This is a genomic window from Rhizobium sp. BT-226 (assembly GCF_025847085.2).
In the GTDB taxonomy this organism is placed as follows: domain Bacteria; phylum Pseudomonadota; class Alphaproteobacteria; order Rhizobiales; family Rhizobiaceae; genus Rhizobium; species Rhizobium sophorae.
Genome location: NZ_JAOYTI010000002.1, coordinates 721900 through 833647, shown reverse-complemented (window position 1 = coordinate 833647; position 111748 = coordinate 721900). Strand labels below are relative to the sequence as shown.

Below are 111748 nucleotides of genomic sequence, written 5' to 3'. Positions count from 1 at the left end.
CAGAAGGCGGCCGCCCGGCCGATTGCGACATGCCTCAATCCATCACTTTCCGGAGTTGGAAGAAGAATCGCCGGGGGTCGTCGTGCACGCACATCATCCCGGCAATCCCGTCATCGTCAATCCTCCGGAAGTAGTCGACAATCGGCTGTTTGTCGTAAACCATCGCCGCCGTTTCGACGCCGTCGAGAGCCTGAAGCCGCAACGAAGCTGTCGTGCCTCTCGCGCGAAGCACCTTCTGCAGGTATGAGAACCAACTGCGGGCGACGAACGTCCGGCCAAAGGGCGCTATCTTGATCGCCAGCCCAATGGGTAAGAAACTTGGCTCGAGCGCCACGAGCCGACCCGGTCTCCAGTTGAAGAGCAGCGCGTCCGCCCGCATGTCGGAATGGAAGCGCTTGCCAAACCAGTTGAGATTCTCGAGCACGCCGTCCAGTGGATGACCCGACGGAATGCCGACGCCGCTCCAAAGGCCGACCATGTCATTCGGCTGGACGGGCTCCAGCGACCGGAACCAGGCGGCCATCTCCTCCTGCTGGTCGCCTCGCATGGTTTCTCCTTCACGGATGTTCGTTGCGACAAATGAAAAGAAGCTTTGGAAGTTCCCGCATTCATGTCGACCGGAAGCGACGCCTGGTGAAGGGCTCTATGTCTTTAAGCCCAACGGCCCTCGACGGGGCCGTTGGGGTATTCGCCGGACAAGATCGACCTCTGCGTCAGGCGCGCGCCGGCAGCAGGGGATAGCCGACCATGACGGCGCGGCCGAGCAGGGCTGCGACGAAAGCCTTGATCACATCGCCGGGAATGAAGGCCATAGAGCCGACAAAGGCTTTTGTGAAGCCGAGGCCGGCGACGGTGGCGAGATAGGCGATGCCGAAGGCGTAGAGCACGACGATGCCGCCGGCCATGGCGGCGAGGAAGAAGCTCACCGTCTGCACCAGCGCGGATTGCTGATGGTTGACCAGCCGTTCGCTGAGGTAGCCGGTGACGAAGGCGGCAAAGATCCAGCCGATCAGGAAGCCGGCCGTTGGCGACGCGAAGATCGCAAGCCCACCGCGGCCGCCGGAAAGCACCGGCAGGCCGATCGCCACCAGCACCAGCACGATCAGCACGGCAATCGCGCCGCGCCGGGCGCCGAGCACGACGCCGGCCATCATGACGCCGAGGGATTGGGCGGTGATCGGCACCGGGATGAAGCCGAGCGAGATCGGCGGCAGCAGGCCGAGCGCCACGATGATCGCGGCAAAGAGGGCGGTAAGAACGAGGTCGCGAGTGCTCATCATGAATTCCGTGTTTATAGAACGTTAACTCACATGCCGCCGAATGCCGCGCGCGTCAATCGCCGCGGCGATATTATCCGCATCCTTAAGGGTCAGGATGATCAGCGGCGCAAGCAGCGTTATCGGCCGGACCTTCAGCCCGCGCGCCCTGTGCGCCTCGCGAATCGCCTGATAACGGCCGACGATCTCAGGTACGAAACGCAGCACCAGCCCAAGCGCCAGGCCGATATCGTCGGCCTGCACCCAGCCTATGCGTTCGAGCGGGCGGGCAAGCGACGTTACCTCGTCGATGAACTCGGTGATCGAGGTCGTCGCCGTCACGGTGGCGGCGAGCAGCATCAGCGCCGTCAGCCGCAGCAGCGGTACCAGCGCCTCCTGCCAGGGATTGAAGATCAGGTTGAAGAGCGCGACGACCGCAATCGTCAGGAAGATCGGCCGCAACCGCCTGAGCGCATCGGCAAGCGGCAGGCCGACCAGGCGATAGAGAACCGCCGTCAGCAGCACGGCGCTCGAAAGCAGCACCAGGTTATCGCTGATGAACAGGAGGATGCCGAAGGCCGTCAGCGACAACAGTTTTAGCCGCGGCGAGAGCCGGTGCATCACGCTGTTGCCTTCGACATAGAGCGATTGCATCAGGCGGCGATCTCCTTGTAGCGGGCGATTGCTTCTGCAGCCGGCGCATCGGCGGCAAGCCGCCCTTCATGAAACAGCAGCACCCGCTCGAAATCGGCGATTAGCTCCAGATCATGCGTGATGATGATGGCGCTTTCCGGCAGCCCGGCGATAATCCCTTCGACCAGCGCCCGGTTCTTGAGGTCGAGCTGGTTGGTCGGCTCATCGAGGATCAGAATGCCAGGCCCCGTTGCCAGCACCGAGCAGAGGGCGGCCACCTGCAACTCGCCGCCGGAAAGCTCGTGCGCGCGCCGATCGGCCAGCGCCTCAGCCCCGAAGCGGGCCAGCACGCCCTCGACCTTCGCCTCGATCTCCGCCTTGCTGAAGCCGCGCCGCTTCAGCCCGAAGGCGATGTCGTCTTTGACGATCGGCAGGATGATCTGGTTCTGCGGCGACTGGAAGATGAAGCCGACATCGGCCACCGCAGTCTTCTCATCGCTCGTGTCGCGGCCGTTGACGGTGACGCGGCCGACCGACGGTTTGGTCAACCCGTTGATCAGCCGCGCAAAGGTCGTCTTGCCCGAGCCGTTCAGCCCGATGACGCCGATGCGCTTCCCACTGATGCCAAGCGTCAGCGGCTGCAGCGCCACCCGTGCCCCGAAACTGACCCCGGCATCTTCGAAACGAATATCCAAACCAATCCCTCGCATCCACGCGATCCCGCTTCTATACGGGGAATCCCCGGTGATGAAAGAGTAAATCTCGCTGTCGATTTTGGGTCGATATCGGGTGGCTAGGAAGATTTTCAGGATTATGATGTGGCCATGACGAATCTGCTTTCCAATTCCGACGCCCGCCGTGTCTTTCTTGCCAAGCAGGGCCTCAGCGCTCCGCCGAACCGCGCCTTGACCAAGGCCGGCCTGCTGCAGCTCATCCATGAACTGGGTTTCGTCCAGGTGGACAGTATCCAGACGGTGGAGCGGGCGCATCATCAGATCCTGTTTTCCCGCAATCAGACCTATAGGCGCGAACATCTGACGGCGCTGCTCGAAAAGGAACGCGCGTTGTTCGAGCACTGGACGCATGATGCCTCGATCTTGCCGAGCGCCTTCTTCGTCTATTGGAAGCACAAGTTCCGCCACCAGGAGAAGGTCTTGGTCGAGCGCTGGCGCAAGTGGCGTGGCGAAGGCTTCGAGGCGGCTTTCGAGGAGACCTATGAGCGTGTGCGTCGCGACGGCGCGATGCTGGCGCGCGACGTCAAGGCCGATGGCCACGTTTCCGGCGGCTGGTGGAACTGGCATCCGAACAAGACGGCGCTCGAATATTTCTGGCACACCGGCAAGCTCGCCATCGCCGGCCGCTCGAATTTCCAGAAGATCTATGATCTTACCGAGCGCGTCATCCCGGCCGAATTCAGCGAGCCGGAGGTGAGCCGCGAGGAATTCGTCGACTGGGCCTGCCGCAACGCGCTTGCCCGGCTCGGCTTTGCTACCCATGGCGAGATCGCAGCCTTCTGGAACCTCGTCTCGCCCGATGAGGCCAAGGCCTGGGTATCAGCCCATCGCGACGAACTGACCGAAGTGCTGATCGAACCGGCGCTCGGCGGCAAGGCGCGCCCATCCTGGGCTTTTGCCGATTTCCTCTCGACCCTCGACGATTACCCCGGCGCTCCGCCGCGCATCCGCGTGCTCAGCCCCTTCGACCCGATGATCCGCGACCGCAACCGCACCGAACGCCTGTTCGGCTTCTTCTACCGCATCGAAGTCTTCGTGCCCGAGCCGAAGCGCGAATACGGCTATTACGTCTTCCCGCTCCTCGAAGGCGACCGGCTGATCGGCCGCATCGACATGAAGGCGGATCGGAAGAAATCGACCCTGGACGTCAAGCGGCTCTGGCTGGAACCGGGCGTGAAACCTTCGGCCGGGCGATTGGAAAGGTTGGAAGCGGAGTTGGAGCGGGTTGCGCGGTTTGCGGGTGTGGAGAAGGTCGTGTTTTTGGACGGGTGGAGAGCATGATTTTACTCTATAGCGCACCACAGTTCAAATCCGAGTCATATCCTGCCGCTCGGTCTTTTCCGCGCTGAGAGATATCTTCATCTCACCAAGTGCCAAATACTCAGCAGTAGTTATCAATATCCCCCGCCCTAAGCCATGGCGGAGCTGGAGAACATTGACCAAGATCCTCGCCTAGTCAGGCTTCGACGTTCCCATGATTTTATGGACAACATGACTGCACTAGGCGACATAATTGCATGCTCTGGTTGCGGCGCTTGCGATCAATCTCGAACAATGTAAGATAATCAAATCCAAGGAGAAAAAATTGCAAAGCAGACGCTTTTCAAATGCGTGTATTATATTAGTGTATCCAATATTGTTTATTATATTTTTTGTGTATAACTATTTCGCTCAATATTATTTAGTATTAAATGGCGATTTTCTCGGCGACGGAGTTTGTTATAATGATACTAAGATGCACTTCATCAGGCATTTCACGACAATAGTATCGTTTTGTGTTGCCTACATATGTATTTTTCTTTTGGTGGGGAATCGGTTTTCCGTGAGCGTGGCTGTTTCAGCGTTGGTTGCTTTTGCATGCTCCATCGTTCTTTCTGGGCAGATTATAAGTAATTTTGTTTGCCCAGAATAATATCTCCGGGTCGTAAAAATTGCGTATGAATATCGCCTGGCGGCAGCCGCTAAGCTCCTTCAGCAAATTTCCGTCGTGCTGATCTTGATGCCGAAACCTTCCAGGCCGACATAGTGGCGCTCGCGGCTGGTGAGCAGCTTGATCGAGCTGACGCCGAGGTCTTTGAGGATTTGTGCGCCGAGGCCGATTTCCAGCCATTCGCTGTCGCGCGTCTGAGCTTCGGCATGGGCCTCGCGGCCCTGGTTGCGGGCCTTGCGGCCATTGTCGGTATGGCCAACGCCGACCGAGCCCTCGCGCAGATAGACAATGACGCCGCGGCCCTGCTCGGCAATCTTCTGCATGTAGAAATCGACCGGGCTGTTCTTGCCGAAGAGATCCTCGGCGACATTCTCCGGATGCAGGCGCACCGGGATGTCGACGCCGTCGCGGATGTCGCCGAAGACGACGGCGAGATGCTGCATCGGGTCCCAGGGCAGGGAATAGGTATGGGCCTTGGCCTTGCCGAACGGCGTCTCGATGTCGAAGCTGGTGCCGAGTTCGATCAGCGTCTCCTTGCGCTGGCGATAGGCGATGAGGTCGGCGACGGAGACAAGCTTCAGCCCGTGCTGTCCGGCAAAGTCGACCACCTGCGGCCCGCGCGTCACCGTGCCGTCGTCGTTGACGAGCTCGGAGATGACGCCGATCGGCGGCAGGCCGGCGAGCTTGCAGAGGTCGACGGCCGCTTCCGTATGGCCGGAGCGCATCAGCACCCCGCCTTCGCGGGATACCAGCGGGAAGATGTGGCCGGGACGGACGAAATCGGAAGCGCCGACATTCGGATTGGCGAGGTTGCGCACCGTCAGCGTCCGGTCGTCGGCCGAGATGCCGGTTGTCGTGCCGTGTTTGAAATCGACCGAGACGGTGAAGGCCGTCGTATGGGCCGAATCGTTTTCCGCCACCATGGCGTTGAGGTTGAGGCGCTTGGCCTCTTCCTTCGGCATCGGCGCGCAAACGATGCCGGAGGTGTGGCGCACGATGAAGGCCATCTTCTCCGGCGTGCAATGCACGGCGGCGACGATCAGGTCGCCTTCGTTCTCGCGGTCATTGTCGTCCATGACGACGACGATCTCGCCGGCCTCGAAGGCCCGGATGGCGTCGACGACGCGCTTCTGGTCATAAGACATGGGCGAGCGCTCCTATTTCAGACGGCCGGTCTGGCCGCGGTCGCGAAGATAATGGTCGGCGATGGCGCAGGCGACCATCGCCTCGCCGATCGGCACGGCGCGGATGCCGACGCAGGGGTCGTGCCGGCCCTTGGTGCGGATATCGACATTTTTGCCCTCCGCATCGATCGACTGGCGTTCGGTCAGGATCGACGAGGTCGGCTTGACGGCGAAACGCGCCACCACCGGCTGCCCGGTGGAGATGCCGCCGAGAATACCGCCGGCATTGTTGGAAAGGAAGATCGGCGTGCCGTCATTGCCCATGCGCATCTCGTCGGCATTGTCTTCGCCTGAGGTTTCGGCGGCGGCAAAACCATTGCCGATCTCGACGCCCTTGACCGCATTGATCGACATCAGCAGTGAGGCGATCTCCTGGTCGAGCTTGGCATAGATCGGCGCACCGAGGCCGGCCGGCACACCTTCGGCGATCACTTCGATGACCGCGCCGATCGAGGAGCCGTTCTTGCGGATGCCGTCGAGATATTCCTCCCAGACCGGGACGATCGCGGCATCGGGCGAGAAGAACGGGTTCTGTCCGACCTGGCCCCAGTCCCAATTGCGGCGGTCGATCTTGTGCTTGCCGATCTGCACCAGCGCGCCGCGGACGGTGACGCCTGGCACGACAAGGCGGGCGATGCCGCCGGCGGCAACGCGGGCGGCAGTCTCGCGCGCCGAAGAGCGGCCGCCGCCGCGATAGTCGCGAATGCCGTATTTGAGGTCATAGGTGTAATCGGCATGGCCGGGGCGGTATTGCTTGGCGATCTCGCCGTAATCCTTGGAGCGCTGGTCGGTGTTTTCGATCAGCATGGAGATCGGCGTGCCGGTGGTCGTCATCGTCTCGCCGTCGGCGTCGAGCATGACGCCGGACAGTACCTTCACCAGATCGTCCTCGCGCCGCTGCGTCACGAAGCGGGATTGCCCGGGTTTGCGCTTGTCGAGCCAGACCTGCAGGTCCTCGAGCTTGAAGCTGAGCCCCGGAGGGCAGCCGTCGACGACGCAGCCGAGCGCCGGCCCATGGCTTTCGCCCCAGGTGGTTACGCGGAAAAGGTGACCGAATGTATTGTGCGACATATGTTCCCACGGCGGCGCGCCAGGGCCGGTCGCCGCCGGCCGCGCCATTGCTTGAAAAGGCGCGACACTCATAGGCCAAAAAACCGCCGAGGCAAAAGCCTTTCTTTGCGTCAAACCGGCAGCGGCGGAAATGCTGTTTCTGTCTTTCCCGGAGGATGGACGGCGCATCTTGGCGCTATCCTCTCTGCACGGACAGGCCACAGCTCAGGGGAGGGCAATCGGCAGGCAGCGATCAGGACGCCAGCCGCCACCCCGTTCCGGTCGCTTCCGCGGTGAAATCGTCGAAGGAAAGCGGCCGCGAGAAGGCATAACCCTGCAGGATGTCGCAGCCGAGATCGCGCAGCAGTGCGGCATGCGCTGCCGTCTCCACCCCTTCGGCCACCGTCTCGACGCCGAGCGAGCGGGCGATCTCGATGATCGAGCTGACCAGCGCCCGCTCCTGCGAGGCGTTGACGATCGGCTGCACCAGCTGGCGATCGATCTTCAGCCGCTTCGGCTTCAGCTTCAACAGGCTGACGATGGAGGTATGGCCGGTGCCGAAATCGTCGATCTCGATATCGATGCCGAGCGCCTTGATGCGCTCGAGATTCTGCGAGACGACGTCCTCGCTCTCGTCGAGGAAGATCGACTCCACCAGTTCGAAGGAGATCTCGCCGGGACGGATATGCAGGTCGGCGAGCGATTCCAGCAGGCTGCCGTCATGCAGCCGCCGCGCCGAAACATTGACCGAGACCTTGGGCACGGCAATGCCGCGCGCCGTCCAGCGCATCTTGTCATGCAGCGCCGTTTCCAGGACGATCCGGTCGAGCATCTGCACGACATTGATCTCGTCGGCGATGCGCAGGAACTTGTCGGGGGTGAGCAATCCCTTGGACGGATGTTTCCAGCGCACCAGCGCCTCGACACCGGTCAGCTCCATCGTCCGGGCGCAGAATTGCGGCTGATACCAGGCGGTGAATTCGCCATTGTCGATGCCGGCGAGGATCTCGTCGGCGGTGCGCTTGGTGTTGATGATATCGGCCTGGAGATTGTGATTGAAGAATTCGAAGCGATTGCGGCCCATGCTTTTGGCGCGATAGAGCGCGATATCGGCATTGATCAGCACCTTGCGCGCATCGACATGGATGCCGTTGGCGAGCGCGATACCGATCGATACGCCGCAGCGGCAGGAGAAGCCCTGGAAATCGATCGGCTGGCGCATCTCCTCGATGATCCGCGTCGAAAGCTGCGCCATCTCCTTGTCGCCGACGTCGAGAGCGAGGATGACGAATTCGTCGCCGCCAATGCGCGCGACGATATCGCTGCCGCGGACATTCTTGGCCAGCACCTTCGAGGCATGCACCAGCATCGCATCGCCAGCGGCATGGCCGAGCGTGTCGTTGATGTCCTTGAAGCGGTCGAGATCGATGTGCAGGATCGAGAATTTCTGCCGTTGCTGACGGCCGTCATGGGTCAGGCTTTCCAGTGCGATATCGAGCTTGCGGCGGTTGGCGAGTGCGGTCAGCGGGTCATGCAGCGAATTGTGCTCGATCCTGTTCTTGGCGAGCTCGAGCTCGATATTCTTGGCGACCGCCTCGTCCTTGGCCGCCTTCAGCCGGATCGTCATCAGCACGTCTTCGGTGGCATCGAACGCGATGCCCATGATCTTCATCTCGCCGGTCCCCGTCTGGTGGACCTTTCCGACCGAGCGTACATAACGTACCGAGCCGTCGTCGACGATCACCCGGCAGACGAGGGTGTGCGTATCGCCGTTCCGCCTGAAGTAGCGGGCGCTTTCGAGTGCCAGGGCCCGATCCTCGGGGTGGATGCAGCCAAGCCAGATCTCCTCGGTCATGAAGCCGTTGCGCGGCGCAAGGCCATAGAGTTCGTGCATCCGCTCGTTCCAGATCGAGCCGCCTCGGCCGGGCCGCGCTTCCCATATCCCGCACTGATAGGAATCGAGCGCCAGGTCGAGCCGGCTGGAAAGCTCGGCGAGCTGCCCCTCGCGGCTCGACAGCTCTTCAAGCGCCAGCTCCAGCTCGGCATTCTTGACCTCGCTCATATCCTTGGCCTTGCGCAGCGTGTCGGTGGTCACCGCATCGGCGGTCACGTCCCAGACGATGCCGATGGTCTTACCGACGCCGCCGGCATCCGTATAGAAGGCGCCGACCGAGCGCAGGTGCCGGATGCCGCCGTCGCCAAGCAGGATGCGGTACTGCGCCGTGCAGGCGGCGCCGGCGATGCTGCAGCTGAAGAAATGCACTTCGGCGGTTTCACGATCCTCGGGCAGGACCGCTGCCAGCCATTCGTCGAGCGCCCGGCTTCCTTCCTGCGCCGGCTTGCCGTGCAGGGCCGCGGCGCGTGCGTCCCAGAGCAGGCTGCTCGAATCATCCTGCAGCTCCCAGATGCCGATATTCGAGGATTCCAGCGCCAGGTTGAGCCGCTGCGACAATTCCAGCAATTTTGCCTCGCGCGTCTCCAGCGCGGTGATGTTGCGATTGCGCTCGCCGAGCAGCAGGGTCGCGAAGAAGATCGGCACGATGATGATGAAGCCGGCGGCAACGATGATCAGGCGCAGTTCGGTGCGGTTTTCGGGTATCGCGTCCCAGCCGCTGTTCGGGACAGCGGCAAGCTCCCACTTGCCGCCGGCAAAACCGATCTTCTGGCGCATCGGATCCTTGCCGTCGATATCGGAAGACCCGAAGAACGGCGCCGGGGGAGAAGCTTTGGCGGCGGCCGGCGAGCCGATATCGCGGATGGCGATCGAAAGATGGCCGAGATGCGGATAGCGCCCCTGGTTTTCGCGGTCGCGTGCCGGCATCAGCCCGGTCGCCTGGTAGAACATCGTCTGGTCGATGGCGACTTCGACCGCCCCCCAGTTCCGCCGTTGGCCATTCTCCTTGACGTAAACCGGGAAGAAGATGGCAAAGGCATCCCGGCCGTCGATGCTGATCGGGCCGTAGAAGCGCGCCGGCTGAACGCCGGCCGCGCCGTTTATCGCCTGGCGAAAGAAGAGAGCCTCGCGCACGTCGCGGCCGATCCGCTCATTGCCGGATTGCGGTGGGTGGATGTCGCGGATGATGAAATCAGGCGCGACGGCGATATGAATGAAAGACGGGTTCTGGATCAGCAGCCAGTTGATCTGGCGCTCCATCTCCTCTCCATTTGCCGCGCTGACGGAGATCAGGTTCGTGAGGTCGCGCACGACGCTGAGGTCCATATTGATCTCGGCCATGACGCGGGCGCGGATCAGGTTCGTCTCGTTTTCGGTGCGGATATGAAGTTCGCGCACATAAGACGCAGTATTGGCCTGGTCGAGCCCGAAGCCGACCATGATGACGACGAGGGCGACAAGCGACGAAACCAGAAACGAGACGCGGCTATTCTTCAACACGCGCCGCAACTGCTTGCTGTCGCTGAGCCTGGATAACAAAATGAACCCCCATGTTGACGAGCAACTGTAGGGCGCGCGGGTTAATTTACGATTGCCCGCCGGCGATGCCGAAAGATTGTGGGACGGGAAAAACCGCGGGCTAACGCACCATCTTGATTATATTTAAAATCCTATTCATCAATTGGGCGGGAAAAGCCATTCTTACGGGCAATTTTCGCCATATTCAGGAGCTTATCTGTGGCCAGTCATGTTCTCGTGCAGCGTCTTAGAAGGATTGTCGCCATGCGTTTCGTCGTCGCCACGCTTTTGGCAACAGCCAGCTTCCTGTCCCCGATGAGCGGTTTTGCCGAGAGTGCCGATGTCGAGGCGACGATCAAGAAGGTCGACACGGCCAATCTCGTGCTGACGCTCGATGACGGCAAAACCTATCAGGCGCCCGAGGAATTCAATTTCGACGGCCTCGAAGCCGGCGTGAAGGTGATCGTCTTCTATACCGAGGTCGACGGCAAACGCGTCATCAACGATCTCGATATCGTTAAATAGGCGGCGTAACGCCTAGATCGGCGTATAAAATTCACTGCCATTCCACTACATATGTACACTATGTCACGTCGGCGTAGTGCCAACAGTGGTGCGCAACCTCGTAGGACAATCGTGTCCGCTATGGAGACTGATCGTATGAAGCACGCCTCGATCAGAGTGCGCGCGGATTGGGATGAAGAGGCTGGTGTTTGGGTTGCCAGTAGCAACGATATCGAAGGGCTGGCCGTCGAGGCCGACACCCTCGAAGCCCTCGAGCCTAAAGTTGTGGCAGCTATAACCGACCTTTTCGAGCTTAACGGCTTCACCTCGAGTCTGCCGGAAATCCCCGTCCATATCATGGCCGAACAGCTCGTTCGCATCCCCAATCCGACCTACTGAGCCCATGGCCGGCTATCTCCGCGAACTCAAAGAGTTATTGCTGAAAGCCGGCTGCGAATACGTGCGACCGGGAAAGGGTGATCATGAAATCTGGTACAGCCCGATTTCTAACCGCCACTTCACGGACCAAGGTGTAAAATCCCGCCATACGGCCAATGAAACGCTGAAACAGGCCGGACTTCCGAAGGCTTTCTGATCGAGGCGCAATGGCAATACCTATAGCCAGGCGATCGTCCGCTCAGTGGTTTCGATCCGGATGATCCGGTCCTGTGGGATCGCACCTTCAGCAGCAGTGCTTTTCGGCAGGTCGGCGATCGTCTGGAAAAGCGTGCGGATGACGCCGCCATGGGTCACGCAGACCGTCGGACGATCGACAGAGTTCAGCCATGAGCCGGTGCGCCAGGAGAGGATTTCGTAGCTTTCCGCGTCATCGCCGGGCGGGATGAAATCCCATTTCGAGGCGTTGCGTTCCGCCACCCGCTCGCGCTGCGTCGCCTTCAGCTCCTTGATCGTCGAGCCTTCCCAGTCGCCGAAGGAAATCTCGACCAGCCGCGGATCGGTGCGATAGGCAAGCGGCGGCAGGCCCATGGCAGCGCGCATGATTTCCATCGTCGCGCGTGTGCGCCCGAGCGGGCTTGCGACGAAATCGAATTCATCAGCCTTGTCGCCGAGAATCTCCGCCAGCGCGATGCCGTTCTGCCGGGCCTGTTCCAGGCCCGTGGCATTCATCGGAATATCCTTCTGACCCTGCAGACGGCGCTCCGCATTCCAGTCGGTCTGGCCGTGTCTGATCACGTAGATAAGCACGGTCTCGCATCCCTATGGAGAAATCAGTCCTTGACGACGGAAATGTCGGGCGCGTCGACCGCCTTCATGCCGATGACATGATAGCCGCTGTCGGCATGGTGCACTTCGCCGGTGACGGAGCGCGACAGGTCCGACAGGAGATAGAGGCCGACATCGCCGACTTCCTCGATGGTGACGGTGCGGCGCAGCGGCGCGTTATATTCGTTCCACTTCAGAATATAGCGGAAATCGCCGATACCGGAGGCGGCAAGCGTCTTGATCGGCCCGGCCGAAATGGCATTGACACGAATGTTCTGCGGTCCGAGGTCAACGGCGAGATACTTGACGCTCGCTTCGAGCGCGGCCTTGGCGACACCCATGACGTTATAGTTCGGCATCACCTTTTCGGCGCCGTAATAGGTCAGCGTCAGCATGGCGCCGCCATCCGTCATCAGCTTCTCGGCGCGGCGTGCGACCGAGGTGAAGGAATAGACGGAGATCTGCATCGTCTTGGTGAAATTGTCGGCCGAGGTATCGACGTAGCGGCCGGTCAGCTCGTCCTTGTCGGAAAAGCCGATCGCATGCACGAGGAAATCGATCTTGCCCCACAGCTTTTCGACGTTCCCGAAAACCTCGTCGATGGTGGCTTCGTCGGCGACGTCACAGTGGCCGACGAGCGTCGCGCCGATTTCGGCGGCGAGCGGCTCGACGCGCTTCTTCAGCGCATCGCCCTGATAGGTGAACGCGACTTCTCCACCCTGCGCATGAATGGCCTTGGCAATACCCCACGCAATCGAACGATTGTTGGCGACACCCATGATGACGCCGCGTTTGCCTGCCATGAGGCCGGATGCTTGAGCCATATTTCGCTCCCTAGGATTCTGATCGATCCTGCCTATGGCATAGGCCGTTAATCGGTTCAAGCTTGGCCGGGATCATCAACTGTTAGGCATCGTAATAAAGGGTGCGAATGTCATAAAAATTTCATAGGAACAGGCCTTCGCGCATGCTCCGCATGAGATCGGTGATTTTATCGTCGGGTTTTTCCCACAGGATAATGCGCAATTCGACGACCAGATCGCCTCTGCCGCCCTCTTCGCGGGGCAATCCCTGGCCGGGAATTCTAATCGTCTTGTCCGAGCCGGACCATGCGGGGATCGTCACGTTCAGCGGCCCGCTCGGTCCCTCGATACGCGCCTCGGTGCCGAGCACGGCATTTTCGATGCTGAGCGGCAGCACCGCGTGCAGATCGAAGCCGTCGACCGTAAAGCGCGGATCGGGTGCGATGCGAATATTGATGACGGCGTCGCCGCGCTGCATGCCAGGCAGCTTGAAGCCCTGTCCCTTGAGCCTGATCTCGTGACCATCGGTCGTGCCTGCCGGCAAGGCGAAGCCGATTTCGCGGCCCTCCGGCAGCGACGCGGTGATCCAGCCGCTCTTCAACACGTCGTCGATCGTGACCGTCGCCGTCGTCACCTCATCCGGTGCTTTTTCGAGGCCGGTATCCTTGGCGCCGGTGAAACGGCGCACCAGGTTTGTCAGGATGCTGAGCGGCAGCGACAGGTTGGCGGCGGCATTTGCCCCAGCTTCGCTCGCTTCCTCGTCGCCCTTGGTGTCGGCCTCGGCGGCATCGCCATCCATGCGCTTGCCGGCATCACCCTGGGCGTTTTGCGTCTGCTGATTTTGGGCCTGCTGATACTGCGGCTGCTGGGCGCGACCCTGCACCTGGCCGCCGGCGGCCGCGCGGGCCTGGGCGCCGAAAATGCGATCCACCATCTCGTCGGCGGCCTCGGCGGAGCCTGCCTGTTGCCTGGAGCCGTCGGCGGCAGCCTTCTGGGCGGCGCGCGCCAGCTCTTCCATCACGCGCTCGGCATTGGCCTGCGCCGCCTTGGCGCGCACGGCCGCCTCGCGGGCGGCCTGGCGCTGCTGCATGATCGTCTGTTCGTGCTTCTTGGCTTCCGCCATCCGCAAGGCATTGTCGAACAGGCTGCGTTTGCGCGGGTCCTTCAGGGTTTCATAGGCGCGGCCGATCTCGGCGAACCGGGCCGTCGCCGTCGGATCGTCCTGATTGTGGTCGGGATGGGCTGATTTGGCCATGTTGCGCCAGGCCGCCTTGATCTCGTCTGCTGCCGCGTCGCGCTTGACGCCCAGAATTTTGTAAGGATCGCGCATGTCAAAACCGCCGGTGTTGCGATGCGGCAAGCCTCGTCCTTGCCCGGCATCCCCGTCCAATAAAACCTGTGCGGCGTCACCCGCCGCAAAGGCAGGAACAGCCACTCTCAACGCCGATCCTGCGGGCCGAGTTGCTAATCACCTGTTATTTCTGTGAAGAGATGTGGGGTGTTTCGCGGTAAATGGTTAGCTCTTTGCTAAGCATTCGGCAGAAATCGGTCACGCGTTAACCAGTTGGGGAGGGCGCGCGCCCCGCGTCTTTTCGAACGTGCAAAGGACGCTGTAATATTTGAGCGACCTTGGGGAGATCAGCTTTCCGGCTGGAAGCTCAGAAGCTGCCAGTTGCCGCCGCCGACGAGGCAGGTCTTGCCGTAGAATTTGGCAATGCCGACATAGGAATGCCGGGTCGTGCGGAACTGGCGGCAGACCTGGCCGGACTCGTTATTCTCGACGATCGTATCGATGACGCCGGCACTGCCGGTCGATGCGTTCGCCCAGGGAAGCGGCTGGCCCTCGAGCCTTTGCACATCGGCCGAGGTCACGGCGTTGCGCACGGTCATTTCGTCGGAAAGCGTGTCGGTGCTCGGCGGCGTCTGCGGCACGGTGCCGGTGGCCACCGACCGGTCGACCTTGGCTTCACTGAGGAAATCCATGCCGCCGCCGACGCAGCCGGACAACGACAACATCGCGACGCCGATGACGAAGAACGCGCGGCTGCGTCGCCGCAGGCCCTTTGTATGGCGAGATGACTTTGCTATGACTTCCACCCTGCATCCTGTCCAGTTATCAAAAGCTGGGCGAGTTTTGAATAATCCGGGGCATTTGAACCAATATGTCGGCAAACGAGTTAACAAGCGGTGACTTTACCGAAAGTGGCGAGCCCTTCAAGCTCTTTGCCGAATGGCTGAAAGAAGCCGAGGCTTCCGAACCCAATGACCCCAATGCAGTGGCGCTGGCAACGGTCGATGAGGATGGTCTTCCCAATGTCCGCATGGTTCTCCTGAAGGGATTCGACGACGACGGTTTCGTCTTTTACACCAATTTCGAGAGCCAGAAAGGCCGCGAAATTCTGGGCCAGAAAAAGGCGGCCATGTGCTTTCACTGGAAAAGCCTGCGTCGTCAGGTGAGATTGCGCGGCCCCGTCGAGATCGTCACCGATGCCGAAGCGGACGCCTATTTCAAGACGCGGGCGCGCGGCAGCCGCATCGGCGCCTGGGCCTCCAGGCAATCCCGTCCGCTCGAAAGCCGTTTCGCGCTGGAAAAGGCCGTGGCCGAATATACCGCGCGCTATGCCATCGGCGAGATTCCGCGCCCGGCCCATTGGTCGGGCTTCCGTATCCGGCCGACCTCGATCGAATTCTGGAAGGACCAGAAATTCCGCCTGCATGACCGGGTCGAATTTCGCCGCCCATCACCGGAAGGCGAATGGGACAAGGTGCGGATGTATCCGTAGCGGCTTACCTGCCCATCAGCTTCAGCGGTATGCCGGAGGCGAGCGCCGAGACGTAGCGTCGCTTCTGATAGAAGCCGTTGAGCGAAATGCGCGGGAGATAGCCGGTCAGTTGCGCTGAAGGCAGCCCGGGCTGGGTGGTGACGGCGAGGGTAAAACCGAGATTGCGGGCGATGCGCGCCTCGCGTGCGGTCGCAGCCTCCGGCGTGCCATAGGGATAGGCGATCGTCCCGGGACGGATGCCGGTCACTGCTTCGACGTAATCCGCCGAAACCTGCATTTCGATTCGCGCTTCGGCTTCCGGCAGCCGGGCGAGCGCCCGATGGCTGATCGTATGGGCGCCGAGCGTTGCGAGCGGATGTGCCGCCAGCCATTGCAATTCGCCAGGCCCCATCACCAGTTCGCGGACGATATCCGTTGGCTCGATGCCGTTTTCGCGCGCCAGCAGATCGATGGCGGCAACGGCGCGCGCCTCGTCGGAGCCGTGGATGTAGGCGGCAAAGCGGTCGAAGGCCTGCCATTGCTGCTGCGGGCTGTCGAGCGCCAGGCGCTCTCTGCCACGGCCGAAATCGAAGTGGATTTCGCTTGGCTGGCGCAGGAGGACAGCGAGCGTTTCCCACCAGATGCTGTGAGAGCCTTCGGCAAAACCCTTGGCGACGAACACCGTGAACGGCGCCTGATGCCGCTCGAACACCGGCAGCGCATGTTCCAGATTGTTGCTGTACCCGTCGTCGAGCGTGAAGGCCGCGAAGGGCTTTGCGCCTTCCGGCTCCGCCAGCAGCGCCGGCACCTGATCGAGCGACACGAAGCGGTAGCCCTCTCGCCGCAGCCGCCGCAGCGCTGCGTCGAGAAAGCGTGGGGTGATTTCGAGATGCGCATTCGGCTCGAAGGCCTGGGGCAGGTGCGGGCGAACATGATGCAGCGTGAAGACGACGCCGCGCCCGCGTGCTTGCCGCATCAGCCCGACTGACGCGAGCAGCCAGGAAAACTCGAGCCCGGCGCCGATCGCCAGTCGCTTGCCCAATCGCTTGAATTGTCCCGTCATGCGGCGCCCGTCCCCTGCCTTTTCCGGAAACTAGCAAGTGCGACTTAAGCCTTGCTGAATCCCGATCCGGCACGGGTCTTTCATTTCCTGTTTACCAAGACGATGAAAAGACTAGAAAAATGATAGGCGTTGCCTCAAAGTCGCGCCAAACTTGCGGCTTCTGTCACATTACGGCACAAATGCCGGTCTGACCGAGAGCCCGCATCAAAGGCTGCGCATCAGGGACCAGCGTATGAGGGGCCAGGGTATGAGGGGAAAGTGCATGAGAAAGCTTTTGGCGGCTGTTTTGACCGTAACGCTTGCCGTTTCGGCGCCGCTTGCGGCCCTTGCCGGCAGCGCTTCGCTGATCCTCGATGCCCGGACCGGTAAGGTTCTCGCCTCCGAAAATGCCGATACGCTGAACCATCCGGCGTCGCTGACGAAGATGATGACGCTCTATCTCACCTTCGAGGCGCTGAAGCGCGGCAAGATCACCTGGGATACGCCGATCAAGATGTCGAAATACGCCGCTGCACGCCCGCCGACCAAGCTTGGCGTCAAGGCGGGCGGCACGATCACCGTGCGCGAGGCGGTCTATGGCATGATCATCAAATCCGCCAATGATGCCGCCGCCGCCATGGGCGAGAAGCTCGCCGGCTCGGAAAGCGGCTTTGCCCGGGTGATGACCGCCAAGGCCCGCCAGCTCGGCATGAGCCGCACCGTCTTCATCAACGCCTCCGGCCTGCCGGACGGCCGTCAGGTCACGACGGCGCGTGACATGTCGACGCTCGCCATTGCGCTGATGAAGAATTATCCGAACGAATACCGGCTGTTTTCGGCGGCCAGTTTCAATTTCCGCGGCCGGACGGTGCGCGGCCACAACAATCTCATGTATCGCTACCAGGGCATGGACGGCATCAAGACCGGTTATACCAACGCTTCCGGCTTCAATCTCGTCAGCGCCGTCAGAGACGGCAACCGCCGCGTGGTCGGCGTCGTGCTCGGCGGCCGCACCGCCCGCAGCCGCGACGCCAAGATGGCTGGTTTACTCGACCGTTATCTCGGCCGCGCCTCGTCTTCCGGCGGCGCAAAGCTGTTGGCGAGTGTCGGCGCCAAGGAGCCCGTCGAAGTCGCGTCCGCCGCTGAGGCTTCCGATGTCCCGGTGCCGTTCAACGCACCGCGGCAAGTCGACGATCTCGCAGCCAAGAGCCTTGCCTATGCCGATGACGCCGTCGTGCCGCTGGAGCGTCCCGTCGCGATGGACGAGATCCTCAACGCCGGCAAGACATCGAAAACCGCGGCGAAAAAGGCCGATGGCGACTGGCAGATCCAGATCTCGGCCGCTCCCAGCGCCGATGCGGCGCGTGCGCTTCTTGCCCAGGCCCAGTCTGAAGGCGGCGCGCCGCTCGTGTCCGCTTCGCCCTATACCGAAGCGGTTGGGCAGGGGGCCAACAAGATCTATCGCGCCCGCTTCATCGGTTTTGCCAGCAAGGATGCCGCCGTCTCGGCCTGCGATGCGCTGAAGCAGCGCTCCTATGACTGCATGCTGCTGCCGGACCACAGCTGATCGCCGCCCCGGCACTGCGGCAATTCACTCTGGACAAGCATCGGGAATCAGCGTCTCCTCCATAAACAAAAGGAGAACGCCCATGTTGCGTCGTCTTGCCGACCAGTTCGAAATCTCATCCTCTGTTCACGTCGCTGCCAACAACATCGAGCGTGATGCCGACTGGTTCCTGCTGAAGCTGCAGGAGGAAATGGGTGAACTGACCCAGGCATGGAACCGGCTGACCGGCCGCGGCCGTGCGAAGGGCCGCTCTCCTGAAGACATGCAGCGCGACCTCGCCGACGAGACCGCCGACGTTCTCGGCCATCTTCTGCTGTTTGCCCGCCACAATGATCTCGATCTTGCCGCCGCGATCGAACGGAAGTGGCTGTTTCGACCGGTGGAGGTGCCGAAGAGCTGATGCATGTCGTGCGAAAGTGCGGGCGGTTTTCGGCAATGGCATATTCAATATGACGCAGTTTCGGCTTGGCCGTCCGTCTTCGGAAAATCCGGCTGCGCCTCCGGCCTTGCCGTCCGGAAGGCTTCGAGCGTCACACACCGCTGCTCGACCGCAAGCAGCAGAGGGTAGGGCGTCAGATCGTGGCCGAGACGGCGGGCACTGCTCATCTGCGGAATGAGGTGCAGGTCGGCCCAGCTCGGACGATCGCCGAAACAGAAGGGTGACGGGCTCTGACGCCGCGCGAGCGTCTCTTCGAGCGCGGTAAAGCCAAGGCTCAGCCAGTGCGCTAGCCAGCGTTTCACTTCCGCTTCACCAGCGCCGAGGTCATCGCGCTGGAAATGCCGGACGCGCTGAACTGTCAGAGCGTGCATTTCCGAAGCGATATGGGCGGCAAAACCTCTCGCTTCGGCGCGCAGTGCGGGATCCTCGGGCAGGAGGCTCGGATCGGGATAGGTCTCCTCGATATAGGAGAGGATCGCTGACGACTGCGGCACGACATGGCCGCCGCCGATATCGAGCGCTGGCAGCAGCCCCTGCGGATTGAGCCGGCGATACTCGCCGGGCTCCAGCGAGCTCACAGGCACATAGCGGTAGGCAATGCCCTTGAGATTGAGGGCGATCCGCACCCGTTCCCCCGCCGAATTCTGCCATCGCGAAATCAGCCGCATCATGATCTTTCCGAAGTGAAGTCAGCCGACCTTATAACGGTAGAATTTGCTGTCCACCGCCATCAGCGGGAAGGAGCGGGGCAGGGCGCTTTTGGCGATCTCGCTAAAGCCGTTCTTCTCGTAGAAGCGATGCGCGGCGACGAACTTGTCCGTCGTGCCGAGGAAGATATCGGTGAGGCCGGCATCCCTGGCATGGGCAAGCAGCCGATCGAGGAGCAGGGCCGCTACACCATGTTCGCGGCCGCGAACCGCGGCTGAGACGAACATCTTGCGGAGCGCCGCCTGGTTGTTGCCGATATCCTTCAGCCCGACCGTGCCGACTATGGCGCCATCCTTGACGGCGACCCAGAACTGCCCCTTGCCGGACTGATAGAAATCCGGGATGACCCTGAGATCCGGCTGCTCATCGGCGGTGATATCGATGCCGAATTCCTCGCGCTGGATCGGCAGGATCACCGAAAGCACGGCATCGGCGTCATCGGCTGTAAAGGTTCTGATTTCGATGTCCGTCATCAGCCGATTCCTCCTGCCTCAGGTCTGTGTGCCGCCGACCGTCACCTGATCCATGCGCAGATGCGGCTGGCCGACGCCGACGGGAACCCATTGGCCGGCCTTGCCGCAATTGCCGATGCCGGTATCGAGCTTCATGTCGTTGCCGATCATCGACACCCGCTTCATCGCATCCGGGCCGTTGCCGATCAGCATCGCGCCCTTGATCGGTGCACCGACCTTGCCGTTCTCGATCAGATAGGCCTCGGTACAGCCGAAGACGAACTTGCCGGAGGTGATGTCCACCTGGCCGCCGCCGAAGGAGACGGCATAGATGCCCTTCTTCACCGAGGCGATGATCTCCTCAGGTGTCTTGTCGCCGCCGAGCATGTAGGTGTTGGTCATGCGCGGCATCGGCACATGGGAATAGCCCTGGCGGCGGCCGTTGCCGGTGGGCGCCATGCCCATCAGCCGGGCATTCTGCCGATCCTGCATATAGCCGACGAGCTTGCCGTTCTCGATCAGCACGTTGTAGGCGGACGGCGTGCCCTCGTCATCGATGGTGATCGAGCCGCGGCGATTGTCGATCGTGCCGTCATCGACGACGGTGACGCCGGGAGCGGCGACCATCTGGCCGAGAAGGCCGGCAAAGGCCGAGGTCTTCTTGCGGTTGAAATCGCCTTCCAGCCCGTGACCGACAGCCTCATGCAGCATCACGCCCGGCCAGCCGGAGCCGAGCACGACGTCCATCGTCCCCGCCGGCGCATCGATCGCCTCGAGATTGACGAGCGCCTGGCGCAGCGCCTCGTCGGCGCCGTATTGCCAGCTGCCCTCGGCGATGAAGTCGCCGAAGCCGATGCGCCCGCCGCTGCCGTAGGAGCCGCTCTCCTGCCGCTCGCCTTCGCCGACCATGACCGAGATGTTGATGCGCGTCATCGGCCTGATGTCGCGCACACGATGTCCGTCGGCGCGCAGGATATCGACGACCTGCCAGCTTGCGGCGACCGAGGCCGTTACCTGCCGAACCTTGTCATCCTTGCCCCTGAGATAGGCGTCGATGTCCTGCAGGACCTTGACCTTCTCCTCGAAGCTCGGCTGGCCGATCGGGTTCTCGTCGCTGTAGAATTTCTTGTTGGTGCCCTGGGGCGCGGCCGCATAGGAGCCGGAATAGCCGCGCGTCACCGCGCCGACGGCATCGGCTGCCCGCTTCAACGCCGCCACCGAGAGATCGCCGGCATGGGCATAACCGACCGCTTCGCCGGCAACGGCGCGCAGGCCGAAACCCTGTTCGGTGTTGAAGCTGCCGCCCTTGAGCCGGCCATTGTCGAAGGTCAGCGCTTCCGCCTGCGCGTGCTCGATGAACAGTTCGCCGTCATCGGCGCCGGACAGGGCCTCAGCCACGTGCTTGCGCATCGTCGCTTCATCGGCATCGAAGAGCGTCAGGAGATCGGTGGTCATGGTAATGGCTCCAATAGGCATGCGTTCAGGAATGCACTTACTCCCTAGATAGGGCTCCACATAATAAGGAGTGAAGCCCCGCCGTCGAATTATTCTTTGTTGGGCAAGGATGATGTGGCGAGATGGAACGTACCATGTGATGAGTTGGCGGGGAACGGAGAGGGCGCGGCGCAATCTCTTCTCCCCTCGGGGAGAAGGTGCCGGCAGGCGGATGAGGGGGCCACACGGCACATCCTTCACGTAAACCCTATTCCCGGTTCGCTAACGATAACACCGCGCCCACAAGACCCCGAGCATGGTCGAGATGACGCCAGCGCTGTCGAAGCCCGTATGGGCGTTGTTGAAAAGACCGGCTTCGCCGGCCCCCTCATCCGCCCTACGGGCACCTTCTCCCCGCTGGGGAGAAGAGGGAATCGAGACGTCGCAGCCCCCGCCTCACGGCAGAGCGTCGAAGCCTTCGGCGAAGCCCTTGAGGTCGACGGGGATGCCGATGCCTTCTTCCGGGGTCTGGAAGACGATGAAGGTTGCCTGGGCGCCGCTGCGGAAGGTCTTGAGCAGTTCGTCCTCGAGCACGACTTCGGCGTAGCAGCCGTCGGCGAAGCAGCGGACGAAATAGGCGCGGCCGATATCCTTGCCGTCGACGTTGAGCCCGAGGCCGTTCGGCAGCAGCACGCCAAGTGGTGCCAGCACGCGCAGGATCTTCGACTTGCGGTCGGCCGTCTTCAGCACGACGACGGAAAGCCCGACCTCCGGCCGATCCTCGGCGATGACATTCTGCATTAGCGCGCATTGTTCGGTCGAAGCACCGGCCGGCTTGTCGCAGACGACGGACCATGCGCCATGATTGGACTTCACCGTGCCCGGCGCCGGCGGCTGCGTCTGGCCAGGTGTCACCGGTTCGACATTCGGTTTGGCGGCACTCGGCTGTTGCGGCGCCGGGGCGGGAGCAGGTGCCGGTGCGGCAGCCGGAGGCTTGGCCTGCGAGGGGGCGGGTTGCTGCTGTGCGAAAACGGGCGTCGTCGCTGCGGCCGCGATGCTGGCAGTCAGGAGAAGCGACTGCGCGAGGGAACGGAAGCCCATGGAAACCTCTGGATATCGAATCATTGCGGCTATTGTTGAAGCTGCCCACCAAAAATGAAAAGCCCCACCCCGTGAAAACCGGGGGACTGCGGCGGAAATTGGACCTTTGCGAAATAATGTGTCGCGCGCGGATTGGCCGGAAAGCCGATTTTTCATATGCTGATGAAAAACTTGGGATGTTTTGCCGTTCGAGCCTGCCTATGCTTTGAGCAAAAATGCCGCATAGACAATTGCTCTGACCTGTTGCGGCAAATGCCAAACTGTGGTTTGAAGCGCTGAAGATGGCAAGGATTCTGCGTTCTATTTTGCAGGTCAAGCGCTCGAGGGAGATAATAAGGTGATGAAGAAGGCTTATGCAGCCCTGACCACGCTGGTCTGTCTGCTTTTTGCTTCCGGCACATATGCCGACCAGCCCACGCCGTGGCAGGCGACGCTGCAGCCGGCGGCAACGCCGATCATGCGGGAAATCCACTGGTTCGAACAATATACCCTGTGGTTTATCGTTCCGATCACGCTCTTCGTTCTGGTCCTGCTCATCGTCGTCTGTGTCAAGTTCCGCGCCAGCGCGAACCCGGTTCCCTCGAAGACGAGCCACAACACGCTGATCGAGATTGCCTGGACCGTGGGGCCGGTCCTGGTGCTTCTTCTTCTCGCCATTCCTTCGTTCAACCTGCTGACGGCGCAGCTGACGCTGCCCGAAAACCCCGACGTGACGATCAAGGCGACCGCCACCCAGTGGCAGTGGAATTACGAATATGAAGGTTCGGGCGAAAGCCCACTGGCTTTCGATTCCTTCCTCCTGAAAGATCAGGACCGCGCGGCCGCCGGCAAGGAAGACAAGTCGATCTATCCGCGTCTTCTCGCCGTCGATAACGAACTGGTCCTGCCGGTCAACAAGACGGTCCGCGTTCTCGTGACCGCAGCACCCACCGACGTCATCCACGCCTTCGCCATGCCGTCCTTCGGCGTCAAGATCGATGCCGTGCCGGGCCGCCTGAACGAGACCTGGTTCAAGGCCGAGCGCGAAGGCCTGTTCTACGGCCAGTGTTCCGAGCTCTGCGGCAAGGACCATGCGTTCATGCCGATCGCCATCCGCGTCGTCTCCGAGGACAAGTACAAGCAGTGGCTGACCGCAGCCGCCAGCGACCTGCCCGGCGCCTACAAGTCACTCATGGCCGCAACCGATGGTCCCGCAAAGACCGTCAACGTCGCCGAAGCACAGTAATAAAGGGGATCGGGACAATGGCTGGACCTTCCGCTCACGACGATCATTCTCATGATCACGCCGCCCATGACCACGCGCATGACGATCACGATCACGGGCACAAGCCGAGTTTTGCCAATCGCTGGCTGTTCTCGACCAATCACAAGGACATCGGCACGCTCTACCTGATCTTTGCGATCATTGCCGGCATCATCGGCGGCGCGCTCTCCGTCGCCATGCGCATGGAGCTGCAGGAGCCGGGCATCCAGATCTTCCACGGCCTGGCCTCGATGGTCTACGGCTATGAGGGCGATGCCGCGATCGACGGCGCCAAGCAGATGTTCAACATGTTCACGACAGCGCACGCGCTGATCATGATCTTCTTCATGGTCATGCCGGCGATGATCGGCGGTTTCGCCAACTGGATGGTGCCGATCATGATCGGCGCGCCCGACATGGCCTTCCCGCGCCTCAACAACATCTCCTTCTGGCTGATCGTTCCGGCCTTCGCGCTGCTGCTGCTGTCGATGTTCGTCGAAGGCCCGACAGGCGCCTATGGCACGGGTGGCGGCTGGACGATGTATCCGCCGCTGGCGACAAGCGGCACGCCGGGACCGGCGGTCGATCTTGCGATCTTCGCGCTCCACATTGCCGGCGCCTCGTCGATCCTCGGTGCGATCAACTTCATCACCACGATCCTCAACATGCGCGCTCCCGGCATGACGCTGCACAAGATGCCGCTGTTTGCTTGGTCCGTGCTGATCACCGCCTTCCTGCTTCTGCTGTCGCTGCCGGTTCTGGCAGGCGGCATCACCATGCTGCTCACCGACCGCAATTTCGGCACGGCTTTCTTCTCTCCGGAAGGCGGCGGCGATCCGATCCTTTACCAGCACCTATTCTGGTTCTTCGGTCACCCCGAGGTCTACATCCTCATCCTGCCGGGCTTCGGCATGGTCAGCCACATCATCTCGACCTTCTCGAAGAAGCCGATCTTCGGCTACCTCGGCATGGCCTACGCCATGGTGGCGATCGGCGCCGTCGGCTTCGTCGTCTGGGCCCACCACATGTACACGGTCGGCCTGTCGCTCGACGCGCAGCGCTACTTCGTCTTCGCGACGATGGTCATCGCCGTTCCGACAGGCGTGAAGATCTTCTCCTGGATTGCGACGATGTGGGGCGGCTCGATCTCGTTCCGCACGCCGATGCTCTGGGCGATCGGCTTCATCTTCCTGTTCACGGTCGGCGGCGTCACCGGCGTCCAGCTGGCCAATGCCGGTCTCGACCGCTCGCTGCATGACACCTATTACGTTGTGGCTCACTTCCACTACGTTCTGTCGCTCGGCGCCGTCTTTGCGATCTTCGCCGGTTGGTACTACTGGTTCCCGAAGATGACCGGCTACATGTACAACGAGCTGGTCGGCAAGCTGCATTTCTGGATCATGTTCATCGGCGTCAACCTGGTGTTCTTCCCGCAGCACTTCCTCGGCCTCGCCGGCATGCCGCGCCGCTACATCGATTATCCGGATGCCTTTGCCGGCTGGAACTATGTTTCCTCCATCGGCTCCTACATCTCGGCCTTCGGCGTGCTGATCTTCCTCTACGGCGTCTTCGAAGCCTTCGCCAGGAAGCGTGTCGCCGGCGACAATCCGTGGGGTGAGGGCGCAACGACGCTCGAATGGCAGCTGCCTTCGCCGCCGCCCTATCACCAGTGGGAACAGCTTCCGCGCATCAAGTAATTTGCGCTGATATCAGGACGCCGCATTCGATACGGCGTCCTGATCGTGAGACATTCAGGACGGAATGATGACGGTCATCGACAATCACGGGGCGCTTGCAAAGGACGGCGAATTGTCGGAAGCGAGTGCACGCGATTATTTCGAATTGCTGAAGCCACGGGTCATGTCGCTCGTGGTCTTCACTGCCTTTGCCGGTCTCGTGCTGGCGCCGGGCCACATCCATCCCGTCCTCGGCCTGATCGCCATCCTCTGCATCGCCGTCGGCGCCGGCGCCTCCGGCGCGCTGAACATGTGGTATGACGCCGATATCGACGCCATCATGAGCCGCACCGCCAACCGTCCGATCCCGGCCGGCCGCATCGCGCCCTCCGAGGCGCTCGCCTTCGGCCTGGTGCTGTCCGGCTTCTCGGTCGTGATTCTTGGTCTCGCCGTCAACTGGCTCTCGGCCGGCATCCTCGCCTTCACCATCTTCTTCTACGCCGTCGTCTACACCATGTGGCTGAAGCGCTCGACGCCGCAGAATATCGTCATCGGCGGTGCTGCCGGCGCCTTTCCGCCGATGATCGGCTGGGCCTGCGTGACCAACAGCGTGACGATCGAGAGCACCGTTCTCTTCATGATCATCTTCCTGTGGACGCCGGCGCATTTCTGGGCGCTTGCCCTCTTCAAGATGCGCGACTACGAGGCCGTCGGCGTGCCGATGCTGCCGAACGTTGCCGGCGAACGGGTGACCAAGCATCAGATCGTCGCCTATGCGGTGCTGACCGCCGTCTGCGCGGTCTTGCCGTCCTTCCTCGGTTTCGCAAGCCTCGGTTATGGCTTTGTCGCCGCCGCCCTCGGCGCGATATTCCTATACTGTTCCATCGCCGTCTGGCGCATGCCCGACGGCGATTTGAAGATGATCCCGGCGAAGAAGCTTTTCGGCTTCTCGATCTTTTATCTCTTCGCCGTGTTCTCCGCCTTGATGATCGACCGGCTGGCGTCGGTGCTGGTCTCGCATGCGGGAGGTTGGTTCTGATGGAATTGGTAAAGCTCACGGAAAAGCAGCTCAAGTCGCGCCGCAACCGCAACATCGCGCTGGGGCTGGTGCTTGCCGGCCTCGTCGTTCTCTTCTACGTGATGGCAATCGTGAAGATCGGCGGGGGAACGGCCGGATGAGCGATAACCCCGCCGCACCGAAGAAGCAGGTCCGCAACAACGGCGCCGTCGTCATGATGTGCCTGAGCTTCGTCTTCGGCATGGGCGCGATGAGCTATGCCGCCGTGCCGCTCTACCGCATCTTCTGCCAGGTGACCGGCTATAACGGCACGACGCAGCGCGTCGACCAGGTGTCGAGCGTCGTGCTCGACCGCACGATGCGCGTCACCTTCGACGCCAATGTCGCCCCCGGCCTGCAATGGGACTTCAAGCCGGTCGAGCGCGAGGTCAATCCGAAGATCGGCGAGACCATCCAGGTCAATTTCACCGCCGAGAATCGTTCTAACGAGACCCAGCGCGGCCAGGCGGTTTTCAACGTCACGCCGGGCGAAGCCGGCGTCTATTTCAACAAGGTGCAATGTTTCTGCTTTACGGAAACGGACCTGAAGCCGGGCGAGAAGCTCGACATGCCGGTGGTGTTCTACATCGATCCTGAAATCGTCAAGGCGGTGGAATCGAAGAACATCCATACGGTTACGCTGTCATATACGTTCTACCCGAAAGAGGGTCCGAAGCCGGTGGCTTCGAATGAGGGTGGAGCGGAGAAGATTGAAAAGAAACTTTGATCAAGGCTCGTTTCCGGCTATGCCGGGAGCGGAGTGAAGGAAGACATCCGGGGATAGCGACATGGCCGATGCTCATCAGAAGAATCACGACTATCACATCATCGATCCGAGCCCATGGCCGATTCTAGCCTCGCTCGGCGCCTTCATCATGGCGCTCGGCGGCGTCTCCTACATGCGCTACCTGAACGGCGGTTCGTTCAAGCTCGCCGGTTTCGAGCTTGCCAATCCCTGGGTTTTCTACATCGGCTTCGCGCTGGTGCTCTACGTCATGTACGGCTGGTGGGCCGATACGGTGAAGGAAGCCCATGAGGGCGCCCACACCCGCGTCGTCTCGCTGCACCTGCGCTACGGCATGATCATGTTCATCGCTTCGGAAGTGATGTTCTTCGTTGCCTGGTTCTGGGCCTATTTCGACGCCAGCCTCTATCCGAACGAAGCGATCCAGGCCTCGCGGCTCGCCTATACCGGAGGTGTCTGGCCGCCGAAGGGCATCGAGGTCCTCGACCCCTGGCACCTGCCGATCTACAATACCGTCATCCTGCTGCTCTCGGGCACGACGGTCACCTGGGCGCACCATGCGCTGCTGCACAACGACCGCAAGGGCCTGATCCAGGGCCTGACGCTGACGGTGCTGCTTGGCATGTTCTTCTCTGCCGTTCAGGCCTACGAATATGCTCACGCCCCGTTCGCCTTCAAGAGCTCGATCTACGGCGCGACCTTCTTCATGGCGACCGGCTTCCACGGTTTCCACGTCCTCGTCGGCACGATCTTCTTGGGCGTCTGCCTGATCCGTGCGCTGCGCGGCGACTTCACCCCGAAACAGCATTTCGGCTTCGAGGCCGCCGCCTGGTACTGGCACTTCGTCGACGTCGTCTGGCTGTTCCTGTTCTTCTGCATCTACGTCTGGGGCGGCTGGGGCGCTCCGGTAGCCGGTTGACCGGAACCATAGTCAAGCAAAAGGCGTGCCCGCCTTTTTTGTTGGCAAATCTCGTCTTTACTCGGCGTCATCCTCGGCCTTGTGCCGAGGATCTGCTACATATCAACCGGTCGCAGATGCCCGGGACAAGCCCGAGCATGACGAAAGAGGAGTTGGCCGGCTTTGTCAGCAATCTAAGGCAGGCCCCGTGCCTGCTTTTCATCGCCTCAGCGCCCCCCGGCGATCCGTTCGAAAGCCGAAGGCTCGGGAATACCGAGATCCAACTGGTGGCGGATCGCTTCGGCGCATTCGAGCGGTGTCAGCACAGATGTATCGACCTCCATATCGTAGATGCCGGGGCGATGCACCGCGTCCTGCCAGCGTTGCACCGGTTCTGGAATGGGCACGTCCTCCGTGGCACGCAGATAAAGCGTCTCGCGCCCCTCCTGGGCAACGTCGCGCCGCTGCATGATCGTCTCGATCGGACAGCGCACGCCGACGAACAGCACAGGAAAGTCCTCCAGTCGCCGAGCGCAATCGCCGAGGATGCCGAGTGGCTGCGAATAGCTGTCATGGTGGCCGAGATCGGCGATGACATTGAGCCCCAGGCTGGCGTGGATGGCGATCGATTCGTAGAGTGCTGCATAAAAGAACGGCACCAGTTCCTCCAGGTCCGGCCGTTCGCCGCCCGGCCTGAGGCCGATGCCCGGCAGGTAGCGCTTCGGTGTCATGGCATTGTAGTTGTCGACGCCGAGGTTGAGCCACGGTCCCTCGAACTGTTCCTGTACTGCGCGCGCGATGCTTGATTTGCCGCTCCGCGGCGCGCCGTTCAGGATAATGATCTGCACGGAATGGCTATCATTGGTCATCAGTCTTCTTCTTCTGTTTGGCGCGAATCACACCAGCGCCGCGCGACTTTTCAGACGTGGTAAGGACGCTGTAACACTTTGAATTGCTGTATAGTTCCTCACATCGATTCCGATGTGAGGAACTATCAGTGGGACGAAATCGCGCAGGCATTTCCCTTCGTCCTGCGAATAATTTATGGGAGAGTTAAGGCAGCATCGAAAAAGCCGCGGCCGCCAAGGTTACGCAAAGGAATGGAATGAACGAGGACAGCGCCCATTTTCCGCCCGTCGATCCGGTGAAAACAGGCATCAAGGGCTGCTGCCCGCGCTGCGGCCAGGGCAAGCTGTTCGATGGTCTGCTCGGCGTAAAGCCGCGCTGTGCGGCCTGCGGCCTCGATTATTCCTTTGCCGATTCCGGTGACGGTCCCGCCGTCTTCGTCATCTTCATCGTCGGCTTCATCGTCATCGGCATGGTGCTGTGGCTGCAGGTGAATTACGGGCCGCCGATCTGGGTGCATATCCTGCTCTTCGCTCCGCTGACCATCATCCTGTCGCTCACGACGCTGCGCTGGTTCAAGGGCATCCTGATCGCCATGCAATACCGCCATAATGCCCGCGAAGGACGCCTGAGTGACTGATATCGACCATGCCGCGCCGCGCCGCCGGCTGCCGGTTTTCACCGGCATCCTGGTGCTGATCGCCCTTGCCATCCTGATTTCGCTCGGTACCTGGCAGGTGGAGCGCCTGCACTGGAAAGAGGGCCTGATCGCCGATATCGCCGCTCGGCAGGCAGCAGCCCCCGTGCCGCTCGCCGACATCGAGGCGATGGCGGCTGCAGGCGGCGACATCGAATACCGCAAGGTGACCGCCACCGGCCGCTACATCAACAACAAGGAGCGGCACTTCTTCGCCACCTGGCGCGGCCAGACCGGCTATTACATCTATACCCCGCTGGAGTTTGCCGACGGCCGCATTCTCTTCGTCAATCGCGGCTTCGTCCCCTATGACAACAAGGAGCCGGAAATGCGCATGCAGGGCCAGCTGACGGATCAGCAGACCGTCACCGGCCTGGCGCGCGAAAAGCTTCCCGGCAAGCCTTCCTGGGTGGTGCCTGACAACGACGTCGCCAAGAATATCTTCTACTGGAAGGATCTCGACGTCATGGCCGAGAGCGTCGGGCTGGAGAAAGCGAGCGTCATTCCCTTTTTCGTCGATGCCGATTCCACCCCCAATCCGGCCGGCCTGCCGATCGGCGGCGTCACCCAGGTGGATCTTCCGAACGACCATCTGCAATATGCTTTCACCTGGTACGGGCTGGCCGCCGTGCTTGTCGTCGTGGTGGCGATCTCCTGGTTCCGCAAGGGCGCCAAGACACCTCCGCAATAGTATCACTTCAATTCTCGACCATATTGGGCTAGAGGTCCCTAAATCTCTCAACCCGGAACAGACATGAATATTGCGGCGAAACCTCCTTTGACGATCAGGCTCTGTGGCCCGCGCGGCTTTTGTGCCGGCGTCGACCGCGCCATCCAGATCGTCGTGCTGGCGCTGAAATCCTATGGCGCCCCGGTCTATGTGCGCCACGAGATCGTCCACAATCGCTATGTCGTCGAGGGGCTGGAGGCCAAGGGCGCCGTCTTCGTCGAGGAGCTGGACGAGATCCCGGCCGAACATCGCGCCCAGCCGGTGGTTTTTTCCGCCCATGGCGTGCCGAAATCGGTGCCGGAGGATGCGGCGAGCCGCAACCTCTTTTATCTCGACGCCACCTGCCCACTGGTCTCCAAGGTCCACAAGCAGGCGATGCGCCACAATCGCCTCGGCCGCCATGTCGTCCTCATCGGCCATGCCGGCCATCCCGAGGTGATCGGCACGATGGGTCAGTTGCCGGAGGGTTCGGTCTCGCTGATCGAGACGATCGAGGATGCCGACGCCTATGTCCCCGTTGATCCCGACAATCTCGGCTATGTCACCCAGACGACGCTGTCGGTCGACGATACGGCCGGCGTCATCACCCGCCTGCACGAGCGCTTCCCCAACCTGACGGCGCCGGCAGCGGACTCGATCTGTTATGCGACGACCAACCGCCAGGAAGTGGTGAAGCAGGCAGCCCCCGGCTGCGATCTCTTCATCATCGTCGGCGCGCCGAATTCGTCCAACTCCAAGCGCCTCGTCGAAGTGGCGCTGAGGGCAGGGGCGAAAAAATCGATCCTCGTGCAGCGCGCCGCCGAGCTCGACTGGGACGAGATCGGCGCGATTTCGACGCTTGGCCTTTCCGCCGGCGCCTCCGCCCCCGAGGTCATCGTCAACGAGATCATCGAGGCTTTCCGCGCCCGCTTCGACGCTCGCGTCGAACTGGCCGAAACGGTGCAGGAAACCGAAAACTTCCTCGTCAACCGCGAACTGCGCAATATCGAGCTGACGGCGGCCGACATGGCTTTCGTCAACGGCTAGATCGGCCTTTCCTCCGGCAAATCCAATATCAACAAGGCATGAAGGGCGAGACCTCACTTGGCAGTCTATACCGATATCGCCGAAGACGATCTGAAGTGGTTCCTGACGGAATATGACGCGGGCACGCTGCTCTCCTACAAGGGGATTGCCGAAGGCGTCGAAAACTCCAACTTCCTGCTTCACACCTCCAAGGATCCGCTAATCCTGACGCTCTATGAGAAGCGGGTGGAAAAGAGCGACCTGCCTTTCTTCCTCGGCCTGATGCAGTATCTTTCCGCCCGCGGTCTCTCCTGCCCGCTGCCGCTGCCGCGCCGCGATGGTTCGCTGCTCGGCTCGCTGTCCGGCCGTCCGGCGGCGCTGATCTCCTTCCTCGAAGGCATGTGGCTGAGAAAGCCGGAGGCCAAGCACTGCCGCGAGGTCGGCAGGGCGCTGGCCGAAATGCATGTGGCCGGCGATGGTTTTGAGCTGAAGCGCCCGAACGCGCTGTCGATCGACGGCTGGCGGGGGCTTTGGGAGAAATCGGAAGCGCGCGCCGGCGAGGTCGAGCCCGGACTGCAGACCGAGATCCGCAACGAACTCGATTTCCTCTCCGCCGCCTGGCCGAGTGGCCTGCCGGCCGGCGTCATCCATGCCGACCTCTTTCCCGACAACGTCTTCTTCCTCGGCGACCAGCTCTCCGGCCTGATCGATTTCTATTTCGCCTGCAACGACCTGCTCGCCTATGATGTCTCGATCTGCCTGAATGCCTGGTGCTTCGAGAAGGATGGCGCCTATAATATCACCAAGGGCACGGCGATGCTTGCGGGTTACCAGAGCGTCCGGCCGTTGAGCGATGCGGAAATCGCAGCCTTGCCGGTGCTGTCGCGTGGCTCGGCGCTGCGGTTCTTCCTGACCCGGCTTTATGACTGGCTGACGACGCCGGAAGGTGCCATGGTCACCAAGAAGGACCCGCTCGAATATCTCCGCAAGTTGCGCTTCCACCGCCAGATCAAAACGCCCGCCGAATATGGATTGAGCCTATGAAACACGTCGATATCTTCACCGACGGCGCATGCTCCGGCAATCCCGGCCCAGGCGGCTGGGGCGCGGTGCTGCGTTATGGCGATGTCGAAAAGGAGCTTTGCGGCGGCGAGGCGGATACGACCAATAATCGCATGGAGCTGCTGGCGGCAATCTCGGCGCTGCAGGCGCTGAAGAGCCCTTGCGAGGTCGATCTCTATACCGACAGCGCCTATGTCAAGGACGGCATTTCCAAGTGGATTTTCGGCTGGAAGAAAAACGGCTGGAAAACCGCCGACAAGAAGCCGGTGAAGAATGCCGAACTCTGGCAGGCGCTGGAGGCGGCTCGCGACCGCCACAAGGTGACGCTGCACTGGGTGAAGGGCCATGCCGGCCACCCGGAAAACGAACGCGCCGACGAACTCGCCCGCCGGGGCATGGAGCCCTTCAAGAAGGGCAAGGTGGTTTCGTTTTAGGAAGCGGCTGTTCCCTCGAGCTCCTGACGGACGAGAGAGGAATATGGCGCTGCCACACGTCTCTTCTCCCCAGCGGGGAGAAGGTGCCGGCAGGCGGTTGAGGGGGTGAGCGGCAAAGCCGCGAATGCGCTGAGCGCAAGCGAAGGGCAATGAAGGGTGTGCCATGCGGCCCCCTCATCCGACCCTTCGGGCCACCTTCTCCCCGCTGGGGAGAAGGGGGAGCAAGCAGCGCGCCCGAACCTCCTCAAATAGCCGCCTGCTACTGCGCCGCCCCCGCACCCTGGATCAGCCGGTGCAGATATTCGAGCTTTGCCACGACGGGTGAGGACAGCACGAAGGGATAGGAGTCCGGCTGGCCCATGCTGCGCTGGATGGCGTTGATCGCCAGGCTGAGCGGCACCCAGGCGCTGACCAGCTGTTCGGCGCTTCTTGCCCTGTAAGGGATGAAATCCACCTCGCCGGCAATTTCCTCATGGCCGCGCGGATCGATGGCGATGCCGAAGGCGCGTGCGGTTTCGAGCGTATCGACGATATGGAGGTAATGCGCGAAGCATTCGGCGAAATCCTCCCAGGGGTGCGACGCCGCATAGGCACTTATGAAATTGTCTGGCCATCCCAAGGGCGCCCCGCCGGCATAATGGGTCTGGAGGGCTGCCATATAATCCTGCCGTTCGTCGCCGAAGACGGCGCGGAAATCGGCAAGGCCGTCTCGATCGCGCACCAGCTTGTTCCAGATGAAATGGCCGGCCTCGTGGCGGAAATGGCCGAGCAGCGTGCGATAGGGTTCGTTCATCGAGCTGCGTGCCTGTTCGCGCGTCGCATCGTCGGCCTCCGCGGCGCGGATGGTGATCAGGCCTTCCTCGTGGCCGGTCATGGCCGGCACGATATAACCGTTGCTCTCTATCGAATCCTCGAGGAAATCGAAGACCAGGCCGCCCTGCGGATCTTGCGCCCGATCCGGATGCGGCAGCTTCCAGCGCAGCAGCGAATAAAACAGATGACGCTGCGCCTGGCTGATGCGCCGCCAGCGATCGATGCCGTCCTGGGTGTCGGTGTTCGGAACCAGCCGGTTATGGCGGCAGGCAACGCAGAATTCGCTCTCGCCATCATGGTCCACCAGCCAGTTGCAGATATCGAGGCTGGCATTGGCACAGAAGCGGACGTCGCGATCGGGATTGGAAACGAGCTGCCAGAGCTCCTCGTCGCGCGGCTCCAGCGCATGCATGGCGAGATCGCCGGGCAGGAAGCCGAGGCGATGGTTGCAGCGCACGCATCGCCGGTTGTCGAAGTGGACGACCTGATCGCAATTGTCGCAGGCAAAAAGCTTCATCTTGTCTATCTCTGCAAAGCATGAGGGTGGGGGATTGAAAATGCCTGCCGCGCGAGGGGCGCAGCAGGCATGGTTCTTAAAAGGATGCGCTGATTGCTCAGAGCCGGTCGACGGCGCCCTTGAGCTTGTCCTTGACCTTGCCGGTTGCGACCTGTCCCTTGCCCTTGGCTTCCTGGACGGCGCCCTTGGCCTGCATTTCGCGATCGTCAGTCGCCTTGCCAACGGCCTGCTTGGTCTTGCCGGCAATTTCGTTTGTCTTGCCGGAAATCTTGTCGCTGGTGCTACCCATCTTGTGATGTCTCCTTGGTCGGCATGGGCCTTTTGTCCATGCTTGCCGAAATGAAACGTCACTCTTGGCTATTCGTTCCCGCTGCCGTGCAGCCTCTCAGGCATGGCCGGCTTCGGCCGAAAGCATGGCAGCGGTCACGCCCATGCCGGCGAGCGCCCGCTCGTATTTGTCGTCGAGGCTGCGGTCGAAGATCAACTCCTCATTGGCCGGGCAGGTGAGCCAACCATTATTGACGACCTCGCTTTCGAGCTGGCCGGCCGACCAGGAGGAATAGCCGAGCAGCATGGTCGCCCGCGTCGGCCCATCGCCCTTGGAGATGGCGCGCACGATATCGAGCGTCGCCGTCAGGCAGATGTCGTCGCTGACGGGAATCGAGGAGTCGCTGGAATAATCGTCCGAATGCAGCACGAAGCCGCGGCCGCTTTCCACCGGGCCGCCGGTCTGGATCGGGAAGTCGCGCGCCCGTTTCGGCAGCACGATCGAATCTTCCTGCTTGATCATGTCGAGATGCAGCAGCACATCGGTGAAGGTGAGGCTCTGCGGCCGGTTGATGACGAAGCCCATGGCGCCGGCATCCGAATGCGCGCAGATATAGATTACCGTGCGCGCAAAATTGCGGTCTTCCATGCCCGGCATGGCGATGAGGAACTGGCCATCGAAGAAGCCACGTTCCCGTCTGTTCTTCAGCGTCAATAAGGACATCGTTCCTCCTGCTGCTAGACCGCACCAAGGCCTCGACAAAAGAAACATGGGCCAATGTCACACATCAATCAACTGAAAATGAAGATTTAAATCGCCGCGACTTCTGGCGGCCAAACACCACATTCGGTAAACCTTTGTTCCATGATGATTATTTCCTCGAGCCCGCGCAGGCTTTTAATCGCGTTTGTATCAGCGGTCGCAGCCCTTGTGCCGTTTTATTCCGCCCATGCGGAAATGAGCGCCTGGGCGGAAAACGAAGGCGGCCGCATGCGCCTCGTGGCGCTCGCGCCCGATGCCGGCGGCAAAATCCGCGCCGCCCTTCAGATCGAGCCGAAGCCCGGCTGGATCACCTATTGGAAAGAGCCCGGCAACAGCGGCATTCCGCCCCAGATCACCATCGCGGCGGAAAGCGGCGTCACGCTCGATGCCATCGCCTATCCCGTTCCGAAACATTTCTTCAACGGCGCGATCGAGGATATCGCCTACGAGGCGCCGGTGACGCTGCCGCTGTCGCTGACGGCGGCCGGCAAAGGCCCGGTTACGATCGACGCCGCCGCCTTTATCGGTATCTGCAAGGATATCTGCATTCCCTTCCAGGCGAATTTGCAGCTGAAGCTTGGCCCCGCCATCCAGTCACACCCGCAGGAGGAGGCGATCCTTCAGGCCGCCGATGCGAGGCTGCCGAAGCCGCCATCGCAGGATTTCGACGTGACGGCGCATGCGATGTCGCCTGACAGGAAGACGCTGTCGCTTGATCTCGTCTTGCCGGGTGAGGGGAAGGCCGCGCCCGATATCATCGTCACCGGCCCGAGCGGCTATGCCTTCACCAAGCAGATCGGCGGCAAACGCGACGGCGCCACCTTCAAGGTCGATATAGCAATCGGCAAGCTGCCAAAGGATTACGACATATCAGGCAAGCACTGGAGCGTGCTGGTCATCGACGGTGAAAGGGCGATGGAGACCACACTTGCCTTTCAATGATGGGCTCCTATAGTCGCCTCCGATCCCCTGCGGCGCCCGCCGCCAGGCAGAACCCCCAAAGCCGGAAACCCCCAAGCCGGAACCAAGGAGAAGACCATGACCATCGCGATCGGCGACAAGCTTCCTGCTGCCACCTTCAAGGAAAAGACGGCCGACGGCCCGGTCGAAATCACCACCGATCAGCTCTTTGCCGGCAAGCGCGTCGTGCTCTTTGCCGTGCCGGGCGCCTTCACGCCGACCTGCTCGCTCAACCACCTGCCGGGTTATCTCGAAAACCGCGACACCATCCTTGGCAAGGGCGTCGATGACATCGCCGTCGTCGCCGTCAACGACTGGCACGTGATGGGCGCCTGGGCGCAATCCTCCGGCGGCATGGGCAAGATCCACTTCCTCGCCGATTGGGATGCCGGTTTCACCAAGGCCGTCGGTCTCGACGCCGACCTCTCCGCCGGCGGCCTCGGCCTGCGCTCCAAGCGCTATTCGATGCTGGTGGAAGACGGGGTGGTGAAAGCCCTCAACGTCGAGGAAAGCCCCGGCCAGGCAACCGTATCAGGTGCCGCCGCAATGCTGGAAAAGCTCTGAGCTTCGAACGAGATCTGCCCCTCAGCCTAACCTGCCGGGGTCGAGCCACTCCTCTCGCAAAACACTATAACAGACATCCAGACACATGAAGGGCGGCCATTTCGGTCGCCCTTTTCAATTGTGTGAGCAACGGCCGAGCTCCCGCCTCAATCTCGCCGCAATCGTTATAACATAACCGTAATGTTATTACGTTGTAGGATGCGCCATGCCCCCGAGCCCCGACCGCCCCTCCGTCAGCCTGCTCGGACAGTCGGCATTCTCCAGGGTGATCGCCATGGCGCTGGTCATTGCGCTGCTGTGGCTGGCGATCCACTGGGCGGTTCTCTTGCCATGACGCCGCTGATCCGTCTGGAGAATTTGACCGTCGCCTATAACAGGCACCCCGCCGTGCATCATGTCTCCGGCGCCTTCGCCGCAGGCAGCCTGACGGCGATTGCCGGGCCGAACGGCGCGGGCAAGTCGACGCTGCTGAAGGCGATCATGGGGGAGCTTCGTCCCGCCGAAGGCAGGGTCGAGCACCGGCTGGGGCGGGCGGAATTCGGTTACCTCCCGCAGGCGGCCGAGATCGACCGGCGCTTTCCGATCTCGGTGATGGACACGGTCATGCTCGGCGCCTGGAAGAAGACGGGCGCCTTCGGCCGCATCGCGCCCTCCGAGCTGAAAAGGGCAGGCGAGGCACTTTCCGCCGTCGGCCTCGAAGGCTTCGGCCGGCGCCATGTCGGCTCGCTCTCGGCCGGCCAGTTCCAGCGTGTGCTCTTTGCCCGGCTGCTGCTGCAGGATGCCGGCATCATCCTGCTCGACGAGCCGTTTACGGCAATCGATGCCCGCACGACCAGGGATCTCGTCGATATCGTCACCCGCTGGCATGGCGAGGGCCGCACGGTGATCGCCGTGCTCCACGATTTCGAACTCGTTCGCGCCCACTTCCCGCAAACCCTGCTGCTCGCCCGCGAGCTGGTCGGCTGGGGCGCGACCGCAGACGTCATGTCCTCCGTCAATCTCCTGAAGGCCCGCGCCATGGCCGAGCGCTGGGATGAGGATGCGAATGCCTGCGCACCCGAAGAGGCGCCGGCGGCATGACGGCTTACGATCTCTTCCTGGCGCCCTTTGCCGATTACGGCTTCATGCGCCGCGCCCTTGTCGCCTGCCTCTGCCTCGGGCTCGGCTCGGGTCCGATCGGCGTTTTCCTGATGCTGCGGCGCATGAGCCTGATGGGTGACGCCATGAGCCATGCCGTGTTGCCGGGGGCGGCGATCGGTTACCTCGTCGCCGGCTCGCTGTCGCTGACGGCGATGGGGCTCGGCGGCCTGATCGCCGGCCTGTCGGTGGCACTACTATCAGGCGCCGTCAGCCGGATGACCGTGCTGCAGGAGGATGCGAGCTTTGCCAGCTTCTATCTCGCATCGCTGGCGCTTGGCGTGCTGATTGTCTCGCTGCGCGGCTCGAATATCGATCTCCTGCATGTGCTCTTCGGCACCATCCTTGCGATCGATGCGCCGGCCCTTTATCTGATCGGCGCGATCACCTCGCTGACCCTCGTCATCCTCGCCTTCATCTACCGGCCGCTGGTGGCCGAATGTTTCGATCCGGGTTTTCTGCGCGCCGTCGGCGGGCGCGGGCCGGTCTATCACGTCCTCTTCCTGCTGCTCGTGGTGCTGAACCTCGTCGCCAGCTTCCAGGCGCTCGGCACGCTGATGGCGGTCGGCCTGATGATGCTGCCGGCCGCCATCGCCCAGCTCTGGTCGCGCAGCCTGGCTGTGATGATGGCGATTGCGGCCGCCAGTGCCGCCGCCTCCGGTTATCTCGGCCTGATCGCCTCCTACCATCTCGAGCTCGCCTCCGGTCCGACGATCATCATGACGGCGGCGATCCTCTACGGCTTCTCGATCTTTTTCGCGCCTTCCGGCGTGGCCCGGCGCTTCTTCCCCCGCCCGCATTTGAAGGGCTGATCCCAAGGAGACTTCGATGACATCGCACAGACTGCTTCTCTCCGCAGCAATCCCCGCTTTGATGGCGCTGTCGGCCATGCCCGCCTCCGCCGAAACGCTGAAGGTTGTGGCGTCCTTCACCGTGCTTGCCGATGTCGTCAAACAGGTCGGCGGCGAGCACGTCAAGGTGACGAGCCTCGTCGGGCCGAACGGCGACCCCCATGAATTCGAGCCGTCGCCGGCCGACGCGAAGAATTTGAACGCCGCTCAAGTCACCTTCGTCAGCGGCGAGGGGCTGGAAGGCTGGATGGACCGGCTGATCACCGCCTCGGGCTATAAGGGCAAGCCGGTTACCGTCTCCGAAGGCATCAGCACCCGCACCATGGAAGAGGACGGCGAAAAAATCACCGATCCGCATGTCTGGAACAGCCCCGTTAACGTCAAGGTCTGGGTCGCCAATATCGAAAAGGCGCTGTCATCGGCCGATCCCGCTGACGCCGCCGCCTTCAAGGCCAATGCCGAGAAATACACAAAGACGCTGGACGCATTGAACGCCTATGCCCATGCGAAATTCGACAAGGTGGCCGACGATCGCCGCAAGGTGCTGACCAGCCACGATGCCTTCGGCTATTTCGGCCGCGAATATAATGTCAGTTTCCTTGCCCCGCTTGGTCTGTCCACGGAAAGCGAAGCCTCGGCCGCCGATGTCGCCAAGCTGATCGAGCAGATCAAGGGCGAGCACGTGAAGGCCTATTTCTTCGAGAATTCCAACGATCCACGCCTCGTCAAGCAGGTCGCCAAGGCAACCGGTGCCGAGCCCGGCGGCGAGCTCTATGTCGAATCCCTGTCCGACGCCAAGGGGCCGGCGCCGACCTATGAAAAGATGTTCAGGTACAATGTCGACCAGCTCGCCACCGCCATGGCGAAATCGAGCTGATGATTAAGAGTGGCCGCAGGCTGAACCTGCGGCCACCTTGGGGCCCGAAGCTGCCCCTCTACAGAAACGCTTCGAAAGTCCGGATAGGTGGTTTTCTGCCATTCCTGCATATAAATCGCCACTTCCGCGCCTCGCCTCATGCGGTCATCAAATCGATGACCCGCATGATCGCGACCGAATTGCTCGTGTTCTGGGTGCCTTCTGTCGTATCGGCGTTAGCGCAGGTCCAAACATCGCCCTTCTTGACCGTGAACTTTTTTTCGTTCTGAACGACCGAAAGTTCTCCCTCAGTCATATGGCAGAGCATGTCGTTCTTCATCATGTTGTCCGGCGTCTTCGCCCCAGCTTGGATAACAACATCCCGCAGTTTCACCATTTTGTAAGCTGGTATGACCGAAGCCCGCTCACCGAGCGCGACAACTCTGACACCGGGTCCGATCTCCTCGCCCTCATCGGGGCCGTAAGTCTGGGCGGCTGCTGGCGTCGCCCAGGCGATCAGTGGCGTTGCGGCCGTTGTAAGACCGAGTGCGAGCATGGTTCTACGATTGACGGCTTCCATTGTTTCCTCCCTAGCCAATTGTTAGGATGAATATTATGAATTACTAAAGCAGCCCCGGCGCGGGTGGTTGTCAAATCAACTTTTTGGAAATGGCTTGCCGCATCCTATGGAGGCGTATGGCAAAGTTCCGCCCAACTCGATCATGCGTGACCTGCCACTGGACTTTCATCCGGCTGCGATTAGAGCCTCGGTGGTTTGGAGCCGCCAGTTGGCGCGGTGGTAGCAACCGGCGGAAACGCGAAGCTTCCATATTGCGCAGCGTTGGAGCCGGTTGCGGCGATGATCCCGGCATAGTCTGCCGGGGTCTGGTATCCGAGCGATGAGTGCGGACGGAAATTATTGTAATCGTCCGCCCATTCGGCAATGGCGCTTCGGGCATGTTCAAGGCCGAGGAAGAAGCTCTCGTTGAGCAGCTCGTCGCGCATACGGCCGTTGATGCTCTCGACATAGCCGTTCTGCATTGGCCATCCCAGCGCGATGTAGTGCCACTTGACTTTGTGGTCCTAGGATCGGCGCACACGTGCCGACAGCACGCCGCCTGACTTTCCGCTTGCGCACGGAAAGACCTTCCTCGCGATACAGTCGGTAGATGCGATTGACCCCGGACGGCTCTTCGTCCCGTCGAAGCAGGATGAACAGCAGTGGCGGACGGCAGCCAGTCGTAAACCTTTGCTAGCCACTTCCTTAAAGCCGACTGCTGTCCATGAAAGACGGCCGCTCACGCTGACGGCAGGGGCGACATGCGTGCACGGTAACACGCGCTCGTGCAACATCGATAAATCGGCTTCTTATGCATTCTCACAAATTAAGGTCGAAGACGAGGATGCCGGCAAGGCCTCCATCCGTCGACGAGACGATGCGCTCGCCGACCGTCACGTGCTCGGGATGGATGAGATAGGCGTCCCGGGCTTCGGCGCTTTCAAAGGTCACGGCAAACCCGTCGACGAAGCCGCCATGCAGCCCCTCCGGCGAAACATTCGGCCCGTACTTGATATCCAATATGCCGGGAATGAGCTGTTTCAGGGCGACGATCGCCGCAAACAGCGACTGCTTGTCGTCGGCCGTCACCGCGGTCTTCAGCCGCAGGAATACGCAGTGCAGGATCATCAGTGGTCCTCCCGACTTTCTTTGGGCCGATTTTCTTTGGCCCGATTTTCTTTGGGTGGAGAATAGCGGCGAAAGCCGGGAGAGCAACGAGATTTATTTTCACGCAGGCGTTGCGCCGCAAGCCGTGAGCCGGGCAGATTACATCTGGTCGGTCTTCACCAGAGGCCGCTTGTAGATCTTCTGGACGAGATCGCTCGCCAGCGCGCGGGCTTCGTCCTTCTCAGCCGCCGTCATCGGCCGGCAGGTGTTCCTGGTGTTTGAACTGTCGAGCACTGTCGTCGAACCGGAATTGGCGATGACGAGATGCCAGCTGCAGGAGGCGACCCTGTCGATGGCGACAGCACCATGGCAACCGGTGGACAGGCAGAAGGCAACGGTCACCTGCGCCCCGTGGTCGCCTTTATAGGCGAGCTGGACGGCTTTCTTGATATCGGTGACCCATCGCTCGCATTGCGCCTGTTTTGCCCCCGGCTGGCAGCTCTGGGTAACGGGTGTGACGTCGCCGGCCTGAAGTGGCGAGACGCAAAAAACACCCATCGAGAGGGCGAGCAGAAACTTGAGCATGGGATTTTCCTTGTGCAAGGAATGAGTGGCGCACATCGCAGGCGGTTGGTCAATGGCCATCGATAAAAGCGAAGGCGGCGCGCCGAGCAGATGTTGGCGCGCCACCGGGAAAATCCGGAATTGTGCAGATCCGGCGTCGCCCCCTATTCCAGAATGACGACGGCTTCGACCTCGAAGAGCATGGGGTCGATCGCAAGCTTGGGAACGGGAATCAGCGTCTGCGCCGGCAATGCTTCGCCGAACATGTCCTTGACGTTCCTGGTCAGCACCTCGAGCTTGGACATGTCGTGATCGACCACGAAGACCGTCAGCTTGGCGACCTGATCCGGCCTTGCGCCGAGCGCATCGAGGGCGGTGCGCAAATTCGCGTAGGCCTGCTTCACCTGGACGGCGAAGTCGGGCGACAGGCCCCCCGTGCTGTCCTGGCCGCCCTGTCCGGAGATGTAGGCCAGCCGGCCTTGGCGCGGCACGATCACCGCCGTGCTGTAGCCATTCGGCGAGGGGTCGTAGAGGTTTTTCGGATTGACGATGGTCAGCTTGAGATCGTCATCGGCTGTCGCCGCAGTGGGAACGCTGATGGTCATGATGATTATGCCTCCGATGATGAGATGCTTGATTGTGCGTGACATGATTTTCCCTCGGGCTATGCGGTTGCGAGCGGCGGGTTCTCGCGGCCCGCAGGATGGAACCTTATCGCCACATGATTGACTCGTACGGCGTACGACTAAATTGCATCGTACAGCGTACGAGTCAATCGGTCAGCATCGACATTCCCGGCATTGTCGGCTTAGATCGACGTTCTGATCAGTAAAGGAAGACGAATGGCAGCCAAACGCAGGGGCGCTGAGAGCAAAGGGTCTGGACGGAGAAATGCGTCACCTCAGTCCGGGCAGGAGCCGCGCAGCGAACCGCCTCTCTCCCTGGAGCGGATCGTGGCGACCGCGGTGGAGCTGCTGGACGCCGAGGGCGTCGACGGATTGAAGATGCGCCGGCTGGCCGATCGCCTCGGCGCGGGCGCGATGAGCCTCTATTGGCACGTCGGCAACAAGGAGGAGGTCTTCGATTTGGCGCTGGATTCGGTGCTCGAATATCGCGGACCGTCTGACATCGTCGAGCCTCGAGACTGGCGTGGGGACGTCGTGCATATGCTCGAAGACTGGCGCGCCAGCATGCTGCGCCATCCCTGGTCGGCATCGCTGCTGCCGCGCCGGGCGCTCGGCCCGAACATCCTCAGTCGCCTGGAACTGCTGAGCAAGACCCTGTCCGGCGCCGGTGTCGCTGATACGGATTTGAACGTCGCGATATGGTCGCTCTGGAACTATGTGATTGGCGCGACCATCACCCGGGCGAACTTCGATCTCTCGGAAGACGACAGGGCGGCCGCGCAGCAGCGTCTGACAGGCCTCAGCCAGCATTATCCGACGATCGAACGCTCCCGTCTGCTGCTGGACAATGATTGGGACGGCGCTTTCAGGAAGGGCCTCGACTTCCTGCTTGATGGTCTTGCTCCGCGGCAGTGAACATTCGTCATTCCCGGACGAGACCGGTGCCGGCTTCTGCGCGCGTGTCGTGCGTGATCGCCGGCACCGTCCGACACGGCTCCCGCCTATTTCCGCAGGATTTTCTCCATCGCTTTCCCCTTGGCGAGTTCGTCGATCATTTTGTCCAGATAGCGGATTTCCCGCATCGTCGTTTCCTGGATGTCTTCCACGCGCACGCCGCAGATCACGCCTGTAATCGACGATCGGGAGGGATTCATCTGAGGCGCTTGCGCAAAGAAATCCTCGAAGTTGGTCTTCGCAGCCAACTGATCGTCCAGGCTCTGCTGGCTATGCCCCGTCAGCCAACGGATGATTTCATCGACCTCTGCCTTCGTCCGCCCCTTCTTCTCTGCCTTGGCGACATAGTGAGGATAGACGCTCGCGACGCTGATGGAATAGATACGATGCTTCGTCATGCGTGCTCCTCAACGTTTTCCGGCTCGAGATAGCTGACTTCAAGACCTCAACAAATGGCCCGTTAACGGGCAACGCTTCCGTTGTTGCGCGGGCGCTAAGATTGGCCCGCCAGCGTATGGGCCGAAAGGAGGGTTACGCAGCGGCGTTTCGAGTGCTCGGTCGCATCAGAAGCCTCCTGTCGCCAAGCCGCATTCGCGCTCCTTAGAAATGGATCGCGACACCTATGATCGGACCCTGCTGGACGATGTCGAAGACGAACCCGTCGTTGTCGTAGTTCACGCCGAGCGCGCGATATCCGGCGACGGCAGATATCGTGTCCGTGAACTTGTAGCCGACCGCCAACGCGACATCCCAGTCGACATCCGCACCACCCGCACCGACCAGACCCCATCCAGTAAGGTAGACCTCCGGCGTGAAAAAGTAGTTGCCACGAACACCCGCCATACCGTCGACCCAGGTCGCGCTGTCGCTTCTCTCGATACCGTCCAAGATACCTCCATTGAAGGAGATATCGGTGTCGACGGACCACACCCTGACGCCGGCGACGACGTCCAGGTGTCCTGACTGGTCTTCGAGAATCGAGTATCCGACGCCGAGAAGCCCGGCGAATGTCTTCGACGTGATGTCGATGCTATCGGCCAGGATGCCCCTCCGCGTGTCGCCGTCCGCCCCGAGCTTTGTGTAGATGATGTCGCCGAAGACGCTGAAGCGGTCATAACGGGCTTCACCCGCAGCCATGAACGCGAAATCGAGATTTCGCAGGATATCGGTGAAGCTGGAATCGATATGGACTTCGGGCAGGCCAAACTGGCCGATGTCGCCGGAAATCCCGGCTCCCCAGAAATAGGGTGCGACGGTAAAGGTCCAGCCGCTCGGCGTCTCGACCACGGCGACGTCGGGCGCAAGCGGTGTCGGATCGGCAGCCTTGCCCGGCGATGCGAAGGCGACCATTGCGACGGTCGCCAGTGCTAGAATTATTTTCATACCGATCTCCCTGGATTGCTTTGGTAATACTCGTTGGATGCCGCAAACTCGTCCCGCCGAACGTCGGTGGCAGCGCCAAATTGGTTGGACGCCGTCTTGCGGGACGGTATCAGGTTTCCGCTCGGGAAGCGCCGCGCTGCTTCTGATGGCCCAGTGGCATTGGAAGCGCGGCGATGTTCATAAGCCAGTGGCTGTATTTCGTCTTGCGTCATTTCACCAACTCGATGTCCGGCAGCTTCCACGTCCCGTCGAATAGGCCTGCCTTGGGTCCGTAGAAGCGGAACATCGGATAGAAGCCCTTGCCGGGGACGGTCTCGATCCAGTTGGCTTCCGAGCCCGCGGGGGCGCTTCCGGCGGGTCCGAAGTAAAGATCGATAGAGCCGTCCGCGTTGGTATTGAGCTTATCTTGAGAGAAGCGAGCCGAATCGTTGGGCGCGTTCTGGATCATCGAGCGTGTCGCGGTGTCGTAGAGCGTCAGCGACCAGAACTGCTCGGCCGGAGGATTTGCAGGTACGTGCAGCCGGTACGACTTTCCACCATCGAGGCGGTTGCCGTCCTTGTCCTTGAATGCCTGGACGTAGTTTCCGCCAGGAGCGGCTTTCATGACGCCGAGAGCGGGCGTTGTATAGATCGCGCCGTAGGTGTAGTGCAGGCGTTCATCGATCTGGCCGTACGTATCGGTCTTTTGAACGGGATTCACCTGGAACACCCAGTGCCACTTCGACCCGGGGAATGGCTCGACTCCGAGACCTTCCCCAACCCGGTGGAATCGGTCGGGTCCTTCGAACAGCATCACGCGGCCCATGGCATCGCCCATCTGTGCGGCCTCTTCGAGGATGGCCTTTTGCCGCGCGTCGGGTTTGAACTCCTTGCCCTTCTCGATGCCCAGCGGCTTCAGCATGGCCATGTAGAACAGGTCGCGCTCCTGAACGGGGTTGTTGTTGATGAACGCCGAAAGCAGCTCCCAGAACGCCATCCCCATCGGCGGGGTCGTGTCCATGACTTTTCCCGACATGGACACGAACTTGTTGGGCTTGGGATTGCTGCTTTCGCTCAGGGGATAAACCTTGACCCGCTTGACATTCTCGACGGCGGCATCCTTGTCGTTGTTTAGAACGATGCCACGGATCATGACGTTGTAGTTGTTCATCGTACCCTGAAGAATGAAATATCCGGTCTGAGGAACATCGCCCTTGTATCCAGGTGGAAGGAGGAGAAATTTCCCGCCCTTCCCGGCATCGGGTCCGGGTATGCCGACGTCGGCAAGTGATCTCTGCCAGAAGTCGTCGATGATTCCGGCGATCGCTCCGGGCGGGTTCTCGACGACGATCGGTCCCGACTTCCCGAGATCCACGTTGGTATAGGCGTAGATGGTGGTGTCGTTCGCTGTGAGCCAGCGGCCCTTTGGGTCGGCGTAGTTGTCGGCGATGACCATGTCGATGAGATCAGCACCGAGGTCGCGTTTGGTCCCGATGCGAATAGCCTCGAATGAAACCGCCGGATAGGCCCACAAGTAAGCCTGCACGGCCCGCTGGTAGTCGATCTCGTCGAAGACCTTTTGCGTGGTCTCCTCGGTTGGAAACCCCTGCTCGAACTGGAGATTGCCGATACGGCTGTTCACGCTGTCGGGCGTCTGCGCTTGCGCGCTCGTGACACTCAGCGCGCCGACAATTGCGGCGGCGATGAGGCGCTCTTTGTAGTTTGTTGTCATGGCGTTGATCCTCCCATGGACCGTGGCTCGTCGCATGATTTCTTGTCGAACCACACTGCAGCGGTGAATAGAACCGGAACAATCTGGTTGGCGGGCCTTCTTCACCTACGCCCAGAACCCTCCGACCCTCTCGATCAGCCAAAACGCGGCGATGCCGCCGATGCAGTAAGCAGTTGCCACCCGAGCCCACGCGTGTGGTGCGCGGCCATGTTGCGATCGAAAGACCCTGATCGAGAGCCGTCCCAGAATCGCAAACGTCGCCAGGACGGTTGCCGCGAAGGCGAGTTGTCCTAATTCCACTCCGATGTTGAAGAACAGCAGCGCGGCCGGGATGGCATGATGCGGCAGGCCGATTTCGCTGAGCGCTCCGGCAAAGCCAAGCCCGTGCAGAAGGCCGAACGCAAAAGCTACGAGCCAGGGTAAACGAGCGGTGAGGTTAGCCTCTTTTGCCTGTCGCGACTTCACAATCTCGACCGCGACCAGCACGATGCTGAGCGCGATCGCAGCCTCGACTGGCGGACCGGGAACATTGAGGTAGCCGAGCGTCGCTGCGCCAAGCGTGATGCTGTGCGCGACCGTGAATGCAGTGATCGTGATGGCAATGCGCTTCCAGCTTCCAGCCAGCAGGATGAGCGCCAGCACGAACAGCAGATGGTCGACACCGAAAAGTATGTGCTCGATGCCCAGCCAGACATAGGTGGCGCCCACCTGCTGCCAGCCGGTAGCCGCCGGTACCGCCCAGGAGGGGTTGGCCGGCGTTAGGCGCGCGGTGCTGACTTCGCCGCTCAGCCTCTCCACGCGCAGGAGGACGTCCGTGCGGCTTTCGGGCAACCCGTCGAACGCAATGGTTTCGCCGGCGAAGCCCGTCGGTGCGTGCACCGTCCATCGCTCAATGTAGGCGTCGTTGAGAATGGCGCCTTCGTGCGGCGTCGCCTCGACCGCGCTCAGCGGCAATCGGGGATAGACCGCCAGCCTGCGTTCACCCATTGCCGGCGCCTTCCAGAGCACCGCGTAGATCGCGGGCGCACTCTCGGTGATGGACAGGTACGCAGGTCTGAGGTCATGCGCATGAGCATGGCCGGAAATAAAGGTCAGCGCGACCCAAAGGACGATGAGGAGTCGGATCACGGCACGACCTCGGCTCGTCGTTCCTCGATCGCCCCGGCAGGGGTGGTCTCCATCTTCACCACATAGAGCGAGCGAAACCGTTGGTACAGTGCCTCGTTGGCGACGACTTTTCGGGCATGCAGCCACTCTCGCCGCGCCGCCCCACGGACGTCCTCAAGGGGAGGCTCCCGTGCTTCGACGCGCGCGGTCACGCGAACCAGGTGTGTGCCGTAAGCCGAGGTGACGGGACCGCTCCATCCGCCCGGGGCTATCTTGTCGATACCCACGGCGAATTCCTCGCCGAATGCCTGCGCCACGGCCGACCTCGAAACATCGCGGAACTCGGTTCCTGCCATCAACTCGCTGCCGACGGTTGACGCCTCCACGGTTCCCGCATTCAAATCCAGCAGCAGGCGGTTCAGCCCGTCCGCATCCGGAACCCCGCCTGCCGGGAAGTAAATCTGGTCGAAGGAGACACGAGCCTCGCTGCGGAACCAGTCGGGATGCTCCCCGACGAATGTCTGCAATTCGGCGTCGGTCGGCTCGACGTCTGCCGCCTGTTCCGCGACGAACTCCATCTTCTGCCGGATCCGCCGTCGAACCACGGCATCGTCCTTGTCGAGGCCCATCGCCACGCCCTGGCGGTAGAGAACCTCGTCACGGATGTGTTCGTTCACCAGTGCATCCAGTTCCTTTGCGGTCGGCGGCCGCTGCCAAGTTCGGCTGAAGATCGCGGCGAGGCTGCCGATCTGGCCGGAGCTGACGACGATTTCGTCGGATGCGGGCGACTTGCCCCCATCCGCGAGCCGGAACACGCCGAAGATGGCTGCGCCGATGACGAGGAAGTGGAGAAGAGGTTCCCGGAGGAATTTCACGGTCCCCTCCATTCAACGTGGCGTGTACCAGATAGGCGAGGTGTAGGCGCGCTCCTGACCGAACATCGGCACGCCGTCTGGCAGCTTGACTCCGAAGCGCACCGCGTCATAGGCGGTCCACCGCGGCGTCGGGATTTCGAGCACGCGTGCGTAATAGACCGCCCGCAGTGCCGGATCGAAATCCGGGTCCGTCCACGTTTTGATCAGCTCGGACGCGCCAATCGTATTTGTCCAGGTGGCCGTTGCAACGTCGACAGTATTGCCAACCGGCGGCAGTTTACCGTCCGCGCCGGGGACCCGGCCGTCCGACCACACCACGTCGTAAACCTTTTCTTGGCGAGCGCCGGCCGCGTCGACCCAGCCCTTGACGATCTGTATGCGATCGAGATTCCCGCCGAGCGGGTCCTTGAGCGCCGCCATCAGGAAAGTAGGAGCCTTGCCCGCGGGTGCGGCACGAAGGTCGCCACCCATCGGCACGCCCTTGCTGTAACCTGCGAAGGCCGGACTGCGCGACTGCGCGTCGGCCTCGGTGAAGTCCCAGCCACCGAAGAAGCGCACGAGCATGCGCGGGCCGGTCGTCCCATAAACTTCCTTGCGGCGCAGGGCGTCCCACAGCGCCTCGCGCGTGTTGTCAGTCGCCCATACGCCGGCATAGCCGGAAGCGACCTGTTGCCACCCCGTGAGGAAGAGGTCGCCATTTCGCATGAATTCGTGTTCAGCACGATGGGGGCTGGGCTCCGAACCTGAATGCTTGCCGAAGAAATTATCTTCCTCGGCAGTGGTGAGTGAAGTGTGGCTGTCGGTCGCGCCGATCATGCCGAACTTGTACGGATTTACCCCGAGCTTCGCTTCAAGCTGCAGTCCGGTCTGCAGCGCCGTGCGCGCATACTCGCTTTGCAGCATCTCGGGCTTCTTCGCCTCGCTGAGGTTGAGGTTGCCTACGTCCCACAGCTCGTAGCCGGCGAATTCGTCGGTGGGTGAAAGATAGGGATGCGCCTCGCCATCACCCTTGATCTGCGTCACTTCGTAGAGCGGCTCCCACCGGGCGCGTGTCTCCGCATACTCCGCCGACAGAGGCTGTCCGGTGGCGGGATTGGTTTCGGTCGGGAACATCCAGCCATTCGAGAGATTGCCGTTGTGCGAGATGGCCAACACCCGTCCGCCGGACTTCTCTTCGTAGGCCGCGAGATGCTTCCAGAGGTCCTCCGGAGTGGTGCTGCCAGCAGGGGGATAGGTCGTGAACGGAAGGGTCTGCTTCGCCTGCTCCCCGCCGTCGCGATAGATCACCACACGATGAAGATTGTTGCCGGGCGGCACCTGCGAGGTCCATTCGTAGCCAATAAAGGCGGTGAAATGTCCCGGCTCATTATATTTTTCCGCCGCGGCAATCATCTGATCCCAGGTCGAGCGATAGCCGTCCGATCCGGGCAGGAACTGCAGTGCCGGGGGAAAAGTGCCGCGCGAGAAGTTGTCGATGATCTCGAGCGCCGCCTTCACGCCCTCTTCGCCCCCTGCTTGAACCATGTCGTACCATTTTCGCCCGGTCGGGTCGGCGAGCATTTCCGGCTTGCCGCCAAAGAGGGCGGGGAAGAAGCCCATATTGTCGGAATGGTCGGTGATGGCCAGAAAATCCAGCGGCCGCGAGAGCTTCACGCGCTGGCCGCCCGACGCGGTCAGTTCCTCGCCGCGGGCGAAACGGTAGGCTTCGTCGTAGCCGAGCCGGTTGCCGAAGGCGCCGGCGTCCATCGAGGCGCTGGTGTGAAGATGCGTGTCGCCCCAGAAGACGCGGCTCGGGAAGTTGCGGCCCGCATAAGGCGAATAGCCAGGCGGCTTGCTGGGAAGGACGGTTGACGGAGTAATCGTACCGATGTCGGTGGTCGTCGACTGCGCCATTGCGGGTGATGCGATGAGCAGGCACGCGATCGCGACAGCATCGCGCAACGGCCTCGCCCCTCGCCGGCCATGTCCGATGACAACGGTCGACTGTTCCAGTGCTGTGCGCATGGATACCTCCTTATGTGTGGTGTGCATCGCGTTGCCTCCTTCTGATTTGTTTCAGCCATGGCTGAACTGAAGGATCGGGAGTGGATCGACGATACGCTTCACCACGGCGGGCCGCTATCGGAATCCTGCAGCGGCGCGCACCCGCAAATGCCGTTCCGGTAGCCGAGCCGGAGGAGGTCTGATAGTGTTAACGTGGGATAATCCCGCGGGGGGGGGGATGCCAATGGCGGGTCCGGTCGCTCGAGACAATCGTCGGATAGAGATCCTAGCCTCCGTCCAGGCCCGTTATGCGGACTTCGACATGATGGCCGCGAGTGCGATTGGCTGGGATCAGAAATACGACCACATCGGCCGGGGCCGCTTTGAAGGCAGTTTGAGCATGGTCGTCCTCAACACGCTGCAGATTGGGCGAGAACGCTGGAACCCGGGAATTATGCAACGCGGCAGCTCGCCGGCGCGGTGCTGGTTTGTCGGCCTCCCGATCGCCGCAGACGGGTCGCTTCATGTGCGCGGTCGGCAAATTGCGAGCGGTCAACCGGTCTTGGCTGGACCTTGTGACGACATCGCATTTATAGCAAACGGCAACGCCGACCTCGCTCAGGCAGTCATACCCGTCGACCAGATCGAGCATTGGATGCAGGTCCGCAGGGGCTCCGGTGGCCTCGACAGAAAATATCTCGACCGGCCGTTCACAATGTCCGAGCAGGAGATTGTTCGTCGCGGCACCGTTTTGGCAAGACTCCTGCAGACGCTGCTCCGCAACACGGGGGACGATGCTCAGCCCGATGCACTAGCCGCCATCGAAGGCCAAATCGTCGATGTCGTCCTTGGAATGGTGCCGTCGACCGAGGTTGCCGAGCCGCTGCACCGGCGGGCACGCGTCGCCATGAAGTTGAGGGACATGCTCATGGGCCATATTGAGGCGCCCCTGAACGTCAGCGCAATGTGCGAAACGCTGGGGGTGAGGGAGCGCACGCTCTACCTCGCCTGCGTGGAGGCCTTTGGCCGACCGCCGAAAGCCATGTTGCTTGAACTGCGCCTCAACGCCGTGCGCCGGGCTCTTACTCATCCTTCCGCCGAAAGGACCGTTACATCCGTAGCGTCACGGTTCGGCTTCGGGCACTTTGGCGAATTCTCCGGCGAATATAGGAGAAAATTTGGCGAATTGCCCTCGGCCACGCTTACCAACACACTGGGGACAAGTCAGGGGCTGGTCGCGCGGCAGAGGAATCCATGCTGAAAGATGTCGTCGCAGATGAGCCTCAGCGGTCCCCTGCTTTTATTTTCCGCGGGTGAGAATGCCCGCGTCATCCAGACGTTCCAACCTTCGGCACGGTTCTCCGTTCCGAACTCGTAGTAGCCCTTCAGGTTCGCATAACCGTTGGTGGTGTCGTTGACTTCGAAGTTGTAGCCAATCTGCGGGCCGGTATCAAAGACGCGGGATTTGAAGTCCCCGAGCGTAGCACCCGCGCCGCTATCGCCCGTCAACTGCTGGAAGGCGTATCCTACCAGACCGATATGGGTGTGTTCGTTGAGGAACTGCGAGGCCGCCCAGTCGATGTGGGCATCGATGCCGTTCTTGTAGTCGGTCTCCGGATTCTCGAAGTTGTAGGTGAGGCCGCCGGCGATTGAGAACTCACGCCCGGGTCGAGGGGTCGAGATAGGTGTAGCCCGCGCCCCTTCTTCTCTGCCTTGGCGACATAGTGGGGATAGACGCTTGCGACGCTGATGGAATAGATGCGGTGCTTCGTCATCGAATGCTCCTCAACGTTCCAGATATTTTCCGGCTTGAGATAGCTGACTTCAAGTCCTCAACAAGTGGCCGATAATGGGTGAGCTTCCGCGGGCGCGAAGTAGATCAGTGCAAAGGCGACATCTCTACAGCGCCGCGCGTCTTCGACCGGCTTGCACCAACAACAGACATCGGCTCGGCTTGGGTACACGGCCGCTACGGGGCCGACGGCGGACCGTCCGCTGCGAGGACACCTAGCACGAAAGCGGACATGCGAGGCCTCGGTGCGAAGGTCCGGGATCGGCCCGGAGCAGTCGTAAACCACGAGTATGACGTACGGCTCAATTTGGCGCTCATCGCGGACGTCGCGCACCGACGCCTTCTCGACGCGAGTTAACCGGAAGTTCGCGTAACGACGGTGCCTCTTGCTTTCACAGGGAGGGCCATGGGTGATCAATTTCCAAGCCAAGAGCCCGTAGGTCGATGGACGAACGGGCTTTTTGCAGCGGATTGCCGTCACGAAAGGGCGGCGGTTGAACGATTGCAGTCTATCCAGACGATTTCGACGGGCGTCGCCGAAAGAGCTGATCCCAGATGTCGTACCCCGCAGGGACAATCCCGATCAGCAGGGCAGCGGCCAAATCGAACCGTGGAACAAACGCCAGGATGACCGCGCAGAACGCGACAAGCGTCACGAATGCAAATATTGCAAAAAACCGGCTTCTGTTCATCGGTCTATCCTTTCGGAATTGGCCAGACACTGCGTCATCTCTGTACTCCATAGAGTAGATTCGGCAGCATGTAGACGATGCTCGGGAACAGATAGATGACCACCATGCAGAGAATGACGATCAACATATACGGCATCATGCCGCGGAAGATGTCTGTCAGTTTGACATGCGGAGGCGAGACGCCCTTCAAGTAGTATGCCGACATCGCCATGGGTGGTGATAGGAAGGCCGTCTGCAGGTTGATTGCCACGAGGATACCGAAGAACAGCGGATCGATCCCGAAATGCGGCAGCAGCGGAATGAAGATCGGGATGAAGATGACGATGATTTCAGTCCATTCCAAAGGCCAGCCGAGAATGAAGATGATGATCTGGGCCAGGATCAGGAACATCAGCGGCGACATGTCCAGGCCGGTCACGAAGTCACTGATGAACTGTTGGCCGCCGAGATAGGCGAATACCGATGCGAAGGTCGCCGAACCGACGAACAACCAGCAGACCATCGCCGTCGTTCGCGCCGTCAGATACACCGACTCCTTCAGTCGCTGCCAGGTCAGCGCCCGATAGGCCGCAGCAAGCGCCAGTCCCCCCAATGCGCCGATTGCGGCGGCTTCCGACGGCGTTGCCAGGCCAAAGAGAATGGCACCCAGCACCGCAAGAATCAGAAAGGCGAGCGGCGCGAAGGATGTAAGCATCATCCAGGCGAGTTGGACCGGCGTGTGCTCGCCCACATCTTCTTTCGTTGGCCGCGGCGCCAGTTGCGGCTGCAGGATTGCTCGCACCACGACATAGATGAGATAAAACCCGGCCAGGGCGAGGCCGGGCAGGAGCGCCGCCGCATACATTCGGACAACCGAGATCCCGGAGGTGGCCGCATAGACGATCAGCAGGATGGAAGGCGGGATCAGGATCCCGAGCGTGCCGCCCGCGCAGATCACGCCCGTCGCGTAGCGCACGTCATACTTTGCCTTCAGCATCGCTGGTAGGGCGAGCAGTCCCATCAACGTCACCACGGCCCCGACGATGCCGGTTGCCGTGGCAAAGAGTGTGCAGGTGGCGAGGGCAGCGACCGCCATCGAGCCGGGCACCCGGCGCGTGACGCTGAATAGCGTCGAGAACAGCCGATCGACGATGTTGGCTCGCTCGACGATGTAGCCCATGAACAGGAACAGCGGGATAGCCGTCAGCACGTCGTTCTGGATGACCGAGTAGGTCTGGTTGACGAACAGATCGAAGATCCGGTTGTTGAAGAAACCGCCGATCCAGGTCTGCGCCAGTGTAAAGGCATCGCCGCCGGATTCGAGCGCGCGGTCATAGCCGCGCCACATGCGGCCGGCATCGTAATAGGCATAGTATCCGAAGCCGACACCCAGAGCCATCAAGGTGAACGCCACCGGGAAGCCGAGGAAGATAGTGAGGATCAGGATGAGGAGCATCCCGACGGCGATATGTGCGTCCGTCATTGAGCGTCCCGATCCCGTGGTTCACGTCCAGCGTCAAGTTCCCGCGACGGAAGGAAACCCTCGTCCTCGGACTTGAGCACGTCCAGGCTTTTTGTTTCCAGTAGTACCTTTTCCAGTTCTTCGACATCTTCGGCCTGCTTCGGCCATTCGCCCGTCCTTATGCAGAGAATGCAGCGGAAGACCTGCGCCACGCCCTGCAGGAACAGGAGAATGCCGGCGGCGACGATCACGGCCTTGAACTGGAAGATCGGCACACCGGCGGGACTGTTGGAACTGACCTCCAGGTAGCCCCAACTGCGTGCGGCATATTTCCAGCCCGAGAACACCAGCGCGGTTATACCGGGAAAGAAAAAGATGAAGTACAACACCAGTTCCAGCCTGGCCTGCGTGCGCGGTTTCCAGAGCCGGTAGATGAAGTCGCCGCGCACATGGCCATCACGCGAGAGGGTATACGCTCCCGCCATCATGAAGATCGTTCCATAGAGCATGTAGCTCAGATCGAAGGCCCAGGGGGTCGGCGCGCGAAAGAGGTAGCGTGCAACAACCTCATAGCCGACGCCGAAGGCCATGATGAGTATCCCCCACGCGAACACCTTGCCGAACCACGCCGACAAATCGTCGGCGAATGCAATGTAACGGAGCATGCAAGCGCCTCCCTACCTCGATGAGGGACGAGGCCCGGAAATACCGGGCCTTCACCATCTATTTTCCGAGGTTCAATTTTCCGGGGAAATAGTGCTCATAGGCGAGTGCGAGATCGGCGGAGTTCATCAATTCGTAGTACACGACCCTCTCCACCCACTGCCGCTGACTGTCGAGCACCTTCTTCATGAACGCATCCGCTTCAAGCGTGGGGATGATCTCATCCCAGGCCTTCAGTTGCGCATCCAGAATTTCCTTTGGAGTGCGGTGCACGGTCACGCCATGTTCGGCCTGGAGTTTTCGAAGGTCGCTTGAATAGTTGTCCATCGCGGACGCTGTAATCGCCGTGCTCGCTGCCTCCACGCCATATTCCAGGATCGCCTGCAGATCGTCGGGAAGGTCGTCAAACACATCCTTGTTGAAGAGGAACTCGAAAGATTCGCTCGCTTGATGGTAGGACGACAGCATGTAGTTCTTGGCGACATCCTGCGAACCAAACCGTATGTCAGAGGAGGGATTGTTGAACTCGAAGGCGTCGATGACACCTCGCTCCATTGCCGGCACGATCTCGCCGCCCGGAAGTTGAGCGACGCTCATGCCCATATTCTGCATGAGATCGGCGGCGAGCCCGACCGTACGATATTTGAGGCCGTTGATGTCGTTCACGGTCGCGACCGGGTTCTTGAACCAGCCGAACGGCTGCGCGGGCATCGGGAAGCCATAGAAGCCGTAAAGGTTCAGCCCCATGATGTCCTGGGTGAGTTCTCGGTAGAGATCCTTGCCGCCACCTTGATGGAACCATCCGAGCATGGTGGTTGCGCTGCCGCCAAATACCGGCCCGGTACCGAAGAGGGAGGCTGCCTTGTGCTTTCCGTACCAATAGACGGGAACGGTGTGGGCTGCGTCGATCACGCCATCGTTGACGCCGTCGAGCACCTGAAACGCGCCGACGACCGTACCGGCAGGCATTAGTTCGAACTTCAAGCGTCCGCCGGACATTCGTTCGACCCGTTGGACGTACAGGCGGGCAAAATCCATCCAGATGTCCGAGGCGGGCCAGGATGTTTGCATTTTAATGACGGTGGGTGCCTGGGCCAGCACGGCCGGGGCGGCAAGAGCCCCAACTGCGGTTACTCCAACGAGCGTAGAGGCTCCCAGCAACTCTCGACGCGATACTGCCTTTTTGGTCATTGTTCTTCCTCCCTGGATTGTTGTCGAATTCTCCCTGCATTTCCTGGTAGTCTGCTCAGTTGAAGAAGAGGGCTCCCAACCTCTTCGCGATCAGTATCAACAACTGATTGTTCTCATTTGTCAATTATGCACACTTTTTGCAATTCTGACAGACGTTCAAGTGTTGTTGATGACAGCTTGGGGCTGTGGTCCATCCAACGGCCAAGGCACAGTACCGCTACTCCGCGTTGTCCGGACTACCTCAGCTTAGCAAGAAAAAGCTGCTTTCGCCCGTCGACGATGAACTCGAGCCATGTGCTGAACTGGAACCATGTGCTCGTTCTTGATCGCCCTCGTCCCAAGTCGATTAAGCGACGAGAGCCGACGTCCACACATGGCGCACAGATGTCGTCTCGTCAAACCAATGCTATGGCCGCTTTCGGGGAGCGGCAACAATTGCCTCTATGGCCGACAACGGGGAGCATTGCCGTCCGGGAGCATTGGTTCGGTCGGTGGTGTCTCCGACCGCATTTCTGCTAAAGCTGGGAAGCAAATCGCCCGCGATGTCACCAACTGCCGAAGTGTGAAGGGCGCAACGGGCTGATGGGTCTCTTGTTCATCAGGCCTCTTGTCTTGAAGGAGGAGCGATAGGATGAGCACCCACCTGGATACCGTGCGGTCCTATGATAGGGTCGCGGCGGAGTACGCTGCCGAGGCCGCGGCGATGCCCGAATGGGTCGCAACAGAGATCGATGTGTTCGTGACCGAGCTGGGCGGCTCGGGCAGGGTGCTGGAGATCGGAAGCGGTGGTGGGCGAGATGCACTTGAGCTTGAGAAGCGCGGAATGAGCGTCCGGCGCACCGACATTGCAAAGGGTTTCGTCGAACTGCTTCGCGAAAGTGGCTTCGAAGCCGACCTGTTGGACCCGCTGACCGATGACTTGGCCGACCCGCAGCGTCCCGGCACGCCATACGACGGGATCTGGGCCTGTGCCTGCCTGATTCATGTCGCGCGCGAGGATTTCGGCACGGTGCTTGGACGGCTTGCCGAGGCGACCCGAACCGGTGGCCGATTGCACGCCTCGGTTAGAGAGGGCGAAGGCGAGGATGTCTCCACCCACGGCAGTGCCGCAGCGCCCCGGCGCTACGTCGAGACGTACTGGCGCGAGTCTGCCCTGCTCTCCGCACTCACAGACGCCGGCTGGATCGTCAGCGAGGTACGTCGGTGCGTCGGAAAGCCCCATGATCGGTGGCTGAGCGTTCGGGCGAGTCGGGCGTGACCGCACATAGAACTTGCGGGAATGGCTCCGCTAGTTCCAGCGCATCCTCAATATCCACCCCCTTCGGCCAAGGATTGGCCGCGTGGAAAACGTACGTGAGCAGTGAGAGGGGCCGTCAATTCTTTGGCGAAGCGTTCCCAGGTAGAGTGTCTTTTCACCAGATCGAAGTCCATGATAAGCGGCGCCTATGGGAATCAAGAACTATCTGATCGAAGGCGGTTCCGGCACTGGGAAAACGTCTGTCGCTACCGAACTGGAGCGGCGGGGCTACCATGTCGTCCATGGTGATCGGGTGTTGGCCTATGTCGGCGACCCCGAGACGGGCCAGGAGCTCGCAGGACCACCCGAAGGCGCGGACCGCATCGTTTGGGGATACGCCCACTGGATCTGGCGTGTCGACAAGGTCCGCGCTATTGCTGCCGACACCACCCATCCTGCCACTTTCTTCTGTGGCGGCTCGCGCAATTTCCACAAATTCCTGGACCTTTTCGATAAGGTTTTCGTGCTCGACATAGACGTCGAGACCTTGAACCGACGATTGGATGGGCGGCCAAATGAGCCGGGCTTCGAGCCAGCCGAGCGGGCGCTGGTGCTCCGCTACCATCATACCCGGGAATATCTTCCCATCGGCATCAATATCGATACGACGGGTACTGTCCCAAGTGTCGTCGACGATATCCTCGCTCAACTCACCTGACGACCGATGAGGTCGGCGGCTCCGCTCAAGCCCGTTTCGTCAGCGCAAAGCGGTCCCGCAGCAACCGCAGCACCGATTCCGAAGGGATCGGTGGGCCGAAAAGGTAGCTCTGGCCGTAGTTGCAGCCCATCTTGGCGAGTTCGATCGCATCCTCGCTGGATTCGATCCCCTCGGCCACCACCTTCATGTCAAGCTCGCGCATTGCGCGTAGGCGCGCCGCTGACACTCTATCGCAATCGGTTTCAGGTAGCTCGGAAGACCCGGAAAACTATCCTCGACGATCACGGCGGAGAGTGGTCTTGCCAACGTCAGTGGTATTTTTCAACAGTATCCGCCGGAAGCGGACATAGCGACATTTTCAGCGACGATTTTCGGTGTTGTCATAGCGTAGCGTGGCCGCCTCAACCTTGTCGCCGTTGGCCGCTGCCCATGAACACAGTGCTTCAAACGGCTCCCGCAGTGAATGGCCTAGTGGAGTAATTGCATATTCCACGCCAATCGGCTGCGTTGGGAGTACGGTTCTCGTCACAAGGCCGTTCCGCTCAAGCCTCTTCAAAGCGTCGGCCAGAGCCTTGTGCGTGATCCCATCGAGACGCCGCTTGATTTCGTTGAATCGCGAGGGTTTGGGACAGATCACTGTCAGTATCAGGATCGTCCATTTGTCAGCGATCTTGTCGAGCACCGGGCGAACCTGCGCCATGTCGCCAAACGCGCGATGAGAAAGTGCCTCCAGATCAGTATACTCGTCCATATCTAAGCTACTTCAGGTGCGTAATTGATACCAGATATATGATGTATATCATAGCGAGACCATCAATTGAAAGGGTTTACGATGGCTCGAATGAGTAACAAGATTGCCCTGGTCGTCGGCGGCGCCAAGGGAATCGGTTTGGCAATTGCAGAGCGGCTTTCTGCCGAAGGGGCGAAGGTCTTCATCACCAGTCGTAGAAGTGAAGATGCCGAGAAGGCGGCCAAGGGTATCGGCAATGACGCGGTCGGCATTGCCGCCGATGCCGGTGCCCCCGAAGATATGGTGGAGGCTGTCGAAAAAGTGCGAAAAGCATGCGGGCGTATTGACGCGCTCGTATTAAATGCTGGCCTCTCCGAGCCTGCGCAGATCGCCGAAATAACGCCAGACCACTTCGACCGCCACTTCGGCGTCAACGTCCGCGGGATGGTTTTCGGCCTGCAGGCGGCTCTCCCGGTGATGACAGGAGGTGGGGCGGTCGTCCTCGTCGGATCCATCGCCGATAACGCGGGCTACTCTTCGTACGGCACCTATGCCGCCACCAAAGCGGCCGTCCGTTCCTATGCTCGAACCTGGACGGCAGAACTCGCGCCCAAAGGTATACGCGTCAACGTTGTTGCGCCCGGTCCAACCGATACGGAAATGATGGCTGCGGTTGCCGAAGACACTCGCGCGGCACTTGTCGCTCCGATCCCGATGGGACGAATGGCGAGGCCTTCAGAAGTGGCTGCGGCCGCCTTGTTCTTGTTGAGCGATGACGCGAGCTACATCGCCGGTGCCGAACTGTGCGTCGACGGCGGCTTGCGGCAGGTCTAAGGTTCCGTCGAAACGGTGTACCCGATCTGAGCAGGTCGGGTACAGCAAAACGCGCTTGTTGACAGACCAGCCTTAAATTGAAGCCGTTCAATATCGAAAAGAGCACCGAATACGATCATATTAGCGCCTGTATTTTCGACGAACCCGTCCATTATACACGGGGAAGAAATTCACCTGTCGTGAAGCTTCCGCTTAGGGCCGCATAGCAGCCGCACCCCTCAACAACGAACAGGTGTCCGCCTCGGGCCGAAGACGGCCTTTGGTTGCTAGCGGAAAACCGACGAGACCAGCCGTTCTGCTCAGGCGCGTTTCGTCAGCGGAAACCGGTCGCGCAGCAGCCGCAGCACCGATTCCGAAGGGATCGGCGGTAGCGACTCGCGTCAGGCCTGCAACATGCCCACTGCCCTGTCCGACGCTGGCGTTCCTGTTGATGTCAGGGTCTTCGAGTGCGGGCACCGAATCCCGCGCGAAGAATCTCAAAGTGTGCCGCCCATTTCTACAGAAGGTATTCGTCTCCGAGATCATGCGTCACTAGACTTCGATGACGGCTTCGGGGCTGAAGGCGGCCGGAATCCGCCATAAGCGGCCATCAATCTACGTTTTTGTTGCAACGTGCTCATAGTCGTAGGTCGTTATTTCGATCCGGTTCTCATCTGGATCAACAAAATAAATCGACCATGAAAGGCCATGATCCACGATATCTTTATTTGAGAGGTGTGTTCCTGAACGATGCGCCAATCCGAGCTCTGGAAGCTCTTCCAAAAAGCTCAAGAATTGTTCTCCGGAAACGCGGAACGCAACTGTCGAATCTCTGGATACAGGCTTGAGCTCTCGCGCAAAAAGAGAAAGCACAGGCTTCCCGGCCGCCGTGGCCAGAATCAGCGGCCCCATTGGATCGTCTGCCCAGCTTGCAAACCTCTCATCTCGCATAAGGCCTAATATGCGTTGGTACCAAGCGGCCGCAGCATCCCGATCTCGAACTTCGACGTGAACGTGGTCTATTTCCTGAACGTCCATAGTGGGCATCTTTCTTCTGGACTTGCTCATCCAACGTAAGGATTTAGCTCAGTCAAAGGAAGGGAGGCAGTGGTCCGCAATGGGCCGACGGCGACGTTTGGTGGCATTTCCACCTAATGCCGGGAAAACCCTGGGACCAGTTGCTCCTCACGCCCGTTTCGTCAGCGGAAACCGGTCCCGCAGCAACCGCAGCACCGATTCCGAAGGGATCGGCGGGCCGAAAAGGTAGCTCTGGCCGTAGTTGCAGCCCATCTTGGCAAGCTCGATCGCATCCTCGTTGGATTCGATCCCCTCCGCCACCACCTTCATATCAAGCTCGCGCGCCATCGCGATCACCGACCGGAGCACGGTCGCCTTCTTGTCGCTGCTGTCGCGTACCAGCGCCTTGTCGAGCTTGATCGTGTCGAAGGGGAAGCGGGTGAGATAGGCGAGCGACGAATATCCGGTGCCGAAATCGTCGAGCGCCAGGCCGATGCCGGCTTCCTTCAGCTTCTGTAAGACGAGCCTGGCCTGTTCCGGATTTTCCATCACCATGGATTCCGTCAGTTCGAGCTTGAGACGCGAGGGCTGGCAATGCGTCTTGGCAAGAACCGAACGCACGTCGTCATAGAGCTCGTTGTTGAGCAACTGCACGCTCGACAGGTTGATCGAGACGAAGATCGGCAATTCGCCGGTCTGGTGCTGCCAGCTCATCAGATCGTTGGTCGCCTGTTCCAGCGCGAACATGCCGAGCGCGCCGATGATATCGGAGGCCTCGGCGATCGGGATGAATTCGGAGGGCGGGATATTGCCGCGTTTGGGATGTTCCCAGCGCATCAGCGCCTCGAAACCGGCGACCTCGACATCTTCAAGCCTTGCGATCGGCTGGTAGACCATCGACAATTCCTTGCGCTCGATGGCGCGGCGCAGATCCGTTTCGAGCTGCAGCCGGTCGGTGCCGAAGTCGCGGAAGGCCGGTTGGAACGGCTCGACGCGGTTGCCGCCGGCCCGTTTTGCCCGGTACATCGCAAGCTCCGCATCGCTGAGCAGGCCGGTGGCGCTCTCCTGCCGGTCGACCCAGGAGGCAAGCCCGACCGAGGCCGTCAGGATGATCTCGCGATTGGCGAAGTTGATCGGCACCATGATCGCCTTGCTGATCGCATCGGCAAAATCGGCGACCTTGGCCGGATTGTGCTCGGAAACCAGGATGAGGCCGAACTGGTCGCCTGCAAGCCGCGCCAGCGTGTCCTGCGGTTTCAACAGCCGGCGCAGCCGCCGCGTCAGCGCAATCAGGATGTTGTCGCCGGCGGCAACACCGAGCGAATCATTGACCAGCTTGTAGCGGTCGATGTCGATCACCATCACCGTCGGGCGCAGCGTATCGCCACCCGGCGCCAGTGCCAGCACCGACTGCAGCCGGTCGAGGAAGACCTGCCGGTTCGGCAGGCCGGTCAGATTGTCGTGCAGCGCATCGTGCAGCAGCCGCTCGACGGAATTCTTCTGCTCGGTCACGTCGACGATCGTGCCGACGCAGCGGATGATCTCGCCGTTCGAGCCGAGCACCGGCCGGGCGCGGATCAACAGCCAGTGGAAATGCCCGTCCTCGGCGCGGATGCGGAACTCGTGGTTCAGCCGCCCGCGCCGGTGTTCGAGCAAAACGTCAAGTGTGGCGCGGAAGCGGTCGCGGTCGTCGGGATGCAGCCGCGGCAGCCAGTTGCGCGCCGCGCCATGCATGGCGCCCGGCGACAGGCCGAGCTTGATCGACACGTCGGGAATGGTGACGACGCGGTCGCGCGCCACGTCCCAATCCCACACCATGTCGCCGGAGCCTGTCAGCGCCAGCGATTGCCGCTCGAGATCGGAAAACAGCCCCTGCTGGTAGGCGCCGCCTGCAAAAGCGTGCTGCATGACGGTGAAGCCGATCAACAGCACGATGAGCACGAGGCCACCGCCGAGCGCCGGCTGGATGATGTCGTTGTCGAGCCGTCCGGTGACCGTCAGCCACGCCCCGAACAGCCAGACCAGGATCAGCGCCCAGGCCGGCACCAAAAGGATAGCGCGGTCGTAGCGGTTGAAGCCGAGATAGATGATCAAAATCAGCCCCATCGTCGCCGTCAGCGCGAAGGAAAGCCTGGCGATGCCGGCGGCGATCGACGGGTCGTAGATCGCCACGCCGAAGAGCAGGGCAAGGCCGAGCACCCAGGCAAGCGTGGCGTAGCCGAGATGCGCATGCCAGCGGTTGAGGTTGAGATAGGTGAAGAGGAAGATGACGAAACTCGACGCCAGCGCCACCTCGGCGCAGGCGCGCCATATTCGCTGGTCGGCCGAGGCGACGCTGATCAGCTTGCCGAGAAAACCGAAATCGACGCAGATATAGCCGAGCACCGCCCAGGCGAGTGCCGCCGTCGCCGGCAGCATCGAGGTGCCCTTGACGACGAAAAGGATGGTCAGGAACACGGCGAGCAGGCCGGCAATGCCGAGCACGATGCCGCGATAGAGCGTGAAGGCGTTGATCGTATCCTTGTAGGCGTTTGGTTCCCAGAGATAGATCTGCGGCAGTTCCGGCGTCGACAGTTCGGCAACGAAGGTGATGACGGCGCCGGGGTTCAGCGTGATGCGGAAGACGTCGGCCTCGTCGCTCGGCTGCCGATCGAGCGCGAAGCCTTCGCTCGGCGTAATTGCGCTGATGCGCTGCGAGCCGAGATCCGGCCAAAAGAGCTTGGAATTGACCAGACGGAAATGCGGGGCGACGATGACGCGTTCGAGCTGCTCTTCGGAGACGTTGGCGAGCGCAAACACCGCCCAGTCGCCCTGATGGTTTTCCGAGCTTGCCCTGACCTCGATGCGGCGGCGGATGCCGTCGGCGCCGGCCGCCGTCGAAACCTGGAAGGCCTCGCCCTGGTTGGCGTAGATCTCGGTCGTTGCCGTCAGATCGAGCGCGGTATCGTCACGGGAAATTTTTACCGGTTCGGCCGCCTGGGCAACGCCCGCCACGAAGGCGAAGGCCGCCAGGAAAAGGGCTGCGATCACCGCGATCACTCGTCCGGACGGTGACTTGGGCAGCATGCGGTCTCTTGTCATCGGCTGTCGGTTTTCCTGCCTTTATCCGTATCGGTGGCGAGACGTGAAAACATCACATGATCGTGCCACTGACCGTTGATCTTCAAATATCCGCGCAGATAACCTTCCTGTTGAAACCCGGCTTTTTCAAGCAGACGGATGCTGCGCGCGTTATCTGGAATACAGGCTGCTTCGATACGGTGCAACTCAAGCCCGGCGAAGATGTAAGGAATAACCAATTGAAGGGCGGCGAACATATGCCCCTGGCCGGCATGGCGTTCGCCCATCCAGTAGCCGATCATGCAGCTTTGTGCCGCACCTCTTCTGATGTAGCCGATGGTGACGCCGCCGACGAGCGTCATGTCGTCTTTCAGGAAAATGAACAGCGGCACCGCCTGGCCCGAGGCATATTCCTGCTTGCCGCGGACGACGCGGGCGCGGTAGGCGCCCTCCGTCAGCTCGTCGCGTCGCCAGGTCGGCTCCCAGGGTTCCAGGAACTTGCGGCTGTCGGCGCGCAGCCGGTGCCACTGGTTGAAATCCTGGTAGCGCGGCAGGCGCAGGAGATATCTGTCGTTCTCCAGCTGCACCGCTTCCGGCTGCCGCTGCAGGAACCGAAAAACCGATTTTGGCATCGATCACTCCCGGCAGGACGGACGTCGGCTCAGCGGCTTGCCTGCAGCGTCTTCGACGCCGGGACCGAAAGCGAAGCAGTGATGTCTTCCATCGGCGCGAGCTGTTCCAGTGGACCGATCGCCGAAAGCGTCGGCACCGTGTCATAGAACAGGCGTCCGGCAAGGTCGGTCAGCCGCTCGATGGTGATGCCTTCCAGCCGCTCCATCATCTCCGGATTGGAGATCGGCCGGCCGTAGAGCATCATCTGCCTGGCGATCTGGCCGGCGCGGGCGGCCGGGCTTTCCGCACCCATCAACAGCTGGGCGCGGATCTGGGCGCGGGCGCGCTCGATCTCGTTCTGGTGGATCGCATCGGCGGATTTGTGCAGCTCGTCGATGATGACGGGCACCAGCTCCGGCAGGTTTTCGCCGCCGGTTGCGGCATGAATGCCGAAGATGCCGGTGTCGGAAAAGCCCCAGTGGAAGGCATAGACGGAATAACAGAGGCCGCGGAATTCGCGCACCTCCTGGAACAGCCTGGACGACATGCCGCCGCCGAGGATATTGGCGAGGATCTGCGAGCAATAGAAATCGCGGGCGTGGTAAGGCTTGCCCTCGAAGCCGAGCAGGATCTGCGCATCCATCAGGTCGCGCGGTTCGCGCACGCTGCCGCCGATGTAACGCGCCGCGTCCATGACGGGCGGCGCGGAAGGGGCCGTCGGCAGGCTGGCGAACCGATCCTCGACCATGCGCAGGAATTCTTCATGCTCGACGGCGCCGGTGGCGACCACGAACATGCGGTCGGTCGTGTAGTTGCGGCTGAGATAGCCACGGATCTGCTGCGGCGTGAAGGAGACGACGGTCTCCGGCGTGCCGAGGATCGCCCGGCCGAGCGTCTGGTCGCGATAGGCGACCTCGGAGAACCGGTCGAACACCACGTCGTCGGGCGTGTCGTTGGCGGCGTTGATCTCCTGCAGGATCACCTGCTTTTCGCGCTCCAGCTCCTCTTCCTCGAAGGCCGATTCCGTCAGGATGTCGGCGAGGATATCGACGGCGAGCGGCACGTAGTCCTTGAGCACGCGGGCATAATAGGAGGTCGTCTCGGTCGAGGTGGCGGCATTGACTTCGCCGCCGACATCCTCGATTTCCTCGGCAATCTGGCGGGCCGTGCGGCGCGCCGTGCCCTTGAAGGCCATGTGTTCGAGCAGGTGAGCGATGCCGTGCTCGTTGTCCGTCTCGTTACGCGATCCCGATTTGATCCAGACCCCGAGCGCAACGCTTTCAAGATGCGGCATGGTCTCTGTGACTACTGTCAGCCCGGATTTCAGCCGGGTGCACTCAACTGTCATTGGCTATCTTTCTGCGCCTGCTGTCGTCTCGCCGCGGGCGTGCTTGCCGATAAAGGTTTCAACGGCTTTCAGCTCCGGTTTGATGATCTGGAAACGCTCCTCCCTTTGCATCAGATCAGCAAGCCACGTCGGAAGCGCCGGGTCAATACCGCAGGCGGATTTTACGGCAACGGGGAATTTCGCCGGATGCGCGGTCGAAAGCGTCACCATCGGCGTATTCGGCTTTTCTTTCTTGGCAGCGACGAAGACGCCGATCGCCGAATGCGGATCCAGCAGATAGCCGGTCTCGGCATGGGTCTTGCGGATCGTCTCGGCGACTTGGCTTTCGCTGGCGCGCCCGGCGCGGAAGTCGCGGCGGATCGCCTTCAGCGCCTGCTCGCCAATCTCGAAGCCGTTGGATTGCTTGAGGCTTTCCATCGCCGCGCGCACCTTCGAGGCGTCGCGGTCATAGGCTTCGAACAGCAGCCGTTCGAAGTTCGACGAGATCTGGATGTCCATCGACGGCGAGCTCGTCGCCTTGACCGCCTTCATGTCGTAGCGGCCGGTCTTCAGCGCCCGCGCCAGGATGTCGTTCTCGTTGGTGGCGATCACCAGCCGGTCGATCGGCAGGCCCATGCGCTTGGCGCAGTAGCCGGCGAAGATATCGCCGAAATTGCCGGTCGGCACCGTGAACGAGATCTTCCGGTCCGGTCCGCCAAGCGCCACCGCCGCCGTGAAATAGTAGACGATCTGGGCCATGATGCGCGCCCAGTTGATCGAGTTGACGCCGGAAAGTCGGACCTTGTCGCGGAAGGCCACGTCGTTGAACATCGCCTTCACGAGGTTCTGGCAATCGTCGAAATTACCCTCGACGGCAAGCGCATGCACATTGGGCGAAGACGAGGTGGTCATCTGCCGCTGCTGCACCGGCGAGACCTTGCCATGCGGGAAGAGGATGAAGATGTCGGTGCGCTCGCGCCCCGCGAAGGCGTCGATCGCCGCCCCGCCGGTGTCGCCCGAGGTGGCGCCGACGATCGTCGCCCGCTCGCCGCGCTTTTCCAGCGCATAGTCCATCAGCCGGGCGAGCAGTTGCATCGCCACGTCCTTGAAGGCGAGTGTCGTGCCGTGGAAGAGCTCCATGACGAAGCTGTTCGGCCCGGTCTGGACGAGCGGCGCGATCGCAGGGTGGCGGAAGGTGCCGTAGGCCTCGTCGATCATTGCCCGGAAAGTCTCGTCGGGGATCTCGCCATTGGTGAAGGGCGACAGGATGGTGAAGGCGATCTCCTGATAGGTCTTGCCCCTGAGCGCCCGGATCTCCTTCTTGGAAAAGCTCGGCCATTTGCGCGGAACATAGAGCCCGCCGTCGCGCGCCAGCCCCGTCAAAAGGGCGTCGCAAAAGCCGAGGGAAGGGGCCTCGCCGCGGGTCGAGATATAGTCCACGTTCATCATCCTTGATCTATCGCTGGAGGAAATCCGGCCGGGCGCGGCCATGGCCCGCTCTGCCGGAAGTCTTGGCTGGAAATCGGGCCGGAAACCGAAAAGGGGCCGCTCTGCGGGCAGGGCTTTGCTCGTATGCTTTTGAAGTTGCCCGCATCCGGCGTCGAAAAGTGCATCAAAACGGCGCTTACCCAATCGATTTTTGTTTGCGCCGCTGATATAGACCATCGCAAACCGTCGTGAAAGGCCCCGCGGAAAAGACAGGGGGCCTCCAAGAAGCGCTTATACAAGGGATGGAATATGGTGCTCGGCAAGGTCTCGCGTCTCATCGTCTCCGCATCTTTTCTTGCCCTGCTCGCTGGTTGCAACTCGCTCGGCATCGGTGGCGACAGCAAGCCGGCGACACCGGCGACCCAGCCGAACGGCACCGCCCAGATCATGCCGCTGGCGCCGACCAACCCCTCCTCGAACAATCCTTCGATCGGCACCGCCACGACAGCGCAGGGCACGGTCGCCCCCGTTGTGCAGGGCGCCTGCCCGCAGATCTTCATGCGTGACCAGGATGCGATCTTCCGCACCTATGCCAAGGGCAAGAAGGACGATCCGCAGCAGATCGTCTACCAGGCCTCCTTCGGCGATTACACCCGCCAGTGCACGCTGAACGACACGAACCTGACGATGACCGTCGTCGCCCAGCTGCGCCTCATCACCGGCCCGGCCGGTACGCCAGGCCCGCTGACGCTGCCGATCCGCATCTCCGTCGTCGATGGCGAGACCGTGCTCTATTCCGAGGTCACCAAATTCCCGACCGAGATCCAGCCGGGCGCGCCGGGCACCCAGGTCATCTTCCGTAAGGACGGCATCAAGATGCCGGTCGGCTCCGGTGCCCTGGTGCGCGTCAATATCGGCTTCGACACCCAGCCGGCAAAGACCAAGAAGAGCAGCTAAGTTACTCCAGCGACTGTTTCCGAGATTCGGTTGCACCTCCCTCATTCCTGTGCTCGTCACAGGAATCCAGCCACGGCGCGTCTGCGCCGTGAATAGCTCTCATCAATGAAGCCGTTCTCTCGCGCCCAAGGACTTAGGCGCACTGGATCCCTGTGACGAGCACAGGGATGAGGGAAGGAGAGGGCGTGCTCACCCGGCAGAGCATTCAGGGTTGAATCAGGACGATTCCGTGGGCTCCATAGACTCGGAGCATAGTGAAAGTTGCATAACCCCTAGTATCGGAATCAGCACTCCGGCGCCTCAGAGAACGCCTTCCCATGCCGCCAGGGCCGCAACGACGCCCGGCAGGTCGTTCATGCGGGAGATTGCCGTTTCGGCGCCGGCATCCGTCAATTTGTCGGCATGGGCGGGATAGCTGTGCGAGGCGCCGGTAAAACCGATGACGCGCATGCCGGCGGCGCGTGCCGCATGTACGCCGTGGACGGAATCCTCGACCACGACGACCTTGTCAGGCGAAACGCCCATCTGGCTTGCGCCATGCAGGAAGATGTCGGGCTTCGGCTTGACGCGGTCGGGGCCAAGATCCTTGGCGGAAAAGATGTTCGGCGCAAACAGCGGCTTCAGCCCCACCTTGCTCAGCATCATGTCGAGCCGCTTGGTGCTCGAATTCGAGCAGATGCAGCGCTTCATTGCCAGCCTGGAGACGGCGAATTCGACGCCCGGAATGGCCTGGACGTCCTGCGCCAATCTGAGGTCGAGCAGATGCTCCGACTTGTCGAGCAGGGAGGCCGAAAACGGGATGCTTGCCTCGCGCTCGATCTGCAGCAGGATGTTGCGCCACGTCATTCCGGCGAAGCGTTCGCCCATTTCCTCGGCGCTAATCGGATATCCGGCTTCGGTCAGAAGCCCGGATTCGACCTCAGCCGCGATGATTTCCGAATCGACGAGAACGCCGTCGCAGTCGAAGATGATGAGCTCGAAGCCGTCCATATGTTCACGCCTTGCTGAAAGTCTGGGCTGGAAGTCTGGGTCTTGTCCGGGAATACTGCGGCTTTACACGATGCCCGGCCAAAGCTCAACCTGATCTCAAGCATGGCTGCGATGCGGCAAGCGACCGGCTCCGGCGTCGCTGCCGGACCGGTCGTGTCGGCTTGGCTTGGGAATGAAGCATGGCGATGAGATAGCAGCCGTCAGGCCGCCAGCTGCCCGCCCCGGCGTCCGGCTGCAGATGGCGTCGAAGCTGTCGCCCGCAGCTTGAACCGGGAAACGAGTTCGCGCAGCTTGGCAGCTTCCTCGGCAAGCTGACCGGATGCCGCGGTGGATTGCTCCACCATCGCCGCGTTCTGCTGGGTCACCTGGTCCATGGAATTGACGGCGGTGTTGACTTCGGCAAGGCCGGTCGACTGCTCTCTTGCCGATACGGCGATGGCATCCATGTGCTGATTGATGCGGGCAATCTGTTCGCTGATCGCCTTCAGAACCTGGCTGGTGTCGAGAACCAGTTTGACGCCGCTTTCCACTTCCACCGAGGATTTCTGGATGTGGCCTTTGATTTCCTTTGCCGCCTGAGCCGATCTCTGGGCCAGCTCGCGCACTTCCTGGGCGACCACCGCAAAACCCTTGCCCGCGTCGCCGGCGCGCGCGGCTTCGACTCCGGCGTTCAGCGCCAGCAGATTGGTCTGGAAGGCGATCTCGTCGATCACGCCGATAATGCTGGAGATCTGCTGGGAGGAGGCCTCGATGCGGCGCATGGCTTCTTCGGCATGCGACACGACCTCGGACGACTTGGCGGCGTTGCGGTTTGCATCGGTCGCTTCCGTGCGCGCCTCGTCGGTCCGCTTGCTCGAGTTCGAGACATTGGCGGTGATCTGATCGAGCGCTGCGGCGGTTTCTTCGAGCGAGGCCGCCTGCTGTTCGGTTCGTTTCGACAGGTCGCCGGCCCCGGATGCGATTTCCCTTGTGCCTTCGTCGATGGCGGCAATAGCGGCCGTGATCGCGCTGAGCGTCTGATCGAGCTGCCGGATCGACATGTTGAAATCATGCCGGAGGTTCTCGAAATCCGGGGCGAAGGGCTCGTCGATCTGGAAGGCGAGATCGCCGGATGCAAGCCTCTTCAGGCCTGCGGCGAGGCCGGATGTCGCCGCCCGCAGCCGTTCAGCGGCATCTTCGTCAGCCTGCTTTCGCGCCGTGACCCGCTCGGTTTCACTCTGCAATCGAGCCGCCTCGGCATCTTTTTCGAGTTGCTTGTTGGCAATCGCCGCCTGGCGGAAGACTTCGACGGCCGACGCCATCGTCCCGATTTCATCGGTGCGGCCGATCCCGGTGCAGGCAATCGCCGTGTCGCCGCCGGCAAGCCTTTGCATATCGCCGGAAAGCGAAAGGATCGGCTTGGTGACGGTCTTGCGGGTGAGGAAATAGAGACCAAAGGCGAAGAGCGCGGCCGAAGCCAAAAGGGCTTCCAGGACAATATCGACCGACGCATTTATATCAGAGCTGCGATTGGAAATTTCCTCGGATGCAGCGGTGATCTGATCGCCGGCCTGTTCCATCGCCGCTTCCAGCGTCGAGAACTGCGCCATGAACTCAGGCAATGCCTTCATAGCTGCCGTAGGGTCCTTACCGGCAAGTTCGACGATGTGAGTGGCGCTTGCGATATAGGCAAGCAGGGGACGTTCGACGCCGGCAAGGATCGTTTTCGTCTTGTCGTCGACGGCAAGAGCCTTGTTGGCGTCAAGCATTTCGCGGAACGACGCCTCATGCTCCGCCAGATCGGCCTTCACCGCGGCAGGGTCTATGCCTGCTGCCGGATTGGACGCCAGCAATGATGCGAGCGCATCCGAGCGCAGCGCGTCATGCATCATGTCAGCCTGCATGTGGTTGCGCAGGATTTGGGCCGACCGGGCAACCTCGGCGTTGTTTTCGGAGAGGATCGACGCGGACCAGATGCCGACGCCCGTGGCGCCACCCGCCAAGGCGAAAATCGCGATGCTCGCAATGATGATCTTATGCTGGATCGATGCCATGACAGGGCTCTCTCGTTAATTCAGAAGGTGAGAGTAGCCGAATATGCTTAATTATTTTCTTAGCACCATGCCGCTTAGCGGCGCAAAAACAACAGGTTGCAGCTGATATTTCAATTTCGATGAAAAGTTGAGCTGCGTTGAGCGTGGAGCGGATGACCGGCGCAGGCACCTCGAGCGCCGGAAAATGCGATAAGGGTGGGGCTCTCCCTTGTGCCAAGGGCGGGCCCCATCCAACTATTGTTCCGGCAGGATGATCTTCTGATTGGTGGTGTTCTTGACCGGCTTCTCGCCGGGGACATGCGACATCGTGCGGGTCGTGCTTTCCAACGTGCTGCCGTCGGTGCTGGTCTTTGTACGAGACTTGCTGAACGTCCCTTTGTCCACAGCTTGGGCTTTGGTCTGCGCTTTCAGCTTGTCGCCATTGTCGTTGACGTGGGTCTTGCTTTGCGCCTTTCCATCGGTGGTGGCTGCACTTCCCCCCGATCCGATCGAAGAGGTCGTGCCGTCGTCGGTCCGGCAGGTGCCGGCTGTTCCGAGCGAACTTGCGGATGTGCCTCCTGCCGAGGCGCTTCCGCCCGATCCGACCGTTCCGGCTGCATTGCACTCCTCTGCAATAACGCCCGAGCTCGACGCGAGCAACGCGATCGAGGCGGCCGCGATAAGGTTGATAGGTTTCATTGCCATCTCCTACTTCTTGGGTTTCGTGACCGAACAGGTTCCGTCGGACCGTTTGGTGATGACGGTGCCGTCAGGCCGGGTGATGCTCGCGGTCGAATAGCTATCGACGCTTCCCGATCCGGCCGAGGAGCCGGCGGAGGCGGATGACGAAGAGGTGCCGGTCGATCCGCCGCCGGTCGTGGTCGTTGACGAAACCTGGCCGTTGCCGGCCGTCACGGTGGTGGACATGTCCCCCTGCGACGATTGAGACTGGACAACGGTGCATGTCGTTCCGTCGTCGAGCTTGATCTCCTCGGACATTGCCTGCCCGGCGATCAGGGCGAGTGAAGCGCCCAGTGCGATTGTGGAAAAATTTGCCATTGGTTTATCTCCGAGGGCTTGGCCGACGCCATCAAGGCGCCGGCCGACATCGTCAGCAGCCTTCTGTGCCGGCGGCGTCCTTCTTGACCTGTCCGGGTGCACAGCCCTTCTTGCCCTTGTTGTCAGAGCTTCCTGCGGCGCTGCCGCCGGTGCCGACAGTGCTGCCGGTCTTGTCTCCGTCCGCAGACGAAGCGCCAGTCCCGACGCTGGAGGCCGAGTTGGCGTCGCCCGAACCTGCAGCGGAGCCGCTGGTACCGACCGAGCTGCTGGAGGTGCCGCCGCCGGCCGACGAACCGCCGGTGCCAAGCGTCGAAGCAGACCCCGAGCCGGAGCCCGAGCCCGCAGCAGAGCCGCCAGTGCCGACCGTGCTGCTCGAAGTGCCGCCACCGGCCGATGAGCCGCCCGTGCCGACCGTCGAGGACGTGCCGGATTTGCAGTTGGTCGAACCAGCCGGGCAGTCGCCCCCGGCAGAGCTGCCACCAGTACCGATCGTGCTGCTCGCAGTTCCGCCGCCGGCCGACGAACCGCCTGTGCCGACGGTGCTAGACGATTGAGCGAAGCCGGAAACAGCCGTGCCTGCAAAAAGGGCGGCCGCCAAGGCCAGATGTGTTGCCTTCATCATGGTGTATTCCTCTGTTTGTTTCTAACTTGCCGTCGCATCCGGAATGGATGGATAGCTGCCTGACAAACTTCGGTTTCGACCCACTGTTCCTGCCTTAGGTACTCAGTCGGATATCCCTCGGACCTTGGTCCGACCTCGCCGTCATGGTTGACGTTCGAGCGTTCTGGGAGGGTTTCATGAGCCGGCCGGCGGGTCGGAAAACCTCTTTCTCGGCGGCTCCGACGGCGCCGAAGAAGGCCAGGCTGCAGGCGACGTCATCGCTGGCCGGTGGAGCGACGCCCATCAATTCCGCGTCATGTCGGGAGAACCGCAGCCGCAGGCCTACCTTTGGCAATCTCATGCACTAGATGGCGATCGGGAGGAGAACGCCACCGCCGCTATTGGGAAGAGAAGCGGCATGCCAAAGAATGAATGAAGAGGAAGACTGCATGACGATCGAGGATATTATCGAAACCCTGGAAAAGACTGACATGCCCGACAGCCGGATCGACGCCTTCATCACCTGTGCGTTCTTGTTGAAGCAATTCCGGCCGGCCGAGCCCAACGATTTCGACGGTCCTCACGACTACCTGCCGAGCAGCATCAAGTCAGAGCACGGCTTCCTGATGGCGCGGCCCTTCACGCACGACGTCAATCACGCCATCGATCTATGCCGGGAAGTCCGGCCGGATGCGGTTTGGCACCTCGCGCGAGGTCGCCAGACAGCGGACGAGTCGCTCTACGGTGCGCAGCTGCGCGAGATCCAGGAGGAGGAAAATGTCCTCGGTGAAGCCGAGAGCAATCACGCGGCGCTGGCGCTCACTCTTGCGGCGCTGCGGGCGCATGTGCGGCAGGAAGATGAAAAGAGGGCAGGGGCATGAAGCACCCGGATACTGCCTTGGAACCCCTTGCGGATCGGCAATAACCTACGGATCGACCGGAAAAAGCTTCAGGAACTGCCGGTCGCCTTCCGGGGAGAAAATGATCGAGCGGCTTTCGGCCGCGCGCCGCGCCCAGCCTTTGTCGAGGAAGCTTGAAAGCAGGGCTTTGCCGAGGCTGCCGGCCAGATGCGCGCGTCTTTCGCTCCAGTCGAGGCAGGAGCGGCAGAGCGGTCGGCGCGAGGATCTGAGGTCGCCGACATTAATGCCGATGCATTCGAGCTCGCTTTCGCCCTTTTCCGTCAGCGCCAGGCCGTCTCCGACCGCATCGATCGAGCCGGAGGCAATCAGGCTGTCGAGCATGCGCACGCCGTAATCGCCGGCAAGGTGATCGTAGCAGATGCGCGCCTTGCGCAGCGCCGGCTCCTTCGGTCCCGGCTGGTGGCGCAGATGGCCGCGCCCGGCGGCAAAACCCATCATGCTTTCGATCAGCCGGGCGGCGGCCTCGTCAGCCAGCGTGAAATAGCGGTGGCGCCCCTGCTTGCGCTGGGTTAGCAGCCCGCCGGCTTCGAGCTTGGCAAGATGGGTGCTCGCCGTCTGCACGGTGATGCCGCCGACGCCGGCAAGCTCGGTCGCCGTCAGCGCCCGGCCGCCGGTCAGCGCTGCCAGCATATTGGCGCGCGCCGGATCGCCGATGAGCGCGCCGATCTGCGCAATGTCAGGACCTTCCTTCATAGTTCGATCGTAACCGAAGCATCGCCGTCAGGCAATGTGCGAAAAAGGATCGACAGCAAAGGAGAAACGATATGATCACCTGCTTCATCCGCTATCAGATCGATCCCTTCAAGAAGGAGGCGTTTGCCGAATATGCCCGCAACTGGGGCCAGGCGATTCCGAACAATGGCGCCGATCTGATCGGCTATTTCGGTCCGCACGAGGGCTCGGCAACGACGGCCTACGGCGTCTACAATATCGAAAACCTCGCCGCCTACGAGGCCTATCGCGCCAGGCTGGCCGCCGACCCCCTCGGCCGTGAGAATTATGAATTTGCCCGACGCGAAAACTTCATCCTGAAGGAAGATCGCATCTTCCTCAAAAATGTCTCCGCCCCTCACGCCAAGCTGGTGCTGCCATGATCGCCGTCATCTTCGAAGTCATGCCCTATATGGGCGAACGCCACAAATATCTGGATCTCGCCGGTGAGTTGCGCGGCGAACTCGAAAAGATCGACGGCTTCATTTCGATCGAGCGTTTCGAAAGCCTGACGAACCGCGGCAAGCTGCTGTCGCTCTCCTTCTTCCGCGACGAGGAGGCGGTGAAGGAATGGCGCAATCTAGAGGCGCACCGCGCAGCCCAGCAGGCCGGACGCGGCGGCATTTTCGCCGATTACCGCCTGCGGATCGCCAGTGTCGTCCGCGATTACGGCATGTTCGAACGCGACGAAGCGCCTGATGACAGCCGTAGGGTTCATGATGCCGCCTGATCGCCGGGCGGGCGCATTCTTGCCGCCGCTCGGCAGCCGGCCGGCGTCGGCAAAGTCTGCCGCTCATTCGCTGGTCACCTGAATAAATTCCCGAAATCGGCCACCGCTTCAGGCTTTGGTAACTAAGTTGCGTAACCATAACGGACAGTTAAGCGTAGAGCGTATGAGTGAGTATTTAAATGGCATCAGTTTTTCCGCTTGCCGACCTCAAGGCTTCCGTCAAGCCGGATTCCCGGCCGGGATCCCGGTCGGATTCCTGGGTCGACACGATCATCAAGGGCGATTGCGTCAGCGCCCTTGAAGCCTTGCCCAGCCACTCCGTCGATATCATCTTTGCCGACCCGCCGTATAATCTCCAGCTCGGCGGGACGCTGCATCGTCCCGACCAGTCGCTGGTCGATGCGGTCGACGACGAATGGGACCAGTTCGCCTCCTTCGACGCCTATGACGCCTTCACCCGTGCCTGGCTGCTCGCCTGCCGCCGCGTGCTGAAGCCGACCGGCTCGATCTGGGTGATCGGCTCCTACCACAATATCTTCCGCGTCGGCGCCACGCTGCAGGATCTCAATTTCTGGATCCTCAACGACATCATCTGGCGCAAGACCAACCCGATGCCGAATTTCAAGGGCCGCCGTTTCCAGAACGCCCATGAGACGATGATCTGGGCAAGCCCCAGCGCCAAGGCCAAGGGCTATACCTTCAATTACGATGCGCTGAAGGCCGCCAATGACGACGTGCAGATGCGCTCCGACTGGCTCTTCCCGATCTGTAACGGAGCCGAGCGGTTGAAGGGCGAGGACGGCAAGAAGGCGCATCCGACGCAGAAGCCGGAAGCGCTGCTCGCCCGTGTCATCATGGCCTCGACCAAGCCCGGCGATATCGTGCTCGATCCCTTCTTCGGCTCGGGAACGACGGGTGCGGTCGCCAAGCGTCTCGGCCGTCACTTCGTCGGTATCGAGCGTGAGCAGGATTATATCGATGCCGCCTCGGCCCGCATCGCCGCCGTCGAGCCGCTCGGCAAGGCGGAACTGACCGTCATGACCGGCAAGAAGGCCGAAGTCCGCGTCGCCTTCAACGTGCTGGTCGAAAGCGGCCTGATCAAGCCCGGCCAGGTGCTGACCGACGCCAAGCGCCGCCATAGCGCGATTGTCCGCGCCGACGGCACCGTGGCTTCAGGCGGCGAGGCCGGCTCCATTCATCGTCTCGGCGCCAAGGTGCAGGGTCTCGATGCATGCAACGGATGGACCTTCTGGCATTTCGAAGACGGGCAGTCCCTGCGCCCGATCGACGATCTCAGGTCCGTCATCCGCAGTGATCTGGCAAAGGCGGAGTGAGCAGCGCCTCTGACGGATCGAAATACCTTCTTCCGATTTCCCTCCAGTTGCGGGAGAAGGGCAAGGCGCCCGGGGTCAACCCCCGGGCGTCCTCTATTCAAAAGTCCTGGTAGTCGGTGACCTCGACCCGTGTGACGCGGCCTTCCGCGTTGAAGGTGATCGTCTCCTCGCCCTCGCGGACCAGCGGCTTGCCCGTCTTACTGTGGGTGGCGCGCACCGACCAGACCGACCGGCCTGAAAGCGGCGTCAGTGTTTCCACCAGCGAATTTTCAGCCGTCTGGTCGGGATAGTCGTCGAAATAACGCCGGAAGGCGGCCATGATCTCAGCCCGTCCGGTGAGATCGCCGACGCCGTTCGAGACATAGGTCGCGTCCTCGGCGAAATAGGCTTCGATCGCCGGAAAATCGAGGGCGTTGATCGCAGCGTGGAAGAGTTCGATTTGCTTTGCCGGGTCGAAAGCCATGGGTCTCAGACCTTCACGCCATAGCCGGCGAGATCGCTGCGCAATTTGTCGGCACCTGAGAACAGCACCGCATTCCAGCCGAAGGCTTTGGCGCCGTCTACATTGATCGGCGCGTCGTCGATGAAGATCGTCGCTGCCGGATCGAGGCCGAAACTTTTCGTATGCGTCTCGTAGATCGCGACATCGGGTTTGATCAGGCCGACATCGCCGGAAACGGTGACGCCGCGCGGTTTGGTCAGGAAGGGGAAGCGCGTCTGCGCCTCGCGGAAGGTGTCGGAGGCGAAGTTGGTGAGCATTGTCACGTCGCGCCCTTCGGCAATCAGCCCTTCCATGATCGCGACGCTGTCGTCATAGGCGTGCGGCACCATCTCATGCCAATATTTGCGGAAGGCGCGGATATGCTCTTCGCGGGCAGGGTGCTGTTCGATCAGCAGCGCTTCGGCTTCGGCCCAGGTGCGGCCGCGGTCCTGCTCGATGTTCCAGTCATGGGTGCAGATATTGGCGAAGAACCAGTTGCGCTCCGTTTCATCAGGGATGAGGCGGCTGAAGGGAAGATGCGGATCGTAATGAATTAAAACTTTGCCGATGTCGAAAACGATGTGTCTTATGTCGGTGGTCATGGTCATCCCTTGGATGTTTTAAACGCGAGAGGAATAGCTGCTGCGATCGCTTTTTTCATGATGGTTGGTAAGGCCTGGGCTTCAAGATTTGTAACCGGCTCCCACCATCCGTCATTCGGCCCGTCATCCATGGTGACTTTGGTTGCGATGGCCGCACGCCAGATCGAAAGCCTGAGCTCGAAATGGGTGAAGACATGGGTGACGGTGCCGGAGGCCTGCCATGCCGCTTCGAAGGGCGCGGCGGCAGCCGAGGTCTCGCCATCGATGCGCGCCGTCCACGCTGTCGTCGGCACCTCGGTCATGCCGCCGAGCAGGCCGCTGTCGATGCGCCGCCGCAACAGGATCTCGCCATCACCGGTGACCGCGATGAAGGCCGCGCCGTATCTGACCGGCTTCTCCTTCTTCGCCGCCTTGACCGGAAAGAGCTCGGGATCGGAAAGTTTCAGCGCCTCGCAGGCACCCCGGAACGGACAGAGCGAACAGGCCGGCCGCTTCGGTGTGCAGATCGTGGCACCCAGATCCATCATCGCCTGGGCGAAATCGCCGGGCCGTGTCGCCGGCGTCAACAGCGCCACCTTCTCCCTCATCGCCGGCTTTGCGGCCGGAAGCGGTGTTTCGATGGCATAGAGCCTGGAGATCACCCGCTCGACATTGCCGTCCATGACAGCCGCCTGCCGGTTGAAGGCGATGGCCGCGACGGCGGCTGCGGTATAGTCGCCGATGCCGGGCAGGGATTTGAGGCCCTCTTCAGTATCGGGAAAGACGCCGCCATGCTCTGTCGCCACCGCTTCGGCGCATTTTTTCAGGTTGCGGGCCCGCGCATAATAACCAAGCCCAGCCCAGGCGGCCATCACCGCATCGGTCTCCGCCGCGGCAAGGTCGGTCACCTCGGGCCAACGCTGCAGAAACTTTTCGAAATAGGGTTTGACCGCCTGCACCGTCGTCTGCTGCAGCATCACCTCGGACAGCCAGACTCGATAGGGGTCGGCCCTGACGCCGCGGGCCGCCATGCCGGGCGAAACGCGCCAGGGCAGGTCGCGGTGGTGGCGATCGTACCAGTCGAGCAGGGGCTTTGCTGAGGGCGTGTCGAGTGTGGTGATCGTCATGATTTGCTGCGATGAGGGGAAGTGCCTATACTTGGCGAAGCAATGCCGCGCGATCAAGTCGCCTGTGCGAGTTGGCATGCGAATTGGCGGCGTCGCTGAAGGGTTTCGATGAGTTATCCACGCAAAGGTGCAAAGCAGATTTCCGAGCTGGCGAACGGGCTGATCGATCCCGTGCTTGCCAAGCGCGCCGGTATCAACACGGCGCTGCTCGGCTCGTGGAGCGAAATCGCCGGCGAGGATTTCGCCGATTGCACCCGGCCGGAAAAGATCGCCTGGGCCCGCGGCGGCGATGAGACCGGCGGCTTTCGGCCCGGCGTGCTGACGATTGCCTGCGAAGGCGCGCGCGCACTCTTCCTCACCCATGCCCAGGGCGAACTCATCCAGCGCATCAACAGCTTCTTCGGCTTTGCCGCCGTCCACCAGATCCGCATCGTCCAGAAGCCGGTCTCACAAGCCATCCGCCGCTCTCGCACCCCGCCGCCATTGAAAGGCGAAGCCGCCCGCAAGCTCGAAGGCATGATGGAGGGGATAGAGAACGACAAGCTGCGCCAGGCAATCCAGCGTTTGGGCACGGCGGTGATGGGGAAGCGGGGAAATCAACGCTAACCCTTTACGGTCATGGGTTGCCAACCTGAACTGCACTCGCCGTGAACCACAAGCGTTGACTTCAGCTAAGCGAATTCCTTTTGCTGATCCGCGTAAGGTCGTGCTAGATTCTGACTCATGACGAGCAAAACGCCCAAGTTGACCCGCAACGCCAAGACCGGCGGCCTGACCCAGGCCAGTGCCGAAAAGATCAGTGCGGTTGAAGGCCTAGTCCTCAGCCCGCGCATGCGCAAGCTCCTCGCCGAGACCAAGGATCAGCCGCCCGAAGAACGTCGCCAGGCGATCCGCGCACAGTTCACGCGCAAGTCCGCCTAAGCGTTGGTCTATACCGCCGAATCCGATCCCCTCTGTTATCCGGGCACGACCGTGCTCCGCAACAAACTGGACCTCACGGACCAGAGCGAGCTCGACGAGTTCGAGACAACGATGTTCGTGCTCCGCTCGGAAGAACCTTGGCCGGAGGGTAACCTGGATGTCACCCACTATCTCGCCCTTCATCACCACCTGTTCCAGGATGTCTTTGATTGGGGCGGTGAGATCCGCACCATCCGTATCGGTAAGGGTGGCAACTGGTTCTGCTACCCGGAATTTATAGCAAACGAGCTTAATCGGATTTTCCAGGAGCTGGCGCGGGCGGATTATTTCGAAGGTCTGACACCGGCTAACTTTGCCGCTCAGGCTGCGCACCTCCTTGCCGAAATTAACGCCATCCACCCGTTCCGTGAAGGCAATGGCCGCACCCAATTGACCTTTCTCGCGCTTCTGGCCAGGCATGTCGGCCTGCCATTCAATGCCGAAGTGCTTGATCGTGAACGTGTCATCGAGGCCATGATCGAGAGCTTTGCGGGCTCCGAGCAGCCGCTAGCGACGCTCATATTCGACATCGTCACCGAACCTTGACGCTACCCTCTTGAATATTCCTCGGCAGTGTAGAGGCACTGGCGATCGAACACCTCGGATGCCATACTTATATAGCAGACGGGAGAAAAATCATGCTGGTCCTGCGGTTGCCGCCCGAAATTGAAGCGCGGCTCAATGAGCTTTCCAGGCGTACCGGCCGCAGCAAGAGCTTCTATGAGCGGCAAGCCATCCTCGCGCATCTCGACGACCTCGAAGATATCTATCTTGCCGAAAAACGCTTGGAAGAGCTTCGTCGCGACGAGAGCGATACCGTGCTGCTGGCCGAGCTGTTGGCGCGTCATGGCTTGGACAACTGAGTTTCATCGAGCAGCCGATACGAGGTGGGCCGCCGCCGCGATGTCTGCCGATGAAATCGACAAACTGCCAATCCTGCAATTTTTGGTCTAATCGTCTTCCCGCGGTCACAATTCTTTGAAGGAAGTTGGCGAACCGTGCCTTGTGAGCGGCCGCAAGCCGTTATATCGCACAGTCACGCCGTCAATCTCATTAGTTATGGGGAATCCATGCAGATGTCCGAAATGCAACTGACGAAACGCCGCCTGCTCAGCGGTATCGCCATCGCCGCAGCTGCCGTAGCGCTTGTCGCCTGCAACGACAGCAAGGACGCTGCCGATGCTTCGTCCTCCGGCAAGACCATGGCTGATGGCACCAATGTCGACACCATGCAGACGGCGGCCACCTCGGCGACCGAAATGCCGGAGTCCGACGGCGATGTCGATATGGCGGAAGTGCTGAAGCCCGGCGCGCTGCCGGAAATGGCGCTCGGCAAGGCCGACGCCCCGGTCAAGATCGTCGAGTACATGTCGATGACCTGCCCGCATTGCGCCCATTTCCACAACACCGTCTTCGACACGATCAAGCAGAAATATGTCGACAGCGGCAAGGTGCAGTTCATCATCCGCGAATTCCCCTTCGACCCGCGCGCCGCCGCGGCCTTCATGCTCGCCCGCTGCAATTCTTCCAATCCGGAGCAGTTGAGCACGCCGGAACAGTATTTCCCGATGGTTTCGATGCTGTTCAAGCAGCAGCAGATCTGGGCTGCCGCCGATGATGGCCGCGCCGCACTGCTGCAGATGTCGAAGCTTGCCGGATTTACTGAGGATAGCTTCACGAAATGCTTGACGAACCAGAAGCTTCTGGATGAAGTGAATGCCACGCGGGAAAGAGGTTCCAAGGATTTCGGCGTCAACGCCACCCCGACTTTCCTGATCAATGGCAAGCGCTACTCTGGAGACATGCCGGTTGACACTTTGTCGAAGCTCATCGACAGCCTGCTCTGAACCGGATCGTTTCGATAGAACGGGCGACGGCGAAAGCCGTGCGCCCGTTTTTCGTTTTCAGCGCAGTTTGCAGGTGCGGCCCCCTCATCCGCCTGCCGGCACCTTCTCCCCGCTGGGGCGAAGGGGATTTGCCGCAGCGTCTCGATTCCCTCTTCTCCCCAGCGGGGAGAAGGTGCCCGTAGGGCGGATGAGGGGGCTTCCTGCCGTGGATATTTCCGCATGAAGTTCAACAAGCTGCGCCTGGTTGGCTTCAAATCCTTCGTCGAGCCGACGGAATTCATCATCGAGCGGGGACTGACCGGCGTTGTCGGGCCGAACGGCTGCGGCAAGTCGAACCTTGTCGAGGCGCTGCGCTGGGTGATGGGCGAAAATTCCTACAAGAACATGCGCGCCTCCGGCATGGACGACGTGATCTTCTCGGGCTCTGGAAATCGCCCGGCGCGCAACACCGCCGAAGTCGCGCTCTATCTCGACAATGCCGAGCGCACCGCGCCCGCCGCCTTCAACGACAGCGACGAGATCCAGGTCACCCGCCGCATCGAGCGTGAACAGGGCTCGCTCTATCGCATCAACGGCAAGGAAAGCCGCGCCAAGGACGTGCAGCTGCTGTTTGCCGATGCCTCCACCGGCGCGCGGTCGCCCTCGATGGTCGGGCAGGGGCGTATCGGCGAGCTGATCCAGGCAAAACCGCAAGCCCGCCGCCAGCTGCTCGAAGAGGCGGCCGGCATTTCAGGCCTGCATTCCCGCCGCCACGAGGCCGAACTGCGGCTGCGCGCCGCCGAAGGCAATCTCGAGCGTCTCGACGACGTCACCTCGCAGCTGGAAAGCCAGATCGAGAGCCTGAAGCGCCAGGCCCGCCAGGCAAACCGCTTCAAGACGCTGTCTGCCGATATCCGCGCCCGCGAAGCGATGCTTTTACATATCCGCTGGGTGCAGGCCAAGGAAGCTGAAGCCGAGGCCGACAGCGCGCTGAATCAGGCGACCTCCGTCGTCGCCGAAAAGGCGCAGATGCAGATGGAGGCGGCGAAGAACCAGGGGGTCGCCAGCCTGAAGCTGCCGGAACTGCGCGAGGGCGAGGCGCGTGCGGCCGCCGCCCTGCAGCGCCTGCAGATCGCCAGAAGCCAGCTGGAGGAAGATGCCGGCCGCATCCTGCGTCGCCGCGACGAGCTGACCCGCCGTCTCGCCCAGCTTGGCGAGGATATAAGCCGCGAGCAGCGGTTGGTGGCCGACAATGCCGTCATCCTGGCGAGGCTCGATGCCGAAGAGGCGGAGATTTCGGAAATCCTCGCCGATTCCGGCCGTTATGCCGAGGAAACCCGCGAGGCCTTCGAGGGCGCGGCGGCAAAACTGGCCGACAGCGAGCGCATCTTCACCCAGCTGACCGCCGAGCGCGCTGAAGCTGCCGCCGGCCGCAATCAGCTGGAGCGCGCCATCCGCGATCTCACGGACCGCCGGATGCGCCTCGAACGCCAGATGGATGAGGCAAACCACGAACTGTCAGCCGTCGGCGAGAAAATCGCCGGCCTGCCTGATCCCGACGAAAAACGCGCCATCGTCGAGGCCGGCGAGATCGCCGTCGCCGATGCGGAAGCGGCGGTGCAGGCGGTCGAGCAGGCGCTTGCCGCGGCCCGCCAGACCGAGGCGCTGTCGCGCGCGCCGGTCGAGCAGGCCCGTTCGAGCCTGAATGCGCTGGAGACCGAGGCCCGCACCATTTCCCGCATGCTCGCCGCCGGTGCCGCCGCCGGCAAATTTGCGCCGGTTGCCGACGAGCTGAAGGTCGATCGCGGCTTCGAGACCGCACTGGGTGCTGCCCTCGGCGACGATCTGGAATCGCCGCTCGATGCCGAGGCGCCGGCCCATTGGTCGGACAATGGCGATGGCGCCGCCGATCCAGCCCTTCCATCCGGTGTTGCGCAACTGCTTGATCACGTCCGCGCGCCCACCGCACTGACCCGCCGCCTGCGCCAGATCGGTCTGGTCGCGGAAGGCGATGCGGAGCGGCTGATGGCGGCGCTGAAGCCCGGCCAGCGGCTGGTGACCAAAGAGGGTGCGGTCTATCGCTGGGACGGTCACGTCACCGGTGCCGACGCCCCGAGTGCCGCGGCGCTCCGCCTTGCCCAGAAGAACCGCCTGGCCGAACTCGAAGGTGAAGCCACTCTTGCCCGCGACGTGCTTGCCGAAGCCGAGGAGCGGCAGGCAGCCGCTGCCGAAGCGATCCGCGCCGAGGAGCGCCGGCTCGCCGAGGCGCGCGACATGAGCCGCCTGTCGGCGCGTCATTTGGCCGAAGCGCGCGATGCGCTTGTTGCTGCCGAGCGTGCCTCCGGCGATCTGATCCGCCGCCGCGATGTCGTCAGCGAGGCTGCCAGCCAGCTGCGCGCGCAGCTGGAGGAAATCGCTATCCAGGAAGAGAATGCCCGCATCGAGCTGGAGGACGCGCCCGATCTGACTGCGATCGACGAGCGGCTGCGCTTCCAGCAGGCGGAAGTTGCGACCGATCGCGGCGCGCTGGCCGAAAGCCGCGCCCGCCATGAAAGCCTCGCCCGCGAAAACGAGGCCCGCCAGCGCCGCATCATGGCGATCGGCCAGGAGCGAGAGACCTGGCGCCAGCGGGCGGCAAGCGCTGAAGATCATGTCGCGACACTGCGCGAGCGCGAGGAAGAGGCGCGGGACGAAGCAGCCGAGCTCGAATTGGCGCCGGATGAGTTCGACGACAAGCGCCGCGCTCTGCTCAGCGAATTGCAGAAGGCCGAGGAGGCGCGCCGCCAGGCCAGCGATCTTCTGGCCGAGGCCGAACGCATCCAGCGCGAAGCCGACCAAAAGGCGACGACGGCACTATCGGAACTTGCCGAATGCCGCGAACGCCGCGGCCGCGCCGAGGAGCGCCTCGTCTCCGCCCGCGAGAAGCGGCAGGAAAGCGAAGGCCGCATCCGCGAGGTCCTGAACGTCGCCCCGCACGAGGCGCTGCAGCTGACCGGGCGCCCGACCATGCAGGCGCTTCCCGATCCGCGCGAAGTCGAGCGCGAGCTGGAACGCCTGAGAATCGAGCGCGAGCGGCTGGGCGCCGTCAACCTGCGCGCCGACGAGGAACAGAAGGAGCTGAGCGAGAAGCTCGAAGCGCTGATCAAGGAACGTGACGACGTCATCGATGCGATCCGCAAGCTGCGCGGCGCCATCCAGAGCCTCAACCGCGAGGGCCGCGAGCGGCTGATCGCTGCCTTCGACATCGTCAACGCCCAGTTCCAGCGGCTGTTCACCCATCTTTTCGGCGGCGGCACCGCCGAGCTGCAGCTGATCGAATCCGACGATCCGCTGGAAGCCGGCCTCGAAATCCTCGCCCGTCCGCCCGGCAAGAAGCCGCAGACCATGACGCTGCTATCGGGCGGCGAGCAGGCGCTGACGGCAATGGCGCTGATCTTCGCCGTCTTCCTCACCAATCCGGCGCCGATCTGCGTGCTCGACGAAGTGGATGCACCGCTCGACGACCACAATGTCGAGCGCTACTGCAACCTGATGGACGAAATGGCGGCCTCCACCGAAACCCGCTTCGTCATTATCACCCACAATCCGATCACCATGGCCCGCATGAACCGCCTCTTCGGCGTCACCATGGCCGAGCAGGGCGTCTCCCAACTCGTCTCCGTCGACCTGCAAATGGCCGAGCGTTTGCGCGAGATTGCGTGAGGTTTTCGACGAACGCGTTTTCTGCGCCGGGGAGATTGGCGAGAGCAGCCCCTCATCCACCTGCCGGCACCTTCTCCCCGCTCGCGGGGCGAAGGGACATGCCGCGCCCGCTCGTCCCCTCCGACCTTTCGCAGGGCACGTCCCCTCTCCCCGTCAGAACGGGGAGAGGGTTAGGGTGAGGGGCAGCCACTAGCGCCAACCGGACAGAAGTGGGCTTGACCCGAGCATCCAGGTCGACGCCGAGCGCCGACGCAATTTCAGCAAAGCTATGGCGCGGTTTTGCGTCCAGAAATTGCGTAAAATCAAGGGCCGAGCAATAAACACCAAAAAAGGTCGGCTCTCTTGCCGTCTGTACCCCATTTGGGTGATGCTCTTTTCGCTGACTTGCATTAGAAGTTGTTTCAACGCAACCTAATTACTCTGCTGAAAAAGCGGGTGATCAAACGCTGCGTATTGTCGAATTTGCGTGCGGTTTTCCGGGCGAGGGCAGAACCGGAAGCCGTTGGAGCAAATCCAGGGAAGTAGCGATCTATTTTCCAGGAATTGCGTAAAACGAAGGTCAGAACGGTTCTGTTTTATAAAAAAGCTGAACCGTTCCTGGGTTGAGGGACCCCCCGTCCAGTTTTCCTGGCTGGACGGAAACAAGGCTTTGCGGGACATTGTTGCAGTCCCGCAAAGCTTTTTTTGTGCCTTGTTTTCTGTTTGGGCACCTTTCAACCGTTTCGATGCCGCCCGCGGCCAAGATTTATTGTGCAACGCAACATTCTGCCGCATTTGTCGATTTTCATTTCAACTCCAAGGGATTAAGCTAATCCTGATTTGGTGTTGGGGGGAAGATGACCAAGTGGGTCTATAGGTTCGGCGACGGGCAGGCTGAGGGCCGGGCGCGCGATCACGAGATTCTGGGCGGCAAGGGCGCCAATCTCGCGGAAATGTGCGCCCTGGGACTGCCTGTGCCGCCGGGGCTGACGATCGTCAGCGACGCCTGCAACACCTATTACAAAAACGGCCGCCACATCGAGGATGCGGTGAAGGCCGAGGTGCGCGCCGGCATATCGGCGATCGAGGCGATCACCGGCCGCCGCTTCGGTTCGGTCAGCCAGCCGCTGCTGCTCTCGGTGCGCTCCGGCGCCCGCGCCTCGATGCCGGGCATGATGGACACCGTGCTCAATCTCGGCCTCAACGACGAGACGGTGCAGGCGCTCGGCCATGATGCCGGCGATGCGCGTTTTGCCTGGGACAGCTACCGCCGCTTCATCCAGATGTATGCCGATGTCGTCATGGGTCTCGGCAACGACGCCTTCGAGGAGATCCTGGAAGACGAGAAGGCCAAGCTCGGCCATGAATTCGATACCGAACTCAGCGCCTCGGAATGGCAGCATATCGTCTCGCTCTACAAGAAGCTGATCGAGGAGGAGCTGGAGCAGGAATTCCCGCAGGATCCCGAAGTCCAGCTCTGGGGTGCGGTGGGTGCGGTCTTTTCCAGCTGGATGAGCGCGCGTGCCGTCACCTACCGCCAGCTCCACAATATTCCGGCAGGCTGGGGCACGGCGATCAACATCCAGGCGATGGTCTTCGGCAATCTCGGCAATGCGTCCGCCACTGGCGTTGCCTTCACCCGCAACCCCTCGACCGGCGAAAAGGCGCTTTACGGCGAATTCCTGGTCAATGCCCAGGGCGAGGATGTCGTGGCCGGCATCCGCACGCCGCAAAGCATCACCGAGGAGGGGCGGATTTCCTCCGGCTCCGAAAAACCCTCGATGGAAAAGCTGATGCCGGAGGCGTTTCGCGAGCTCTGCCGCATCTGCACCGAGCTCGAGATCCATTACCGCGACATGCAGGATATCGAATTCACCATCGAGCGCGGCAGGCTGTGGATGCTGCAGACCCGCTCGGGCAAGCGCTCGACCCGGGCGGCAATGAAGATCGCCGTCGACATGGTCGATGAGGGAGTGATCACCGAGGACGAGGCGGTGCTGCGCATCGAGCCTTCGAGCCTCGACCAGCTGTTGCATCCGACAATCGATCCGCGCGTCACCCGCCAGGTAATCGGCAGCGGGCTGCCGGCCTCGCCCGGCGCTGCCACCGGCGCCATCGTCTTCACGGCGGAAGAGGCCGTCGAGGCGGAGGCCGAAGGCCGCAAGGTCATTCTGCTGAGGGTCGAGACCAGCCCGGAGGACATTCACGGCATGCATGCCGCCGAAGGCATTCTCACCACCCGCGGCGGCATGACCAGCCATGCGGCGGTCGTTGCCCGCGGCATGGGCATCCCCTGCGTCGTCGGCGCCGGCACCATGCGCATCGATCAACGCAACGAGCGGCTGCTCGGCGTCGGCGTGACGCTCAAGAAGGGCGATATCATCACCATCGACGGCTCGGCCGGCCAGGTGCTGAAGGGCGAGGTGCCGATGACCCAGCCGGCGCTGTCGGGCGATTTCGGTCGCATCATGGGCTGGGCCGACCGCGCCCGGCGCATGACGGTGCGCACCAATGCCGATACGCCGGCCGATGCGCGCGCCGCCCGCTCCTTCGGCGCCGAAGGCATCGGCCTTTGCCGCACCGAACACATGTTCTTCGAGGGCGAGCGCATCCATGTGATGCGCGAGATGATCCTGGCTGTGGACGAGAAGGGCAGGCGAGTGGCGCTCGACAAGCTGCTGCCGATGCAGCGGCTGGATTTCACCGGCCTCTTCACCGTCATGCACGGCCTGCCGGTGACGATCCGCCTGCTCGATCCGCCGCTGCACGAGTTCCTGCCGAAGACCGACGATGAGGTGGCCGAAGTCGCCTTCGCCATGGGCATGGAGGCATCCGTGCTTCGCCAGCGCGTCGATGCGCTGCACGAGTTCAACCCGATGCTCGGCCATCGCGGCTGCCGGCTGGCGATCTCCTATCCCGAAATCGTCGAGATGCAGGCCCGCGCCATCTTCGAGGCGGCGATTGCCGCAGCGCAGGAGACAGGGGCTGCTGTCGTGCCGGAGATCATGGTGCCGCTCGTTGGCCTGCGTTCAGAGCTCGATTACGTCAAGGCGCGCATCGACGAGGTCGCCGGCGACGTGATGAGCGAGGCCGGCATGAAGATCGATTATCTTGTCGGCACGATGATTGAGCTGCCGCGTGCGGCCCTTCGCGCCCATGTGATTGCCGAAGCCGCCGAATTCTTCTCCTTCGGCACCAACGACCTGACGCAGACCACCTTCGGCATCTCGCGCGACGACGCCTCGGCCTTCATCCCCACCTATCAGCGCAAGGGCATCATCGAGCACGATCCCTTCATCTCGCTGGATTTCGATGGTGTCGGCGAATTGATCAGCATCGCCGCCGAACGCGGCCGGCGCACCCGCAACGACATGAAGCTCGGCATCTGCGGCGAACATGGCGGCGACCCGGCCTCGATCCGCTTCTGCGAAACGATCGGCCTCGACTATGTCTCCTGCTCGCCCTTCCGCGTGCCGATCGCGAGACTGGCGGCAGCGCAGGCGGTGATTGCAGGCGGTCTGGAAGAGATCCGGCGCGGTCCGAAAGACCTGCGGGGGAGTGTAGGGCAGGCCGCCCGCGGTCAGTGACGATACCGCCAGCGATCGCGGTAGATATAAGGTCCGTTCAGATCCCAGGCCATGCGGTTCATCATCTCAGCACTTTGCGCCCGCGATTCGGCGCGCCGGTCGAGGTCGATGCGCTGCAGGCAGGTGGCAAAACCATCCGTGCCGCGCCGGAAGCCATAGCTCAGGCACCGCTGCTCATCCGCCGCCCGCCGCTCCTCCGGCGTCATCGTCTGGCAGCCGGAAAGCCCGGCGACGATCGTGGCCATGACGGTGATGAGAAGACGAATGCGCATTGGTGTGTTCCTTGGAATGCATTTCCCTGAGGAAAGGCCATTCGGGCGAGGGCGTCAAGCCGCTCTTGGCGGAGATCGCTGAGTGCTGGGTGATGACGTGAGCCATGTGCCGTGCGGCCCCCTCATCCGACCTTCTCCCCGCTGGGGAGAAGGGAATATGCCGCAACGTCTCGATGCCCTCTTCTCCCCTCGGGGAGAAGGTGCCCGTAGGGCGGATGAGGGGGCCGCACGGCACCACCTCTCCACCGTTATTCCCACCTACGCCGCCCCAGCCGGATCCCCGATCGGCAGCAGTGCTGGATTGAGCGGCGGATCCTGTGGGTTCTTTGTATCGGCCGGATCCTGCGCCGGTGTCAGCGGCGGTTTTTGCTGGATGGGATCGGGAATGCCAGGCGTCGGCGTCGGGCCGCGCGGTGTGTCGGCATTGGGTGTCGGGATCGGGTCTCTGTTGGGCATGAGTGCCTCCTTTTCGAAAAAGGAACGGCAGGCTCAGCACTTGGTTCCACTTTCGCCGGCCAACCTTTCTATGCATGAGGGCCATTCCTATGTATGAGGAAAAGCATGGCCGCTCCAGGAGCGGCCGGAAACCTTGGAACGAGCATGGCCCTTCGCGATCGATTTTCGAAAAAACTGAACTGTCCGCAATGCGGCAATGAGGGCTTTGCCGAGGCCTCGGAAGTTGATGATCCCAAGCGCAAGCATCCGGATTTCAAGGTCGATCAGCTGCCGCGCGGTTTTGGCGTGCAGCGGCCTTCCAACCATCAGGAAAATTTCGTCATCAAGTGCGAATGCGGGCGCAAGTTCCCCTTCCGCAGCGTTGCGGAAGCCGCGGCCGAGCGCCGCTAAAATCTTGATCTAGAATTAGATCCGCTCCAACAGTTCGATGAAGGCATCGGCAAAACGCACCAGCGGCGCGGTCTCTTCATCGGGCGCCTGCATGCGGATTTCGGTGCCGTTGCCGTCGAGCAGCGCCAGCACGACGCGCATCTCCTGGCCATCGCCCGGAATGCGCAGCACGGCGATGCGGCGGCAATCGTCGATAAGGCCGCCGGCCGGCAGGTCGAACAGCAGTTCGCCGCCGGAGCGTGCCGCCGCCTGGCGCACGGCCTCGCAGAAGCCGGCATCACCGCCGGCATAACCTTCGAGCGAAAGTTCGAGCTCGAGCAGCTCCAAAGGCAGCATTGGTTCGGACTGGTGGTCGATCCCGCCAAGCGCAGACGCCTGCGGCCTTGCTGCCGTTTCGGGTAAAATCATCCCGTCTCTCCTCTGCATCTGGAGATGAAACCGCGGCAGAATGGCCTTTTTTTGACATATCAGCAAGGGCTTATGAAGAAGCCGCCGTTTCGCCATGACCATCGCCGTGAATTCCAACGCAATGCCTCAGACAATAGTTTCAATTTAGCCGAATCTTGCACTAAAGAGGTTGAGGCGATTTGCGTGGTCGAACGCGCGGGCGCTGACGAGCAACCGGTAAGTTTGATGGCCATCCGCTATGACCGCCCCGTTTCCAGCGCCGCCCGCTCTTCGCGGCTCATCGGGGCGTTTTCCCTGGTGCTGGCGCTGGCCGTGATGATCGCCCATCGCTTCGGCGGTCTCGCCACACCCTATCTGGTGCTGCTGTTGATTGTCGCCGCCGGCTGCGCGCTGCTCGCGGCGATGCTGGCAGCTCTCGGGCTGCGCAGCCTCTGGATGACGGGGGCTGAGGGCGGACTGGCGGCGCTTGCGGCACTGATCTATGCCGCCTTTCCGCTGGCGCTTGGCGCCTATGCCACCGAGCGTTACATGACGCTGCCTGATATCTATGACGTTTCCACCGATCCGGTCACCGCACCCGACTGGCTTTCGCAGCCGTATTCCGACCAGATCTGGCTGAAGCGCCAGGTGCAGGTGACGCCCGAGGATCGTGAAAAGCAGCTCGCCGCCTATCCCGAACTCACCGGCCGGCGCTATGAGGGCGCGCTCGACCGCGTGCTGGAGGCGGTGCGCAAGGTCGCCAAGATGAGCGGCATGACCATCACGAAGAGCAGCGGCGACACTGAGCCCGGCCGCGACCCCGAGGACAGACCGGTGAAGCCGCAGCCGGGCGACGATGCCGTGGCTGATGCGCCCGATATCATCCCCGTGCCGACGCCGCGCCCCTATGACGACGACGTCGCCAAGCTGATCCGCGGCGTCAACGGCGTGACGCTGCAGGGCACCACCCGCACGCTGATTCTCGGCCTGCGCTTCGATTTCATCATCCGGCTGCGCGAAGAGGCCGAAACCACCTTCGTCGACATCCGCGTCGCCTCCCGCTACGGCCAACACGACCTCGGCTTCAGCGCCGCAATCGCCGGCGATTACCTGAAGGCGCTGGATGCCGAACTCTTGGGGATTGCGGGTGGGTGAGCCGCGGTGGCGCAAAGCGCCAGCAATCGATCCGGTGAATCGATTGCAGCGGCGAACGCCCTGAGCCCAAAGCGAAGGGCCGGGATACGGTGCGGCAAACTCGACACCCTGCGGGCACCAACCTCTCGATTCCCTCTTCTCCCCTGCGGGGAGAAGGTGCCCGTAGGGCGGATGAGGGGGCCGGCGAAGCCGGTCTTTCCAACAACACCATGTGAGTTCCACACCGCTCGCGTCGTCTCAGTCGCCGGATAGGTTATTACGGGTGAGCCGTGTGGCCCCCTCATCCGCCTGCCGGCACCTTCTCCCCGAGGGGAGAAGAGATTTGCGGCGACCTCTCGATTCCCTCTTCTTCCCAGCGGGGGTCCGGAGGACGGGTCGAGACGGGTGGCTCGACCCCGCCAAGGTTAGGGTGAGGGGCAGCGACTCGCGCAAACCGAACAGCGCACTTGCCACCAGAAAGCGGATGAATCTCGCCTCACTCCACCACCAACCACCCGGTATACCGCACCACCAACCCCGTCAGCCGCCCACCGATCTCCACATGAAAGTGGAACCGCCCATCGCGCTCCTCCTCATACGTATCCCCGCCAGGCGCCAGAAACATCGGCAGCGGAATCCCGCAAAACCGCCAGCCGCGCACCACGAGCCGCAGCTTTTCTCCATCCGGCACCAGCGCCATCAACACCCGGAACGGCCCGAAGACCTCGGCGAGCAGATGCCGGTCGCGGCCCTTTCCCTCGGCCTGCCAGCTGCGGAACACCGTGCCGCCGAAATCGCGTGTCCAGATCTCCTTGTCGCCGTCGGCAACGAAGCGCACCGTGACCGGCACATCCTCGCCCGCCTTGGGAAAGCCGATCACCCCGGCGACGATCCTCGCCAGCAGCCCACCGCCGCGCTCGATCCGCGCCCGGCCGGAGGCGACGCGGGCGCCGCCGGCATGCAGGGCTGATATGGCGGGCGGCAGCCGCTCCCAGGCGCTGCCGAGGATTCTCTGGTAGAGCGGCAGGGGCGCCTCCTCGTTTTCCATCCGGATGCCGGATGTGATCGAAAACCGCCGGAAGGCCGCTTCGAAATCCGCAAGCCGCAATTCCCCCGCCGCCGGCCGCGCGCCGCTCTCCGGCCGTGTGCCGGTCAGCAGCCGGCGCACCAGCGCGTCCACGCCGATGATGGGGATGAACGGCCCATCATCACCTTCGGCAATCAGATGCCAGCCGCAGGACAGCCGCTTTCCCGCGTGATCGACGCCACCGACGCGGACGAACATGCCGCCGCGATGTTCGCCGATCGCCAGGCTATGGCTGGCGCGCTGCAGCAGCCGCGCAAACGGCAGCAGCGACGGCAGGAGCCGGAAGCGAACGAGCCTTGCCGCAAGGCTGAGCAAGTGCTGCAGCGGCTGCGGCTCCGTGCCGACACCGGTGAAGCTGGATTTGAGATCGGCAAAGCGCGCCGGCAGCAGCTTGAGATCCGGCGCATCCACCAGCAGGAACTTGCGGCTGCGCAGCGGCGTAACCCCCGGCGGCGCCACCGTCACCCGCATCGCATCGATCAGCCCACGCCCGGCGGCCGGCTGCCCATCGCGCCGAACGGTGATCTTCTTGCCGGCATAGGTCGCGATTGCTCTCACGACATTCAGCCCGATCCGCACATGCGCCGAGGGGGCGATGCCCGCCGAAACGCTTTCGATCCGGGAGAAATGCGGCGCCATCGCATTAAGTGCCGCGAAGGAGAGGGCGGGAAGGCTGCTCAGCCCCGAGAGCGCGAAGGTGCCCTTGGCCTTGGCTGCCGCATCGAGCCCACCGATGCCGGCGACGAAGCCGGTGCTGTCGGCGATATCGGCATAGTCGATGCCGAGGCCGATGCAGGCCTCGACCACCTTATAGGCATCCTTCCCGAAGGTCTGAAACGGCCCCGAGGCATCGACGACGAGATGGGGCCTGAGCCGCGTCAGCTGTTCGGTGAGATCGCCATCGCGATCGAAACGCACCGCCTGCACCATCGCGCCGAGATTGTTGCTTCCCAGTCCCTCGGCTCCATCTTTCGGCGTTCGGAGATCTGCAACGAAATCGTCAGCCTTTTCAAGCGAGCGCCCCGCAACCAGCAGCCTGAGCCTGGGTTGATCGCCAAGCAGCCGGGCAAGCCGCCCGCCAAACGTGCCGTAACCGCCGATGATGAGCAGCGAAAACCGGTCGTCGCTCATGTGATGAAGCGGCTTCGCTGCTCCGGCGTCGGCACCATGCAGCTTTGCCGCCCGGCGATCTTCAGCCGGTTGCGGGCGATGAATTCATAGAGCGCATCGGCCACCCGCCGCGGCAGCAGCCGGAAAATCTTGACCAGCGAATAGGGAAAGCCGAGGCCCGCCACCATGCGGATCGAGCCGTCGGACTTGAAGAAGGCGTGGCCGTTTTCGATCAGGATATTGGTCTCATAGTCGCGCGCGTGCAGCCCGTAATGCCGGTAGAGCGCTTCGCCGAGCGGCGTCTGCGCTGCAAGAAAACGATATCGCTGCCGCTTGTCATGTTTCAGCGCGAATTTCACCCAGCCGGAGCAGAACACGCATTCGCCATCGAAGACGATCAACGGCCGGTCATCGGCAAAGGCCGGCACATCGGGATCGTCGCGATAGCTGTAATCGGCTTGCGGCTTCATCGTCATGTCCCCATCCTCATGACCCCACCCTCATGTTCACGACGCCGGCCGGTAGTGGGCGGCAAGCGAAGGCGGCCCATCCGCCGCAATCTCGCCGCGCTCCAGGAGATCCTCGATATGGGCGAGCACGGAAAGGGCGGCCGCCCCATGCAGCTTCGGATCGGTATCGCGATAGATCACCTTCACCATCTCGGATATCTGCCGGTCGCCCGCCTGGACACGCGACAGCACCGCCTGCTCGCGCTTGAGGCGATGCGCCTTCAGCGCCCGGAGGAAACTCGAGGGCTCCGTCACCGGCCCGCCATGGCCGGGCAGCAACAGGCGGTCCTCGCGCGCAATCAGCCGCTCGAGCGATTCCATGTAATCCGCCATCGAACCATCCGGCGGCGCGACGATCGAGGTCGACCAGGCCATGACGTGATCGCCGGAGAACAGGACGTCGCGCCGCTCAAGCGCGAAGGCGGCATGATTGGCCGTGTGCCCCGGCGTCAGCACCGCGCTCAGCGCCCAGCCATCGCCCGAAATCGTCTCGCCGTCACTGAGCGCGATATCCGGCACGAAGGATATATCCGAGCTTTCGGAAAAGGGATTGATCTCGCCCTCGCGCAGCGGCCGCGCCGGCCGGTGCGGCCCTTGGCCCACCGTCACCGCCCCCGTTGCCGCCTGCAGCCGCCTGGCCAGCGGCGAGTGGTCGCGATGCGTGTGGCTGACGAAGATATGCGTCACCTCGCGGCTGCCAAGCGCTGCCATCAGTGCCTGAAAATGCGCCTCGTCCTCCGGCCCGGGATCGATGACCGCGACGGAGGAAGAGCCGACGATATAGCTGTTGGTGCCGAAAAAGGTGAAAGGGCCGGGATTGTTCACTGTCACCCGCTCGACACCTGAAACAACCGGCACGGCCTGCCCATAGGCCGGCTCGAAAGCGAGGTCGAATGCGGGACTGTCCATGAAGGAATGATCTCGGGCCGATGACGTCGCCAATTCCTAGCACGACAGCGGGTGCTGTGTAGCGCATAAATCTGCGCCGGGTTAAACTTAGTCATTGTGACAGGCGAAGAGCTTTGCTAATCAGGCGTCGATTTGAGCAAGCGGTTTCCGCTCAAGCTCTGGTGGGGCGTCGCCAAGCGGTAAGGCAACGGTTTTTGGTACCGTCATCCCTGGTTCGAATCCAGGCGCCCCAGCCAGTCTGTATTTCTTCAGATTTCAATCAGTTAATGTGAATTAGGAATTGCTAACCGTAACGGTAATCCGATCCATGAAAGCGTATCAGCGAGGCTTTGGATGAGACTTGTGATCCTTGCTCTGGGTATCATGGCGACCATATCTTCGGAGGCGCACACCGCCGAGCCGGATCACTGGCAGAAAATGTATCTGAGCTGCCTCTCGGCAGATGTGGTTGTTAACGCCCATCGCTCTTGCATTCCGCCCGGTGATCTGTTTCTCGCAGCTGAGAGTGAGTGCAAAGGCAGTTTGCGTCTCGCCGATCAAGAGATCGAAATGCGATACGCCTTGGACAGTGCTAAGCGACTGGCGAGGATGGAAGCTTGGAGGTCCGAAATGGAGGAGTATCGGAAGAGGGTTATTGCGATGGCGGTTGAAGTCCAGATTAACAAACGCCATTGCCCTTGAAGCGCAGCCGAGTTGAGTTTTATACAGTTTTGAAACAATAACCAACTGGATCCGTGGCGGTGCCATAAGTGAAACGCGCCCAACTTTTCCGGTGTCGAGTGTCTCAGTGGTATAGGATAGTTCGTTTATCTGCTGCTGCTCAGCATCACTCGGCTAAACTAGTCGCCGCCGTTCACGGAGGACGGGATCTTCGATGCAAATTCGATAATATCACTAGCGAGTTTGGCGCTACCGGCCGCGAAGTCCTTCAGGTCTGAAATTACCAAGGTCTCATCCGGGGAAAAATCAAGATTCTTTACGCTAAAGTATGCGGGCATTAGTCTGGGCTCCATCTGCCTCATCTCCTTCACGGTCGAAACAGGCTGATTCTTGTGCCAATGTCCCACGTGCCAATGAGCAATCTTGTGGCGAACCGCAGCCTTGTGTTGAACTCGCTTCATGATGTTCTTGAATACGGGCAAGTCTTCAGCGGAGAGAACAATTTTGCCTACCGCTATGATGATCCTGCATTTCGTTTCAATGTGGCGAGCTTCATCTAGTGTGAGAAAGCACAACTGGCGCGGTGCGGGATGCATTAGATTTCCGTAAAGTAGGGAGAGTGTGCTTTCGACCATGGAGAATGCTGCGATGCAGTTGCCAATCTCGGTCCTCATCGGAACCAAATCGGCAAGCTCAACTACTTCAGGCTCAGTCATGATAATCACCTAAAAATCCAAATTTCCCGATCGTCGGGGTCTATGCTTGCGCTTAGTCACGGGGAAAGGTGCGATCGAAGCCGCATCAATCTTTCCCGACCAGCCTGAAGTTACATGCTCGCTGGTCAAACTCTTGTGCGGCTATCGGTTTCCACACCTCAACTTTCCGGAGAGCGACCATAACCCGTTCGGGGGCCGCTGCTCCCGGCCTCAATGGAACCGGCTGCTGTGTCTGAAGCCACTCCTCAATTTTAGCTTGGCTTTGTCCATACCACATGCCTTTCCAGAAATCGGTCGAGCGATCTACTAGGAAGTTTGGTCTCCCTTGCGTCGCCTCTTTGACTCGGTCGATAGATTGCCGCACGTCGTCGCTTGCTAGATTGAATCCTAGCTGCGCCAGCTTCTGTGATTGCTCATCTAGCCCGGCCCACTCTGCTAAAGCTGAGCACTCGAAAACATCAGCCGCGCCATCTGCCCGTAGTGGAGCGGGGTATAGCGCAATCAAAATAACTGCGCAAATCACGGCCCGGCTCATATCAATCCTGCCTTGGTTCGGTGTGCGTCTGCCGCAACAGTGTCGCTTTCTCGCGGCCCACACCGACGCGATTGCCGACAAGGCCGAAGAATACCGTCATCACCACAACGGCAAACCAACAGCCCGCGAAGGCCGTCCCGAAAACAGCAATACCGAAGCCAGGCATAAATACCGTCGTCAGCGCCATGCCGGCGGGGACGAATGATGTGGTCCATTTCTGTTGTGTGGTCGTCCATACCAGTCTGACAGACTGGCGAAGCATGAAGCGCGCGGTTGCACGGTAGTTGAATTGCATTGATGGTTTCCCCTGCCTACGCATGATTGTGCCAACATCGGAAGCGCCATGCAAGAAATCGAAAAGTCGATATTACAAGTCATGTTAATGACCGGCGTTGTGAGCTATCTCAGTCACCCACCGGTAGGACTTGACCCCCCATGTTTCGCTGGAGGTCTCTAAATTAGAGTCTCTCGCCACGTTCGAGCATGTTCAATGTCTCACGAAGATCTGCGGCGAACTCAGCATATTTTTCGCACGCTTCTCGAAGGCGCCGACCTATATCCTCAGCGTTGTCTTCACCAAGAGGTATCCAAATGCGGGCGATATCTTGCGGATAGATTTCCACTTGCCCACTTGAGCCATTTATATATCGGTAGATTTGCCGCTGTCCTTCCTTCGACAATAAATAGGCTGCGATAAACCATGCCTTTGTCGGATCACGTAGGCGAACGATCGTTATATGTCCGTCGACCAGCGCCGGAAAATCTTCATTGTACACAGCGACGCGTCCGATCGTTCCGTCGCCAGTCGAGTTGATAAGAATATCGCCCGCTACCGCTTCCGCCCGCGCCCTTTTCCGATTGTAGAAATTGCGGGGAGCAGATCGCGCTGATCCAAAATCGACATATCCCGCCCGGATCGAAACCGACTTCAAGGCGCAGACAGATCGCGTTGCATTTCCGCGATCAAGTGCTGCGTCGAGACGAACACCTTCGTCAGTTATGAAGCCCTCATACTCCAACGTGGTGGGGTCATTTTCATCATCGGCCTATTCGGGTTGAGTTCCTCTGAATGGATATTGAGCCACCAATTGAAGATCGCCCAATCGCATCGCGCCACGTTTGGCAGCTGCGTTCAAGCACGCGTCGGCGTAGATGGCCTGGTGAAATTCAGGCTCCAGAATATGATTCTGTCTGTGCTCTTGGTCTCCAGCGGCCAAATCGAGAAGCGTTTCCTGAAGAGAGCGTATTTGGAAAAGAGCCATTAGATCCAAATTCCTGCAGCTTTGATATTCTCTGCGATTTCTTCGAGGTCACTGTCCACTCGTCCATCTTCTAGGTGGATCAAGTTGCCGCTTTTGTCTTTGCCAGGGCGTTCAGAAACGGCGAAAACGATCTGTGGATCATTGAGCGCTTCGTTTATGTCACTGAGCTCCTTCATTCTCTTTTGAAGAAAAAGGACGCACGTCTTAGTATTTGTATAAGGTTTGAACATCGTTCCGGTCAGACTGACCACGGCTGCAATCCGTGCCCGCATCAAAATGAAACGACGAACATCCTCATCTGAATAGTTCTTTAAGGTGCCGCGTGGAAGGACAATCGCCATCCTTCCCCCAGGAGCCAACATGTTGAGTGACCGCTCCACAAAAAGCTTGTCTTTGGCAACTTTGGTCGCACGTCTCTTCCGGCCGTTGGACGCTTGTTTATAAGCGAGATAGTACTTCGAAAGCGTCTCTTCAGAGGAAATATCGCCAGCGAAGGGTGGGTTCGTCGCGATGATATTGAATTGCCTCAGCTTCGCGCTTTTTCCAGCTCCAACAATGTATTTAACGAGATTTGCTTGATCCCATCCAGTCTCATTAAGCCCATCTTCGACGGATATATTCGATCTGCCATCACCCCAGATCAACATGTACGCTTTGGCGACCTTCGCAATATTACGATCGAAATCTATACCGAACACATTGTTGGACGCATAATCCTTCTGGTTCTCCAAGATCTCAGATTCGTCATCTCGATCGCTCCGAATCTTCGCGTAGACGTGGTCCATTGCTGAAACTAGGAAGCCGCCGCTGCCACAAGCGGGATCAAAAATCGACTCGTTTTCTTGGGGGTTCAAAACGTCGATGCACATTCTAACTACGTGCCTCGGTGTAAAATACTGCCCCTTGTCACCTTTCATGCTCGGGTTGATCATCACCTCGAACGCGGAGCCAAGGATGTCCGCGTCAGATCGCAAAAGATAGGACTTCTGTAGAGCGGACACACTAAAAGCAAGAGATTCATCGGAGAGGAGAATATCTTCGCCTTCATCGAAAACACCACGCCAGTGCTCTTTTGCTGCTTTGAATAACTTGCGAATCCGAGCTTTGGCGTCGGCCGCATTTTCAAAAGCCCCAACTCGGAAGGTTGTGGGAGATTGATCGTTTTTTAGGTTCTTTCGCTCATCGTAAAGTTTCGCGAATATGAGCTTAAAAACCTCCTGGAAAACGTCGGCTCCTTCGTGCGCCTTGATATAGTTTTCGCACTCCCGCATAACGCTGAGAAAATCTGTGACTGGCGCCAGTTCAGCACGAATAATAGGCGTATCGACATCGGCTAACTCCTGGGTTTTTTTGGGGACGTCTCGGAGCTCACGCCAATTTGCCTGTTCCTCATCGGCTGTTGGCTCCATCCGAAGAAGGTATACGTGCGGCGGGTCACCATTGCTCCACAGCCCTATCCTGCATCCCGTCGCGTTCATGTAAACTTTTAGCTGCTCAATCCCATCTTTGCGGTTCGGCTTTTTAACCTCCACGAAGAAGCGCGGCGTCTTCTTGCCAGGATCAACATAGACGACGATGTCCGCGGCTTTTTTCGCTTCGGTCGATCCGACCGGAACGCTTACCTCAACGCCCATTTGATTAAATGCGTAGCCGTAAACGTCACGAAGGCGATAAAGCCACCACTGACGAACAATCTCTTCGGGCTTTCCGTCGACTTTATAGGCGCGCGACCGGACAGGGCAAAAAACGTATTGCTCCGGTCCGAATTGAAACACAGTAAATTGGGCCGGCGCCTCGGTAGGTTTTTCGTTCGTGTCGATCGTCAGATAATTCATTGGTATTGAAGACCTGCATGTTTTAGCTATTGCTGGAAAATTCCAAACCAAACAAAGGCAATATGTTCGCGATCCGCTTTAGGCGAATCGGATAAAATATCAATCAAAAGTCGTCGGAGAACAACGCGGTTTCTGAGTTTTCCGGGGCATAAGAAAACGCCAATATGCGGTCCAGGTTTGAAGTTGGCCTAAACGAAAACCTAGAATTGGGCCTATCTGTCAGGCGTGGCGCAATGCCGACTGCCAAGGTCACCTATAGAAGGCAGCAAGAAGCTCTTCCGGCTCTATCGGGAGAAGAAGCTGACGGTGCGCAAACGCGGCGACCGAAAGCGAGCGATAGGCACGCAGTTGGATAAGCAACAGCCCAACATCATCGATTTCGATGCCAAGGTAGAATATGGTAGTTTCAATCCAATTGGATCATCCGCGAATCGTCTGATCAAGGCATCAGATGATGGGCGCGCTTGCGCTGCAATTTTCTCCAATATCCTTCCTTCTCGGCGAGACTACATCATCGGTCACCGCCAGCGCTGACGGCAAGGTGGCAACTCCCGATAGCCGGCCGGCCTTGCCCCTACTGGAGCCCTTGAACAACCGAACACCCATCAACCCGCACCTTCGCCGCCGCCTCCGGTTGCTGCCGATGATACCAATACCCACCGCTCACCTTCGCGGCTTCGTCCTCGCTCGTCGCAAACCACGTCTGCGTGAGATACTCATTTCGAGGTCATCGGGCGCGCCGGCGCTGCCCATCTTGGTCAGCCCCAGCCGGGGTCGACGGCCGATCCTCGCAAATCGGCGCTCGCCGGCAAATTATCTGGACAAGGGCGATAAAGCGAATAGAAATTTCAGTACAATCTGCGGTCACGCCCGGGGCAAATTTTGAGCGACATCAAACTCTTTCATTTCGGCGACGCGCAGGTGAGCGAACTGCCCGGCAGTGCCATGCAGGTCGAGAAATCCCTGCAGGTTCTGTTCGAGGCCAATCTCGAGGCGCTGCTCGGGATCCGCTTTCTGGCGACCGAGCATTCGACCGGTCACGTGCACGGCGGAAGGATCGACACACTCGGCCTGGACGAGGACAACTCGCCGGTCATCATCGAATACAAGCGATCGGTGAACGAGAACGTCATCAACCAGGGCCTGTTCTACCTCGACTGGCTGCTTGATCACCGCAAGGAATTCCAATGGCTGGTTATGGAACGCCTCGGCCAGGACGTGGCGAATGCCGTTGACTGGTCTGCTCCGCGACTGCTCTGCATCGCCGGCGATTTCACCCGCTATGACGAGCACGCCGTTAAGCAGATCGCCAGAAACATCGAGCTTATTCGCTACCGGCGGTTCGGCGAGGATCTGCTGATGTTGGAACTGGTGCATGTGCCGAAGACCAGTAAACTCAATGGCGTTAAGGTGATAACTGAGGTGAAAAGCCTAGGCTCCCTGCAGCCCACAGCTGACGCCGGTCAGGAAAGCGACCCCTATCTCAGTCAACGGATGAGCTACCGGCTATCGCAGTCGCCAGCAGACCTTCGAGATATTTATGACGCTGTTCACCAGTTTCTGATCGCGCTCGGGGATGATGTGCAGGTAAAGGAATTGAAGTTCTACACAGCATTTAAGCGGCTGAAGAACTTCGTCTGCATGGAGATCTATCCCCAGGCGCGGACTGTGACGCTTTTCCTAAAGCTCGATCCAACTACCTTGGCGCTTGAAAGTGGCTTTACGCGCGACGTCACCAATGTTGGCCACTTTGGTACGGGTGATCTGCAGCTAACGCTAAAGTCGATGGCGGATTTTGAGAAAGCACAGCCATTGCTGGTTCGGGCTTACGAGGGTGGGTGATCAGGGGAGCGCCACGGCATCCATGAGCGGCTGCTTACCGCTGCAAGGAAAAGGAATGTGCCGTTTAGATAGTGCGCGACCTTGGCATTTTGCCGGCATGCACCGGCCACTCCCGCTGACCCTGGGTGCACGGCTGTTGAATTGCCAGTCTGTCATTTGCCCGTTGTGAGAACGCCCGCGCCGAACAAGCGCCGACCAACATTGAGCGCAAACCCGGCAAAGCCCGCTAACCCGGTCTCGCGCCTCACCCGCGCTCTTCAAACAGCCGGACACCTGTGAGCTCCACAAGCTTCTCCACCAGCGCATCCTGAAACCCCGGATCGCTAGCCTCCGCCGCCGCCTCCCGCCGCTGCCGATGATACCAATAACCACCGCTGACTTTCGCGGCTCCCGCATCGCTTGCCGCAAGCCATGTCTGCGTAAGATGCCCCATTTCGAGGTCATCGGGCGCGCCGGCGCCGCCCATCTTCGTTGGCACCCAGCCGGGATCCACCGCGTTGCTGAGAACATCCGGCCAATGGCGGGCGACGGCGGCGGCGAGGGTGGCGATGTAGAGCTTGCTTTCCGAATAGGCCTGGCTTGCGTTCCACGGCCGCTTCTTCCAGTCGATATCGTCAAGGGCGCTGCTGCCGCTGCGGTGCATGCCGCTGCTGAGATAGACCAGGCGATCGGGGCGCGCGATCCATGCGGTGAGCAGATAGGGGGCAAGCACATTCACCGCCAGCGTTTTTGCGTGACCATCAGGCGTTTCGCCCCGGCTCCGCTCAAGGTAGATGCCGGCATTGTGGATGACGGTGTCCATGCGGCCGATGGCGTTGACCTGCTCCGCAATCGATCGCGTCTCGGTGGCGCTGGCGAGATCGCCGATGACGATGCCGAGGGCCGCAGCCGAAATCTCGGAGATGGCGGCGGCACGCTCCCGGGAGCGGGCGTGCAGCACGACGTCATGGCCCTCCTTCATCAGGGTGCGGGCGGCGGCGAGGCCGAGGCCATCGGTGGAACCGGTGATGAAAATACGGCTCATGGGGTTTCCTTTCGCGGCGGCGTGGAGGGCACAGAGTGCTTGGGTAGGGATGGTCGGGTCAAGGTGGGATGGTGGACAAGTCCGCCAGCGAGGGTGCGGTTTTGCAGATTGGTTCCCACCTACTCCGTCATCCTCGGGCTTGACCCGAGGATCCATACGCAGCACTCGACGTACATGAGCTCACGCAGAGGATGCCCCCTGCCGCTCCGTCTGTCGACGGCGAGCACAATGCTCGGGGCATGGATCCTCGGGTCAAGCCCGACGATGACGGAGGAGGTGGTGGGGCTCGGCGAAAAACGGCGGCGCCATGGATCCCAGGCTCAAGGCCTGGGATGACGGAGTGTGTGGTGATGCGGCGGCCAAACCACGGTTTGTCGCCGCCGCCGCCATTCCCCCAACGCCCCATCACCCCCTCCGCCGCTCCGCCCCCGCCGCGATCGTCTGCACCAGCTCATCCACCTCCCGTGCCAGCCGTTCCAGCGGCAAGCCGACGAAGCGGCCTTCGAGGCTGATGCTGACGACGCCGTGCACCGCGCCGAACAGGGTGCGGGCGCGGATGGCGCGGTCTTCGGGGGGCATGTCGGGTTGCAGTTCGGCCAGCGGTTCGGCGATCACATCCATCAGGAAGAGGTGCTCGTTAAGATGCCATTGCGGCGTCGGGCTGCTTTCCGGCGGGAAGTGCTCGAACAGCGCCTTCCAGAGGTTCCGGTGTTCGACGGCGAAGCTTAAGTAACCCTGCGCCAGGTTGCGCAGCCGGTCGGTCGGCGGCCGGTCCTTGGCCTCGGGCAGGGTGAGCCTCGCCTCCAGCGCCTTCAGCGTGGCGGAGTTGACGTGGATGACGAGCTCGGCGAGGTCTGAAAAGACCGTGTAGAGGCCGCCGAGCGCGCAGCCGGCATCCTGGGTGATGTCGCGGGCTCGGAGGTTCGCCAGCCCGTCTTTGGCGATCCGCTCGCGCGCCGCCTCGATCAGCCGGGCCTTCAGATCTTCGCGTTTTTCTTCTCGCCTACCGGCCATTTACCATTCCACTTCGATTTTTTTGAACGTCGTTCAAAATTTATCTTGAACGACGTTCATGATTCTGGCATAACACCTCTCGTGAACAACGTTCATAAACCGGAGGAAGGAAATGTTCAAACTGATTTCCATTTTGTTGCGGGGCAGGGCGCATGATGCCGAACAGGCTTTCGCCGACTGCCACGCCGTGCCGCTGCTTTCCCAGCAGATCCGCGATGCCGCCCAATCGATCCAGTCGGCGCGGCGCAGTGTCGCGGTCGCCATCGCCCAGAACGAACAGGAGAAGGGGCAGCACGCAACCATCGTTGCCCGCATCACCGATCTCGAAGTTCGCGCCTCCGCAGCACTCACCAAGGGCAATGAGGGCCTGGCCCGCGAGGCGGCCGAGGCGATCGCTTTTCTCGAAGCCGAGCGCGATGCATCGGAAAAGGCGCAAGCCCAGTTCACCCAGGCGATCGACAAGCTGAAAGGGATCGTGCGTGCCTCCGAAGCCCGGCTGCAGGAGCTGCAGCGCGGCGAGCGGCTGGCCCGTGCCACGCAAGAGGCGCAGAAGCTCGATGTCGCAGTCGCCGGTCCAGGCTTTGCGACGCTCGACGATGCCGAGGAGACCCTGGCGCGCCTTCGCCTGCGCCAGAGCCAGAATGAGCTGACGGCCGTAGCCCTGAAGGACATGGAAGGCGCCATCCGCCCGGCCGGCATCATCGAAAAGCTTGCCAATGCCGGCTTCGGCGCGCCGCTGCGCTCATCCGCCGATGATGTGCTGGCGCGGCTGAAGAGCCGCATCACGCCTGCTGCCTGAAATTGCATCCAACCAACCATCCATCCATCGAACCACAGGGACTAAGACAATGAACGACAGTTTCCAGAAACATTCCGCAAGCTGGGTCAGCTTCTCCTACATCTCCTTCGGCTCGGCCGCTTTCATGCTGGCGCTTGGCCTCTACATGATGCCGCTCGATCTCTGGGGCAAAGGCTATCTGGCCATGGGCATTCTGATGCTGGTGCAGACCACGGTGAATATCACCAAGACGCTGCGCGACAACGCCGAATCCGAGAAGCTGATCCGCAAGGTCGAGGATGCCCGCACCGAGAAACTCCTGGTCAAGTTCAATCGTAACGATGAAGATTGATCTTGGTTAACCACAGCGCAGAGTTGTTGCCGCATTCAACTTTTGCGTAACAACTCTGTGGCCTTCTCTGCCAGTCGAAAGAGGGACGAGCCCGTGCAACACAATCTGATGACCTCGAGGAAATTCGCGCCGCTGTTCTGGACCCAGTTCCTGACGGCCTTCAACGACAATTTCCTCAAGAACACCCTGGTGTTCCTCATTCTCTTCAAGATGTCGGCCAGTGAAGGGGCCGCCCTGGTGACGCTTGCCGGTGTCATCCTCATCGTGCCCTTCCTGCTGCTCTCCGCACTTGGCGGCGAACTCGCCGACAAGCACGACAAGGCGAAGATCGCCGAGCTTTTGAAACGTTGCGAGATCGCGGTCGCCGCCCTTGCGGTGGTCGGTCTGGCATTCTCCTCGATTTTTGTGCTGATGGCGGCGCTGTTCGGCTTCGGCGTCGTTTCGGCGCTGTTCGGGCCGATCAAATACGGCATCCTGCCCGATCATCTCGAACGCCGCGACCTGCCGAAGGCCAATGCCTGGATCGAGGGCGGCACCTTCATCGCCATCCTCGCCGGCACGATCATCGCCGCATTCGCCTTCTCCGGCGGCGACAATGTGCTGATCTTCGGCACGATGATGATGGGGCTTTCGGTGCTTTGCTGGCTGGCCAGCCGAATGATCCCGCCCACCGGCTCCAAGGCGCCGGATCTGGAAATCGACCGCAATGTCATCCGCTCCAGCTACACCCTCGTCAAGGAAATCCGCGCCGACAAACGCCTGTGGCGTTCGGCGCTGATGAACTGCTGGTTCTGGCTGGTCGGCGCCTTCGTGCTCTCCATCCTGCCGACCATGGTGACCGAGCTGCTCGGCGGCTCCGAGCTCGTCGTGCCGGCCTATCTCACAGTCTTTGCCATCGCCGTCGCTGTCGGTTCGGCGATTGCCGCCTGGATGTCCTCCGGCCGCATCGTGCTGCTGCCGGCCCCGGTCGGCACGGCGCTGCTTGGCCTCTTCAGCCTCGATCTCGCCTGGAACCTCTGGGGCCTGCAATCCACAAGCCATGCAACGACGATCGCCACCTTCTTTGCCGGTGAGAATACCATCCGCGTCGCCATCGATCTCGCCGGCATGGCGATAGCAGGCGCCTTCATCGCCGTGCCGACCTTCGCCGCGCTGCAGACCTGGGCGCATGAGGACCGCCGCGCCCGCGTCATCGGCGCCGCCAATGTGCTCTCTGCCCTGTTCATCACCGTCGGCCTCGGCCTCGTTGCCGTCGTCCAGGCGCTCGGCGCTTCCATTCCTCAGATTCTGATCGGCCTCGGCATCATCAATTTTGCTGTCGCCTGGCTGATGCTGAAGACGCTGCCGACCAATCCCTTCCGCGATTTCATCTCGATCCTGTTCCGCGCCTTCATGCGGCTGGAGGTCGAGGGGCTGGAGAATATCAAGAAGGCCGGCCGCGCGCCGATCATCGCGCTGAACCATGTCAGCCTGCTCGACGGCGCCTTGGCGCTTGCCATCACCGAGGAAGAGCCGACCTTCGCCGTCGATTACAAGATCGCCCAGGCCTGGTGGGTGCGGCCCTTCCTGAAGATGTGCAAATTCCTGCCGCTCGACCCGACAAAGCCGATGGCGACGCGTTCGCTGATCAAGGTGGTGCAGGACGGCAACCCGATCGGCATCTTCCCCGAGGGCCGCCTGACGGTGACCGGCACGCTGATGAAGGTCTATGATGGTGCCGCCATGGTCGCCGACAAAACAGGCTCGATGGTCGTGCCGGTGAAGATCGACGGGCTGGAGAAGAGCTATCTCTCCTATCTCGATAACGGCAAGATCCGCCGCCGGCTTTTCCCCAAGGTCAAGGTCACCATTCTCGAACCGGTGAAGCTCGAAGTGCCGCCGGAGCTGAAAGGCCGCAAGCGCCGCACGGCGGCGGGTGCAGCACTTTATCAGGTGATGTCGAACCTGCTGTTCCAGACCGCCGATACCTCGTCGACCGTGCTCGACCGCGTCATTCAGGCAGGTGGCGAATTCGGCATGGGCAAGCTTGCCGTCGAAGATCCGGTCACCGGCCGGCTGACCTATGGCAAGCTCCTGACCGGGGCTGCTGTGCTCGGTGCAAAATTCCGCGCCATGTTCCCGGAACAGAACCTCGGCGTCATGCTGCCGAATGCCAATGGCGCCGCCGCCACGCTTCTCGGCGTGATGACGGCGGGCAAGGTGCCGGCGATGCTGAACTTCACCGCGGGTGCCGCCAATATCCTCTCCGCCTGCAAGGCCGCCGAAGTCAGGCATGTGCTGACCTCGCGCGCCTTCGTCACCCAGGCGAAGCTCGGGCCCGTGATCGCCGAGATGGAAAAGCAGGTGAAGATCGTCTGGCTCGATGATCTCAGGGCCGAAATCTCACTCAAGGACAAGATCCTTGGGTATCTCCGCAAGGCGCGGCCGCTGGTCAAGCGTAAGCCGGATGATCCGGCCGTCATCCTCTTCACCTCGGGCTCCGAAGGCACGCCGAAGGGTGTGGTGCTCACCCACCGCAACATCCTGTCGAATGCCGCCCAGGCCGCCGCCCGCATCGATTTCCACAGCGGCGACAAGGTGTTCAACATCCTGCCGGTGTTCCATTCCTTCGGGCTGACGGCCGGCACGGTGCTGCCGCTGATCTCGGGCGTGCCGGTCTATTTCTATCCGTCGCCGCTGCATTACCGCATCGTGCCGGAGCTGATCTATGCCTCCAATGCCACGATCATCTTCGGCACCGATACCTTCCTCAACGGCTATTCGCGGACGGCGCATCCCTACGACTTCCGCTCGATCCGCTATATCTTCTCAGGCGCCGAGCCGGTGAAGGCCGCGACCCGCCAGACCTATATGGAAAAATTCGGCCTGCGCATTCTCGAAGGTTACGGCGTCACCGAGACCGCGCCGGTCATTTCCATCAACACGCCGATGTACAATAAATCAGGCACCGTCGGCAAAATCCTGCCGGGCATGGAATGGAAGCTCGAACCGGTGCCCGGCATCGATGAGGGCGGCCGGCTGCATGTGCGCGGCGCCAACGTCATGGCCGGTTATCTCCGCGCCGAAAAGCCCGGCGTGCTCGAGCCGCTCGTCGACGGCTGGCACGACACCGGCGACATCGTCACCATCGACGAGGACGGCTTCGTCAAGATCCGCGGCCGCGCCAAACGCTTCGCCAAGATCGGCGGCGAAATGATCTCGCTCGCCGCCGTCGAGACGCTGGCCGCCGAACTCTGGCCCGGCGCTCTCTCGGTCGTCTCCTCGCTGCCCGACGCCAAGAAGGGCGAGCGGCTGGTGCTGCTCACCGATGCCCCCACCGCCACCCGCGCCGAATTCCTCGCCTTCGCCAAATCCAAGGGCGCCATGGACATGATGGTGCCGGCCGAGGTCAATATCGGCAAGGTGCCGGTGCTCGGCTCCGGCAAGGTGGATTTCGTTGCGGCGCGCAAGCTGGCCGAGGGTGCGGGGCAGAAGGAGGAGGCGGCGTAGGTGAAAGTTCGGGGGCGTCGTGTGGCACCCCCCTCTGCCCTGCCGGGCATCTCCCCCACAAAGGGGGGGATTGGCAAGGGGCGGACACCTCGTCCCTCTCTATCGATACGCTGATGCCAGCGGTCGTTGTTTGGGGAAGCCCGTGAGCCCAGCCGATCTCCCCCCTTGTGGGGGAGATGTCCGGCAGGACAGAGGGGGGTATCCATGCACCGCGGTGACTATTGCGGCAATCTCCTGCATGTTGCCCGCGCATCAGCTTCCCCAGCCATGCAAAATTGATCCCGGAGGAAACCGACATGGCCGAAATCGATGTCTTCGACGGGCACAATGATGCGGTTCAATTCATCGCGGAATACACATCCTCCGGCCGGGACTTTCTGGTGCGGTCGGAAAGCGGGCATCTCGATCTGCCGAGAGCGCGCGAGGGCGGCTTGGCCGGCGGGTTGTTTGCGCTGCATGCAGGCCCGGAGCGCCAGCCGGAAAATGATCTGATCATCACCGAGAATGGCTACGAGGTTATCTATGCCGAGACCGTCGATCCGCTGTATGCCCGCCGGCAGATCGAGGCACAGCGCCTGGCGCTCGAAACTTTGATCCGCCGCTCCGGTGACCGGATGCGCATGGCGGTTGATGTCGATGAGATCGCGGCCGCCAGAGCCGAGGGAGCCTTTGCCGTCGTGCTGCATATGGAAGGGGCCGAAGCGGTGGATGGCGAATTCGACTATCTCCATCGGCTGCATGCGGCGGGCCTGCGGTCGCTGGGACCGGTCTGGAGCCGCCCGAATATGTTCGGCTATGGTGTTCCCTTCGCCTTTCCGCGGTTGCCGGATACGGGTCCCGGACTGACCGAGATCGGCAAGGACCTGGTCAGGACCTGCAATCGGCTCGGAATCATGATCGATCTCTCGCATCTGAACGAACGGGGATTCTGGGATGTGGCGGCATTGAGCCACGCCCCTCTCGTCGTCACCCATGCCTGCGCCCATGCCATCTGCCCGTCGACCCGAAATCTCACCGACAGGCAGCTCGACGCCATCCGCGATACCGATGGCGTGATCGGCTTCAACCTCTCGGTCTGCGACATCCGCGCCGATGGCCACCTGAATGACGATACGCCGCTCGATGCCGTCGCTCGCCATCTCGACTATCTCGTCAACCGCGTCGGCGAAGACAGGGTCGCCCTCGGATCGGATTTCGACGGCGCGGTCATCCCCCGCGCGATCAAGGACGCCAGCGGCCTGCCGCATCTGTTCGAAGCAATGCGCAACAGCGGCTTCGACACACAGAGCCTGTCGAAATTCGCTTTCGACAACTGGCTGCGCGTGTTCGCGCTGACCTGGAAGAACAGCCTGTCATCGTGAAGCCAGGACGATTTCGTCGCGGCGAGAAACACCCGTTGGTTGCATTTACTGCCGAAGGTCCGTAAATATCGATCGCTTCCCCGGCGTCGATTCAGCGCCACTGAAAACTGCTTTGATGCTTGAAAACGGCCGGACGCGCGCTAGCTGCAAGCATCGTCATACGACCGTTGATTTGCATGATTAGTTTTTACTCGTTCAATAAATTTCGGATTGCCGCCCATGCTTGATGCCAGCGCGCTGACACTGTTTTCCCATCGCCCCTGGCCGCAGCATCACCCAAAGACATGACCGTGCAGAATTGCCCCTGGCGAGGAGGGATTGACGATGTTCGTAGAGGGTTTGAAGAAGCTTTTCCGTGGCCGTTCGGAAACGGACGACATTCCGGCAGGAAGTGCGCTGACGGCAAGGGACAGGGAGGCGATTACGGCAGACCTCGCCTCCTTCGACGCTGTGGAGAAGGGTCTCGGCAAGGCCCTTGCCCGCTATGTCCTGACAGGCGCCGACGAAGCGAGCGTGCTTCATGTGAGCAATCTGTTGAAGACCACCCAGGGTGATATCCGCACCAGGCTTCACAATGTCTTCATCGCCGTCGCCGACGATTGGAATAACAAGGTCGAGCGCGAGAAGCGCCACAAGGCCAGGGAACGGGTGCTCTTCGAACTCGAAGGCTTCGATCCGGCCGCGCTCTATCGCTATCTCCATCTGCACAGCCAGTTTAATGCGCAAAACCGGGCGTGGCGCTTTCCCGGCAGCGATCAATCGCCACCTTGGCTGCGCACGGCAAGCCTGCTTTTCGACACCTCGGCACCGGAAGGCCGTAATCCCCTCGGTTTTCTCACCGCGCCGCGCATCTTCGAGATGATGAAAGCTGCAGAGCTTGCCCCCTCGGTCGCGCCGCTGATCGACTGCACCTTTTCCGACAAGGACGTGCCCTACGGATATCTGACCCAGCGGATGCTGAAATTGCCGGGCCTTGCCGATGCGATGGCCGCCATGCCTGAGGAAGCGACCAAAACGATCGGGACGCTCGCGGCAGGCGGCCGCGAGGTCATGGTCAGCTTCCTCGGCCAGAACGGGCTGATCGATCGCGACCGGCATTTCTTCGACTTCGCCTTCCAGATGGCGAGCGACGGCGCCAAGACGGTGCGCGAGGCGGCTTCGAATGCGCTGAAGGTGGCCGACGAGGCAAAGGTGCAGGCAAAGGCCGAGGAATTTCTCGGCTCCCGAAAGGCCAACGAGCGGCTGGCCGGCGTCAATATTCTGGCCGCCCTGCTGCGCGAGCGCTCCCTGCCGATCCTCGACCGGCATGGGGGCGAGGAAAAATCCAATACGGTGCTGGCGGCGATCGCAACGATCCGGGCGACCTATGCGGCAGGCTCGGTTGCCGGCGCCGAGGCAGGCGAGGGCGAGGGAGATGGCGAGGCAGGTTACCTCGCCTTCGACGGCAGCTTCGTTGCCGCGCCGCCGCCGGCCGCCAAGGAGGAGCCGCTGCCGGCCGATCTGGAAGAGGCGTTCCGCAAGCTTCTCACCGAAGCCAATGCGGCGGCCCGCATCGATTACGACCAGACGCCGCCCGGCAAAGACTGGAACCAGCGGCCGGCCCGGCCGTTTTCGCCACCCTTCGACCCGGCGATTGCAAAACATATCGTCGCCGCCATGCGGGGTGAACGCCTGAGCGAAGCGCAGCGCCGGGACGTCTGGAAGGCGGTCGACGACAAGAGCACCGATAACTGGATGCGGCAGACGCGCCAGGTCCAGGGCAACGGGCTGAAGGCCATCTTCTCCCGTGCCGATATCTCCCTTCAGGCGCTGTCGCGGCTGCTTTTCCAGGCGACGGACGGGCGGCATTGGCAGCATATATTGCGTGTCTCGCTGGGGACGACGAATTATTGGATGCGCGGCCCCGACAATGAGATCATCGCCCGCATCAAGGCCGGCGCCGATATCCGCATCCTCGCGGAAATCGCCGCGGAGATGGGCGCGCCTAGTGTCGGCGACATGACCGATGCGCTCGCCGACAAGGCCTATGTCAATATTTCCGAGATGATCGACGAGCCGGTGCCGGCCAATGTCTGGCCGCTGCTGGCCGAGAATTTTGCCGCGATCGACGCCGCCCTTGCCGG

General features: G+C 61.4%; 113 protein-coding genes, 1 tRNA gene and 3 pseudogenes (1 of these 117 cut by a window edge). 52 read left to right on the top strand and 65 right to left on the bottom strand.

The window, feature by feature from the left end:
• Nucleotides 1-34: 34 nt before the first annotated feature.
• The 4 genes from OIU37_RS14425 to OIU37_RS14410 all read right to left on the bottom strand — a co-directional run bounded on the left by OIU37_RS14425 (nt 35) and on the right by OIU37_RS14410 (nt 2584).
• Nucleotides 35-547, bottom strand: a complete 513-nt coding sequence (locus OIU37_RS14425; protein ID WP_264257811.1) for a DUF4334 domain-containing protein — start codon at nt 545-547, stop codon at nt 35-37.
• 166 nt (nt 548-713) lie between these two features.
• On the bottom strand, nt 714-1277 hold the full coding sequence (locus OIU37_RS14420) for a biotin transporter BioY (protein ID WP_168311058.1): 564 nt from the start codon (nt 1275-1277) through the stop codon (nt 714-716).
• A gap of 24 nt (nt 1278-1301) precedes the next feature.
• Nucleotides 1302-1910, bottom strand: coding sequence for an energy-coupling factor transporter transmembrane protein EcfT (locus tag OIU37_RS14415; RefSeq protein ID WP_168315525.1), 609 nt, complete (start codon nt 1908-1910; stop codon nt 1302-1304).
• Entirely contained in the window at nt 1910-2584 is a 675-nt protein-coding gene (locus OIU37_RS14410; RefSeq protein ID WP_180693637.1) for an energy-coupling factor ABC transporter ATP-binding protein, read from the bottom strand. Before OIU37_RS14410 ends, OIU37_RS14415 begins: the two co-directional genes overlap by 1 nt.
• A gap of 129 nt (nt 2585-2713) precedes the next feature.
• Between OIU37_RS14410 and OIU37_RS14405 the strand changes: the two genes are divergently transcribed.
• Entirely contained in the window at nt 2714-3904 is a 1191-nt protein-coding gene (locus OIU37_RS14405; protein ID WP_264258489.1) for a winged helix-turn-helix domain-containing protein, read from the top strand.
• A gap of 690 nt (nt 3905-4594) precedes the next feature.
• On the opposite strand, the gene ribB is transcribed toward OIU37_RS14405, so the two are convergent.
• The 3 genes from ribB to OIU37_RS14390 all read right to left on the bottom strand — a co-directional run bounded on the left by ribB (nt 4595) and on the right by OIU37_RS14390 (nt 10220).
• Complete coding sequence (gene ribB / locus OIU37_RS14400) at nt 4595-5698, bottom strand: 3,4-dihydroxy-2-butanone-4-phosphate synthase (RefSeq protein WP_171601419.1); 1104 nt, start codon at nt 5696-5698, stop codon at nt 4595-4597.
• 12 nt (nt 5699-5710) lie between these two features.
• Entirely contained in the window at nt 5711-6808 is a 1098-nt protein-coding gene (aroC, locus tag OIU37_RS14395; protein WP_171601418.1) for a chorismate synthase, read from the bottom strand.
• Nucleotides 6809-7040: 232 nt separating this feature from the next.
• Entirely contained in the window at nt 7041-10220 is a 3180-nt protein-coding gene (locus OIU37_RS14390) for an EAL domain-containing protein (RefSeq protein ID WP_264257810.1), read from the bottom strand.
• Between the two features lie 243 nt (nt 10221-10463).
• Here OIU37_RS14390 and OIU37_RS14385 point away from each other — a divergent pair, with 243 nt between their 5' ends.
• From OIU37_RS14385 to OIU37_RS14375, 3 genes are all read left to right on the top strand, one after another.
• A complete protein-coding gene (locus tag OIU37_RS14385) occupies nt 10464-10724 on the top strand; it encodes a DUF1344 domain-containing protein (protein ID WP_003569889.1) in 261 nt (86 codons plus the stop codon).
• Between the two features lie 135 nt (nt 10725-10859).
• Entirely contained in the window at nt 10860-11102 is a 243-nt protein-coding gene (locus OIU37_RS14380) for a DUF1902 domain-containing protein (RefSeq protein ID WP_264257809.1), read from the top strand.
• A 4-nt stretch (nt 11103-11106) separates the two neighbouring features.
• Nucleotides 11107-11298, top strand: coding sequence for a type II toxin-antitoxin system HicA family toxin (locus tag OIU37_RS14375; protein ID WP_264257808.1), 192 nt, complete (start codon nt 11107-11109; stop codon nt 11296-11298).
• 20 nt (nt 11299-11318) lie between these two features.
• Here OIU37_RS14375 and OIU37_RS14370 read toward each other — a convergent pair whose 3' ends face one another.
• The 4 genes from OIU37_RS14370 to OIU37_RS14355 form a co-directional block, all read right to left on the bottom strand.
• The gene (locus OIU37_RS14370) at nt 11319-11909 is read right to left on the bottom strand and encodes a histidine phosphatase family protein (RefSeq protein WP_264257807.1); all 591 of its coding nucleotides are present in this window, start codon (nt 11907-11909) and stop codon (nt 11319-11321) included.
• A gap of 23 nt (nt 11910-11932) precedes the next feature.
• Nucleotides 11933-12751, bottom strand: coding sequence for an enoyl-ACP reductase FabI (fabI, locus tag OIU37_RS14365; RefSeq protein ID WP_264257806.1), 819 nt, complete (start codon nt 12749-12751; stop codon nt 11933-11935).
• A 121-nt stretch (nt 12752-12872) separates the two neighbouring features.
• Entirely contained in the window at nt 12873-14090 is a 1218-nt protein-coding gene (locus tag OIU37_RS14360) for a DnaJ C-terminal domain-containing protein (protein WP_264257805.1), read from the bottom strand.
• Between the two features lie 278 nt (nt 14091-14368).
• Nucleotides 14369-14827, bottom strand: coding sequence for an RT0821/Lpp0805 family surface protein (locus OIU37_RS14355; RefSeq protein ID WP_062943894.1), 459 nt, complete (start codon nt 14825-14827; stop codon nt 14369-14371).
• A gap of 65 nt (nt 14828-14892) precedes the next feature.
• On the opposite strand from OIU37_RS14355, the gene pdxH reads away from it, so the two are divergent.
• Nucleotides 14893-15513, top strand: coding sequence for a pyridoxamine 5'-phosphate oxidase (pdxH, locus tag OIU37_RS14350; protein WP_072639439.1), 621 nt, complete (start codon nt 14893-14895; stop codon nt 15511-15513).
• A gap of 4 nt (nt 15514-15517) precedes the next feature.
• On the opposite strand, the gene OIU37_RS14345 is transcribed toward pdxH, so the two are convergent.
• Nucleotides 15518-16555 (bottom strand): polysaccharide deacetylase family protein, encoded by a 1038-nt coding sequence (locus OIU37_RS14345; protein WP_264257804.1) that lies wholly within the window; start codon nt 16553-16555, stop codon nt 15518-15520.
• 262 nt (nt 16556-16817) lie between these two features.
• On the opposite strand from OIU37_RS14345, the gene OIU37_RS14340 reads away from it, so the two are divergent.
• Together OIU37_RS14340 and OIU37_RS14335 are read left to right on the top strand one after the other, a co-directional pair.
• Nucleotides 16818-18101, top strand: a complete 1284-nt coding sequence (locus OIU37_RS14340; RefSeq protein ID WP_264257803.1) for a D-alanyl-D-alanine carboxypeptidase family protein — start codon at nt 16818-16820, stop codon at nt 18099-18101.
• Between the two features lie 82 nt (nt 18102-18183).
• Nucleotides 18184-18501 (top strand): pyrophosphatase, encoded by a 318-nt coding sequence (locus OIU37_RS14335; RefSeq protein ID WP_180693629.1) that lies wholly within the window; start codon nt 18184-18186, stop codon nt 18499-18501.
• A 44-nt stretch (nt 18502-18545) separates the two neighbouring features.
• Here the strand turns inward: OIU37_RS14335 and maiA are convergent, their stop codons facing one another.
• The 4 genes from maiA to OIU37_RS14315 form a co-directional block, all read right to left on the bottom strand.
• Entirely contained in the window at nt 18546-19211 is a 666-nt protein-coding gene (gene maiA / locus OIU37_RS14330) for a maleylacetoacetate isomerase (protein WP_264257802.1), read from the bottom strand.
• An 18-nt stretch (nt 19212-19229) separates the two neighbouring features.
• Nucleotides 19230-19721 carry a GNAT family N-acetyltransferase gene (locus tag OIU37_RS14325; protein ID WP_171601410.1) on the bottom strand — a complete coding sequence of 164 codons (492 nt, stop codon included), beginning with the start codon at nt 19719-19721 and terminating at the stop codon, nt 19230-19232.
• Between the two features lie 18 nt (nt 19722-19739).
• Nucleotides 19740-21155 (bottom strand): metalloprotease TldD, encoded by a 1416-nt coding sequence (gene tldD, locus OIU37_RS14320; RefSeq protein ID WP_112906083.1) that lies wholly within the window; start codon nt 21153-21155, stop codon nt 19740-19742.
• Between the two features lie 435 nt (nt 21156-21590).
• Nucleotides 21591-22259 (bottom strand): invasion associated locus B family protein, encoded by a 669-nt coding sequence (locus tag OIU37_RS14315; protein WP_182211700.1) that lies wholly within the window; start codon nt 22257-22259, stop codon nt 21591-21593.
• Nucleotides 22260-22575: 316 nt separating this feature from the next.
• On the opposite strand from OIU37_RS14315, the gene coxB reads away from it, so the two are divergent.
• The 6 genes from coxB to OIU37_RS14285 all read left to right on the top strand — a co-directional run bounded on the left by coxB (nt 22576) and on the right by OIU37_RS14285 (nt 27875).
• Nucleotides 22576-23460, top strand: coding sequence for a cytochrome c oxidase subunit II (coxB, locus tag OIU37_RS14310; RefSeq protein ID WP_168311056.1), 885 nt, complete (start codon nt 22576-22578; stop codon nt 23458-23460).
• A 17-nt stretch (nt 23461-23477) separates the two neighbouring features.
• Entirely contained in the window at nt 23478-25175 is a 1698-nt protein-coding gene (ctaD, locus tag OIU37_RS14305; RefSeq protein WP_168315535.1) for a cytochrome c oxidase subunit I, read from the top strand.
• A gap of 67 nt (nt 25176-25242) precedes the next feature.
• Nucleotides 25243-26193: a heme o synthase gene (locus OIU37_RS14300; RefSeq protein WP_171601405.1), complete on the top strand. Its 951-nt coding sequence runs from the start codon at nt 25243-25245 to the stop codon at nt 26191-26193.
• Nucleotides 26193-26333 carry a hypothetical protein gene (locus OIU37_RS14295; protein ID WP_020048779.1) on the top strand — a complete coding sequence of 47 codons (141 nt, stop codon included), beginning with the start codon at nt 26193-26195 and terminating at the stop codon, nt 26331-26333. Before OIU37_RS14300 ends, OIU37_RS14295 begins: the two co-directional genes overlap by 1 nt.
• The gene (locus tag OIU37_RS14290) at nt 26330-26938 is read left to right on the top strand and encodes a cytochrome c oxidase assembly protein (RefSeq protein WP_171601404.1); all 609 of its coding nucleotides are present in this window, start codon (nt 26330-26332) and stop codon (nt 26936-26938) included. Before OIU37_RS14295 ends, OIU37_RS14290 begins: the two co-directional genes overlap by 4 nt.
• 61 nt (nt 26939-26999) lie before the next feature.
• The gene (locus OIU37_RS14285; RefSeq protein WP_180693623.1) at nt 27000-27875 is read left to right on the top strand and encodes a cytochrome c oxidase subunit 3; all 876 of its coding nucleotides are present in this window, start codon (nt 27000-27002) and stop codon (nt 27873-27875) included.
• Between the two features lie 206 nt (nt 27876-28081).
• On the opposite strand, the gene OIU37_RS14280 is transcribed toward OIU37_RS14285, so the two are convergent.
• A complete protein-coding gene (locus tag OIU37_RS14280; RefSeq protein ID WP_240602107.1) occupies nt 28082-28723 on the bottom strand; it encodes a chloramphenicol phosphotransferase CPT family protein in 642 nt (213 codons plus the stop codon).
• A gap of 236 nt (nt 28724-28959) precedes the next feature.
• Here OIU37_RS14280 and OIU37_RS14275 point away from each other — a divergent pair, with 236 nt between their 5' ends.
• From OIU37_RS14275 to rnhA, 5 genes are all read left to right on the top strand, one after another.
• Nucleotides 28960-29340, top strand: coding sequence for a DUF983 domain-containing protein (locus OIU37_RS14275; protein WP_264257800.1), 381 nt, complete (start codon nt 28960-28962; stop codon nt 29338-29340).
• Nucleotides 29333-30088 carry an SURF1 family protein gene (locus OIU37_RS14270; RefSeq protein WP_264257799.1) on the top strand — a complete coding sequence of 252 codons (756 nt, stop codon included), beginning with the start codon at nt 29333-29335 and terminating at the stop codon, nt 30086-30088. Before OIU37_RS14275 ends, OIU37_RS14270 begins: the two co-directional genes overlap by 8 nt.
• A gap of 63 nt (nt 30089-30151) precedes the next feature.
• On the top strand, nt 30152-31153 hold the full coding sequence (gene ispH, locus OIU37_RS14265) for a 4-hydroxy-3-methylbut-2-enyl diphosphate reductase (protein WP_011650764.1): 1002 nt from the start codon (nt 30152-30154) through the stop codon (nt 31151-31153).
• Nucleotides 31154-31210: 57 nt separating this feature from the next.
• Nucleotides 31211-32176, top strand: a complete 966-nt coding sequence (locus OIU37_RS14260) for a homoserine kinase (RefSeq protein WP_180693620.1) — start codon at nt 31211-31213, stop codon at nt 32174-32176.
• Nucleotides 32173-32628: a ribonuclease HI gene (gene rnhA, locus OIU37_RS14255; protein ID WP_168310980.1), complete on the top strand. Its 456-nt coding sequence runs from the start codon at nt 32173-32175 to the stop codon at nt 32626-32628. Before OIU37_RS14260 ends, rnhA begins: the two co-directional genes overlap by 4 nt.
• Before the next feature lie 259 nt (nt 32629-32887).
• On the opposite strand, the gene OIU37_RS14250 is transcribed toward rnhA, so the two are convergent.
• The 3 genes from OIU37_RS14250 to OIU37_RS14240 all read right to left on the bottom strand — a co-directional run bounded on the left by OIU37_RS14250 (nt 32888) and on the right by OIU37_RS14240 (nt 34949).
• Nucleotides 32888-33958 carry a putative zinc-binding metallopeptidase gene (locus OIU37_RS14250; protein WP_171601399.1) on the bottom strand — a complete coding sequence of 357 codons (1071 nt, stop codon included), beginning with the start codon at nt 33956-33958 and terminating at the stop codon, nt 32888-32890.
• 97 nt (nt 33959-34055) lie between these two features.
• Nucleotides 34056-34247 carry a CsbD family protein gene (locus tag OIU37_RS14245; protein ID WP_129418182.1) on the bottom strand — a complete coding sequence of 64 codons (192 nt, stop codon included), beginning with the start codon at nt 34245-34247 and terminating at the stop codon, nt 34056-34058.
• Nucleotides 34248-34343: 96 nt separating this feature from the next.
• Nucleotides 34344-34949 carry a YqgE/AlgH family protein gene (locus tag OIU37_RS14240; RefSeq protein WP_017959273.1) on the bottom strand — a complete coding sequence of 202 codons (606 nt, stop codon included), beginning with the start codon at nt 34947-34949 and terminating at the stop codon, nt 34344-34346.
• 141 nt (nt 34950-35090) lie between these two features.
• On the opposite strand from OIU37_RS14240, the gene OIU37_RS14235 reads away from it, so the two are divergent.
• The 6 genes from OIU37_RS14235 (at nt 35091) to OIU37_RS14210 (ending at nt 39377) form a co-directional block, all read left to right on the top strand.
• Nucleotides 35091-35930 (top strand): protein-disulfide reductase DsbD domain-containing protein, encoded by an 840-nt coding sequence (locus OIU37_RS14235; RefSeq protein ID WP_264257795.1) that lies wholly within the window; start codon nt 35091-35093, stop codon nt 35928-35930.
• Nucleotides 35931-36026: 96 nt separating this feature from the next.
• Nucleotides 36027-36512 (top strand): peroxiredoxin, encoded by a 486-nt coding sequence (locus OIU37_RS14230; RefSeq protein WP_264257794.1) that lies wholly within the window; start codon nt 36027-36029, stop codon nt 36510-36512.
• A gap of 205 nt (nt 36513-36717) precedes the next feature.
• Nucleotides 36718-36846, top strand: a complete 129-nt coding sequence (locus tag OIU37_RS14225) for a hypothetical protein (protein WP_264257793.1) — start codon at nt 36718-36720, stop codon at nt 36844-36846.
• Entirely contained in the window at nt 36843-37592 is a 750-nt protein-coding gene (locus OIU37_RS14220) for a metal ABC transporter ATP-binding protein (protein ID WP_264257792.1), read from the top strand. Before OIU37_RS14225 ends, OIU37_RS14220 begins: the two co-directional genes overlap by 4 nt.
• Nucleotides 37589-38461 (top strand): metal ABC transporter permease, encoded by an 873-nt coding sequence (locus tag OIU37_RS14215; RefSeq protein WP_264257791.1) that lies wholly within the window; start codon nt 37589-37591, stop codon nt 38459-38461. The genes OIU37_RS14220 and OIU37_RS14215 overlap by 4 nt, the downstream gene beginning before the upstream one ends.
• A 16-nt stretch (nt 38462-38477) precedes the next feature.
• Nucleotides 38478-39377, top strand: a complete 900-nt coding sequence (locus OIU37_RS14210) for a metal ABC transporter solute-binding protein, Zn/Mn family (RefSeq protein WP_240602116.1) — start codon at nt 38478-38480, stop codon at nt 39375-39377.
• Nucleotides 39378-39513: 136 nt separating this feature from the next.
• Here the strand turns inward: OIU37_RS14210 and OIU37_RS14205 are convergent, their stop codons facing one another.
• The 5 genes and pseudogenes from OIU37_RS14205 to OIU37_RS14185 all read right to left on the bottom strand — a co-directional run bounded on the left by OIU37_RS14205 (nt 39514) and on the right by OIU37_RS14185 (nt 42236).
• Nucleotides 39514-39936 (bottom strand): hypothetical protein, encoded by a 423-nt coding sequence (locus tag OIU37_RS14205; RefSeq protein ID WP_171601393.1) that lies wholly within the window; start codon nt 39934-39936, stop codon nt 39514-39516.
• 165 nt (nt 39937-40101) lie between these two features.
• Nucleotides 40102-40575: pseudogene (locus tag OIU37_RS14200) on the bottom strand (transposase); the annotation flags it as partial.
• Between the two features lie 159 nt (nt 40576-40734).
• On the bottom strand, nt 40735-41043 hold the full coding sequence (locus OIU37_RS14195; RefSeq protein ID WP_128440084.1) for a Dabb family protein: 309 nt from the start codon (nt 41041-41043) through the stop codon (nt 40735-40737).
• Between the two features lie 138 nt (nt 41044-41181).
• Nucleotides 41182-41607: a hypothetical protein gene (locus tag OIU37_RS14190; RefSeq protein WP_240602117.1), complete on the bottom strand. Its 426-nt coding sequence runs from the start codon at nt 41605-41607 to the stop codon at nt 41182-41184.
• 143 nt (nt 41608-41750) lie between these two features.
• The gene (locus tag OIU37_RS14185; protein ID WP_264257790.1) at nt 41751-42236 is read right to left on the bottom strand and encodes a RidA family protein; all 486 of its coding nucleotides are present in this window, start codon (nt 42234-42236) and stop codon (nt 41751-41753) included.
• A 192-nt stretch (nt 42237-42428) separates the two neighbouring features.
• Between OIU37_RS14185 and OIU37_RS14180 the strand changes: the two genes are divergently transcribed.
• The gene (locus tag OIU37_RS14180) at nt 42429-43127 is read left to right on the top strand and encodes a TetR/AcrR family transcriptional regulator (RefSeq protein ID WP_264257789.1); all 699 of its coding nucleotides are present in this window, start codon (nt 42429-42431) and stop codon (nt 43125-43127) included.
• A gap of 86 nt (nt 43128-43213) precedes the next feature.
• On the opposite strand, the gene OIU37_RS14175 is transcribed toward OIU37_RS14180, so the two are convergent.
• The 6 genes from OIU37_RS14175 to OIU37_RS14150 all read right to left on the bottom strand — a co-directional run bounded on the left by OIU37_RS14175 (nt 43214) and on the right by OIU37_RS14150 (nt 50135).
• Complete coding sequence (locus tag OIU37_RS14175) at nt 43214-43564, bottom strand: DUF2200 domain-containing protein (RefSeq protein ID WP_264257788.1); 351 nt, start codon at nt 43562-43564, stop codon at nt 43214-43216.
• A 202-nt stretch (nt 43565-43766) separates the two neighbouring features.
• On the bottom strand, nt 43767-44549 hold the full coding sequence (locus OIU37_RS14170) for a hypothetical protein (RefSeq protein WP_264257787.1): 783 nt from the start codon (nt 44547-44549) through the stop codon (nt 43767-43769).
• A gap of 208 nt (nt 44550-44757) precedes the next feature.
• Entirely contained in the window at nt 44758-46260 is a 1503-nt protein-coding gene (locus tag OIU37_RS14165) for a DUF1254 domain-containing protein (protein ID WP_264257786.1), read from the bottom strand.
• Nucleotides 46261-46365: 105 nt separating this feature from the next.
• Nucleotides 46366-47388, bottom strand: coding sequence for a HupE/UreJ family protein (locus OIU37_RS14160; RefSeq protein WP_264257785.1), 1023 nt, complete (start codon nt 47386-47388; stop codon nt 46366-46368).
• A complete protein-coding gene (locus tag OIU37_RS14155; RefSeq protein WP_264257784.1) occupies nt 47385-48242 on the bottom strand; it encodes a peptidylprolyl isomerase in 858 nt (285 codons plus the stop codon). Before OIU37_RS14155 ends, OIU37_RS14160 begins: the two co-directional genes overlap by 4 nt.
• Before the next feature lie 12 nt (nt 48243-48254).
• On the bottom strand, nt 48255-50135 hold the full coding sequence (locus OIU37_RS14150; RefSeq protein WP_264258488.1) for a DUF3604 domain-containing protein: 1881 nt from the start codon (nt 50133-50135) through the stop codon (nt 48255-48257).
• A gap of 334 nt (nt 50136-50469) precedes the next feature.
• On the opposite strand from OIU37_RS14150, the gene OIU37_RS14145 reads away from it, so the two are divergent.
• Nucleotides 50470-51486, top strand: a complete 1017-nt coding sequence (locus tag OIU37_RS14145; protein WP_264257783.1) for a helix-turn-helix domain-containing protein — start codon at nt 50470-50472, stop codon at nt 51484-51486.
• Here the strand turns inward: OIU37_RS14145 and OIU37_RS14140 are convergent.
• The 5 genes and pseudogenes from OIU37_RS14140 to OIU37_RS14120 all read right to left on the bottom strand — a co-directional run bounded on the left by OIU37_RS14140 (nt 51450) and on the right by OIU37_RS14120 (nt 56004).
• Nucleotides 51450-51875 carry a transporter gene (locus OIU37_RS14140; RefSeq protein ID WP_264258487.1) on the bottom strand — a complete coding sequence of 142 codons (426 nt, stop codon included), beginning with the start codon at nt 51873-51875 and terminating at the stop codon, nt 51450-51452. The genes OIU37_RS14145 and OIU37_RS14140 overlap by 37 nt on opposite strands.
• Before the next feature lie 44 nt (nt 51876-51919).
• Nucleotides 51920-52000 (bottom strand): annotated as a pseudogene (locus tag OIU37_RS14135) (DUF2200 family protein); the annotation flags it as partial.
• 743 nt (nt 52001-52743) lie between these two features.
• The gene (locus tag OIU37_RS14130) at nt 52744-54171 is read right to left on the bottom strand and encodes a TRAP transporter large permease subunit (RefSeq protein ID WP_020047374.1); all 1428 of its coding nucleotides are present in this window, start codon (nt 54169-54171) and stop codon (nt 52744-52746) included.
• Nucleotides 54168-54815, bottom strand: a complete 648-nt coding sequence (locus OIU37_RS14125) for a TRAP transporter small permease subunit (RefSeq protein ID WP_011649261.1) — start codon at nt 54813-54815, stop codon at nt 54168-54170. Before OIU37_RS14125 ends, OIU37_RS14130 begins: the two co-directional genes overlap by 4 nt.
• A 58-nt stretch (nt 54816-54873) precedes the next feature.
• Nucleotides 54874-56004 carry a TRAP transporter substrate-binding protein gene (locus OIU37_RS14120; protein WP_264257781.1) on the bottom strand — a complete coding sequence of 377 codons (1131 nt, stop codon included), beginning with the start codon at nt 56002-56004 and terminating at the stop codon, nt 54874-54876.
• A gap of 631 nt (nt 56005-56635) precedes the next feature.
• Between OIU37_RS14120 and OIU37_RS14115 the strand changes: the two genes are divergently transcribed.
• Together OIU37_RS14115 and OIU37_RS14110 are read left to right on the top strand one after the other, a co-directional pair.
• Nucleotides 56636-57262, top strand: coding sequence for a bifunctional 2-polyprenyl-6-hydroxyphenol methylase/3-demethylubiquinol 3-O-methyltransferase UbiG (locus OIU37_RS14115; protein WP_264257780.1), 627 nt, complete (start codon nt 56636-56638; stop codon nt 57260-57262).
• Nucleotides 57263-57449: 187 nt separating this feature from the next.
• Nucleotides 57450-57959, top strand: coding sequence for an AAA family ATPase (locus OIU37_RS14110; RefSeq protein ID WP_264257779.1), 510 nt, complete (start codon nt 57450-57452; stop codon nt 57957-57959).
• Nucleotides 57960-57984: 25 nt separating this feature from the next.
• Here the strand turns inward: OIU37_RS14110 and OIU37_RS14105 are convergent, their stop codons facing one another.
• Both OIU37_RS14105 and OIU37_RS14100 read right to left on the bottom strand, forming a co-directional pair.
• Nucleotides 57985-58185, bottom strand: a complete 201-nt coding sequence (locus OIU37_RS14105; RefSeq protein WP_264257778.1) for an EAL domain-containing protein — start codon at nt 58183-58185, stop codon at nt 57985-57987.
• A gap of 132 nt (nt 58186-58317) precedes the next feature.
• Nucleotides 58318-58710, bottom strand: a complete 393-nt coding sequence (locus OIU37_RS14100) for a helix-turn-helix domain-containing protein (RefSeq protein WP_025393490.1) — start codon at nt 58708-58710, stop codon at nt 58318-58320.
• Between the two features lie 81 nt (nt 58711-58791).
• Here OIU37_RS14100 and OIU37_RS14095 point away from each other — a divergent pair, with 81 nt between their 5' ends.
• Nucleotides 58792-59523, top strand: coding sequence for an SDR family NAD(P)-dependent oxidoreductase (locus OIU37_RS14095; RefSeq protein WP_264258486.1), 732 nt, complete (start codon nt 58792-58794; stop codon nt 59521-59523).
• A 594-nt stretch (nt 59524-60117) separates the two neighbouring features.
• Here OIU37_RS14095 and OIU37_RS14090 read toward each other — a convergent pair.
• From OIU37_RS14090 to thrC, 5 genes are all read right to left on the bottom strand, one after another.
• On the bottom strand, nt 60118-60540 hold the full coding sequence (locus OIU37_RS14090; RefSeq protein ID WP_264257777.1) for a VOC family protein: 423 nt from the start codon (nt 60538-60540) through the stop codon (nt 60118-60120).
• Between the two features lie 147 nt (nt 60541-60687).
• Nucleotides 60688-63600 carry a sensor domain-containing phosphodiesterase gene (locus tag OIU37_RS14085; protein WP_264257776.1) on the bottom strand — a complete coding sequence of 971 codons (2913 nt, stop codon included), beginning with the start codon at nt 63598-63600 and terminating at the stop codon, nt 60688-60690.
• Nucleotides 63597-64211, bottom strand: coding sequence for a GNAT family N-acetyltransferase (locus OIU37_RS14080; RefSeq protein WP_027666709.1), 615 nt, complete (start codon nt 64209-64211; stop codon nt 63597-63599). Before OIU37_RS14080 ends, OIU37_RS14085 begins: the two co-directional genes overlap by 4 nt.
• Before the next feature lie 29 nt (nt 64212-64240).
• A complete protein-coding gene (locus OIU37_RS14075; RefSeq protein ID WP_077976511.1) occupies nt 64241-65539 on the bottom strand; it encodes a pitrilysin family protein in 1299 nt (432 codons plus the stop codon).
• 3 nt (nt 65540-65542) lie between these two features.
• Nucleotides 65543-66967 (bottom strand): threonine synthase, encoded by a 1425-nt coding sequence (gene thrC / locus OIU37_RS14070; protein ID WP_180693615.1) that lies wholly within the window; start codon nt 66965-66967, stop codon nt 65543-65545.
• Between the two features lie 288 nt (nt 66968-67255).
• Between thrC and OIU37_RS14065 the strand changes: the two genes are divergently transcribed.
• Nucleotides 67256-67903: a hypothetical protein gene (locus tag OIU37_RS14065; protein ID WP_264257775.1), complete on the top strand. Its 648-nt coding sequence runs from the start codon at nt 67256-67258 to the stop codon at nt 67901-67903.
• A gap of 300 nt (nt 67904-68203) precedes the next feature.
• On the opposite strand, the gene OIU37_RS14060 is transcribed toward OIU37_RS14065, so the two are convergent.
• The 5 genes from OIU37_RS14060 to OIU37_RS14040 form a co-directional block, all read right to left on the bottom strand.
• The gene (locus OIU37_RS14060; protein ID WP_180693613.1) at nt 68204-68893 is read right to left on the bottom strand and encodes an HAD family hydrolase; all 690 of its coding nucleotides are present in this window, start codon (nt 68891-68893) and stop codon (nt 68204-68206) included.
• A gap of 200 nt (nt 68894-69093) precedes the next feature.
• Entirely contained in the window at nt 69094-70926 is a 1833-nt protein-coding gene (locus OIU37_RS14055) for a methyl-accepting chemotaxis protein (RefSeq protein WP_264257774.1), read from the bottom strand.
• Nucleotides 70927-71160: 234 nt separating this feature from the next.
• Entirely contained in the window at nt 71161-71604 is a 444-nt protein-coding gene (locus tag OIU37_RS14050; protein WP_240602127.1) for a hypothetical protein, read from the bottom strand.
• Between the two features lie 9 nt (nt 71605-71613).
• Entirely contained in the window at nt 71614-71964 is a 351-nt protein-coding gene (locus OIU37_RS14045; protein ID WP_264257773.1) for a hypothetical protein, read from the bottom strand.
• A 52-nt stretch (nt 71965-72016) separates the two neighbouring features.
• Nucleotides 72017-72586, bottom strand: coding sequence for a hypothetical protein (locus OIU37_RS14040; protein WP_264257772.1), 570 nt, complete (start codon nt 72584-72586; stop codon nt 72017-72019).
• Between the two features lie 428 nt (nt 72587-73014).
• On the opposite strand from OIU37_RS14040, the gene OIU37_RS14035 reads away from it, so the two are divergent.
• Nucleotides 73015-73446, top strand: coding sequence for a hypothetical protein (locus tag OIU37_RS14035; RefSeq protein ID WP_264257771.1), 432 nt, complete (start codon nt 73015-73017; stop codon nt 73444-73446).
• A gap of 45 nt (nt 73447-73491) precedes the next feature.
• On the opposite strand, the gene OIU37_RS14030 is transcribed toward OIU37_RS14035, so the two are convergent.
• Nucleotides 73492-74178: a helix-turn-helix transcriptional regulator gene (locus OIU37_RS14030; RefSeq protein ID WP_264257770.1), complete on the bottom strand. Its 687-nt coding sequence runs from the start codon at nt 74176-74178 to the stop codon at nt 73492-73494.
• A 71-nt stretch (nt 74179-74249) separates the two neighbouring features.
• Here OIU37_RS14030 and OIU37_RS14025 point away from each other — a divergent pair, with 71 nt between their 5' ends.
• From OIU37_RS14025 to OIU37_RS14015, 3 genes are all read left to right on the top strand, one after another.
• Nucleotides 74250-74579, top strand: coding sequence for an NIPSNAP family protein (locus OIU37_RS14025; protein WP_264257769.1), 330 nt, complete (start codon nt 74250-74252; stop codon nt 74577-74579).
• Entirely contained in the window at nt 74576-74926 is a 351-nt protein-coding gene (locus OIU37_RS14020; protein ID WP_264257768.1) for an antibiotic biosynthesis monooxygenase, read from the top strand. The genes OIU37_RS14025 and OIU37_RS14020 overlap by 4 nt, the downstream gene beginning before the upstream one ends.
• Nucleotides 74927-75105: 179 nt before the next feature.
• The gene (locus OIU37_RS14015; protein ID WP_264257767.1) at nt 75106-76260 is read left to right on the top strand and encodes a site-specific DNA-methyltransferase; all 1155 of its coding nucleotides are present in this window, start codon (nt 75106-75108) and stop codon (nt 76258-76260) included.
• Between the two features lie 97 nt (nt 76261-76357).
• Here the strand turns inward: OIU37_RS14015 and OIU37_RS14010 are convergent, their stop codons facing one another.
• Genes OIU37_RS14010 through mutY form a run of 3 tightly spaced genes read right to left on the bottom strand, consistent with a single transcriptional unit; the run spans nt 76358 to nt 78449 of the window.
• A complete protein-coding gene (locus OIU37_RS14010; RefSeq protein WP_264257766.1) occupies nt 76358-76723 on the bottom strand; it encodes a nuclear transport factor 2 family protein in 366 nt (121 codons plus the stop codon).
• A gap of 5 nt (nt 76724-76728) precedes the next feature.
• Nucleotides 76729-77343, bottom strand: coding sequence for an HAD family phosphatase (locus tag OIU37_RS14005; RefSeq protein ID WP_264257765.1), 615 nt, complete (start codon nt 77341-77343; stop codon nt 76729-76731).
• Between the two features lie 2 nt (nt 77344-77345).
• Nucleotides 77346-78449 carry an A/G-specific adenine glycosylase gene (gene mutY, locus OIU37_RS14000; RefSeq protein ID WP_182211000.1) on the bottom strand — a complete coding sequence of 368 codons (1104 nt, stop codon included), beginning with the start codon at nt 78447-78449 and terminating at the stop codon, nt 77346-77348.
• Between the two features lie 108 nt (nt 78450-78557).
• Here mutY and OIU37_RS13995 point away from each other — a divergent pair, with 108 nt between their 5' ends.
• From OIU37_RS13995 to ppdK, 7 genes are all read left to right on the top strand, one after another.
• On the top strand, nt 78558-79055 hold the full coding sequence (locus OIU37_RS13995) for a DUF721 domain-containing protein (protein ID WP_182210998.1): 498 nt from the start codon (nt 78558-78560) through the stop codon (nt 79053-79055).
• A gap of 117 nt (nt 79056-79172) precedes the next feature.
• Entirely contained in the window at nt 79173-79370 is a 198-nt protein-coding gene (locus OIU37_RS13990) for a hypothetical protein (protein ID WP_064647302.1), read from the top strand.
• 3 nt (nt 79371-79373) lie between these two features.
• Nucleotides 79374-79955 carry a Fic family protein gene (locus OIU37_RS13985; RefSeq protein WP_182210996.1) on the top strand — a complete coding sequence of 194 codons (582 nt, stop codon included), beginning with the start codon at nt 79374-79376 and terminating at the stop codon, nt 79953-79955.
• A gap of 92 nt (nt 79956-80047) precedes the next feature.
• The gene (locus OIU37_RS13980) at nt 80048-80272 is read left to right on the top strand and encodes a TraY domain-containing protein (protein WP_182210994.1); all 225 of its coding nucleotides are present in this window, start codon (nt 80048-80050) and stop codon (nt 80270-80272) included.
• A gap of 213 nt (nt 80273-80485) precedes the next feature.
• A complete protein-coding gene (locus OIU37_RS13975) occupies nt 80486-81256 on the top strand; it encodes a DsbA family protein (protein ID WP_372353418.1) in 771 nt (256 codons plus the stop codon).
• Between the two features lie 219 nt (nt 81257-81475).
• Nucleotides 81476-84937, top strand: a complete 3462-nt coding sequence (smc, locus tag OIU37_RS13970; protein ID WP_264257763.1) for a chromosome segregation protein SMC — start codon at nt 81476-81478, stop codon at nt 84935-84937.
• A gap of 836 nt (nt 84938-85773) precedes the next feature.
• Entirely contained in the window at nt 85774-88503 is a 2730-nt protein-coding gene (gene ppdK, locus OIU37_RS13965; RefSeq protein ID WP_264257762.1) for a pyruvate, phosphate dikinase, read from the top strand.
• On the opposite strand, the gene OIU37_RS13960 is transcribed toward ppdK, so the two are convergent.
• Nucleotides 88497-88775 (bottom strand): hypothetical protein, encoded by a 279-nt coding sequence (locus tag OIU37_RS13960; protein ID WP_264257761.1) that lies wholly within the window; start codon nt 88773-88775, stop codon nt 88497-88499. The genes ppdK and OIU37_RS13960 overlap by 7 nt on opposite strands.
• 258 nt (nt 88776-89033) lie before the next feature.
• On the bottom strand, nt 89034-89231 hold the full coding sequence (locus tag OIU37_RS13955; protein WP_003546062.1) for a hypothetical protein: 198 nt from the start codon (nt 89229-89231) through the stop codon (nt 89034-89036).
• Nucleotides 89232-89375: 144 nt separating this feature from the next.
• On the opposite strand from OIU37_RS13955, the gene OIU37_RS13950 reads away from it, so the two are divergent.
• Entirely contained in the window at nt 89376-89621 is a 246-nt protein-coding gene (locus tag OIU37_RS13950) for a hypothetical protein (protein WP_003546063.1), read from the top strand.
• A 15-nt stretch (nt 89622-89636) separates the two neighbouring features.
• Here the strand turns inward: OIU37_RS13950 and OIU37_RS13945 are convergent, their stop codons facing one another.
• Entirely contained in the window at nt 89637-90029 is a 393-nt protein-coding gene (locus OIU37_RS13945; RefSeq protein ID WP_168310949.1) for a hypothetical protein, read from the bottom strand.
• A gap of 225 nt (nt 90030-90254) precedes the next feature.
• On the opposite strand from OIU37_RS13945, the gene OIU37_RS13940 reads away from it, so the two are divergent.
• Nucleotides 90255-91163: a DUF1499 domain-containing protein gene (locus tag OIU37_RS13940; RefSeq protein WP_264257760.1), complete on the top strand. Its 909-nt coding sequence runs from the start codon at nt 90255-90257 to the stop codon at nt 91161-91163.
• Between the two features lie 475 nt (nt 91164-91638).
• On the opposite strand, the gene OIU37_RS13935 is transcribed toward OIU37_RS13940, so the two are convergent.
• Genes OIU37_RS13935 through OIU37_RS13925 form a run of 3 tightly spaced genes read right to left on the bottom strand, consistent with a single transcriptional unit; the run spans nt 91639 to nt 94757 of the window.
• On the bottom strand, nt 91639-93360 hold the full coding sequence (locus tag OIU37_RS13935) for an SDR family oxidoreductase (RefSeq protein WP_264257759.1): 1722 nt from the start codon (nt 93358-93360) through the stop codon (nt 91639-91641).
• Entirely contained in the window at nt 93357-93815 is a 459-nt protein-coding gene (locus OIU37_RS13930; RefSeq protein WP_264257758.1) for a thiol-disulfide oxidoreductase DCC family protein, read from the bottom strand. The genes OIU37_RS13935 and OIU37_RS13930 overlap by 4 nt, the downstream gene beginning before the upstream one ends.
• A 30-nt stretch (nt 93816-93845) precedes the next feature.
• Entirely contained in the window at nt 93846-94757 is a 912-nt protein-coding gene (locus OIU37_RS13925) for an MBL fold metallo-hydrolase (protein WP_264257757.1), read from the bottom strand.
• Between the two features lie 162 nt (nt 94758-94919).
• On the opposite strand from OIU37_RS13925, the gene OIU37_RS13920 reads away from it, so the two are divergent.
• Nucleotides 94920-94993, top strand: a tRNA-Gln gene (locus OIU37_RS13920).
• A gap of 97 nt (nt 94994-95090) precedes the next feature.
• Nucleotides 95091-95438, top strand: coding sequence for a hypothetical protein (locus OIU37_RS13915; protein ID WP_264257756.1), 348 nt, complete (start codon nt 95091-95093; stop codon nt 95436-95438).
• A gap of 158 nt (nt 95439-95596) precedes the next feature.
• Here the strand turns inward: OIU37_RS13915 and OIU37_RS13910 are convergent, their stop codons facing one another.
• The 4 genes from OIU37_RS13910 to OIU37_RS13895 form a co-directional block, all read right to left on the bottom strand.
• Nucleotides 95597-96133: a hypothetical protein gene (locus OIU37_RS13910; RefSeq protein WP_264257755.1), complete on the bottom strand. Its 537-nt coding sequence runs from the start codon at nt 96131-96133 to the stop codon at nt 95597-95599.
• A 536-nt stretch (nt 96134-96669) separates the two neighbouring features.
• Nucleotides 96670-96963 (bottom strand): hypothetical protein, encoded by a 294-nt coding sequence (locus OIU37_RS13905; protein WP_264257754.1) that lies wholly within the window; start codon nt 96961-96963, stop codon nt 96670-96672.
• A 163-nt stretch (nt 96964-97126) separates the two neighbouring features.
• A complete protein-coding gene (locus OIU37_RS13900; RefSeq protein ID WP_264257753.1) occupies nt 97127-97687 on the bottom strand; it encodes a hypothetical protein in 561 nt (186 codons plus the stop codon).
• Between the two features lie 242 nt (nt 97688-97929).
• Nucleotides 97930-99765: an N-6 DNA methylase gene (locus OIU37_RS13895; RefSeq protein WP_264257752.1), complete on the bottom strand. Its 1836-nt coding sequence runs from the start codon at nt 99763-99765 to the stop codon at nt 97930-97932.
• Nucleotides 99766-100071: 306 nt separating this feature from the next.
• On the opposite strand from OIU37_RS13895, the gene OIU37_RS13890 reads away from it, so the two are divergent.
• The gene (locus OIU37_RS13890) at nt 100072-100299 is read left to right on the top strand and encodes a hypothetical protein (protein ID WP_264258504.1); all 228 of its coding nucleotides are present in this window, start codon (nt 100072-100074) and stop codon (nt 100297-100299) included.
• Nucleotides 100300-100339: 40 nt separating this feature from the next.
• Here OIU37_RS13890 and OIU37_RS13885 read toward each other — a convergent pair.
• Nucleotides 100340-100562: pseudogene (locus OIU37_RS13885) on the bottom strand (hypothetical protein); the annotation flags it as partial.
• Nucleotides 100563-100647: 85 nt separating this feature from the next.
• On the opposite strand from OIU37_RS13885, the gene OIU37_RS13880 reads away from it, so the two are divergent.
• On the top strand, nt 100648-101607 hold the full coding sequence (locus OIU37_RS13880) for a DUF5655 domain-containing protein (RefSeq protein WP_264257751.1): 960 nt from the start codon (nt 100648-100650) through the stop codon (nt 101605-101607).
• 244 nt (nt 101608-101851) lie between these two features.
• Here OIU37_RS13880 and OIU37_RS13875 read toward each other — a convergent pair whose 3' ends face one another.
• Nucleotides 101852-102631, bottom strand: coding sequence for an SDR family NAD(P)-dependent oxidoreductase (locus OIU37_RS13875; RefSeq protein ID WP_264257750.1), 780 nt, complete (start codon nt 102629-102631; stop codon nt 101852-101854).
• Nucleotides 102632-103036: 405 nt separating this feature from the next.
• A complete protein-coding gene (locus OIU37_RS13870) occupies nt 103037-103645 on the bottom strand; it encodes a TetR/AcrR family transcriptional regulator (RefSeq protein ID WP_012756399.1) in 609 nt (202 codons plus the stop codon).
• 112 nt (nt 103646-103757) lie between these two features.
• Between OIU37_RS13870 and OIU37_RS13865 the strand changes: the two genes are divergently transcribed.
• From OIU37_RS13865 to OIU37_RS13845, 5 genes are all read left to right on the top strand, one after another.
• Entirely contained in the window at nt 103758-104444 is a 687-nt protein-coding gene (locus tag OIU37_RS13865; RefSeq protein ID WP_264257749.1) for a PspA/IM30 family protein, read from the top strand.
• A 49-nt stretch (nt 104445-104493) separates the two neighbouring features.
• The gene (locus tag OIU37_RS13860) at nt 104494-104775 is read left to right on the top strand and encodes a YiaA/YiaB family inner membrane protein (protein ID WP_003546080.1); all 282 of its coding nucleotides are present in this window, start codon (nt 104494-104496) and stop codon (nt 104773-104775) included.
• 93 nt (nt 104776-104868) lie between these two features.
• Nucleotides 104869-108264, top strand: a complete 3396-nt coding sequence (locus tag OIU37_RS13855; RefSeq protein ID WP_264257748.1) for an acyl-[ACP]--phospholipid O-acyltransferase — start codon at nt 104869-104871, stop codon at nt 108262-108264.
• A gap of 296 nt (nt 108265-108560) precedes the next feature.
• Nucleotides 108561-109625 carry a dipeptidase gene (locus OIU37_RS13850; protein WP_264257747.1) on the top strand — a complete coding sequence of 355 codons (1065 nt, stop codon included), beginning with the start codon at nt 108561-108563 and terminating at the stop codon, nt 109623-109625.
• A gap of 324 nt (nt 109626-109949) precedes the next feature.
• A protein-coding gene (locus tag OIU37_RS13845) for a DUF4132 domain-containing protein (protein ID WP_264257746.1) crosses the window boundary here: on the top strand, nt 109950-111748 show its start. 2065 nt of this gene lie beyond the right edge of the window; the window shows 1799 of its 3864 coding nt (coding positions 1-1799); the start codon lies at nt 109950-109952; its stop codon lies beyond the right edge, outside the window.

Excerpts from the sequence above, each read along its gene's own strand:
- OIU37_RS13995 (WP_182210998.1), top strand. The coding sequence starts at position 78,558 with ATGAGTTATCCACGCAAAGGTGCAAAGCAGATTTCCGAGCTGGCGAAC.
- OIU37_RS14295 (WP_020048779.1), top strand. The coding sequence starts at position 26,193 with ATGGAATTGGTAAAGCTCACGGAAAAGCAGCTCAAGTCGCGCCGCAAC.
- ribB (WP_171601419.1), bottom strand. The coding sequence starts at position 5,698 with ATGTCTTATGACCAGAAGCGCGTCGTCGACGCCATCCGGGCCTTCGAG.
- OIU37_RS13870 (WP_012756399.1), bottom strand. The coding sequence starts at position 103,645 with ATGGCCGGTAGGCGAGAAGAAAAACGCGAAGATCTGAAGGCCCGGCTG.
- OIU37_RS14300 (WP_171601405.1), top strand. The coding sequence starts at position 25,243 with ATGACGGTCATCGACAATCACGGGGCGCTTGCAAAGGACGGCGAATTG.
- OIU37_RS14380 (WP_264257809.1), top strand. The coding sequence starts at position 10,860 with ATGAAGCACGCCTCGATCAGAGTGCGCGCGGATTGGGATGAAGAGGCT.
- OIU37_RS14040 (WP_264257772.1), bottom strand. The coding sequence starts at position 72,586 with ATGATGAAGGCAACACATCTGGCCTTGGCGGCCGCCCTTTTTGCAGGC.
- thrC (WP_180693615.1), bottom strand. The coding sequence starts at position 66,967 with ATGATGAACGTGGACTATATCTCGACCCGCGGCGAGGCCCCTTCCCTC.
- OIU37_RS14165 (WP_264257786.1), bottom strand. The coding sequence starts at position 46,260 with ATGACAACAAACTACAAAGAGCGCCTCATCGCCGCCGCAATTGTCGGC.
- ispH (WP_011650764.1), top strand. The coding sequence starts at position 30,152 with ATGAATATTGCGGCGAAACCTCCTTTGACGATCAGGCTCTGTGGCCCG.
- OIU37_RS13940 (WP_264257760.1), top strand. The coding sequence starts at position 90,255 with ATGGCCATCCGCTATGACCGCCCCGTTTCCAGCGCCGCCCGCTCTTCG.
- OIU37_RS14340 (WP_264257803.1), top strand. The coding sequence starts at position 16,818 with ATGAGAAAGCTTTTGGCGGCTGTTTTGACCGTAACGCTTGCCGTTTCG.
- OIU37_RS14025 (WP_264257769.1), top strand. The coding sequence starts at position 74,250 with ATGATCACCTGCTTCATCCGCTATCAGATCGATCCCTTCAAGAAGGAG.
- OIU37_RS13930 (WP_264257758.1), bottom strand. The coding sequence starts at position 93,815 with ATGACGATGAAGCCGCAAGCCGATTACAGCTATCGCGACGATCCCGAT.
- OIU37_RS14425 (WP_264257811.1), bottom strand. The coding sequence starts at position 547 with ATGCGAGGCGACCAGCAGGAGGAGATGGCCGCCTGGTTCCGGTCGCTG.
- OIU37_RS14315 (WP_182211700.1), bottom strand. The coding sequence starts at position 22,259 with ATGATTCGATATCCAGAGGTTTCCATGGGCTTCCGTTCCCTCGCGCAG.
- OIU37_RS14145 (WP_264257783.1), top strand. The coding sequence starts at position 50,470 with ATGGCGGGTCCGGTCGCTCGAGACAATCGTCGGATAGAGATCCTAGCC.
- OIU37_RS14190 (WP_240602117.1), bottom strand. The coding sequence starts at position 41,607 with ATGCTCAAGTTTCTGCTCGCCCTCTCGATGGGTGTTTTTTGCGTCTCG.
- OIU37_RS14245 (WP_129418182.1), bottom strand. The coding sequence starts at position 34,247 with ATGGGTAGCACCAGCGACAAGATTTCCGGCAAGACAAACGAAATTGCC.
- aroC (WP_171601418.1), bottom strand. The coding sequence starts at position 6,808 with ATGTCGCACAATACATTCGGTCACCTTTTCCGCGTAACCACCTGGGGC.
- OIU37_RS14085 (WP_264257776.1), bottom strand. The coding sequence starts at position 63,600 with ATGACAAGAGACCGCATGCTGCCCAAGTCACCGTCCGGACGAGTGATC.
- OIU37_RS14345 (WP_264257804.1), bottom strand. The coding sequence starts at position 16,555 with ATGACGGGACAATTCAAGCGATTGGGCAAGCGACTGGCGATCGGCGCC.
- OIU37_RS14010 (WP_264257766.1), bottom strand. The coding sequence starts at position 76,723 with ATGGCTTTCGACCCGGCAAAGCAAATCGAACTCTTCCACGCTGCGATC.
- OIU37_RS13950 (WP_003546063.1), top strand. The coding sequence starts at position 89,376 with ATGGCCCTTCGCGATCGATTTTCGAAAAAACTGAACTGTCCGCAATGC.
- OIU37_RS14225 (WP_264257793.1), top strand. The coding sequence starts at position 36,718 with ATGCCCCCGAGCCCCGACCGCCCCTCCGTCAGCCTGCTCGGACAGTCG.
- OIU37_RS14230 (WP_264257794.1), top strand. The coding sequence starts at position 36,027 with ATGACCATCGCGATCGGCGACAAGCTTCCTGCTGCCACCTTCAAGGAA.
- tldD (WP_112906083.1), bottom strand. The coding sequence starts at position 21,155 with ATGACCACCGATCTCCTGACGCTCTTCGATGCCGATGAAGCGACGATG.
- OIU37_RS14210 (WP_240602116.1), top strand. The coding sequence starts at position 38,478 with ATGACATCGCACAGACTGCTTCTCTCCGCAGCAATCCCCGCTTTGATG.
- OIU37_RS13910 (WP_264257755.1), bottom strand. The coding sequence starts at position 96,133 with ATGACTGAGCCTGAAGTAGTTGAGCTTGCCGATTTGGTTCCGATGAGG.
- OIU37_RS14125 (WP_011649261.1), bottom strand. The coding sequence starts at position 54,815 with ATGCTCCGTTACATTGCATTCGCCGACGATTTGTCGGCGTGGTTCGGC.
- OIU37_RS14020 (WP_264257768.1), top strand. The coding sequence starts at position 74,576 with ATGATCGCCGTCATCTTCGAAGTCATGCCCTATATGGGCGAACGCCAC.
- OIU37_RS14185 (WP_264257790.1), bottom strand. The coding sequence starts at position 42,236 with ATGTCACGCACAATCAAGCATCTCATCATCGGAGGCATAATCATCATG.
- OIU37_RS13990 (WP_064647302.1), top strand. The coding sequence starts at position 79,173 with ATGACGAGCAAAACGCCCAAGTTGACCCGCAACGCCAAGACCGGCGGC.
- maiA (WP_264257802.1), bottom strand. The coding sequence starts at position 19,211 with ATGATGCGGCTGATTTCGCGATGGCAGAATTCGGCGGGGGAACGGGTG.
- OIU37_RS13960 (WP_264257761.1), bottom strand. The coding sequence starts at position 88,775 with ATGCGCATTCGTCTTCTCATCACCGTCATGGCCACGATCGTCGCCGGG.
- OIU37_RS13860 (WP_003546080.1), top strand. The coding sequence starts at position 104,494 with ATGAACGACAGTTTCCAGAAACATTCCGCAAGCTGGGTCAGCTTCTCC.
- OIU37_RS14060 (WP_180693613.1), bottom strand. The coding sequence starts at position 68,893 with ATGGACGGCTTCGAGCTCATCATCTTCGACTGCGACGGCGTTCTCGTC.
- OIU37_RS14215 (WP_264257791.1), top strand. The coding sequence starts at position 37,589 with ATGACGGCTTACGATCTCTTCCTGGCGCCCTTTGCCGATTACGGCTTC.
- OIU37_RS14045 (WP_264257773.1), bottom strand. The coding sequence starts at position 71,964 with ATGGCAAATTTTTCCACAATCGCACTGGGCGCTTCACTCGCCCTGATC.
- OIU37_RS14205 (WP_171601393.1), bottom strand. The coding sequence starts at position 39,936 with ATGGAAGCCGTCAATCGTAGAACCATGCTCGCACTCGGTCTTACAACG.
- OIU37_RS14110 (WP_264257779.1), top strand. The coding sequence starts at position 57,450 with ATGGGAATCAAGAACTATCTGATCGAAGGCGGTTCCGGCACTGGGAAA.
- OIU37_RS14015 (WP_264257767.1), top strand. The coding sequence starts at position 75,106 with ATGGCATCAGTTTTTCCGCTTGCCGACCTCAAGGCTTCCGTCAAGCCG.
- OIU37_RS13915 (WP_264257756.1), top strand. The coding sequence starts at position 95,091 with ATGAGACTTGTGATCCTTGCTCTGGGTATCATGGCGACCATATCTTCG.
- OIU37_RS14100 (WP_025393490.1), bottom strand. The coding sequence starts at position 58,710 with ATGGACGAGTATACTGATCTGGAGGCACTTTCTCATCGCGCGTTTGGC.
- OIU37_RS14170 (WP_264257787.1), bottom strand. The coding sequence starts at position 44,549 with ATGAAAATAATTCTAGCACTGGCGACCGTCGCAATGGTCGCCTTCGCA.
- OIU37_RS14420 (WP_168311058.1), bottom strand. The coding sequence starts at position 1,277 with ATGAGCACTCGCGACCTCGTTCTTACCGCCCTCTTTGCCGCGATCATC.
- OIU37_RS13980 (WP_182210994.1), top strand. The coding sequence starts at position 80,048 with ATGCTGGTCCTGCGGTTGCCGCCCGAAATTGAAGCGCGGCTCAATGAG.
- OIU37_RS14285 (WP_180693623.1), top strand. The coding sequence starts at position 27,000 with ATGGCCGATGCTCATCAGAAGAATCACGACTATCACATCATCGATCCG.
- OIU37_RS13925 (WP_264257757.1), bottom strand. The coding sequence starts at position 94,757 with ATGGACAGTCCCGCATTCGACCTCGCTTTCGAGCCGGCCTATGGGCAG.
- OIU37_RS14405 (WP_264258489.1), top strand. The coding sequence starts at position 2,714 with ATGACGAATCTGCTTTCCAATTCCGACGCCCGCCGTGTCTTTCTTGCC.
- OIU37_RS14280 (WP_240602107.1), bottom strand. The coding sequence starts at position 28,723 with ATGACCAATGATAGCCATTCCGTGCAGATCATTATCCTGAACGGCGCG.
- OIU37_RS14180 (WP_264257789.1), top strand. The coding sequence starts at position 42,429 with ATGGCAGCCAAACGCAGGGGCGCTGAGAGCAAAGGGTCTGGACGGAGA.
- OIU37_RS13895 (WP_264257752.1), bottom strand. The coding sequence starts at position 99,765 with ATGAATTATCTGACGATCGACACGAACGAAAAACCTACCGAGGCGCCG.
- OIU37_RS13955 (WP_003546062.1), bottom strand. The coding sequence starts at position 89,231 with ATGCCCAACAGAGACCCGATCCCGACACCCAATGCCGACACACCGCGC.
- OIU37_RS13945 (WP_168310949.1), bottom strand. The coding sequence starts at position 90,029 with ATGATTTTACCCGAAACGGCAGCAAGGCCGCAGGCGTCTGCGCTTGGC.
- OIU37_RS14030 (WP_264257770.1), bottom strand. The coding sequence starts at position 74,178 with ATGAAGGAAGGTCCTGACATTGCGCAGATCGGCGCGCTCATCGGCGAT.
- ctaD (WP_168315535.1), top strand. The coding sequence starts at position 23,478 with ATGGCTGGACCTTCCGCTCACGACGATCATTCTCATGATCACGCCGCC.
- OIU37_RS14250 (WP_171601399.1), bottom strand. The coding sequence starts at position 33,958 with ATGAAGCTTTTTGCCTGCGACAATTGCGATCAGGTCGTCCACTTCGAC.
- OIU37_RS14385 (WP_003569889.1), top strand. The coding sequence starts at position 10,464 with ATGCGTTTCGTCGTCGCCACGCTTTTGGCAACAGCCAGCTTCCTGTCC.
- OIU37_RS14325 (WP_171601410.1), bottom strand. The coding sequence starts at position 19,721 with ATGACGGACATCGAAATCAGAACCTTTACAGCCGATGACGCCGATGCC.
- OIU37_RS14195 (WP_128440084.1), bottom strand. The coding sequence starts at position 41,043 with ATGATCCTGCACTGCGTATTCCTGCGGCTGAAGACCGCGGTGACGGCC.
- OIU37_RS13865 (WP_264257749.1), top strand. The coding sequence starts at position 103,758 with ATGTTCAAACTGATTTCCATTTTGTTGCGGGGCAGGGCGCATGATGCC.
- pdxH (WP_072639439.1), top strand. The coding sequence starts at position 14,893 with ATGTCGGCAAACGAGTTAACAAGCGGTGACTTTACCGAAAGTGGCGAG.
- OIU37_RS14065 (WP_264257775.1), top strand. The coding sequence starts at position 67,256 with ATGGTGCTCGGCAAGGTCTCGCGTCTCATCGTCTCCGCATCTTTTCTT.
- OIU37_RS13905 (WP_264257754.1), bottom strand. The coding sequence starts at position 96,963 with ATGCAATTCAACTACCGTGCAACCGCGCGCTTCATGCTTCGCCAGTCT.
- OIU37_RS14220 (WP_264257792.1), top strand. The coding sequence starts at position 36,843 with ATGACGCCGCTGATCCGTCTGGAGAATTTGACCGTCGCCTATAACAGG.
- smc (WP_264257763.1), top strand. The coding sequence starts at position 81,476 with ATGAAGTTCAACAAGCTGCGCCTGGTTGGCTTCAAATCCTTCGTCGAG.
- OIU37_RS14075 (WP_077976511.1), bottom strand. The coding sequence starts at position 65,539 with ATGACAGTTGAGTGCACCCGGCTGAAATCCGGGCTGACAGTAGTCACA.
- coxB (WP_168311056.1), top strand. The coding sequence starts at position 22,576 with ATGAAGAAGGCTTATGCAGCCCTGACCACGCTGGTCTGTCTGCTTTTT.
- rnhA (WP_168310980.1), top strand. The coding sequence starts at position 32,173 with ATGAAACACGTCGATATCTTCACCGACGGCGCATGCTCCGGCAATCCC.
- mutY (WP_182211000.1), bottom strand. The coding sequence starts at position 78,449 with ATGACGATCACCACACTCGACACGCCCTCAGCAAAGCCCCTGCTCGAC.
- OIU37_RS13935 (WP_264257759.1), bottom strand. The coding sequence starts at position 93,360 with ATGAGCGACGACCGGTTTTCGCTGCTCATCATCGGCGGTTACGGCACG.
- OIU37_RS14175 (WP_264257788.1), bottom strand. The coding sequence starts at position 43,564 with ATGACGAAGCATCGTATCTATTCCATCAGCGTCGCGAGCGTCTATCCT.
- OIU37_RS14335 (WP_180693629.1), top strand. The coding sequence starts at position 18,184 with ATGTTGCGTCGTCTTGCCGACCAGTTCGAAATCTCATCCTCTGTTCAC.
- OIU37_RS14120 (WP_264257781.1), bottom strand. The coding sequence starts at position 56,004 with ATGACCAAAAAGGCAGTATCGCGTCGAGAGTTGCTGGGAGCCTCTACG.
- OIU37_RS14275 (WP_264257800.1), top strand. The coding sequence starts at position 28,960 with ATGAACGAGGACAGCGCCCATTTTCCGCCCGTCGATCCGGTGAAAACA.
- OIU37_RS14235 (WP_264257795.1), top strand. The coding sequence starts at position 35,091 with ATGATGATTATTTCCTCGAGCCCGCGCAGGCTTTTAATCGCGTTTGTA.
- OIU37_RS14095 (WP_264258486.1), top strand. The coding sequence starts at position 58,792 with ATGGCTCGAATGAGTAACAAGATTGCCCTGGTCGTCGGCGGCGCCAAG.
- ppdK (WP_264257762.1), top strand. The coding sequence starts at position 85,774 with ATGACCAAGTGGGTCTATAGGTTCGGCGACGGGCAGGCTGAGGGCCGG.
- OIU37_RS14415 (WP_168315525.1), bottom strand. The coding sequence starts at position 1,910 with ATGCAATCGCTCTATGTCGAAGGCAACAGCGTGATGCACCGGCTCTCG.
- OIU37_RS14375 (WP_264257808.1), top strand. The coding sequence starts at position 11,107 with ATGGCCGGCTATCTCCGCGAACTCAAAGAGTTATTGCTGAAAGCCGGC.
- fabI (WP_264257806.1), bottom strand. The coding sequence starts at position 12,751 with ATGGCTCAAGCATCCGGCCTCATGGCAGGCAAACGCGGCGTCATCATG.
- OIU37_RS14240 (WP_017959273.1), bottom strand. The coding sequence starts at position 34,949 with ATGTCCTTATTGACGCTGAAGAACAGACGGGAACGTGGCTTCTTCGAT.
- OIU37_RS14055 (WP_264257774.1), bottom strand. The coding sequence starts at position 70,926 with ATGGCATCGATCCAGCATAAGATCATCATTGCGAGCATCGCGATTTTC.
- OIU37_RS14130 (WP_020047374.1), bottom strand. The coding sequence starts at position 54,171 with ATGACGGACGCACATATCGCCGTCGGGATGCTCCTCATCCTGATCCTC.
- OIU37_RS14150 (WP_264258488.1), bottom strand. The coding sequence starts at position 50,135 with ATGGCGCAGTCGACGACCACCGACATCGGTACGATTACTCCGTCAACC.
- OIU37_RS14290 (WP_171601404.1), top strand. The coding sequence starts at position 26,330 with ATGAGCGATAACCCCGCCGCACCGAAGAAGCAGGTCCGCAACAACGGC.
- OIU37_RS13850 (WP_264257747.1), top strand. The coding sequence starts at position 108,561 with ATGGCCGAAATCGATGTCTTCGACGGGCACAATGATGCGGTTCAATTC.
- OIU37_RS14115 (WP_264257780.1), top strand. The coding sequence starts at position 56,636 with ATGAGCACCCACCTGGATACCGTGCGGTCCTATGATAGGGTCGCGGCG.
- OIU37_RS14090 (WP_264257777.1), bottom strand. The coding sequence starts at position 60,540 with ATGGACGTTCAGGAAATAGACCACGTTCACGTCGAAGTTCGAGATCGG.
- OIU37_RS14080 (WP_027666709.1), bottom strand. The coding sequence starts at position 64,211 with ATGCCAAAATCGGTTTTTCGGTTCCTGCAGCGGCAGCCGGAAGCGGTG.
- OIU37_RS13875 (WP_264257750.1), bottom strand. The coding sequence starts at position 102,631 with ATGAGCCGTATTTTCATCACCGGTTCCACCGATGGCCTCGGCCTCGCC.
- OIU37_RS14005 (WP_264257765.1), bottom strand. The coding sequence starts at position 77,343 with ATGACCACCGACATAAGACACATCGTTTTCGACATCGGCAAAGTTTTA.
- OIU37_RS14035 (WP_264257771.1), top strand. The coding sequence starts at position 73,015 with ATGACGATCGAGGATATTATCGAAACCCTGGAAAAGACTGACATGCCC.
- OIU37_RS13975 (WP_372353418.1), top strand. The coding sequence starts at position 80,486 with ATGTCCGAAATGCAACTGACGAAACGCCGCCTGCTCAGCGGTATCGCC.
- OIU37_RS14050 (WP_240602127.1), bottom strand. The coding sequence starts at position 71,604 with ATGAAACCTATCAACCTTATCGCGGCCGCCTCGATCGCGTTGCTCGCG.